Genomic DNA, 115,343 nt, shown 5'->3' with positions numbered 1-115,343 from the left:
GGAAGGGGCGTTTACCGGCGCTCGCCGGGGAGGCGCTCCGGGTAAATTTGAGCAGGCCCATGGTGGAACACTCTTCCTGGATGAGATCGGGGACATGCCGCTCTCGCTACAGGCTCGTCTTCTGCGGGTTCTGCAGGAGCGGGCCGTCATGCCGGTGGGCGGATCGAAGGACAGGCCGATCGATATCTCTCTGGTCTGTGCGACCCATCGTGACCTCAAGGCGCTCGTCGCCACGGGCGAATTTCGGGAAGACCTTTACTACCGCATTGATGGACTCTGCGTCACCTTGCCCCCCTTACGCGAGCGAGCGGATTTGTCGGAACTCATAGGACAAATCGTCGATCGCGAAATCGGCGATCGTTTGACACTTTCCCTCTCGGATGACGCACTGGAATGTCTGCGGTCCTTCGCATGGCCCGGGAACATCCGCCAACTGAGCCTCATTCTTCGTCGGGCCATCGCGCTCGCTGCCGGGAGCGCGCTGATCGCGCCAAGGCATCTTCCAGAGGAGATGAGGCAAACTCGTTCGAATGTGGGGCGCGAGGTGGCTTCGCTCGAACGAACGGAGCGGGATGCGGTATTAATGGCGCTCCATCAATGTGCGGGAAATATTGCCGCTACGGCTCGTCAATTGGGGGTCGGCCGGCCGACGCTTTATCGTAAGATGCGTAAGTATAATATCGAAGTGCAGGGCGTTAAGACCATATTTTAACTCTCCATGACGTGTTAGTTGGTTGCGCATTAGCCTTACCGCAAGGTTTTTCGGTTATTTGCGCGAAACAGATAAATGAGAATCATTACGTAGATTTGATCTGCATCTGCGACTTGCTCGGGCAATGTTGAGTGATATCCTGCTCATCTCATGCCGGCGCATGCTGTGATCTAACTCAGCTCTGTTAAGCCCGGGTTTCCGCGGCGTCGGCACATGCGTGCGACGCGCGATGGCCCAATCAACGAAAGCTCCAAACTCCAGAGGGCGTGGACGCATCATGAAAGACTATCTGCTGCTGATACTTCTGCTGGTGCCATCCGGAGTGCTGGCGCAGCCCCCCGATGATGCAGGCGCCGATGCACCTTCGATCATCGTAACGGGACAGGGGCTGGGCCTGCCACCCGGTACGCCCGCCTATGGATCGGTGGCGATCGACCGGCAACGGCTGCTCGACAATGCGTCGGGCCGGCTGGAGAATGTGCTGGCCAACGTCGCCGGCTCCCAGCAGTTTCGTCGGTCGGACAGCCGGGCGTCGAACCCGTCCAACCAGGGCGCGACCCTGCGGGCGCTGGGTGGCAATGCATCCAGCCGGACGCTGGTGTTGCTGGACGGCGTGCCCGTGGCCGATCCCTTCTTTGGCTATATTCCTTTCTCCGCGCTGGTTCCGGACCGTCTGTCCGTTGTGCGGGTGACGCGCGGCGGCGGGTCGGGTGCGTTCGGCGCGGGCGCTGTCGCCGGCACGATCGAGCTGGCCAGCGCCACGCGCGACCAGTTGCCGGATTTCGCTGCCAGCGCCTTCTATGGCAGCCATGACGCCGCCGAGATGTCGGCCAGCGTCACGCCGGACCTAGGCGGCGGCTATGTTTCGCTGTCGGGGCGCTGGGACCGGGGGAACGGCTTCCAGACCACGCCAAAGTCGCAGCGCGTCGCGGCGACCGTGCCCGCCGCCTATGATAGCTGGTCCACCAATTTACGCGCGGTCGCGCCGCTCTCCGTGACGTCCGAATTGCAGTTCCGCGCCACGATCTTTCAGGACGACAGGACGCTGCGGTTCAAGGGCGCGGACTCCGCGAACGAAGGGCAGGACGCCAGTGTTCGCTTCATCTCGCGCGGCGATTGGCAGGTTGATGCGCTCGCCTATATCCAGGCGCGCAACTTTTCCAATATCGTGATCTCCGCCTCCACCTTCCGCAAGTCGCTCGACCAGCGCAACACGCCGTCCATGGGGCTTGGCGGCAAGATCGAGATCCGCCCGCCGGTCGGGTCGGATCATGTACTGCGGCTGGGCGCGGATACGCGCTTCGCGCTGGGCGACATGTATGAGGACGCCTATGACGCCAATATCGCCAGCAATCCCGTCACCTTCCGCCGCCATGCCGGTGGGCAGCAGGTGACGACCGGCCTGTTCGCCGAGGACGACTGGACGCTAGAAGGCCTGGTGTTGACCGGCGGCGTGCGGGCGGATCACTGGACGATCAGCGACGGCTTCTATCATCAGGCCAACGCCAGCACCGGTGCAGTGACAGCGACCGATTACGCCAACCGGTCCGACTGGCAGTTTTCGGGGCGGGCGGGCGCGATCCTGCGCCTGAGCGGCGCGCTCGCGCTGCGGGGCGGGCTATACCGGCTTTCGCCTGCCGACGCTGAACGAGCTGTACCGGCCATTCGTGGTCTTCCCGATCACGACGCAGGCGAACGCGGCGCTGAAGCCCGAGCGCCTGAAGGGCGTGGAGGCGGGCTTCGACCTGACCCCGCTGCCCGGCGTGACCCTGGGCGCGACCGCCTTCTACAACCGGCTGGACGATGCGATCGCCAATGTCACCATCGGCACCAACACCCGCCAGCGCCAGAATGTTAACCGCATCGTCGCCAAGGGGATCGAACTTACGGCCAGCGCGCGTCTGGGCGATTTCGGCCTGTCGGCCTCCTATGCCTACAGCCACAGCGAGGTCGATGCGCCAGGCAAGGCGTTCGACGGCTTCGCGCCCGCGCAGACGCCGCGCAACAGCGCCAGCGCGACGCTGGCCTGGACGCCGGCGCAGGGGCCGACGCTCTCCGCGTCGGTCCATTATGTGTCGAGCCAATATGAGGATGATCTTCAGATCGACACACTGCCCAGGGCGCTGACCGTGGATGCGCTCGCGCGCTTGCCGCTGGGCCATGGCGTCGCGCTGACGGCGCGGGGCGAAAATCTGTTCGACGAGAAGGTGGTGACGTGTCAATCGGCGTGCAAACGGGACCCCCTATCGGCGCGCAAAAGGGACCCCCTTTCACGATGGCGCAAGGTTGATCGGACACGCGCCTTTGCGCTGCGCGCGGCGTAGGGAGGGCGGAGCCCGACCGGAGGCGCGCGCAGCGCAAAGCATCTTTTAATCGGAGGTCGGTGGGGGCGATCAGCTGCGGTTTTTGAAGCGCCAGCTGTCATTGCCGGTCTCGACGATGTCGCAATGGTGGGTGACGCGATCAAGGAGCGCGGTGGTCATCTTGGGATCGCCGAACACGGTGGGCCATTCGCCGAACGCGAGGTTGGTGGTGATGATGACGCTGGTCTGCTCGTAGAGCTTGCTGATCAGGTGGAACAGCAACTGGCCGCCCGAGCGGGCGAACGGCAGATATCCCAGTTCGTCGAGCACGATCAGGTCGAGGCGGGATAGCTGGGCGGCGAGAGCGCCGCTCTTGCCGATCCTGGCCTCCTCTTCGAGGCGGGTCACCAGATCGACGGTGTTGAAGTAGCGGCCTCGCGCACCCGAGCGAACGACATTGGCGGCGATGGCGATGGCCAGGTGGGTTTTGCCGGTGCCCGTGCCGCCGACCAGGACGATGTTGCGCCGAGCGGGCAGGAACGCGCCACTGTGCAGCGAACGCACCAGCCCCTCGTTGATCGGCGTGCCCTCGAACCGGAACGCATCGATATCCTTCACGACCGGCAGCCGGGCGGCCGCCATCCGGTATCGGATCGAGGCAGCATGGCGATGTGTTGCTTCCGCGCGCAGAAGGTCGGTCAGTATCTCCATCGTGGTGCGCTGGCGCTGAAGGCCGGTGGTGACCGCATCGTCGAACGCGCCCGCCATGCCCTTGAGCCCAAGCCCGCGCATCGCCTCGATCATGTCATGCCGCTGCATCGAAGGTCCTCAGCTGGTCGTAACGGGCGCAGTCGGCGATCGGCGGATGGCGCAAGGCGCTGTCTTCGGAGGTGATGATGGTGAGCGGTCGCGGCGGTTCGCGGCGCCGCGCCAGGATGTTGAGGATCAGGTCGTCGCTCGCCGTGCCGGTCGCCAATGCCTCGCGGACGGCCGCTTCGACCGGCTCCAGACCATCGGTCAGCACGGCCGACAGCACACGGACGAACCGGCGGTCGGCATCGTCGCCATTGCCAAGCTTGCGGCGCAGGCGCGCCAGCGCCGGCGGCAGATCCCAGTCCTGGAAGGGCGCGCCGTTCCGCAGCGCTCCGGGCTTGCGGGCCAGTACCGGCAGATAATGCCAGGGGTCATAGATCGTGCGGTTGCGCCCGAAGTAGCGGGGATGCTCGGCGACAACCTCCTCGCCGCAGCGCACGACAATTGGACTGCCCGCGATGATTGGTCCGGTTGCATAGTTAGCTGATCTGGATTTCTGATGCCAGCCTGGGCGGGAGGCGGAGCGTAGCGGAGCCGAGCGGCCAGGCTGGCATCTTGACTGTTTCCGGGGCTGGAGGGCGGTAGCCGAGGCTGCTGTGTGGGCGCAGTCGGTTGTAATGCTCGCGCCACCAGCCCGTGACGCAGCGGACCTCCTCCAGGCTGTAGAAGATCTCGCCATTGAGCAGTTCATCGCGAAGGCGGGCATTGAAGCTCTCGATATATCCATTCTCCCAGGGGCTGCCGGGTTCGATGTAGAGGGTGGTGACACCGAGCCGACCCAGCCACTCTCGCACCGCATGGGCGACGAACTCGGGACCATTATCGGACCGGATATGTTCAGGCGGCCCATGCTCGATGAACAGGTCGGCCAACACGTCGATCACGTCGTTGGACCGGAACCGTCGCAGCGGCACCATCGCCAGACATTCGCGGCTGAACTCGTCGATGATATTGAGCATCCGGAACTTGCGTCCGTTGCGCGTCTTATCCTCGACGAAGTCGTAAGACCACACATGCCCGCGATGCTGTGGCCGCAACCTTATACACGACCCATCGCCCAGCCAGAGCCGACGTCGTTTCGGTTGCCTCTTCGGCACTTTAAGACCCTCCCGCCGCCAGATGCGTTCCACTACCGACAAGCTGACCTGCCAGCCTGCATGGCCGAGCAAGGCATGGATACGGCGATAGCCGTACCGGCCATAATCCCTGGCCAGCGCGATGATGTCGGCCGTCAGATGCCGTTCGTCGGCATCATCCTTGGGACGATGTCGCTGCGCTGAACGATGCTGAACCAGAACACGGCAGGTCCGCCGCTCCGATACCGGAAGAACCCGGCGGACCTGCTCGATCGCTTCACGGCGACGGGAGGGACTCAAAAAGTCAGCTTCGACGCCTCTTGCAGGATCGCCTTGTCCAGCGCCAGATCCGCAACCAGCTTCTTCAGCTGCGCATTTTCCCGCTCCAGATCCTTCATCCGACGCACCTGGTCGACCTTCAGGCCACCATATTCCTTACGCCACCTATACAGCGTCTGTTCGGCAATCCCGATCTGCCGACAAGCCTCGACGGCGGTCCCGCCTCGACCGACAATCACATCCACCTCACGCAGCTTCGCGATGATCTGCTCCGGCGTAAATCGCTGACGTCCCATATATTTCTCCAATTCTTATGCCCTCTCGGGCTCTCTCCAGAATTGGACCAATTTTCTCAAGGCAGACCACAGGCAAGCAGCGGGCCGCGATTTTGCGGCGCTGGTATGATCTGGTGCTCGTCCATACGGATGATCTGGCGCGCCTTCTGACGGCCGAGCAAGGCAAACCGTTGCACGAGGCCAAGGCCGAGGTGGTGTATGCGGCATCGTTCATCGAATGGTTCGCGGAGGAGGCGAAGCGTGTGAACGGAGATGTCTTAGCACCTCATGCGGCCGACCACCGTCTCCTGGTGCGACGCGAACCCGTGGGTGTGGTAGGCGCTGTAACACCCTGGAATTTTCCGCTCGCCATGATCACCCGAAAGGCAGCGCCAGCTCTGGCTGCCGGCTGTACCATGGTGCTGAAGCCGTCGGAATTGACGCCGCTTTCAGCGCTCGCTTTGGCGTGGCTGGCCGACCAGGCCGGAGTGCCGGCGGGAGTTTTCAATATCGTGACCGGTCAGCCCGCGCCGATCGGCGATGTGCTGACGGCTGACAAGCGCGTTCGCAAGTTCACCTTCACTGGTTCGACAGGCGTTGGCAAGATGCTCGCCGCCCGTTGTATGAGCACCGTGAAGAAGGTTTCCCTCGAATTGGGTGGAAACGCGCCGTTCATTGTCTTTGATGATGCGAAACTCGACGATGCGGTTGAAGGCGCAATAGCATCAAAGTTCCGGAATTCAGGTCAGACCTGCGTCTGCACAAATCGCATTCTGGTCCAATCCGGCGTTTATGAAGCCTTTTCCCGGCAGCTGGCGGCACGTGTTCGCGCGCTTGCCGTCGGGCCGGGTCTTTCGACCGGCGCGGATCAGGGGCCATTGATCGATGAACGTGCCGTTGCAAAGGTCGAAAGCCATATCGAAGACGGCGTCAAACATGGTGCCAGGATATTGACCGGAGGGCGACGAGTGCCGGGGCAGGCCATTTCTTCGAGCCGACCGTTCTCGTAGATGTTTCGCCGGATGCTCTCCTATGTCGGGAGGAAACCTTTGGCCCCCTTGCCGGCCTCGTCCGTTTCCAGACAGAGGATGAGGCGATCAATTTGGCGAATGCCACGGACAGCGGCTTGGCGGCTTATGTATACACGCAATCCCTTGAGCGCAGTTGGAAGGTGAGTGAGGCTCTTGAATATGGGATGGTTGGGCTCAACACCGGCCTGATTTCGACGGAGGTCGCGCCTTTCGGTGGGGTGAAGGAATCCGGTCTCGGGCGGGAAGGATCACGATATGGGATCGATGAGTATCTCAATTTGAAATTCGTCTGTCATCAGATCGGTTAGGACGCATCCGATTCCAAGCGTTTCTTTAGAACTGGATTGTCAAAGAGAAACGGCAAAAAACGAACGCGCTGGCTGTTGATGACAGGCCGTTACTACGGTAGCTGAATCGACCGCGCGATTAAGCTCGTGCGACAGTCGAACAACGTAGTGCGTACGAGCTTATCATGGCGAAGAAGACCGACATTATCAACGAATATGAAGCAGCGGCTGTCGCCTTACGCCACCTATATAGCGTCTGTTCGGCAATCCCGATCTGACGACAGGCCTCGTCGGTGGTCCCGCCTCGCCCGACAATCACATCAACCTCACGCAGCTTCGCGATGATCTGTTCCGGCGTAAATCGCTGACGTCCCATATATTTCTCCATTCCTTTCGCCCGCTCGGGCTCTCTTCAGAAATGGACCAATTTTCTCAAGGCAGACCAATTTTATGAAAATCAATCGACCAGCCGCGCAAAAAGTAACGGCCATACTGCGTCGGCGAACAAAAGATCATGGAGGCGCTCAACCGCCAGTGACGTTCATATGGCGTTCGACAGCCGGCTGTGATCGCGCAATGTCGAACTCGTGGCGGAGTGGCTTGGCGGTCATTACGGCATCCAGCGCCGCGTCGATCGCATCCCGGCCACCAACACGCATCGCATCGCGCAGTTCGATGCGCTGGTCGCGGCCGAGACAACCAAAAATGGTGCCAGTAGCCGATATGCGGATGCGGTTGCAGCCGGCGCAGAAATTGTCGGTGAGGGGCGTAATGAAGCCTATCCGCCGACTGGTTTCGGCAACGTCATAATAGCGCGCCGGTCCGCCGGTTCGGTGGAGCGACGGAATCAGGACATATTCGCGCGCCAGCCGACGTTTCACGAGGTCGAGGGGCAGATAATGATTGGTCCGGTCTTCTTCCACCGCACCCAACGGCATCGTCTCGATCAGCGAGAGATCGAATCCCCGTTCGCCGCACCAGCCAACCATTGTTCCGATTTCATCTTCGTTGAGCGCCTTGAGCGCAACCATGTTGATCTTCACGGCGAGGCCCGCGTCTTGCGCGGCGGCGATCCCGGCCAACACCTGGTCCAGGTCGCCGCGCCGGGTGATCGCCCGGAAGCGCTCGTGGTCGAGGCTGTCGAGGCTGATGTTGAGTCTGCGAATGCCATATCGATGGAGGTCGCGCGCGACTGTGGCGAGCTGGGTAGCGTTGGTTGTCATCGTCAGCTCATCAAGGCCGTTGCCGATGTGTTGGCCGATCGCCTCCACCAACCCGACGATGCCGCGACGGACCAGAGGCTCGCCACCGGTCAGGCGGATGCGTCGCACACCTCGCGCGATCAGGGCATCGGCCAGTTCCGCCAGTTCCTCCAGGGTGAGGAGGTCCTGGCGCGGCAGGAACTCCATGCGCTCGGCCATGCAATAACGGCAGCGCAGGTCGCACCGATCGGTGACGGACAGGCGGACATAAGTGATCGTTCGGCCGAAACGGTCGGTCAGGCTGCGCCAAGGCTTCCCTCTATCGGGAGTTGGAGTGGCCGTGAGGCCTTCCCGTTCAGCCATGGCGCACACGTCCCTCCCTGTTCATGGCCTGTTGCCCCTGATCCAGGGATGATGTGGAGGAGTCATCCTTCGTCAGCAGGCTTCGCAGGCAGCCTATCAAATTCGGCAGCGAGATTGGCTGATATGCGCTCGAGGACCGATCGACAGATTTCAACTTCGCGCGGCTCGATGCCAGCAACAGCGACCTTGTTGATGTCGATCGCGTATTGCATCAGCTCCTTTTCGAGCGCACGGCCATGATCTGTAAGAGTAATCCGCAATTTTCGACGATCATCCTTGTCCTTGGCGCGTTGCACCAGCCCTTGCCGAAGCATGGCGTTTATCATGGCGACCGTCGTATTTTCGGTGACGTTAGTCATGTCGCTCAGATATTTTTGGGTCACCCCGTCCCTGAGCCATAGGACACGAAGATAGTACCAGAAACCGGTTTTGAGTTCGTGCTTGGCCAAATAGGCACTCAAGAGCCGATCGAACCGTCGGTGGCAGCGCCGAACCTGATAGCCCAAACTCAGTTCCGGATCGAGTTTGGGGGCGTGCTTCGACATCTGTTCACTCCTGACGGGTTCAACCGATCCTCCACTCGCACAGACGCCGCACGAACGCATCGCAAAACCGTACCCGGCACCCGAAACCCATATTCCTATGATGGTCCTCGGGATATTAAACGTGTCCCGAGGACCATCATGTGAGCAGTAGACTGGCCTCGTGCAGGATGGTTTCTTAGATGCGGAACTCGGCGAAAGTCTCGGGCGCGAACATCTCTTCTATGGTGAGCTGGCGGGGCGACAGGCCCTGCTCGTGATGGTAACGCGTGAATGTCTCGATGACGTGGCGGTTCTTTTCGATGCCATAGGGCCACCATTCCCTGCCCATCGTAGCAATAGTGTCCTCCACTGCGGCGATCTGCCATGGCAACATCGTTTTCAGCGATGCCGACACCAACAATTGTTCATAGCTCAACCGCTGGGCTTCTACGAATGCCTTGTAAAGCGCCTGAGCAATCCATCGATTCTTCTCATACACGTCTCGCCGGATGGCCACGACATGCATGATCGGGAAGATTCCTGTCTTCGCGAAATAGGCTTTTTCAACGTCCACAAAATTGGGGAAGAGGCGCCGAACCTTGCCCGGCTCCGAATAGAAGGTCGACGGCGCCCGCGCAGTATGCAGCGCATCGATCTCTCCATCCGCCAGCATGCGCTTCAAGGTCTGGGTGGGTCCGATCGGCTCGACCTTGAACTTGTCGGGTAGATTGAGCTTCAGCTTCTCCTCGCGCCCCGGCTCCTCTTCACCACCCGTGACGTAGGTGACCGACGCAGGATCAATGCCATACTCGTCCTGCAGGATGCCGCGGATCCAGACCGGAGCCGTCATCTGATATTCAGGCACGCCGATCCGCTTGCCGACGAGATCCTCGGGCTTTTCGATGCCGCTTTTGGCGGAGACGAAAATGCAGGAGTGGCGGAAGAAGCGCGAAGGAAAGACGGGAATGGCGATGAAGCCAGGATTCTCGCGGCCCAGGGTCACGCAATAGGACGACATCGACAGTTCAGCGACATCGAATTCTCGATTGCGCAGCATGCGGAAGAAGGTTTCCTCGACATCCAGAACCTGAAAGTTGAGGTCGATGCCGTCGGGCCGGACCGCGCCCGTCTGGAGGGCTTCGGTGCGGTCATAGCCCCAACAGGCGAGGGAAAGGCTCAGTCTGGTCATTGTCACGGTTTCTCCGATAGAGTGTCGAGAAGTTGGTTGGGCGCTACGTCCGTATTGCGTCGGCTCGATTCGAGGAGCGCGACGCAACAGGCCATGGTATCAAGTCCCCAGCGCCCGTCATGGATCGGGCGGCGAATGCCTAGGCAACCGCCGACAAACTCGTCGATGACTTCCTTGCGCGGCAGGGCAGGGGGCTCGATCGGCTGGAAATCGCGTTCGGTGTCCCCATAAATTGAGAGCCCCTTGGGCGACAGTTTCAGGTCCGCGCGGTCGCAGCTGACGATGATGAAACCGAAATGCTCATGATGCGGCGCTGGCGTGTCGGCAGCGACAGCCGGGACGCCGTATGTGCGCTTCAGTTTGGCTTCGATTTCATCCTGCGATGATAGCGTCGCAAGCCTCTTACGCGCCTCGCCGTAGCGATCCGGGTCCTTGTCATAGCCAAGCTCCGCTATCCACCCCACCAGTTCGTCGCTGTCATAATGCGCATATCCGCTATAGGTCAGCGACGCTGCAGCACCGGCTTCAAATGTCACCAGCGCCGTATAGGCGCCTTCGCTCGGGCGGCTGCTATCCCAGTTGGCGGCGACGGCGCGAACAGATGAAACGGGCTGCCCGACAAGGCGGCGCACGACATCGATCTGGTGCGCCGCTTGGCTGTAGACGACGCCGCCGCCACGGGCGCTATCCAGTTCTTCCGGACGCCTGGGCCGGAACATGAAATCGGTGAAGTTGAGCGCCGTGACCATCCGCACGGCACCGAACCTGCCTGAGGCAACCAATTGCGCGGCAGCCTGTACGGGTGCATCGAAGCCGTGGCTGGGTCCGACCACGAGCACCTTGCCGGCATCGGCGGCGGCGCGCTCTATACGCGCGCAATCTGCAAGCGTTGTCGCCATCGGCTTTTCGACCAGCACATGCTTTCCAGCCCGCAGAGCGGCGATGGCCTGCTCGGCATGCAACTCATGCGGGGTGGCTATATAAACCGCATCGATAACCGGCGAATACAAGAGCGCGTCGAGCGTATCGAACGCCGGCGCGCCGAATTCGTCCGCGAAGCGTTCCCGAGCTTCGCGGCGCAGGTCGAAAGCCCCGGCAAGCGCTACGCGAGAATCGGCCTTCAGCGCGGGCAGAGTGAGCATGAAACCCCGGCCGAGCCCAATGATTCCTAGTCGCAACGCATTTGCCATTCTTTGCCTGCCGCTCCCTTCAACCCGAAAATCAGGCTTGAAAAAGCCATTACTACGATATAGAAGTAATTTCAAGGGCGCATCCTGAGGGTGATTCGTCTTCGTGCCAAGCCAAAATGAGGAGGGTAGCTAATGACTCCGGAACAAAATGATCTGCTTTGCCGTGTGGAGGGCGAGGCCCCAATGGGGAAGCTGATGCGGCAGCACTGGTTGCCCGCCTGCATGATCGAGGACGTCGCCGAGCCAGACGGCACGCCGTTGCGTGTTCGCTTGCTGGGTGAGAACATGGTCGTGTTCCGCAATACGGAGGGGCGCATCGGTGCGCTCGACGAGCTGTGCCCGCACCGGCGCGCTTCCCTTGCCTTCGGTCGCAACGAGGAATGCGGCCTGCGTTGCCTTTATCATGGCTGGAAATTCGATGTGGACGGCAATGCCGTCGACATGTCTTCCGAGCCGGTCGATGCAAAGCTACGCGGCACGATGAAGACCAAGGCATATCCGGTGGTAGAATCTGCTGGTTTCGTCTGGGTGTGGATGGGTGACCCGGAAAATGTCATCCCTTTCAGCCCGCCGAACTGGTCGGCCGCGCCGGCTGAGAAGATCAGCATCGTGAAAATGCATGGCGGCTGCAACTGGGCGCAGGTTCTCGAAGGGTCGATCGATTCGGCGCACAGTTCGAGCCTGCATTCATCGAACATGCCGACGGCCACCGAAGTAAGCGGCTCGACGGCTACGGACACCGCGTGGCTTCGCCCGTCGGCCGACAAGGCGCCCAAGATTGAAGTGCAGAAAACGCCGTTCGGCTTTCGTTATGCTGCTATCCGCAAGCCGATCATCGATGCGGACAAGCAGGACTATGTACGCATGACTCTGTTCCAGGCTCCGTTCACGGTGCACATCCCGTCCAACGACCAATATCATCTGTCACAGATGCTGGTTCCGATCGACGATGTGAACACCATGTTCTATTGGATCGCCTGGCATCCGACGAAGGGCATCAGTCAGGATGCCTGGCGCAAGTTCTGCGGGGCGGAGATTGGCAAGGACGTCGAGCCCGTTACCTTCAAAAAGCGGCGCAACGCCGAAAACAACTATCTGCAGGACCGGGCCCTGATGAAAGCCGGCGACTTTACCGGCATCTACGGCATTCCCTGTCAGGACATGGCGATGTGGGAATCGATGGGGCCGATCGCCGACCGCAGCGAGGATCTGCTCGGCTCGAGCGACAAGGCGATCTTCACCTTCCGCACCCAGATGTATCGCGCCGCCCAGGCTGTTCAGAAAGGCGAGCCGGCACTGGGTGCTGTAGAACCGCGCGTGCCACTGGCGAAGCTCATGTCGTTCGAGGGCATGGTCCCCAAGGGCGATGACTGGCGGCTGATCAACGTCTCCGAGGAGGAGAGGCGCTTGACCGGCGTCTTCGCCGACAAGGAAGAAGTTGAAGATCTGGCGGACGCGGTTTCCTGATGCGTGAGTCGGATTTGATCGCGGGCCTGGATCAGCAACAACTCGACAACTTCGTCGATTATGTTCTGAGTGAGGATCTGGGGAGCGGAGACGTCACGAGCCGTGTGTCAGTCCCCGCCAGCGCGCGCTTTTCCGCCGTTCTGGCTGCCCGGCAACCGATAGTGGTTGCCGGGCTCCAGCTGGCAGCCGCGTTTTTCGGTAAGCTCGACCCCGAGGTCGCTATCGAATTCCTGGTGCAGGATGGGGACAATGTTGCCGCTGGGCAGCCCCTCATGCGAATTGCGGGAAGCGCGCAGCTCATGCTCGCGGCCGAGAGGTCCGCTCTCAATACGCTCCAGCACCTGACCGGCATCGCGACGGTGACGCGATCTTATGCCGAAGCGATCGCCGGTACGGATTGCGTCCTTCTCGATACGCGCAAGACAATTCCCGGTCTTCGGGCGATCGAGAAATATGCCGCCAAGGTGGGCGGGGCGCGGAATCATCGCATGCGTCTGGATGACGGTATCCTGATCAAGGACAACCACATCGCCGCCGCTGGCAGCATTGTCGAAGCGGTCAAGGCTGCGAAAGCCGCCAATACCGGGCTGGAAGTCCAGGTCGAGGTTGACGGGATCGAACAAATCGAGCCTGCGCTGATGGCGGGGGCGGATCGTCTGCTTTGCGACAACATGTCTCCTGCCAAGCTCAAAGAGGCCGTCGCCCTTGTCGGCGGCCGCGTCCCCATCGAAGCGTCAGGCGGCGTGCGGCTCGATACGATTAGGGAAATCGCGTCGACTGGCGTCGATTTTGTATCAGTCGGGCGCATCACCCAAAGTGCTCCCGCGGCCGATATCGGATTGGACTACGCGCTTTCCCCATGAGCCTTGCGCGCCAAGGCGGCGTGGAGGTTTTTCAGTCGATAGCAGACTGCCAAAAAGCATATTTGGAAATTAGAGGACTAATGGAGATTACCGTTACAACGCGCACTGGCGAGCGCGTGACAGTCACACCGAATGGCGCAACCACGTTACTGGAAGCGATCCGCGACGCAGGCATCGACGAGTTGCTTGCATTGTGCGGAGGGTGTTGCTCCTGCGCAACCTGCCATATCCAGGTCGATGAAGCGTTTCTCGATCGCTTGCCACCCATGAGTACGGATGAGGACGATCTTCTGGACTCGTCCGAGCACCGTTGCTCAAGATCTCGGTTATCCTGTCAGTTGACTATCTCTGATGCTCTGGACGGACTTTGCATCACGATTGCGCCGGAAGATTGAGGGCACTTGAGTTCGCAAAGAGAGCTCAATCAGGCTCTTGCCGTTAACCGACGGCGTGACAAGCAAAGCACGGCTTATGTAATCCTGTAAGGAAGCTATCTATCCCATGAGCGAGCGGTACGATGTTCTTATTGTTGGGGCCGGGCATGGGGGAGCTCAAGCCGCGCTCGCGCTGCGCCAGCATAAATATGCGGGAAGTGTGGCACTGCTGGGAGATGAGCCAGATCCGCCATATGAACGCCCGCCGCTCTCCAAGGAATATTTCTCAGGCGAAAAGAGCTTCGAAAGAATTCTCATTCGACCTCAGGCAATCTGGGCCGAGCGCGATATCGAGTTGCAGCTCCTGCGACGGGTTGTGGCCGTCGATCCGGCGGAGCAAAATGTTGTGCTCTCCGACGGAAGCCGCATTGGCTATGGCAAGCTGATCTGGGCAACTGGCGGTGCGCCTCGTCGCTTGAGCTGTTCGGGAAGCGATCTCATGGGTGTCCACAACGTCCGCACTCGTGCTGACGCTGACCGCATGCTGGCCGAGACGCCGAAAGTGCAGAATGTCGTGGTGATCGGTGGCGGGTATATCGGCCTCGAGGCGGCTGCGGTACTCGCCAAGCTCGGCAAGCAAGTGACGGTGCTGGAAGCGATGGATCGTGTGCTGGCAAGGGTCGCTGGTGAACCGCTTTCTCGTTTTTATGAGGCTGAACATCGGGCGCATGGCGTTGAGATCCATTTGAACGCCAAAATGGATTGCCTGATTGGACATGATGGATGGGTAACGGGTGTCCGGATGTCTGACGGCTCGGTCTTACCCGCAGACATGGTTGTCGTCGGCATCGGGATCGTTCCGGCCGTAGAGCCATTGATCGCGGCGGGTGCGGCAAGCGGGAACGGGGTAGAAGTCGATGAATTCTGTCAGACTTCGTTGCCGAACATTTACGCGATCGGCGATTGCGCGATCCATGCCAACCCCTTTGCTGGCGGTCAGCGGATCCGGTTGGAGTCAGTTCAGAACGCCAATGACCAGGCCATAACGGCCGCCAGGCATATTGCTGGTGACGCCGCGCCGTACCACGCCGTTCCCTGGTTCTGGTCGAACCAATATGATCTCAAGCTCCAGACTATCGGGCTTAGCTTGGGATACGATGAAGTCGTCGTGCGGGGCCAGAGCGCAGCGCGCAGCTTCACGCTCGTATATCTTAGCAAGGGTAAGGTGCTGGCCCTTGACTGCGTCAACTCTGTGAAGGACTATGTTCAGGGTAAGGCACTCGTTATCACGCAGGCCACTCCTGATAAATCTGTACTTGCAAACCCTGAGATTCCTATCAAGTCACTTTTGGTGAGTTGATAGAACTGTTGTTATAATAACAATTCTGATAAATTTCTGAGTATATACAAAATTAACTGAAACTTTCTCTTTACACATGTGAAGGTTTTTCTTGTATTTTCTAGAATCAGTTTGGCAGTACATAGACATAGTTGATATGTATTTTTGATTTCGGGTGGCCGGAATTGCATGTTTTGCGACGAAAAGGCAGGTCGTGCCTGCCCGTACTGATTTGCCGCTTACGATGGATAGCATCATGCACGCCTCCGTCCTTATCATCCTGCATGAGGGTCATAAGATGCTCCAGGTCCACGCAAGCGAGGCGGCTTCCTGGAAGGCACTCCTGGGTTTTGTAGAGCAGCAATGGCAGGCCCGCTTCGGTTCGCTTTTGCCACCTCTGGACGAAACGAAGCGGATTGAGGCGTTTTTCAAGGATGAGGGGGATTACCTGATCGGCAAGGTGGACGTATCGGAAATCCGGCAACAAATCGAAGACCAAGACAGCAACGTTCCCGATGCCGGGGAGCAGGTCCGTATTTGAGTGCCTCATATTGGGCGACAGCATCGGGCTGGGGACCGCACGCGCCATCAACGCGAAATATGCCCCCCAGTGCGATGTGCTAGCGGCCGAGCGTGTGCATGCACATCAGATACTTGGATGGCGTTTCCCAACGAAGAAGTACGGCGCATGCGTCTTTTCGGTCGGATCCAACGACGATGCAAGGTCTGATCTCGCCGCCAGGCTGACGAGTATCCGTATCCGGACCATCTGCCATCGGGTCATTTGGCTTCTTCCTTACAGTCGTCAACATGCCTACATTGTGAACTCGGTCGCTGCGACCTATGCTGATGAGACGATCGATCTGCTGCGCTTTCCGACGCGGGATCGGATACACCCGACGCGCTACGACCTCGTAGCGCGGGTACTACTGCGGTCGGACCCGGACTGACGCGCACGCATCTTCTGCATCGCGTTGCAACGCCGACCTTTGGTAAGCGCCGACGGAACGTGACCTTGTTGCCGGCACCGGAATAGGAAAGCTCGCGGCCTTTAAGGAGGCATGAGCATGGACATCGAGCAGTCAAACGAGCCTCGTATGAGCGGTCGCGGTGATGGCGGAGTGCTTGTATGTCAATCGGCGTGCAAACGGGACCCCCTATCGGCGCGCAAAAGGGACCCCCTTTCACGATGGCGCAAGGTTGATCGGACACGCGCCTTTGCGCTGCGCGCGGCGTAGGGAGGGCGGAGCCCGACCGGAGGCGCGCGCAGCGCAAAGCATCTTTTAATCGGAGGTCGGTGGGGGCGATCAGCTGCGGTTTTTGAAGCGCCAGCTGTCATTGCCGGTCTCGACGATGTCGCAATGGTGGGTGACGCGATCAAGGAGCGCGGTGGTCATCTTGGGATCGCCGAACACGGTGGGCCATTCGCCGAACGCGAGGTTGGTGGTGATGATGACGCTGGTCTGCTCGTAGAGCTTGCTGATCAGGTGGAACAGCAACTGGCCGCCCGAGCGGGCGAACGGCAGATATCCCAGTTCGTCGAGCACGATCAGGTCGAGTCGGGATAGCTGGGCGGCGAGAGCGCCGCTCTTGCCGATCCTGGCCTCCTCTTCGAGGCGGGTCACCAGATCGACGGTGTTGAAGTAGCGGCCTCGCGCACCCGAGCGAACGACATTGGCGGCGATGGCGATGGCCAGGTGGGTTTTGCCGGTGCCCGTGCCGCCGACCAGGACGATGTTGCGCCGAGCGGGCAGGAACGCGCCACTGTGCAGCGAACGCACCAGCCCCTCGTTGATCGGCGTGCCCTCGAACCGGAACGCATCGATATCCTTCACGACCGGCAGCCGGGCGGCCGCCATCCGGTATCGGATCGAGGCAGCATGGCGATGTGTTGCTTCCGCGCGCAGAAGGTCGGTCAGTATCTCCATCGTGGTGCGCTGGCGCTGAAGGCCGGTGGTGACCGCATCGTCGAACGCGCCCGCCATGCCCTTGAGCCCAAGCCCGCGCATCGCCTCGATCATGTCATGCCGCTGCATCGAAGGTCCTCAGCTGGTCGTAACGGGCGCAGTCGGCGATCGGCGGATGGCGCAAGGCGCTGTCTTCGGAGGTGATGATGGTGAGCGGTCGCGGCGGTTCGCGGCGCCGCGCCAGGATGTTGAGGATCAGGTCGTCGCTCGCCGTGCCGGTCGCCAATGCCTCGCGGACGGCCGCTTCGACCGGCTCCAGACCATCGGTCAGCACGGCCGACAGCACACGGACGAACCGGCGGTCGGCATCGTCGCCATTGCCAAGCTTGCGGCGCAGGCGCGCCAGCGCCGGCGGCAGATCCCAGTCCTGGAAGGGCGCGCCGTTCCGCAGCGCTCCGGGCTTGCGGGCCAGTACCGGCAGATAATGCCAGGGGTCATAGATCGTGCGGTTGCGCCCGAAGTAGCGGGGATGCTCGGCGACAACCTCCTCGCCGCAGCGCACGACAATGCGGTCGGCATAGGCCCGGACCTGCACCGTCCGCCGCGCCACCGTCGAGAGAACCGAGTAGCGGTTGCGATCGAAGCTGATCAGGCAGGTGCCCGTCACCGCATGCTCGCTCTCGTTAAAGCCGTCGAACGGTCCCAGCATCGGCTGCAGTGCCGATCGCTCGATCTCCAGCGCCTGCGCCACGGTCAGCTCGCCCTGTTCCGGGTGTGCCTGTCGTTCCGCCCAGCGCTGGCACTCGGCCTCCAGCCAGCCATTGAGCTCGTCGAGGCTGGCGAACCGCAACCGGGGTTGGAAGAAGCGGCCCCGGATCGTCTGCACCTGGTTCTCGACCTGGCCCTTCTCCCATCCCGCCGCCGGCGAGCAGGCGGTGGGCTCGACCATATAATGGTCGGTCATGATCAGGAACCGCCGGTTGAAGACCCGCTCCTTCCCCGTGAACACGCTCGTCACCGCCGTCTTCATATTATCGTAGATGCCGCGGCCCGGCACGCCGCCGAAGAAAGCAAAGCCGCGCGCATGCGCGTCGAACAGCATCTCCTGACTCTCGCGCGGATAGGCCCGGACATAGACCGCCCGCGATGCACACAGCCGCATATGCGCAACCTTCACGCGCATCGGCTTGCCGGCGATCTCCACATCCTCATGGCTCCAGTCGAACTGGTAGGCCTCGCCCGGCTTGAACATCAGCGGGATGAAGGCGGTGACACCATCGCCGGCATCCTTGCGCCGGTCGGCCTTCCAGCGCGCCGCGTAGCGCCGAACGGCATCGTAGGAACCCTCAAAACCTTCGCGCTCCAGCAGATCATGTATCCGCGTCATCCGCAGTCGCTCGCGCCTGCCGCGCACCTCGTTCTCTTCCAGCAGTGTGTTCAGGCGATCCTGAAACGGCCCGATCCTAGGCAGTGGCTGAACCTTGCGCTGATAGTCGAATGCGCCTTCCGGCGCCCGGATCGCCTTGCGGATCACCTTCCGCGACACATGCAAATCCCGCGCGATCGCCTTGATCGCCTTGCCGCCGGCATACTGGGTCGTGCGGCTGAGCGGAACAGGAAAGTGTCATAAGGCACTGTTTGGCTCGATACAGCGATAGATGGTGGCCGGGTGAACGTTGAAGGTCCTTGCGACGGCGCTAATGGACTTACCCTCGAGAACGAGTTGGCGAGCGAGCTCCGCCTGATCTGGGCGCATTTTCTTTGGGCGTCCGAAGCTCACACCGCGCGCCATCGCCGCCTTTCGCCCCTCCTCGGTTCGGCTCAATATGAGAGTCCGCTCGAACTGGGCGATCCCAGCGAATACGGTCATGATCATCACGCCAGACGGGGACGTGGTATCGGCCCAAGGTTCATCAAGCGATTGTAATCCTGCCTGCTTTTCCTTGATGCGTTCCGCGATGTGCAGGAGTTCGATGGTGGATCGCGCCAAACGATCGAGGCGGGCGACGACGAGAACATCGTCTTTGCGCAGGTGACCCATCAGCTTTTCAAGCTCGGGCCGGCCACGAGCGGCCCCCGATATTTTCTCTTCGAACATCATTTCACAGCCCGCCTCCGAGAGCCGACCGCGCTGGATTTCCAAGTTCTGATCCTCGGTGGAAACGCGCGCGTAGCCGAGCTTCATGCGACTGCTCCAGATATTGTGCGAAAGTTACTGCAAAACAATTTTGTTTCGCACATATGTTTTGCGAAGAAATTCGCCTTGTTTATCGGCATGGGCCGTCCCCTTCGCAAAAGTTGAAAGTTTCGCACGGTATGCCCACCCGTCACCTCACTGACGCCCAGCGTCAGGGCTTTGCCCGCTTTGATGGCGAACCGTCGGCCGATCAACTCGCGCGATATTTCCATCTGGACCAAACTGATCGCGACCTCATTGGAACTCTGCGCGGCGACCACAATCGGCTCGGCTTTGCCGTGATGCTGACGAGCGCCCGGTTTCTGGGCGCATTTCCAGTCTCGCCCGCCGAGATCCCAGCGTCGGTCCTGGCGGCCGTGATCGAACAACTCGCTCTTGAACCCGGCACGGACGTGGACGCCTATTTTGCGGGAAGCCGACGCATCCGGCACCTCGCGCTCATCCGGACGCACTGCGGCTTCACGGACTTTGGCGACAACGCGGTGGCACGTTTCCGGCTGACCCGATGGCTCTACGCCCTTTGCTGGAGCGGCGACGATCGGCCCGGCCCCCTGATTGATCGAGCTGCGGCCTGGCTGATCGCCAACAAGGTGCTGCTGCCGGGCGTCACGGTCGTCGAGCGCCTGGTTGGCAGGATCCGCGATCGTGCGCGGACCAGGCTTTGGCGCCATCTGGTCGCCAGCTTGAGCGATGACCAGCGCGTGCGCATCGCCGCGCTGTTTGACGATGGCGACACATCCACGTTCGCCGCCCTGGACGCGCTCCGGACCGTTCCCTCCAAGCGCATGCCGACCGAACTCTTCCGACACCTTGATCGGCTCGATGCGGTCCGGGCGTTCAATCTGCGGCCGGCGCCACCGCGGGGCGTTCCCGCCACAACCCTTGAGCGGCTCGCGCGGGTAGCGCGCGTCGGCAAGCCCTCGGCCATCGCCGCCCTTCAGGAGCCTCGTCGAACCGCGACCGTAGCCGCGCTCTTCCATACGCTCGAAGCGGCGGCCCAGGACGACGCCGCCGAGCTGGCCGAGGCTCTGCTCGCCGACTTGGTGAAAGGGGCTGAAGCCGCCGACAAACAGGCCCGCCTGCGCAGTCTGCGCGATCTCGATGGCGCCGCGATGCTGCTCCACGCAATGGGTCTGTTGGTTTTGACCGACGACGCCCTGCCCCTCAATGAATGGCGAGATGTGCTCTTCGAGCGGTTGCCCCGTCCCGACATCGAGGCCGCCATGTCCAAGGTGGAGGCGATCGCCAAGCCCGCGGAGACCAAGCCCTATGATCAACTGCGAACAAAATGGCGGAGCGCCCGGCGATTGTTCTTTGAAATCGCTACCCGCATCGAGACCGACGCTGCCCCAGGTGGCAAAAACGTCAAGGCCGCGATCAGCTACCTCAAGGGCGTGGACGACTGGTCCTCTCTCGTCAAGATGCGCGGCGCACCGATCGCTGCGGTCTCGAAGGCGTGGAGGCAACATGTCCTGGATGACGATGGCAGGATGCGCGACCCGAAGGCCTATGTCTTCGCGATCATCGATGCGTGGCGTCTGGCGATCAAGCGTCGCGATGTGTTCGCCAAGCCCGGCATCCGATACGGGGATCCCCGGCGCGGGATGCTCGAGGGCGAGTCCTGGCACAATTCCAGGTTGATGGTAGCACGCGCCCTGGGCCGATCTCTGGAAGCCGACATTGAGATTGACGGTCTCTCCCGCCTTCTCGACGAGGCATATCGACATGTCGTTGCGCGCGCCGGCGACAATCCGGACCTGCGTTTTGAGACGGTCGCCGACAAGATGGGGATTGTGGTCACGCCCCTCGACAAGCTTGATGAACCCGAGAGCCTTCGAGCACTTCGCGCCGCCGTCCAAACGCGCATGCCGAAGGCCGGAATGCCCGACATCTTTCTTGAAGTCATGGCGCGAACCGGATTTGCCAAGTCCTTTACGCATCTGAGCGAGCGTCAGGCCACCGTCGAGCACTTCGAGATAAGCCTGTGCGCGACCCTGGTCGGCGGCGCCTGCAACATCGGTCTTGAGCCGATCGTGCGCCCGGAATTTGCGGCTCTGCGTCGCGACCGTCTTTCTTGGGTCGGTCAGAATTTCATTCGGCCCGAGACCATCGCCGCGGCCAACGCCGCGATCGTTTCCGCTCACAGTCGTCTGGATATCGTCCAACATTGGGGCGCAGGCGAGGTGGCCAGCGCCGACGGCATGCGTTTTGTCGCTCCGTCGAGCGCCATACACGCCGGGCCCAACCCCAAATATTACGGCCAGGAGCGCGGCGTCACTTGGTACAACATGATTTCCAATCAGTTCAGCGGTCTGACCGGAGCGGTCATCCCCGGCACGTTGCGCGACAGCCTGGTCGTCCTGGCTCTCCTGCTGGAGCAGGAAACCGAGCTCGATCCTCTGGAGATCATGACCGACACCGCCGCCTATTCCGACGCCATTTTCGGTCTGTTCTGGCTCTTGGGCTACCGGTTCAGCCCCCGTCTGGCGGACATCGGCGACGCCAAACTCTGGCGTATCGACCGCCAGGCGAGCTATGGGCCGTTCGATCAGACCGCCTGGGGCAGGGTTAAAATCAATCTGATCCGGGAAAACTGGTCCGACCTTATCCGCTTGGCCGGATCGCTCAAGCTCGGCCACCTCAAGGCCGCAGGCGTCATGCGAATGCTGCAGGTCAAAGACCGCCCAACAACGCTGGCCAAGGCCCTGTCTGAACTCGGCCGCATCATCAAGACGCTGCATATCCTGCGATACATCGATGACCGGCCGTTCCGGCGACGAATATTGTTTCAGCTCAACCGGCAGGAATTGCGCCACAAGCTCGGTCGGCGCGTCCATCACGGCGATCGGGGCGAAATCAGAAGCCCTCTGCGTCAGGGCCAAGAGGAGCAGCTTGGGGTCCTCGGTCTGGCCCTCAACTCCATCGTCCACTGGAACGCTGTCTACATGCAGGAAACCGTGCGCCAACTCAGCGAGGCCGGGACGCCGCCGCTGCCCGCCGATATCGCTCGGCTCTCGCCGATATCTTGGCGTCACATCAATTTCCTCGGCCGCTACGACTTCTCCGTGCCTGACGCCGTCGCAAACGGCGGCCTCAGACCGCTACGCCAACCTAATTCCGAATGGGACTTTTGAAAGGAAATAATGCCCCTTACGACACTTTCCTGTTCCGCTCAGCCGCACGACCCATACTCGCGCCGAATCCGAACCACTGTCTCCAAAATCAACATCCCGATCTCGCCGCCTGAAAATCCAGCCGGCTGCTTAAACCATCGAAATGAGGGGTCCCTTTTAGACGCCGATCACCCCGCTAACGGGGTCCTTTTTGCACGCCGATCCACATCATCGGACCCGGCAACTGACAAATAGCGCGATCAGAACGCCGCCATTTAGCGCGAGCGTTTACACAGGATAAGATCCATACCGTTTCCGGAACCACTTTCTTGTTTCCTCTTCGAAATTGGACTGTGCTGATGAGTTTGAGCGATGGTGGCTTCGCTCATACACTACGCGCTACCAGGCCCCTGCCCGTTTCTTAGGCTTAACGTTGTAGCTCAAGACCCGGGGGCTCAGCCTCCCTTCTCCGGTTCTTGCCGCTGCGCAAATCCCTCGATCTACCTGCCGCCGTCGTGTGGTCGCACGGCATCATCCAAAGACCTATTTAGGCCGTCATGACTAGCCAATCTTCGCCATAAGGCGCCCCGCCGCCCCCTGCTCTGCCGCGAGATTGCGATTATAAGCGAGCGGCATCCGCGGCGACTTCCACCGCAGCGCGTCCATGATGCCGGCCAAATCCTCCCCGCTGGCGAACAGGTCCTGATTGAGCCCGATCCGCGTCGAGTGCGCACTGATCCCCTTCAGCAACCGCGCCAGATCGTCCGCCGTCAAATCGGGCAGCGCGCCACGGTCGAACGCGCGGCCGATGATCGACCGAAAGATTGGTCCGATCGAGCCCGGGTGCAGCGCCACGGTGCCGATGTCATATTCGACGCGCGCCTTCACCGCCGGCTTGGACAGCGTCTTGCGCAGATCCCACGTCTCCCGGCCCGAGATGCTGTCGATCGGCCGACCGCGCACGGCTGCCCGCGCCTTGTAGCGCCGCACCTGCACCCGCCGGAACAGCGGCCCTGTCGTGATCCCCGCCGCTTCGGTCCACGCCGCGATCGCCGCGACGGTGCGCGGGCTGAGGTAGGCGGTCGCCCCCTCCCCGTCTTGATCGCCCTTATGACGCAGAATCTGCAGCAGCCGCGCTTCGGGATCGATCGCCTCCTCAATATGCTCAATGGCGACCGCCACCAGTTCGGAGGCGCGCAGCCCGGTGTCATAAGCGGCTGATAGCAGCGCCCGATCACGCAGCCCCGGCAGATCCTCGCCACAACTCTCGAGCAGCGCGCGGATGTTGAGCCCCCGCGCCTTGTCGCGCTCGACGTCGCGCACCGGGCCCTTGAACCGCAGCGGCCGCGCCTGCTTCTGCGCAGCCCCCTTCTCGCGGCGCACCGTCTGGAGCCGCAGCTTCACCAGCGGCGCCGGCGTCGGATCCTTGAGCTCGAGCAGCTGGTGGATCTTGGCGATCGACGCCTTGTAGCGGGATAGCGAGGCCGGCCGGCTCCCCTTCCCGGCCCGCGCGTCGAGATAATCGGCCACGGTCTCGGGCGTGGCCGGCAGCGCGATCCGGTTGTTGCGCCTACACCACGCATCGAACGCCTCGACGTCGGACTTGAGCGCACGGATGCTATGGGGCGATGAAGCGGCCTGATAGGCGGCGATCAGGCCCTCGTTGACGGTGATGCGCTCGCCGGCGCGCATCTGCACGATCGTCCACGCAAGGTCGGCCGGCGCCCTGACGGCCGGCAGGACAGCCTCAGGCGGCGCTACGGGGATTTCTGGCCCTTCCCGGGCGGTTTCGGTGCTCACGACGCGCCTCGCTCCTCAGCCGCGCTTGTAGCCCACCTTATAAAGAACGGTCAAATCTGCTTATGTGATAACTGTATTATCGCAATAAGCGCTTCCTGAAGCCGCGCGTCGTCAGAGCCGTCAGTTGTCGACCAAAGTCGGTCGCTTCGTAAGCGCCGACGTAACCGGGCATTGACGCGTCAGTCTATTATGCTCCGCAGCAGCGTTTAAACTTTTTGCCTGATCCGCATGGGCAGGTTTCGTTGCGGCCGATCTTGTTTGCTTGGATGGTTCGAAGGGCGTTGACGTTGCGCTCGCGCATCAGGGCGAGTTTCCTCATGCCCACGATCGCACGAGGTAGCAGGGCTGCAGCCTCGTCGCGGATTTCGTCAGCATCATCGCGTTCTTCGATCGGCTCACGACCATCGATAAAGCCGACCAGCAACTTGATAAATGTCGCGGTCCGTTCATCCTCGGCTAGATCGGACCAGTATTGCGGCTCGAGCTTCATGGCTTGCCAGAAGCCCTTCACCCACTGCCTGACCTTGGCGTGATCGGCTTTTTCGCCTGGCTCACAGAAGCTGGGCTGGAAGCCGGGCCAGCCCTTCTGAAGATCAGCTTCGATGGCTCTGCGTCGTGCCACGACGGCGGCAAGAGCGTGCGAAGTCCTTTCATCTGCCGCCGAACCTGGCATGGTCGTCCACAGACCACTGACCCATTCCGAGGCCTCCAAGTCCGGCGTCACCAGAATGCCGGTCAGATATCCGTCCATCTCGAGCGGCGGCAGCAGGTCAGGATCCCAGTTAGGGTTGGCGAGGAAGGCGGAGAGAGGCTGCGAGCTTGTCATGCGGCCTGAGCAATATCGCGTGTAGCCTGCCAGCGCCATGGTAGCAGTTCATCGATCCGATTGATCGGATGGTTGCCGATGCGCTCGATGACGTCCGTAAACCACGCCTCGGGTTCGACGCCGTTGAGGCGGCATGTGCCTGCCAGGGCGTAGAAGAGCGCGGCGGCCTCTCCACCCTTCATGGAGCCGACGAACATCCAGTTCCGGCGCCCGAGCGCGACACCGCGCAGCGCGTTTTCCACCAGATTGTTGCTGATCTCGAGCCGACCATCATCGCAGTAGCGGATCATGGCCTGCCAGCGATTGAGCGGATAGCGACAGGCCCGCGCCAGATTGCTGTCGGACGACAGGCCACGGTTCTGGGTTTCAAGCCAGACGCGCAAAGCCTCCAGCTTCGGCACCGCCTTGATCTGGCGGATGCGCCTCCGCTCATCGGGTGGCGCACCCTTGATATCGCGCTCGATGGCGAAGAGTTCGGCGATCCGCACGACCGCCTCCGCCGCGATCGGTGACGGGCTCTTTTCCAGTATGTCGGTAAATTTTCTGCGACTGTGACTCCAGCATCCAACTTCGACGATGTCCCTGGGAGCCTTGGTTTTGGGGTCACGGTAAAGCGCGTTATAGCCCGCAAAACCGTCCGCCTGGAGATACCCCTGATAGCCGGCGAGATGTTCCGCCGGATGCGCCCCACCACGATCGGCGCTGAAGCGGAAGGCCACGGCGGGCGGGCTCATGTCGCCGCTTGAGCGATCATCACGCAGATACACCCAGAAGTGTCCGGTCCGGCTACCGTCGCCATTGCCCAGCAAGGTGACGGGCGTGTCGTCACCATGGATCTTGGCGGCTTCCCGGATATAGGCGAACAGCCGCTCGCCCAGTGGCGCCAGCAGCCATGCCAGTTTCCGCGCCCAGCGGCTCATCACATCCCGATCGATATGCAGCCCCACCCGGCGGAAGATCACCGACTGCCGATGCCAGGGCTGATGATCGACAAAGCGGCTGACGACGAGATTGGCCAGCAAGGCGCTGCTTGCCATGACCTTGGGCAGCGGCAGATCGACGGCGGGCGCCTGGCGGATCTGCTCGCAGGATCGGCACACCAGCCTGGGCCGGACATGGCGGATGACGCGGAAGCGCGCCGGAACATAATCGAGGACCTCAGTGACGGCCTCGTCGATCTGGACTGACGGTCCATTACAACCGCCACTGCATGGGCTGGGCTGATGATCGACGGTCTGACGCGGGAAGTGCGCCGGAAGCGGAGCGCGGCTGCCAGGTTTGCGGGCCGATTTTGCTACCGGCGCCGCCGGCACCTCATCGTTGGCGGGTTCCGGCGCCTCGACCTCCTCGAACATCAGCCGCAGCTGAGCGATATCCATTTTCTCGGAGCTGCGGCCGAACTGGATGCGCAGCAGCCGCGCGACACGATGCTCGAGCTTTTCGATCCGCAAGGTCTGGGCTTTGACCGTGGCTTCCGCGGCCCTCCGTTCGGCCCGTTCCTGTTCCATGGCATCGGCCATCTCCAGCAGCATTTTCTGCAGGAGGACTGGATCTGTGGGAAGGCGATCAAGGGCGAACCGCATGCCGCCGATGATAGCGCAAGCCCACGGTAAAACCTACATAAAATGGCGGTTTTCCTGATCTTTTTGGCTATGCGAGCCTCGGCGTGACCACCTCATCATGGACTATCGCCTGCTTCCAGTTCAGCCCTTCGATGAGCATAGCAAGCTGGGCCGCCGACAGGCGAAGCGCGCCCTCATGAGCACGGGGCCACACGAACTTTCCGCGCTCGAGACGCTTTGCATACATGCATAGCCCTGAGCCGTCCCAGACCAGGGCCTTCAACCTGTCGCCTCGCTTGCCGCGGAACAGGAAGACTGCCCCCGAGAATGGATCGAGCTGGAGAATATTGCGGACCTGTGCCGACAGCCCGTCAAACCCCTTGCGCATGTCGCACGGCGACAGCGACAGATAGATTTTCGTCGAAGGCGGGAAAGCCAGGCTCAATGATCCAGCTCCCGCAAGACATCCAGCACCTGTTTCAGGGCGGCCCGATCAACCTCGCGATCAACCAACACCGTCAGGCCGCATCGTCCGCGAACCTCAATCCGCCCTGGTTCCCGGCTTTGGCCGACGGCGAAGACGATGCCAATTCGACAGGCACGAAGCCCGCCATCGCTCCGCGAAGCAGTTGTTTGCGCCAGGTGTAAAGCTGGCCGGTCCCTATCCCATGCCGCCGGGCCACGGCCGATATGACGACGCCAGGTACCGTCGTCTCCTTCAAGATCGCCAGCTTTTCCTCGTCGCTCCAGTTCCGACGCCGCTCCACCCGTACAAGCGCTCCGCCATCTCCGCGACCGCTCATACGAGGCTCATTTGACTGCTCGATGTCCATGCTCACGCCTCCTTAAAGGCTGCGAGCTTTCCTATTCTGGGGCCGGCAACAAGACCGCGTTCCGTCGGCGCTTACGTCGCTTCTGACAGACATCGCAGACGTCAGCTCACGCCACAACCAGTCGTTGGCATATGTCCGACCATTCCGGTAAATAATGCGAAGCCAACTTTCACTTGTGCGAAACGTCTACTTGGACCTTGCCATAGGTTCATGGGGATACGCCTGCCAAGAACTGCGCGGGCAAAGGAGCTCAGGACGTTCTGATGATGCGAGCTTCTTGGCAGATGCGGAACAAGAAATCGGGCAGGTCCTTGTACCCGTCTATCTCGTGGGTAAAGACGCCTTGCTCTTCAAGAACGGGAGCGATCTCATCCTTTTTGCCGGCGATGGCGAAGCGGATGGTGTGGTAGGCAATCCGCTCGTCCACGATCGCGTGCTGATCCTTAACGCCGTGCAGGAGCGCTTGGAGATGTAGATCCTTTCCGGACAGGCCGATATAAAGGAATGTGTGCGTGCGAAGCGCGGTGCGCAGCAACGGCTGCCATAGATCGGACTGCATCACCTTTTGATAATCGGAGGAGCCTAGAACTAGGTCATCGCTCATGGGGCGATCGGCGAGCGGTAGAAAGCCGTGGGGATGATAGACGACGACGTCGTCATTGTGAGCCCAATGCCGATCCGACCAGATGATAGCGGTCGTGAACCCGTGATATTCGAGGTAATTCTCAAGCAGGTCATCATAGTTCAGGGTAAAGACCTTAGCCGCCGATCCTCGCTTCGAGGACATGACTAGCGAACCGATGGCGGCGAGCGTGGCGTCCTGTCGGATTTGGGCAAAATCCAGCGTCTTGCCGTCATAGAGCGCCGCGCTCAGATCGGACATGAAGCCGTTGACGTCACCCTTGTAAAACTTTGCGCGGATATAGGCGGCTTTGGCGATCGGGTCGTCACCTGGCCCGAAAGATTCCCCATGCTTAGCACAGATCCGCTCCATCAGGGTGTCCCAGTCTGGCAGACCATAGAAGCCGGACACGCCGGCCCCTAGGAACAATCCTAGCCGACCGGTAACCAGCTGTCGTGCCAAATACTGGATAAGGAGCGTCTCATCCTGCCAACTGTCTCGCAGATGCATGTCCATCAGAGCGGTTCGCCTTTACCAGGCACCCAGTCTTCGACCCAGCGATTACGAACGATGAAGTCCACGACGCGGATCAGCTCTTGGGCGTGGCTGCGTCTACTCAGATTGAGGTTGATGAAGCCGTCATGGCTTACGCGCACGATTTCGCCCTCTTCGTTCGGCCGAAGCCGAGGGATGCCGTCGAACAGTCTCCGTCCGATACCGCAGGAATGGAAATTGAAATAGTGATGATTGTCCCGGTAAATCGGCGAGTTCGTCACATCGTCCCCATAGAGCGACATGCTTCGGACATTCTTCGCGGATCCGGCGAAGCGACCGTGCAGCGACGTAATTAGGAACTCGGCTTCGGCCTGCGTGCAATGCTCTATCACACGTTCGATATAGACGCTGATCTTACGCAGATTGGGGTAAATCTTGCGATCCATGATCTGCGCGAGCGCATAGTCGACGATGCGGCGGCGGGATGCGAGCATGATGAGCTTCGCCCGGCCTCGAATAACGTACAGCTGATAGGAATAGTGCGATTTCTCACCTTCGGGCTCGTCGGCCAGAGGCACGGTGGTTTGCAGTACATATTCGCCCCACCGTGTAATCCCGTAGGTGTGGTCGCGATAGGTCAAGCGCGGTCCGCCGGCGACTACCGCTTCCTTCAGTTCAATGTCGTCTGGCGCGAAATCCTGGCCCGTTTGGTTGGCCAGCATGTATCCGCTGAACGAGCTCACGACGCGGCCAATGGCGATGGCGAAGAATCGAAGGCGAGTGCATGAAGTACCCACATCGATTCGGCTTCGCTCGGGTTCTGCTTGAGATGCCCGCGTAAGAAGGTTAGCGCGTTGCCCACCGGGTGGCTGTCGTAGATGAGCGGTTTTTTCAGCTTATACCCTTCGCCACCACCGATATGCGGATCGTGGAAGAGCTTGGCGGAGAGCTTATCGGAGAATAGGAAAATGCGTACCAGCCGGACCAGTCGCATTCGCACGAAATATTGTTTCTGCACGCGCCCCATCAACGCTGAATCGCGCTGCATGCGCTCTATATACTCCAGCACTTTACCCACGTAATGGGTGGGCAGATCAATTTCCGGGGCGATCTTCTTAAGGATTGCCCCGGTGTTCTGAAGAGCCGCTTGGAAACGCCTTTCGGGCGACTCCCGCAAAAGCACTGAGGATACCGCGCAGAGCGTGCGCATCAGATATTCCGGGATGCGATCGCCGATGCCTGGGATGGCGCACCAAGAATGCCAGATATTGCTGACGTAGTATTCCGGATCGCCGGCATGGAAATATTGGAAGTCGAAGGCGTGGACCAGGATTTCTTGGGCCTCCGATCGCGTCCATTCGATGATGCTCGGGAGCTGGCTTTCCAGTTCTTTCTTGCCATAGGGCGTTTGCGCGGGCCGAGCTTCGGTCGCCATGGACACGATTGCTTCCAGAAAAAGCAGGCGCGCCGCGTCCAGCATGTTGGCGGGCTTTGCATGCGGCGCCAGAAGCGCGAGTGCCCATGCGAAATCCTCTTCTTTGCCGGGGTCGGCGACAGTTCCGCCAACGCGGACTGCACAAAAATATGGGAAATCTCGTGCGTGACGGTCAGCAGGTTCGATCGCAGCGAATTGCATTCGGCAAGCGTGGTTAGCGGCGCGCTCAGCGCCTGGATATAGCTGCTAAAACCATCCCGACCGCTGAAATAAGTGACGAGAGGGATGATCTTTTCGGGGCTTCCTTCTGGTTCGACGGCGTCGAGCAGTTCGAAGTCCAGCAAAGCCGGGTCGGCAGTGAGATCGGAAGAATCGGGGATCTTCGTCGTGATGCTCGCGAGCTGCCGCAGCCGTTCGGGCAAGCGAGCCTCTCCCAACACCAGTTGGACGGACGCGACGACACTTGCGAGTGCCAGATTCGCGCTACCCGTTCCCAAGAGCGAGTGGATCCAGAAATGGCACTCCGTCCCCCGGATGGGCGGGATCCCCGAGAAGGCCTGGGACGCAAATCGCGACATCGCCGCGTTCATCGTCAGCAGCCGCGATTGGATATCGAGCAGGTCCATCTGCCCACTCGCGAACTTCTCCATCATCTTGCCGATTGACCCGGCAGCGCTTTCGATCTCATCGAAGATCGGCGGATAGACAGCAGCAGCGCGTGCGAGGCTCGTAGCTGTCGCAACAAGATTTTCCTGATAGCTAGTTCGCGTCATCGGGTGCTTGAGCGCGTCGCCATATTTCGCGAGTTCAGGCAGCACGCTGCTTTCCCGCCGCGCTAGGACATGCTGCTCGACGTGGGTGATCACACCGTTCGTAAGCGTCCACTGCTCATAAGCGATCCCGCTATCCTTGGCCCAATCTATGATGCGGCCAGCAAGGGCCCGGCCGGCTTCAGTGAGGTCGCTTTGGATAAGAAGATTGAAGCAGCCGAGCGTGGCCCAGATCGAGGCTGCATCTTCAATCCCCCTGACGTCCTGAGCGAGGCGCGCGGGCTGGACTGGACCGACAAAGCTTATCTGGCAATCGCCGAAGGTGACGGACCCTTGCGCGTTCTTTCCATTATGGAGCCGCCAGATCGGCGACAGACGCGAGCCCACGGTCCAGCCTGCCAGAGCACCTTCGAAATTGGAGTGGAGGCTGAGAGCACGCTCGCCGCCGTCGGGGGAGTCATGCAGTGCGAGGAAAGTCGCCCGAACATCCAGTTGCATTGCTGCTCCTAGATACGCACGTAGGTCTTTAACTCGTCATCCCATTGCCAGCCTGGCTCGTCGTCGACATTTTCTTGCTCAGTTGCAGACCGCCGACGGCCGCGCTGACCCTGTACGCGTGCTGGAAGATGATCGAGCGCACCACCAGTTCCCCGCTCACCGAAGGCGGTCATCTGACGTGTCGTCCGGATGATTGAAGCGATGGTCAGCATGGCAGGTCGGCCGAAACCGAATCTTCCTTCCGTACGAGTCGAAGCGCGCCTATCGCGCAGCGTATATGCGCAGTCAACTGCTGACGCGATGACTGGTTCATATTAAGCACGGCCGCCCCCCTCAAGCTGTACTGCGCGCATACACCGATTTCACGCAAATCTCTTCCGCAGCGAACGGGCGGACGTAAATAAAAAACATCAACAAACTTTGAAGATTGTCAAGAAGAAGAGCTCCCGCGCCTCACTTTCAGAAGATCTGCGAGGCGCTGCGGTTTACCGCCACGTCCTGCCAGGGCTACTCAGGAGCGCTGAGCCGATCATAGATGTTGGCCGGCAACATTGTCTACGCCTCCGACTGCATCATGTAAGCAGCCAGTCAGGATTGTGAGACAACCAAGACGTAGGGAGGGCCTACGCGGATTTCGAATGACTGGTTTTCGGCATGACCAGACGCTCCCGCTGATGGCAGCGACTGGCAGCAACGTCCCAAACCCCGTCAATCCAGCTTGCGGGTGAGACGACCCACAGCGCCCGCTTCGGCGGCCAAATTGCGGTTGTAAGCTAGTGGCATGCGAGGACTTTTCCAGCGCAGCGCGTCCATGATCCCGGCCAAGTCCTCGCCCGCGACGAATAGATCCTGATTGAGGCCCACCCGCGTCGAATGCGCGCTGATGCCTTTGAGCAGCCGGGCAAGATCATCAGCGGTCAGGTCGCCTAACGCACCACGATCAAACGCGCGCTGGATGATCGCCCGCCAGATCGGCCCGATCGATCCTGGATGGAGCGCTACATTTCCGACGTCATACTCAACCAGCGCCTTCACAGCCGGCTTGGAGAGCGTTTTTCGCAGATCCCAGGTTTCGCGGCCTGAGACGCTGTCGATCGAACGGCCCTTCACGGCTGCCCGCGCCTTGTAGCGCCGCACCTGCACCCGCCTGAACAACGGACCCGCCTCGATCCCGGCTGCCTCTCTCCACGCCGCGACGGCCCGCACAGAGCGGGGCGACAGATAGGCTGTTGCCCCCTCGCCTTCCTGATCACCTTTGCTCCGCACGATAGCGAGGAGGCGTGCCTCGGGATCGAGCGCCTCGAGCATGTCATCGACCTTGATCGCTACGAGTTCCGACGCACGTAGACCCGTGTCATACGCGACTGATAGCAGCGCCCGGTCTCGCAGGCCCGGCAGATCGTCCGCGCAGGCGTCCAGCAATGCCCGCACATTAAGCCCGCGGGGACTGTCGCGCTCCACGTCTTGCACCGGCCCCTTGAAGCGCAACGGACGCGCCTGAGCCTGCGCGGTGCCTTTCTCGCGCCGGATCGCGCGCAGCCGCAGCTTCACGAGGTCAGCCTGGGTGGGATCCTTAAGGTCGAGCAGCTGATGGATTCTGGCGATCGACGCCTTGTCGCGGCCGAGCGATGCGGGCTTTGCCCCCTGCCCCGCCCGCGCGTCGAGATAGTCAGCGACGACTTCGGGCGTGGCCGGCACGCAACCCGCTTCATGCGCCGACACCAGAGGTCGAACGCCTCGAGGTCCGATTTCAGCGCCCGGATCGAATGGGGCGAACTGGCGGCCTGATAGGCGGCGATCAGATCGGAGTTGATGATGATGCGTCCCTCCGCGCGCATCTGGGTCGCGGTCCACGCAAGCTCGGGCATCGCCGCCGGCGTCAAAGCGACGGTCACGTCCGCCGTGGCGCTAATTTCGCCGGTTTCAGGGCGTTTCGGTCCATCTGGTTCGCTCGCTTCCATACTGATTGTTGTACCCTTCCTTATAGAAGACGTCAAACACGCTTATATGATAAGTGCAATTATCACATGTTCGTTCACCAACCACCTGAGTAGTTGTGCAGTGTTTTGGCATTCACTACACATCCGGCATGGAGCGCTTCCATCCCCTCGCCGCCGACACCGACGTCCCACCCGAGGAGCTCGCCCTCGCGCAAGGCGAATGCGCGCTGGCGCTCGGCCGGCTCGACGGGCTCCTCGCCAGCCTCACCGATATCGAAAAACGGCTGTTCTGCGTAGGGCTGCTGCGGGAGGTGTTGCTTTCATCCCTGGCGCAAGCGGGATTTGCGGACGCCGAACACCGGTTCAACGCCTGGTTCGCCGGGCTCGACCGCGGCCCCCAAGAGACACCCCTCACCGGCTGCTCCGCCTATGCCGTGGTCCGCGCCCTGCTCGGCGAACTCAGCCGTCATCCGTGGGAACCGCTCGCCGATGCCGCGCAGACCATCGCTCTGGCCGCTCGCTTCGGGGCCGACCGCCCGATGCAAGCCGAAGACGCGCTGGCGGAGGAAGCGATCGGCAGGGCGATCACGCTAATGAAACAGGCCGGCGCGGATGACGAGACCCCCCTGCCCTTCGCGGGTCTGGCCCGCCTGCACGCGCTGCTGCGCGCCGATCCGCGGTTCGCGCCGCTGGAGCGCGCGGTGCAAATCCGTTCGTTTGGGAACCGCGCGGTGGCGATCGAGCAGGCCGCCACGCGCACCCCGCTCTGGGCGGTCGATGCCGCGCTGGGGCGGCTGCTGACCGCGTCCGGCGCGTGGGCCCGCGCCCTCCCCTGCCCCGGCGCGGTGACGGCGCAAACGCTGCAGCCGCAGCTCTGGCCGGGCGAACGCGCCATGCTGGCGGCCCGCAGCCTCCAGCGCAGCGTGACCCGGCTTGCCGAGCTGGTCGCGCAAGCGCGGCGGCGCGCGGTGCTGATGCGCGAGCAGTTGGGGCACCTGCGCTCGAGCGCGCGGGCACCGCAGGTGTGGATCCTGCTCGCTGGTTTTGCGCCACTCGGGCTCGATCAGATCACCTGGGCGTTCGGGATCAGTCGGCGCGGCACCTATGCGATCGGCGACGCCCTTGTGGCGGCGCGCATGGCACGGCGGGAGACGGTCAAGGGGAAGGCCCTGCTGGTCGTCGAAGAACCGGGAAGGGATGGGCAGCCGGCGTCTTTGGACCAGGCTACCGCCCTCCCCCATGCGGCTCTTGCCGAGTTCGACGCGGCGATGGGTGAGATCGACCGGCTGCTCGCCGGCAGTTCTGGCCATCCCTGACGCGGCATCGCGCGCATTCGGCGTGTATGAAAACTGATCTCTTCTTGACGTTATGTACAGATATCATACATAGACAGAGAAAGAAGGAGATGGCCAATGGCCACAACTGCCCATTCCGGCGTCCCCGCCAAAGCGCCCAGCCGCAAGGATCTGAGCGGTCCGGCGCTGCGCACCTTTTTCCGCATTGCCGACGCCTGGGACCTCAAGGAAGCCGAGCAGATGAAGCTTCTCGGGCTCGACAGCCGCTCGACCTTCCAGACCTGGAAGCGCGGCGCGGTCGCGGCGATTCCCAAGGATGCGCTGGAGCGCATCTCCTATGTCATGGGGATCTACAAGGGGCTGAAGATGCTCCTGCCCCGTACCGCCAACGAATGGGTACGCAAACCCAATGAGGCGCCGCTGTTCGCCGGACGCCCGGCGATCGAGCGGATGGCCTCGGGCAATGTCGCCGATCTCTACGTGGTGCGTCAATATATCGACGCGCAGCGCGGCTGATGGATGCCATTGCGACGACGCAAGTGCGGTGGCAACCGTGCTACCGGATCGTCGCAAGCCGGTTCCCGCCCATATCGCTGTTTGAGGATGTCGCGGATCCGGCCGACCTGGAAGCGGTCTATGCGATCGAGGCGATGACCAACGACCGGCTTCGCGACGAGGTCGGGGACCTCGCCCTCGTCCCACCGGAGGACCGCGTATCGGGACCCGGAACATCGGCGATCATGGCAGCGTTCACCCACCTAAATCCCGATGGCAGCCGGTTCTGTGACGGCAGTTTCGGGCTGTTCTACGCTGCCAGCACCATCGAGACTGCGGTTGCCGAGACGCGCCATCACCGAACCCGCTTCATGGCGTACACCCACGAACCGGCGCAGGAACTCGACATGCGCGTCTACGCGGTCGACCTGGACGCCATGCTCCACGATATTCGCGGCCTGCGCGATGAACGCCCTGCCCTCTACGCCCCGGACAGCTATGCCGCCGGCCAGGCGCTTGGCCGGCACCTGCGTGAGCAAGGTTCGGATGGCATCGTGTACCAAAGCGTGCGCGACGCCGACGGCGAGTGCGCCGCGGTGTTCCGCCCTCGCCTACTCGCCAACAGCCGACAGGAGCGGCACCTGTGCTACGTTTGGGATGGCCGGGCGATTGTCACCGTCTACGAGAAGAAGACATTCGCCTAAAGGTCCTGCGGACAAGCTAACCTTTCGGCCTTGAGTGACGCCTGTCAGGAATAGACCCCGGCAGCCATACGATCGAGATCTTCCATGACGATATCGATATCGCCATTCGCAACCAATTCCGCGGCCGTTTTCCCAACTCCAGAAATGGGTTGATGCTTGAACCAGATAACCGCCTTGCCTTCTTCGCCTGCAAGTTCTGCCGCTCGCGTTATAACTCGGGCTATTTCCTCCAGTTTAATCTGCACGGTCGGGGCGGAGGGATACAGAGTCATGGCCTTAGGATCCAGGCGAGCAACGCGAGCCAAATGCGCCATGGAGAAGCGCAGGCGCTCCGCCAGACGACGGGGCGAGATGATCTCATTCTCGCGAATGTCATCCTGGAAGGCTGCAGTCATAGGGCAGTCCATATTCAACATGTGAAGACAAAACTCTCACGTCTCAGAACCGCTGAAGATTGTCCTAGCTCCAATGCTGATCGAGCAGCGCTTTCAACGCGGCCTCCGCTTCAGCCCGCGTACCACCGGCATGCGGGAGCAAGGTAAGTTTGAGACCCTTACGATCCACCGCCTCCACTTTCAGCAATGGTTTCCCCCCTTCGGACACGATCGTTTCCGGCTTTCCTGACTTCTTGGGGGATCCTGACCTCTTGGGGGGATCGGCGGCCAGAGCGAGCGCGCGTATGATATCGGGGACCGGCATCGGTGCTGCGCGATCGGACTGCACCTGAGCGAGACGTCCCGCCTCGGCGAACACACGCTGCCGCCGATCCTCCGGTTTCAAGAGAGGCTTGATCGCGGTGACATGCTTGATCCTGAGATCCTGCGGAAGGGCGAAGGCCGCCATCAGTTCCGCCGGCAGCCGGGCAAGGTCGAGATAGCGGCTGAGCCAGCTTTCCGTGACATTGATCCGCTCGGCCATCACCTTCTGGCGCCCCTCATAATAGGCGTCGAGCGCGCGCAGATAGTCGCGCGCGCGCTCCAGATCGGTGAGATCGTCGCGCGCCCGATTCTCGAGGTCAGCGAGACGGAAGGCCTCCTCGTCGGTAAGGCTACGGATATCGACGAGAAAGCGGAAATCCGGATAGTTGTGGGCGCGCAGCCAACTGATCGTCCAATGCCGGCGCGCGCCGCAAATCACCTCGAAATCGAAGGCAGGATCGTCCTTCACGCGGCGAACGATGGCGGGCATTTCTTGCTTGCCCTGCGCCTTGATGCTCTCGATGAGGTCGGCGCACCGCTCCTCATTGAGGAGCGCATATTCGCGGTTATGCCCCGCCCACATTCGGCAGCGCGCGGGATCGACAAGCTCATGGGTGCGCGAGACGACGCTGCCCGTCGCCAATTCGGCAAGCCGGCTTTCCCGGCCCGCCAGCACGCTCGCACCGATGCCAGGGCGCCGCGCCGCTGGGGCTTGCGCCCCGGGTCGATTCCGGCGACCAGATCAGCCGCGAAGTTGGCGTTCTTCTTGCTCATCATCCACCCCTTCTACCCGGAATTGCACCGGTGCAATTTTGCTCGCATCAGGCGAGTCCCTCCTTGCGAAGCCGCGTCAAATGGCTCGGCCACATCGACCGAATGTCGACCTCAATTTCACTGTTCACGCCATCAAGATAGGCAAGGCAGCGGTTGCGCACCGTCGAACTGGTGACCGGGCCGTCCAGCTCGTAGACGGTCATCAGCCGCGCCGTTGCATTGTCGATTTCGGCCGAATCCTTGAGCGGCGTACGGACGATCGCGTGACCGAAAAGGGTCCGCATCAGGTTCAGCAGTTCCTTCTGCATCGACTTATTCTCATCGACCTTGGACGCCACAAAGCGCAGGAACTGCAGCGACGGCGCCAAGCCGCGATCGGCCAGCGTCTCTATGGTCTCATCGAGCATGGCGAGGAAGGCCGCCGTCGACGAGAAGTCCATCACCGTCGGCGGAACCGGCACCACCAGCGCATTGGCCGCGCGCAGCACCGAAAGCGAGATCGCGCCGAGCGCCGGAGGCGGATCGAGAACCACCACATCGAACCGATCGGCAATGCTCGCGATGCCTTGCGCCATGCGGTCGATCAGGTTCCCCTGCCCCCGCGCCATGCGCGCTGCGATTTCATATTCCGACTGGAACAGCCGCAGATTGGCCGGAACAAGCTCGAGGCCGTCGAAGTGGGTCTTGCGCAGGGCATAGTCGAGCGACTCCATGTCGTCGTGCCGCAGGAATGGATAGAGCGTGTCCTCCTCGGTCAGGTCGAGGTCGGGCACATAGCCGAATAGCGTGGTTGCCGACGCTTGGCTGTCGCAATCGATGAGAGCCACCCGGTAGCCCTTGATCGCGAGATATTGGGCCAGGTGCACCGAAAGAGTCGATTTCCCCACCCCGCCCTTGAAGTTCTGCACCGCGATAACGCAGCAGGGATCGGTTGCGGCCCGCCAGGGCCGGGTGCCGAACAGTCCGCGCATGTCGTTGAGCTGCGCCAGGGTATAGCCGACACGCCGATTATTCTCGGTTCGCGGAGGCGGCGGCAAGCGGCCGTCCTTCTCGGCCTCGCGAATGGCCGCCGCGGTTCGGCCGACCAGTTCCGCGGCCTTGCCAATCGGGAACGTCGGCTCGCGCCGCTCGTCCGCCCGAGCACTCCGCGCGGAGTCGCGGAGCCGCTCGAGGACAGAGCTGGTCCGTTGTGCGAGCGTCGAGACGGACAGCAGGTCCTGCGTGCCCTCAATGTCGAGTGATGCAGCCAAGAGAGGCCCCCTTGCGAAACTAGAGGGGGCATAGCTCAATTTGCACTTTTAGGTCAATCGAAGGCTGATTTTCGCAAGTCGGCCCAGCCCGAAGGGCGAAACTTGCCCAATCTGCGCCGCAGACCTTTTGCGCCCCCTCGCAACCTGACCCCTTGGGGGCAGTTCACCCCGAAATTGCACCGGTGCAATTTCGGCTCAGGGGCGCCCGCGTCGTGCCAGGAAACTCTCGCAGAAGCCGGTCCAGGATGCGATCAGCTTGGCGCCCTTGAGCTTCGCCAGCCTTTCGCCCATCTGCGCGCGATAGGCATCGGCAATGAGATCGATGTCCCAACCGCCGCCAGCCGAACGGCCGATGGCCGCGAGCGTGTCCGAGCCAAAGCGGATCGTGCCGTTCGGGAAGGTGACCTCCCCTGCCCCAGCCTTATCCTTTGACACCAAGGCCGCCACCGCCGCCTGTGTGACAGCCTCGACGGCAACGGTCTCCACCTCGTCCTCGCGCCGCGCCTTTCTGCCCGCAGAGTGCCGACCGATCTCATCCACGGTCGCGATTTGGGCCGGAGCATCCTTGGGCTCAAAGCGGAATTCGATTTCGGTGACAGTTCTGCCCTGGCGGATCTCCCGCCACTCCACGCGAAAATGGGCGAGCTGGTCGATTTCGGCCTTCGCCTTTTCGAGAACTTTGCGGCGCAGCTGCGCGAAATCCTTGTAGACGTCCGGCGCGATGCCGAGCAGCGCACGCAGCGCCGTCATGTCGCCCTTCCAGAGCGACTGGCGCCTATGCAGCCTCAGCGCCCCGATCTCGTACAGCTTGAGCGCATAGGTTGATCGGAAGCCGAGCACCGCCTGGCGGTTCAGGACCGCATAGGTCTCCGATTCCTGGATCAGCTTTCGGGCTTCGGGCGTGAACTCCCACTCGATCCACCCAGCGTCCGCGCCCTCTTCGTCTTCCGCTTCTTCGCGCGACGACGAGATAAGCGAAAAGCGCAGCGTCGCCTTCTTGCCGCGCCAGGACTTGTCGTCGACCGCGAAAAGCGTGCGGTGCAATTCCTCAAGCATATCCGAGATGCGCTCATTGCCCTTGTGGCCGCGGCGAATGTCCGCCTTTCGCATCTTGTGCGGGCGGTCCTCCCAGGCATCACCGCCCGCGGTCAAAATCATCAGCGCAAGCAAACGCGAAGCAGTCAGGCTAAGCGACTGGCCTTTGACGAACTTGACCTCGACGATGCTGCCGGGCTTGGCGAACTCGTCACCGCCCTTTGCCTGCAGGGCGGCAGCCACCCGCATCGCCCGTCCCGGAGAAGCGTCATCGCCGGTGGGGGAGGGCGTTACAGCGTGATCTAGGGCTTGCTCGTCATCCATGCCATGAAGTCTGCGCCGATTCGTCCAGCGTGGGAGAAAATCTGCCTGACCTGTCCTTACGCGTCAAGTCAGGGCAGGATAGACACCGGATTCGGCCCCCAAGAGGTCAGGATGGAACTTCGCTCCGAAGCAGCAAACCATGAGGAAGTGCGGCGAGTCGCGTTTCCAAGCGCCCGGACCCGCGCAAACGGCAGCGCGGACGCCGAAGAAAGTCCCTGACGAACGCTATGGCGAGCGAATCACTCCAGCAGGAAGCTGTCCCCCATACGGTCAGGAAGGCCCCAGCAGGTCAGGTTGCATCCCCCGATCGGTCAGGGAAGCGCCCCGGAAGGGCAGGCAAAATCCCCCGTCCGGTCAGGATAAGCTTGCTCAAACCCGCAGAAATGCTGTGCTTTCGGCCTCCTGAATCTGAATCCTTTTGAATCGGAAAAGCTTCCGCTGCGAGCAGCGGCGTTTTGATTCTTTTTATTTTGAGAAAGAGATCGGCGTCGCGCCTGATGCAATCGTTCAATCCCCCCGCCTGGAGGGATACGCGAAGTTAGCCGCCTACGATAGGCTGCCGGCCAAATGACCTTGCGCATGGAGGGTGCATGATCAACTTCGCCAAGTTCGAGATCATCGGCCGGATCGGGGAAATCGACGCGCGGCCGAAAGTCACCCTGCTGTCGGTCTGCGCGAATTATCGCCGCAAGGGTGACGATAACGAATGGCAGGAAGACAGCCACTGGAACCGCGTGAGCGTCTTCAGCGAAGGCCAGCGAAAACATATCGCCGACCGGGCTCAAGTCGGGGATCTCGTGCGCATAGCCGGACGGCTCAAGGACAACTCCTATGAACGCGACGGCGCGACGCACTACACAACCGATCGCATCGTCGAGGAATTCGGGATCCTGGCACCCAAAGGCATGCCGGGGTGAAATATCGGGGAGGGGAGGGCGCAATCAGCAGCGGCGCTCCACCACTTCCGAGGATTAGTCGATGCCCATAGCTGCTCCCCATCGCGCCAAAGCCATTGTCGAAGCCCTGGGTGGGATCTGGCGCGGTACGCGCGGCGAATGCCGGTGCCCGGCACATAACGATCATGGTCCCAGCCTGTCGGTACGCCTGGGCGAGCGGGCGATCCTGTTCCACTGCTTTGCCGGCTGCGACACGCGCGATGTTCTGGCTGCTTTGCGCCGGCGCAAACTTCACGATGCGGAGCCGCTCACAATGCCGCGCCCGAAGGCGGCCGCGGACCATCGCGCTCTTGCACTTCGCCTATGGAAGGCGAGCCAGCCCATCGCCGGATCTCCAGCGGCCGATTATCTGGCGGCGCGCGGTCTGCCGCCTCCCTATCCGCGTTGCCTGCGCTACAACCCGCGCACCATCGTCGGGGCCGGTGAGCGCCGCCGGTTCTTTCCGGCGATGATCGCCGCGGTCGAGAATGATCTGGGGGTTGTCGCCGTCCAGCGGACCTGCCTCGATCTCGCCGACATCCTGCACAAACCCATGCCAAAGCCGAAGATTGCCCTTGGCCTTCTCGGCGACGCGGCCATTCGTCTGGCGCCGGCCGGCGAGGAGCTTGGCCTTGCCGAAGGCATCGAGGACGCCCTTTCAGCAATGGCCTGGTTCGGAACGCCCACCTGGGCGCTGGGCGGGGTCGAACGCCTTGGGCTTGTCGCCATCCCCGAACGGGTCAAGCGTATCATCGTCTATGGCGATCGCGGTGCCGCCGCTGCCGCCATGCTCAAAAAAGCCCGCCCCCATCTCACAGCCAATGGACGCGAACTGGTGCTCCGGCTGCCGGAACGGCACGCGGACTGGAATGATGCTTGGCGTGTCCGCCGGGCCGCCGAGGCGGCCTGAAAGGGGAGGGAGCCTTCCGGCTGATGACCTGGCGCTGATGCCAGGTGTCAGACCTGGAGATGCCCCATGGCCACACACCCCCTCGCGCTCACGCTGCCGCTCGATGATCCCGCCCGTACCGCTGCTCAAGGCATAGCCGACCGGCTGTCCGAAGGATGTCCGGTTGCACGTAACGACCTCCTTGCCGAAATGACCTCCGCTTTCGGTGGCTCGAGCGCCGATGGCCTGTGGTCATTGCGCGACGCCTACGATGTGCTCGAACTCGCGCAGGTCCTCCATCTGAAGAACGCGACGCTCCCGGCAGATGCGAATGCGCGGCTCGCCCAGCTGATCGCTATGACGGCGGCGCTTCCCACGCAAAGCGTGCGTAGCGAAACGCAGATCGCGTTCCAGCAATTCTCGACACCGGCGCCGATCGGCTTCCTTGCCGCCAAGGCAGCCGCGATCACGGCACACGATATCGTGCTCGAGCCCTCGGCCGGGACCGGCCTCCTGGCCGTACACGCCCATCTCGCCGGCGCGCGCCTCCTTCTCAATGATATCGATGCCTGGCGCACGCGTTTGCTGCGTCACGCCTTTCCCGAAGGCAGGCTGAGCACGCATGATGGCGAACTGATCGACGATATGCTCGATCCGCAACTGGTGCCGAGCGTCGTGCTCCTCAATCCGCCCTTCTCGCGAAGCCAGGGGCGCGCGCGCGATCGCCATGCCGCGCTTCGCCATTTGCGCTCCGCGCTGTTGCGGCTTGCTCCAGGCGGGCGCTGCGCCGTTATTCTCCCCGACCGCATCGAGACGGAGGACGCGGATTGGCTGCACGCCACTGCGGGCGCGCATGCCCGGCTGCATCTCGACCTGCCGCCCGATGCCTATGCCAAGCACGGCACCGGCCAGGCAGTCCAGCTCATACTCCTCGAAAAGGACGGGGCAGGGGGCTCGGTCCCGCGCCAGACCTGCACGACGCTCGGCGCTGCGCTTGCGGCCATCGATGCGATGGCGACCCCATGCGCGCCGCAGCCGCAGCCGATCTCCCGCCCCAGCGGATTGTTCCGGGGCCTCACGCGGCGGACCCGCCCCGTCTGCTCGCGTGCGGCGGTGACCCTGCCCACGACCCGCGCGGTCGCCTATCACCGTCTCGACGCGCCCGCACCCGCGGGCGAACCGCAAGGGATTTACCTGCCCTATCGGCCGAGCCGTCTGCTGATTGCCGATGCTCGTGAGCACCCAAGCGCGCTGGTCGAATCGCAGGCAATGGGATCGATTGCCGCACCCCCGGTCGCTTATGAACCCGTGCTGCCGGCCAGGATCCTGGACGACGGCCTGCTCTCGGACGCGCAGCTCGAAACGCTGATCTACGCTGGCGCGGCGTTCGAGCGCGATCTTCCCGGGCGGTTCATATCCAGCGAGGAGGGTCTTTCGCTGTCGCCGGCAGAGGCCGGTAACGCCTATCGGACCGGCTTTTTCCTTGGCGATGGCACGGGCGCCGGCAAGGGGCGGCAGGTGGCAGGCGTCATCCTCGACCAGTGGTTGCGTGGCAACCGCCGCCACCTCTGGATATCCAAGAGCGAGACGCTGGTCGAAGACGCTCGCCGGGACTGGTCGGCGCTTGGCGGCTTGCCGCTCGACATCCAGCATCTCAACCAGTGGAAGCTCGGCACCCCGATCGCGCTGGGCGATGGGATCCTCTTCCTGACCTATGCCACCCTGCGCTCCAACCGCGGCGACAGGGGCACGCGGCTGCGCCAGCTGATCGAATGGATGGGTGAGGATTTCAGCGGCGTCATCGTTTTCGACGAGGCGCATGAAATGGCCGGGGTGGCCGGCGGCGAGGGCCGGTTCGGCGCCACGAAAGGGTCCGAGCAGGGCATTGCCGGCGTCCGCCTGCAAAATCTCGCTCCGCGCGCCCGGATTCTCTACGCCTCGGCGACGGGCGCCTCGGATGTCAACAATCTTGCCTATGCGACACGCCTCGGATTGTGGGGACCGCAGACGGCCTTCGCCGACCGGCGGGCCTTCGTGGAATCCCTGCGCCGAGGCGGCATCGCGGCGATGGAGTTGATCGCCCGCGACCTCAAAGCGCAGGGCCTCTATGCCGCGCGGGCGCTCAGCTTCGCCGGCGTCGAATATGACATCCTCGAGCATCGGCTCAGCGAAGAACAGATCGCCGTCTACAATGCCTATGCCGATGCCTGGGCGATCATTCACAACAATCTGCAGGCCGCGCTCGCCGCCACGCGCGTCACCGACGGCTTCAGCGGTGCCACCTATAATAGCGGCGCGAAGGCCGCGGCATTGTCGATCTTCGAATCGACCAAGCAACGCTTCTTCGGCCAGATCCTGCTGTCGATGAAGCTGCCCTCGCTGATCCCGGCGATCGCCGCCGATCTCGCGCGCGGCGACTGCGCCGTCGTCCAGCTCGTGTCGACCTCGGAAGCGATGCTCGATCGTGCCCTTGCCGACCTGTCCCCCGAGGAGCGCGCCTGGCTCGATATCGAGCTGTCCCCGCGCGAATTCCTGGTCGATTATCTGACCGCGGCCTTTCCCGTGCGCCAGATGCGCACCTATACCGACGATAGCGGCACGGTGCGCTCGGAACCGATGATCGACGAGGCCGGGCAGCCCGTGCTGTGCCGGGAAGCGATGGCCATGCGCGACCAGCTCCTCGAGCAACTCTGTGCGCTGCCGGTCGTCGGCTCGGCGCTCGATCACATAATCGGGCATTTCGGGACGGAGGCTGTGGCCGAGGTGACGGGCCGCAGCCGGCGGATCGTCGTCGATGCCGACGGCCGTCAGCGGATCGAACGGCGCAGCGCGCGCACGAACCTCGCGGAGACCGACATCTTCATGCGCGGCGAAAAGCGCATCCTGATCTTCTCCGACGCCGGCGGCACGGGGCGGAGTTACCACGCCAGCCTCGACGCGCCCAATCAGAGCCGCCGCATTCACTATCTCCTCGAGCCCGGTTGGCGCGCGGACGCGGCGATCCAGGGGCTGGGCCGCACGCACCGCACCCACCAAGCCTGCCCGCCCTTGTTTCGGCCCGTTTCCACCGATTGCCGTGGCGAACGGCGGTTCATCTCGACCATCGCCCGGCGCCTCGACAGCCTGGGCGCGCTGACCCGTGGCCAACGCCAGACCGGCGGGCAGGGACTTTTCGACCCCCGCGACAATCTGGAGTCCGACTTCGCGCGGGAATCGCTCGACCAGTGGTTTCGCCTGCTGTTCCAGGCAAAACTCCAATCGGTCCACTTCGATCAGTTCCAGGCGCTCACCGGTTTGAACCTGGCCGGGGAGGGCGGGGGCTCACCGAGACCTTGCCCACGATCCAGCGGTGGTTGAACCGCATCCTGGCGCTGCGCATCGACCTGCAGAACGCGATCTTCGACGAATATCTCGGCTTGATCGAAGCACGGGTGGAAAAGGCACGCGAGGCCGGCACCCTCGATCTTGGCGTCGAAACGATCGCGGCCGACCGTATTTCGATCCTCGACCGGACGGTGATCCGGCGCGATCCCGTGAGCGGCGCCGAAACCGAGATCCTGCGTATCGAAACCGAGGAGCGATATCGGCCGCTGACCCTGGAGCGAGCGCATTGGCTTCTGGCCGACCCGGAAGCGCGCGGGTTGATCAACCCGCGTTCCGGCAAGGCCGCCATTTGCCGGCCGACCTTCTCGCTGACGGACGAAGAGGGGCGGACCGTGCGCCGCTATGAGCTGGTGCGGCCGACGCGCACCGAACGGCACCGGCAGGACCTCTTCGCCGAAACCCATTGGACCGACGTGGACCGGGCGAGCTTCGACGAAGCCTGGCAGGCCGAATGCGACGCAATGGCGGCGCAGACGCGCACGCAGATCATCTATCTGGTCACTGGCCTGCTGCTTCCGGTGTGGGGCAAGCTGCCCGACGATCATGTCCAGGTCTGGCGGCTGACGAGCGATGACGGCCAGTCGCTTCTCGGGCGTCTTATTCCGGCGCCGCTGGTTGAGCGGATTGCCAGCGCATTCGGCATCGCGGCCCATGTCGAGATCGACCTCGGCGCGCGGGTCGAGCACGTCCGCACCTCGGGCGAGATCATGCCGATCGGAGCGCTGCGGCTGAAGCGCGCCTTGGTCGCCGGCGATCAACGCCTCGAATTGCTGGACTGGAAGCCCGAGGCGCTGCCGCATCTCAAGGCGGCGGGCTGCTTCACCGAGATCATCCAGCACCGCACGCGGCTGTTCGTTCCCCCGAGCCGCGCCCTCGAGATCCTCGCCAGGATCACGGACTGACCCGCGGCCGCGCCAAGCGACCGAAGAGAGGGGAGGGGGCCTTCGGCCGGGTGGGCCTGAGTGGCTCAAGCCGGCCGACGAGGTCGGCGCAACCCTCGAAGGAGACAACCGATGATCCAGTCCGTGAAGGTCAAGAACCTCTCGCTCTCGAAGGACAATGTCCGCAAATCCAATCGCGATGCCGACCTCGACAGCCTCGCCGACAATATCGCCGCGCATGGCCTGTTGCAGAATCTCGTGGTCACGCCGCTCAAGAAGGCAGGACATTTCACCGTCAAGGCGGGTGGCCGCCGCTTGCGGGCGCTCCAGCGGCTGATCGATTCAGGTCGGCTTGCCGGGGACCATGAGGTTCAGGTGCTGGTGCTCGAGGATGATGCTGGATCGGCCGAAGCGAGCCTTGCCGAGAATTTCCACCGCGTCGCGATGAACCCGGCGGATGAGTGCTCGGCTTTCAAGCACTTCCTCGACAAGGGCGCGAGTGCCGAGGATGTGGCGAAACGTTTCGGCGTCACGACCCGCTTCGTTGAGCAGCGGGTACGGCTTGCCGAACTGGCTCCTCTCGTATTCGCGGCGCTGGCGGCGGGCGAGATCACGCTGGGGGTCGCCCAGGCTTATGCCGTCACGCCCGACGTCGATCGCCAGGCGCGCGTGTTCGAGAGCATGAGCCGGTCCTATTATGGCGACAATCCCGACAATATCCGCCGTGCGCTCCTCAACGGAACGGTCAAGGCGACCGACGCCAAGGCACGGTTCGTCGGCCGCGAGGCCTATGTCGGCGCGGGCGGCCGGATCGAGCGCGACCTGTTCGGTGAAGATGTGGACGAGAGCTGGATCGACGTGGAGCTCATCGAGCAGCTGGCCGCCCAGAAGCTTGAAGCGGCCGCGGAAGCGCTCGCTGCCGAACAGAAGCTGGCGTTCGTGACGCCGGTTCTCGCGACGCATGTGCCCTATGATACGGAGTGCCAGCTCCACGAATATCATCCGCCGCTGCGCGAATTGAGCGGGGACGAGCAGGAGCGCGTCGATAGTCTCTCGGATGAGGGCGACGCGCTCATCCGCGAACTTGAGACCGAACTCGAGGACGGCACGCCCGAGGCCGAGGCGGCTTCGGCGCGTCTCGCCGACATCGAGCGGGAACTCGATACGATCGAGGCGTCGCGCACGATGGTCGATGATGCGATCAAGGACCAGCTGGGCACCTTCATCTATCTGGCGCCCGATGGCAGTCCGCGGGTGCACAGCCGCATGTTCAGCGAGCGCGCCATCCGGCAGGCGGGCGAGGATGCAGAACCCGAAGCACCGTCCGGCAAGGTCGCGGCCTCCCGGCTCAGCGCGACGCTGGTTGACGAACTCGCGACCCAGCGCCGGCAGATCCTGGCAGCCCATGTCGCCTCGGATGCCGGGTTCGCGCTCGATCTCACGATATTCCTGATGGCGCACCGGACGGTGTTCGCCAGCAGCTATGTCCGGGACCACGCGACGTTGCAGGCCGCCGCCGCGAGCTTCCCGATCGTCAGCTTCCGCGATGAAGGTAGCGCGGCGAGCAATGTCCTGACCGAACAGCGCCAGGCGCTCGATGTGAGCTGGGCAGGCGGGAACACGCTGTCGTCCCGCTTCGATGCCTTCCGGCAACTGGATGAACAGGCGCGCGCCGATTGGCTCGCCCATGTCATGGCGCAGACGCTGGAGCCGACACTCAACGTCGACGATGGCGGGCGCCGCAACGGCTTCCACGATCATCTCGGACGGCTGCTCGACATTGATGTCGCGCAATGGTGGCGGCCCGATGCCCAGAACTTTTTCGGGCGGGTGAAGAAGGACGTCATGCTCGAAGCGCTCGACGAGATCGGCGGGCCGGTGCTGCGCGGCCGATACAAGGACGCCAAGAAGGGTGACCTTGCCAATGCCTGCGCTGCGCTCTGTTCGGGGCAGGGCATCGTCGAGGCCGAAGTCCGGGAAAAGGCGCTCTCCTGGCTGCCCGACGAGATGCGGTTCGGCGCGATCGAAAAGCCCGAAAGCTTCCGGAGCTATTCCGCTTTCCTCAGCGATGAAGACGACAGCGACGGCGGGGCAGGGGAGATCGCCCCCGATGGCGATGCTGGCGACTTCGAACAGGCCGCCTGAGGCGAACGCCTAACGGCGGGCGGCGCTTTCGTGTCGCCCGCCGCCCTTCATCGGCGGCGCTGAGACAGCCGCTCTTTCGCGGAGTATCCACCATGACCCAATCATCGGGCCGGCCCTCGCCGGCCGAGACCATCACGCGCGCCATCATCGACCGGCTCGAGGCCGGTGTGCGTCCCTGGGTACGGCCCTGGCGATCATGCGCCGCGCAAGGGCGCCCGCTGCGCGCCAATGGCGAGCCCTATCGCGGCATGAACACCTTTTGGCTATGGCTGGCCGCCGAGCAGTGCGGCTATCGGTCCCGCTACTGGATGACCTATCGGCAAGCACAAAGCCTCGGCGGGCAGGTCCGTGCCGGTGAGCAGTCGCAATTTGCGATCTTCTACAAAGCCTATTCGAAGAAGGTCGATTCCTACGAACGTCCGGGTGAGCTCGTCGATGAGCAGCGCCGGGTCATGCGGTCCTATGCGGTCTTCAATGCCGATCAGATCGATACACTGCCGGGCGATTTCTATCCCGAAGCCCTCTCCCTCGTCCCGCCGGGCGACCGGCTCGGTCCGCGGGCGGAGCGCTTCGTCGATCGGCTGCCCGCGCGGCTGCGATGCGGCGGCGATCGTGCTTATTATGATCTGCGCGCGGACGTCATCACCATGCCGCCGGTCGAGCAATTCGACACGCGCGCCGCCTGGGCAGCCACCATTGCGCATGAGGCCGGCCACTGGACAGGCCATCCAGCCCGGCTTGCCCGATCGTTCGGGAAGCGCTTCGGCGATCAGGCATATGCGTTCGAGGAGTTGGTCGCCGAACTGACAGCAGCGCTGGTTGGCGCCGATGTGGGTCTCCCAACCACCCATCTCGACGACCACGCGGCTTATATCGGATCCTGGCTCGCCATTTTGCGCAAGGATAATCGCGCATTGCTGACGGCGGCTGCGCGAGCCGAGGAAGCCGCCGGGTTTCTGCTGCGGGCAACCGATCTCGCTTGCGAGGATGATCTGGACGAGCAGGCGGCTGCTTGATCTCGCCATGTCGCCGATTGCACTATATCCATATATCCGCTATCGTGGATATATGGATAACGAATCTGTCATCGTCGCGTTGGGCGCGCTTGCCCAAGCCACGCGCCTCGACGCCTTCCGCCTTCTGGTGCGTCACGAACCCGAAGGCCTTCCCGCCGGCGAGGTCGCCAAGGCGCTGGATGTCCCGCAGAACACGATGTCGGTGCATTTGGCGACCCTGGCGCGTGCCGGCCTGGTCACATCCGAGCGGCGCAGCCGGATCATCAACTACCGCGCCGATCTCGATGCGCTACGCTCCGTGATGCTGTTCCTCGTCAAGGACTGCTGTGGTGGCCGGGCCGAGCTCTGCCATCCACTTGCGGATGAACTGCTTGCCTGTCGTGCTGCCTGAAAGGACATCAACATGACGGATCGCCTGTTGAACGTACTGTTTCTTTGCACGGGCAATTCCGCCCGTTCCATCATGGCCGAGGCGATCCTCAGCCGTGAGGGGCTAGGCCGTTTCAAATCGTTCAGCGCCGGCAGCCAGCCCAAGGGCGAGGTCCATCCGTTCACCATTCATCTCTTGGAGAAGCTGAACTACGACGCAAGCCGGTTCCGCTCGAAGAGCTGGGAAGAGTTTTCCGGCCCCGATGCGCCGTCCTTGGATTTCGTGTTCACCGTTTGCGACAATGCCGCCAATGAGCTTTGCCCGGTTTGGCCGGGGCAGCCGCTGACCGCCAATTGGGGGGTGCCCGATCCGGCCGCTATCGAGGACAGCGAAACGGTGCAGCACGCGGCCTTCTTCGATACTTACAGGATGCTGTTCAATCGCATCTCGCTGTTCACCAACCTGCCGTTCGAAGGCCTCGACAAGATGAGTCTACAGAACCGGCTGAACCGGATCGGCAAGGAACAGGGCCGCGCCGACCTCCCAAGCGAAAAGGCACCCAGCGCATGAGCAATGCCGCAATCGATATCGTCATCTATCACAATCCCGAGTGTGGGACGTCGCGCAACACGCTGGCGATGATCCGCAACGCCGGGATCGAGCCGCATGTGATCGAATATCTCAAGACGCCGCCCAACCGCCCGCGCCTGGTTTCGCTCATCGCCCGCATGGGCATCAGCGCACGCCAGTTGCTCCGCGAGAAGGGCACGCCCTTCGCCGAGCTGGGTCTTGCCGATCCGACGCTCAGCGATGACCAGCTCATTGATGCGATGATCGAACATCCGATCCTCATCAACCGGCCAATCGTTGTGTCGCCGCTCGGCGTGAAACTCTGCCGTCCATCGGAAGAGGTGCTCGATCTTCTCCCGTCCGCCCAGCGCGGGGCTTTCACCAAGGAAGATGGCGAGCAGGTCATCGACGCCGCCGGCAAGAGGATCGGGGCGTGAACGCGACCGTTGCGGCACGACCCAAGCCGGCGATCAACAGCTTCGAACGCTATTTGAGCGTCTGGGTGGCGCTCTGCATCGCTGTCGGCATCGCGCTCGGCTATTCGCTGCCGAATCTGTTCGCAGCCATCGCATCGGCTGAGATCGCGCGCGTGAACCTGGTCGTGGCTGTGCTGATCTGGCTGATGATCGTCCCCATGCTGCTCAAGATCGACCTCGGCGCGTTGGGGTCGGTTCGCCAACACTGGAAGGGCGTCGGCGTCACCCTCTTCATCAACTGGGCGGTGAAGCCCTTTTCAATGGCGCTGCTCGGCACGCTGTTCCTGGGATGGCTCTTCCGGCCGCTGCTGCCGCAGGGCGAGATCAACGCCTATATCGCCGGGCTCATCCTGCTCGCCGCCGCCCCCTGCACGGCGATGGTGTTCGTCTGGTCGAACCTGTGCGACGGCGAGCCGACCTATACGCTGAGCCAGGTGGCGCTCAACGACGTGATCATGGTCTTCGCCTTCGCACCGCTGGTCGGACTGCTGCTCGGGGTCGCCTCGATCACAGTGCCCTGGGACACGCTGCTCATCTCGGTCCTGCTCTATATCGTCGTGCCCGTCATCGTCGCGCAGATCATTCGTCGGGCGTTGCTATCGTCAGGCGGGCAGCCGGCGCTCGATCGGCTGCTGGCAACGCTTGGGCCGGTGTCGCTGGTTGCGCTGCTGACGACGCTCGTCCTCCTGTTCGGCTTCCAGGGCCCGGCGATCCTGGCTCATCCGCTGGTCATCGCACTGATTGCCATTCCCATCCTCATCCAGGTCTACTTCAATGCGGGCCTGGCCTATTGGCTCAGCCGGCGCTTCGGCGTGGCCTGGTGCGTCGCCGCTCCGGCCGCGCTGATCGGCGCGTCCAATTTCTTCGAGCTCGCGGTTGCAGCCGCGATCAGCCTGTTCGGCCTCAATTCCGGGGCCGCGCTCGCGACCGTGGTGGGCGTGCTGGTCGAGGTGCCGGTAATGCTGTCTGTCGTCAGCATCGTCAAGAAGACGCGGCCCTGGTACGAGCAACGCGTTCCTGCATGATCGCTACACTGCTGGATTCCAGGTCGCTTTCCGACCTGATGGCGGAGCTGAGCGCGGCGGGTCTGCCTGCCAGTGATCTCGCCGAGGCGGGACGCCGCTTCTTTCGGTTCGAGGATGATGTTGGCCTTGTCGGCTATGGCGGGATCGAAGGCGACGGCTCCGACCGCCTGCTGCGCTCGCTGGTCGTGAAGGCCGATCGGCGCGGATGCGGATTGGGCGGTGCCATTCTCACGGCAGTCGAACGCGCTGCAGCTGATGAGGGCGCGACTAGCCTGTACCTGCTCACCACGACCGCCGAGCCTTTCTTTCGCCGTCACGGCTATGAAACAGCCGAACGGACCGACGTTCCTGCCGTCATCGCGCAATCGGCCGAGTTCCGATCGCTATGCCCGGCGAGCGCCGCCCTTTTGTACAAATGGATTGCCTGATGTCGCGTCTTCGTATCCTTCCCGAACCCGATCACATGCCCGCGCTGGACCGTGCAATGATCCGGCCCGATCTCGCCGCCGGGCTCGGCGCGCTTGAGCCGAAACCTCGCATCCTCCTCCTCTACGGCTCGCTGCGCGAGCGGTCGTTCAGTCGCTTCGCGGTCGAGGAAGCGGCCCGGCTGCTCATCCTCTTCGGCGCCGAAGTGCGGATCTTCGATCCGGCCGATCTCCCGCTCCCCGACCAGATCAAGGACGATGATCACCCGGCGGTGCATGAGCTTCGCGAGCATGCGCTTTGGTCCGAGGGCATGGTCTGGTGCAGTCCCGAACGGCACGGCCAGATCACCGGCATCATGAAAGCGCAGATCGACCATTTGCCGCTCGAATTCGGCGGCATGCGTCCGACCCAGGGCCGGACCCTGGCCGTCATGCAGGTTTCGGGCGGATCGCAGTCGTTCAACGCGGTCAACACGTTGCGGCTGCTCGGGCGGTGGATGCGCATGTTCACCATCCCCAACCAGTCGAGCATTGCTATGGCGTTCAAGGAGTTCGACGAGGACGGCCGTCTCAGTGCCTCAAGCTATTATGACCGGATCGTCGACGTCATGGAGGAGCTGGTGCGCTTCACGGTGCTGACACGTCGCCATGCCGATCAACTCGTGGACCGCTATTCGGAACGCAAGGCGGCAGCCGCCAAGCGCGACGCGGCCCAAGATCTGGCCTCACGGTCGAAGGCCTGACGGCCGGGCTCTTCCGATGCGACGCGCTTTCATGCCGTCCTGTGCGTATCGGGAGATCGGGTTGCGGGTGCCCTTCTTAAGGTCCTCTGCGTCATGAATGCCTGACGCGACAGCGCCTTCGCGCCTTTCGCCAGAGGATGCGGCACATGGGCCATCGCGCTGGCGGCGGCAACCCGAACGCTCCGGCCGTGTTGGCGCGCCGAGGCGCGCCTGCCCGCACCACCCGGACCTTATCGGGTTCCCCTTGGGCGTTGCCCGGCGGTGCCGCCGCCGCTTTTTCGATGGCCCGGAGGGTGCGCATCCGGCGGGAAGGCCGCCGGCCCTGCGACACGGAAAGGCAATCCCTCATGACCAGCTCCCTTTCAGCAGTGCTCCAAGCACTCGAACTCGGCCATCTCGACCTGATGGGCGACCAACGCTCGATGGAAGCGCCGCCGCCGGCCGAAGCGCTCGAACAGACCGTCAGCGCCATCTGGAGCGATCTCTTCGCGCTCTTCCCCTTCACCGCGCTCGAACGCGACATCGAGGATCTGGGCTGGGGCTTCGTCAATCTCTTCCACCGCGCGGCCGCCAAGAAGCATCAGCTGATCGACCGCCTGACCGACGAGATCCGGCTCCTGCTCGCCGAGCAGGACGGATCGGAGATCGCGACCGCTGATCTCGAGGACAAGATCGATCTCGCCCGCAAGGTCGAGCAGTCCGCCCAGGCCTATGAGGGGATGCGCGACACCGCGGCGCGCCACTATCTGCATGAGACCGGCCGCTCCTGGGTGCCCGCGACCGGCAACCGCATCTCGCTCGGCACGACCGCTGCGATCGTCGATGGCCGGGCCTATTTGCAGGCGCGGCGCGAGCGGGTGCGCGATGCCAATATGGTCCATGGCACGCCCGTGGTCTTCGCCGGCGGGCGCCTTCGCTTCGCCAGCGACGACGAGGCCAAGCAGTTTGCCGACAATCTGCTGCGGACCCTCAAGGCCGTGCGCGAACGTGTGGGCGACATGTATCTCGTCCATGGCGGCGACATGAAGGGCATCGAGCGTCTTGCAGCATCCTGGGCCGAGCAGAACGGCATCCAGCAGCTGCGGTTCGGCCTTGATCGCAAGCTTGGCGATCGTGCCGGCTTCCGGCGCAACGAGCAGATGCTCTCGGTCAAGCCGCGCTACGTCATTGCCTTCCAGGGCAACGGCGTCACCGAAAGGCTGGTGGTCGAGGCCAAGGCGCGCGGCATCCATGTCGTCGATCGCCGCGGACCGCTCGGAACGCCGCCGGCGGCTTTATCTCGCGGCTGACCGCCGTGCCGGCCGCTTCGGCGGCCGGCTTTTCTCAATCTCGCGGATTCCGGTGCCGGAGGGGAGGGGGCGGGGCGGATGCGTCCCTTGTTCCCTTCGGAGGTTCCGCATCATGTTCATGCCCGATCGCGCCAGTGCGTGCGCGCTCCTTGCCTTCCGCGCCGCGCATGGCCGCCACTGGAAGGCGAAGCTGCTGTCCTTATGGTCGACAGGCCGCGATGTGGACGAAGCCGATGGCGCTTACTTACGGCATCTTCGCAACCAGGCCGGTCCCTCCTGGCTCCGCCAGCTGACGCCGCGCCGCTGGCGCGCGATCGAAAGATTGGCGGCGCCCGGCGATCCGGTGCTTGCAGCCGTGTTTCTCGATCGAGCGCGCGAATTTCATCGCGGCGCGCAGATTGGCGCGCCTATTGCGCTTGCGCCGGCACTGCACTTGCTCGCGATCTCCTGCGAACTGGGTTTGAAGGCGCATCTTTTGGGTCATGGCTGGACGGACGATGCGCTGGCCCGCGATATCCGTCATGACCTTGTCCGCGCCCTCGACGAGGCGCGGCAGCTAGGCCTGCCGGCGCCCGGTCGTCCGCTGGCCGATTTCATCAAGAGCCTCGGCCCGGCCTATGCCGTGCATCGGATCGACGCGCTGGTGGCAGGTGGCTATGCCTGCGACATCGGCGCCGTGCTTTGCGAGACCGGGCAGCTCCTCGATGCCGTGGCGGCCTGCCTGAGGCCAGCCACGCCAGGCGCCGCCACCTTGCGTACCTCCTCTTCCCCCTCCGCGTGATCGTGCAACGGACGTCGTGTCGAGCCCGCGAGTGGCCATGCGAAGGATCTACAATCCCGTCCTGCGGCTCAAGGGACGGGCAGATAAGGCACGGGCGTAAGGTCCGCGAGATGCCGGACCGGCGTGCTCGGCAAAGCCGGCAATATCGGCGGTTTCGCTGGGTGGGCTCCGGTCATGGCCCAAGCGACGCACCGTCCTTCTCCTCATCTGACCCCTAAGCCGGCCGTCCGGCCCATCCAACCCGCAAGCCATCGGGCCGAGTTGCCGTGTGCCACGGCTGCCCGCACCACCCCTTGTCTCGGGGTTCCCCGGCGCTGCGCTGCCGGTGGATGGGCCGTCCTGTCCGCCTTGGCCGGGGATCAGTCGAAGGGACGGTCCCTTGGACCCACATCGAAGGAACTCAGGCCATGCAGAACCTCGTCATCCTCGCCGGCAATGTCGGTGGCACGCCGGAAACCCGCACCACCCAGGGCGGCACCCGCATTACCCATTTCAGCCTCGCCACCTCGCGCCCGAAGCGCGACAGCAACGGCAAGATCCTGCGCGACGACAACAATCGCCGCCTCGAGGACACCGAATGGCACCGGATCACCTGCTTCAACGGCGTCGGCAAGACGGTCGAGCAATATGTCGACAAGGGTATGAAGGTCATGGTCCGGGGCCGTATCCACTACACCCGCTGGACCGACAGCGAGAATATCGAACGCTACGGCGTCGAGATCATCGCCGACGAGGTGACCTTCCTCACCCGCGCCAAGTCCAACGAGAATAGCGGCGGCGGCAACGAGCCCGAAGACGATGAAATCCCCTTCTGAGCTCGGACAGGGCGGCCCGGCGGCATCGCCGCCGGGCCTCTTATCCTGTTCAGGCGCGGCATGGTCCCAAGCGGATCAGCGGGATCGGCATCGCCCCTTGGCATAGCGCTCCCAGCGCAGCACGGTGCCGGTCGCAATCATCGCGCAGCTGAGATCGCCGATGCCGGGCGCGTTGCACCAGGCGCCGGTCCGGTTGCCCTTGGCTTCGCCGGTCGAGACGCAGCGCATGGTGGGGCCAGCCACGCGAATATGCCCGGTGGATGTCTGGCCGCGCGGTCCGCCAAGCAGGCGCACCAACGCATCGCGGGCGGCCGGGCCACTTGCTCTCGGACAGGGCTGGCCGGGGCGGCAGCTGTTGTCGATCTCGCGCGCGGCAATGCCGGCGAGCCGCACATGGGCGCCCTCGCGGCACCAGATCGGGCCATCGCCATCCCAGACGCGCGTCGGTGTGCAGGCGAAGGTCTGATCATTGGGGACCACGGCGGCGGCAAGCAGGAGCGGGAACAGCATCCGGCGGGGCTAACCGACAAGCGGCGGCCTGTCATCCGGACCCGTTGGATGGAGCGGCAGGCAGGGCAAGGGGTGGGGCGCGACATCGGCGGGGACCTGGCCTCCTGGCCGGCGGGTTCGCCCGCTCTCAATCGGCGCGATCCTTGGTCCACCCGGTGACCTTTTGCGATCAACCCGCAAGGGGTCCGGTCGCTTCGCTACGGCTTTTTGGGCCTCCAGCCAAAAAAGTGATCGCGGCCACCGGCCGGACACATCGGGCGCCTGTCGAGCGGGACGAACCCGCCGGCGCGCAAAGGAGCCTCGACATGTTCACCGACATCGCAATCGCTCGCCGCCACGCCTTCAGCCTCTCGCGCAGCCTCATGATGGTCACCTTCGTCATCGCGATCGGGCAGCATTACGGGGTTATCACCGCCGAAGACGCCGACGGCAGCGTCGCCATCGTCACCGAATTCGATCCCTTTGCCTGACGGCTCGACCGGGAGCCGCTCGGCTCCCGGTTATTCCCCGCGCTTCGCTCGCGGCTTGCGCCGAAGACGAGAACCGATTGTTCAGATGCCGCGACTATGCTGCGATAATGACGATTGAGGCTGCGATAGCGAATGCCGGCGATGATGCCCTGTGGGCGCGCGTCACCCAGGAGGTGAACGCCTGGCGCGGTGCCTGTCTGCAATGCTTCGCCGCGGTGGAGGTGGCCGTTACCGAGACTTTGCTGCATCTGAGCGCTCAGCCGGGACGAGGACAGTCGGTGAAGCTACGGCATTTGGTCGGGCAACGGCTCGATGACCTTGCTGCACTCGTCAATGAGGGCGGCCCCTTTTCCGTGGAGGGAAAGGGTGTCGCGAGCCTGCTGGCGGAATTTCGGCACCAGGAAGGGCTGCGCACGATGCTCGCCCATGGCCAGGCGAAGCTGACAGTCGAACGGACCAGTCGATGGGCCGCCATCTTTCGTGTGATCGCGATCCGGGCACGGCAGGCTGATCGTTCGACGCTCGTGATCGAAGAGAACGAGGCGGCGGAGAGGCTTCAGCAGCTCCGTAAGGTATCGCAGAAATTGTGTTCTGCACTTGGCAATCTGCGACGGGCGGTTGCCGTCTGAAAGTCGGATTTCTCTGCATCTATGCGCTGAGAATGGCGGCTCCGGCGCGGCCGGACCGGGCTCTAGGCTTCGCCCTGAGCCTTGTGCCAAGTCTCAGCCCATTCGGGTGACGATCCCTGCCGTGACTGCTCGCACTTCTCAACCCTGCGCGCAAACTATGGCCCGGCCGGTCGCGCCGCGCGCTGGAGGGCAGTTGGCCAGGCCCGCACGCAGGTGCTCATCGTGCAGCAATATGTGCCAGGGACGGTCATGGCCCCGCGCCGCGAGATAATAGGCCGCGCCGTCGCAGCCGACCATGCGGCATCGGGCCTGCCGGTCGATGAGGCTGGCGCCTGCTCCATGGAGCCCGATCAGGGCATCGACATCCTCGCGCATCAACGCACCGCAGCGGCGGCATTGCGATCGGACGAGGATCTGGCGCAGCCGCATCGCCTGGAGTGACGCGGTCCAGGCCGGGGCAAGGCGGAAGAGAGTGGCGCTGCTCGTCATGATGGGCGGAGGATAGCGCCGGGCTCTCCGCGGAGCCAGAGAATCAGGACACCGCGATCATCTCTTCGCGATCCCGCCCGCCAAGACCTTCCTCCTGTCGGCTTGCCTGGCCGGCGCGCGCGCCCGCGCAAGCCCGCTTTGCGGGCTTCTCCACTGCCGTTGCGACCCTGCCGGTGCGCGGCCGCGCTCTGCCGCCGGCCCTTGGCACGCCTGTCGGAAGGCCCCGGCGGGCGGGGCCGGACAGATCAGGAGCGTTCTCATGTCCCAATCCTCCCCGAATGCGATGAGCCAGGCCGAGCGGATCGCCCGCGTCGCCGAACTCAATGACGCGCTTCGCCGGTCCATCCATAGCCCGGGCCGCAACCAGATCGTGATGACTGCGGGCGTTGCGGCGCTGATCGGCGACGTCGCCCTGTTCCGCGGCTTTCGCCGCCGCGCGGAGATCCTCCGGATCGTGCGCGACTATGACAGCTTCACGCCCGACAACGATCCGATCGACGAGCATGATTTCGGCCGCTTCGAGTTCGAGGATGCGATCCTCTACTGGAAGATCGACTATTACGATCTCGAGCTCGCCTATGGCTCGCCGGATGCCGCGAACCCCGAGGTCACGACGCGCGTGCTCACTATCCTGCTGGCCGACGAATATTGATCCGGCGCAGCCATCCCCCCGACCGGGGGGATGGCCCGCATAGTCTGCTTGAGCAGACTATGCGGGCAACGGACGCCGCATCCGCAAATGCGGGAGGGGAGGGCGCGGGTCCGAGATGTCGCGCGATTGCGCGTGGCCGGCGCCAGTGGCGCCGTTCGCTTGCCCGTTCACTGGCTCCAAGGAGACTTATCATGGCCGCATATTTCGCCGCGCATCCCGATCACGCGTTTCTCTTCGCGTTCGGCTGCTTCGCCCTCACCGTCTATCTGTTCCGCTATGCCGGTCCCGGCATTGGGGGTGGCGGCGACTGGTCCTCGCGCGATCATTATGAGCGCAACCTGCGCGATGGTCCTGACGACTATTGCTGAGGTGCCGCGGTCATGAAGACGATCGTCGTCAGCCTGCTCAAGGGCGGGGTCGGCAAGACCTTCCTCGCCAGTCATCTCGCCTGGTATCTTGCTGAACCGCCTGAGCGCCGCGTCGCCTTCGTCGATCTCGACCCGCAGGGCAGCTCGACGCGGCGCCTGGGCGCCGAGCGGCAAGGCGGATTTTCCGCCGACCTGTTCGATCCTGCCGCTGCCCTGTGCGCCGACGGGCAGGCCGGGCTAACCGTGCTCGGTGCCGATCCCCGTCTCCAGATGGTCAAGGCGGCGCAGGATGTGCGCGACTTCATCGGCCGCTTCCCGGCGCTCCGCCCGCATTTCGACTATTGCGTTATCGATACCGGTCCCAAGTGGGACGAGCTCACCTTGAGCGCGATGGCGGTCGCCGATGCCGTGATCGCGCCGGTGCAGGTTGCCGAGGATTCGGTCGAATGCGCCAAGATGCTGCTGACCGCGCTGCGCAAGGCCGAGGCCGCGCGCGCCGGCCGCAAGATCGCTTTCCTCGGGCTCCTCCCCTCGATGGTCAATCCGTTCGACCGGCGCGAGATGGAGAATGCGGTGAAGCTGGCGCATGCGGTCGGCGAGAAGCTCATGTTCCCGGCCTTCATCAAGGCGCGGCCGACCTACAAGCATGCCGCGGAAAATCATCGTCCGGTATGGCAGGAGACCGGCAGCGGCGCCAAGGCGGCGGCCGAGGAGATCCGCGCGGTGCTCGCCGAGATCGAGGGGCGCATGACAAGCCAGGAGGTCGCGGCCGCCTGATGGGCAAGTTCGACGAGCGCATCGAGGAGTTCGGACTTCTTGTCGGCGACCATGAACGGGCGCGCCGGGTCGAGGATATCGAACTTGCGCGCATCCTGCCCGACCCCGGCAATCCCCGGCGCAGCTTCGACGATGACGCGCTCGCCGAGCTGGCCGCCTCGATCGCGTCGCGCGGCGTGCTGCAGCCGATCACGGTTACGCCGCCCGACGCGAACGGCATGCACCGGATACGTCTGGGCGAGCGCCGCTTCCGCGCATCGCAGCTGGCGGGCCTTGCCACGATCCCCGCGATCGTCGTGCCGGTCGGCGAGGGAGTGCAACTGCTGGCCGACCAGATCGTCGAGAACGACCAGCGCGCCAATCTGTCGTCGGTCGAGCTCGCCCATGCGATCGCCCGGATGCTGAAGGGCGGGATGAACCAGGTCGAGATCGCGGCGGCACTCGGCCGATCCAAGCAGTTCGTCTCGCTCTATGCCGCCTATGGCGACATGCCGGCCTATCTCAAGGCGGCCCTGCCGTTTGCGCCTATTCGCCTTCTCTATGATCTGCACCGGACGGCGAGGGACTACCCTGCCGAGGTCGAGGCCTATGTCGCCAGCTGGGGCGACGCCGGCGCAACGCTCGCCGCAGGATCGCGCTTCATCGCCGAACTCAAGCAGACGCACCCGGCGCCGGTCCCTCCGCGGGCGCCTGTGGCACAGCCATTGGCCCCCACCGACCGCGATCCGGTTCGATCGGGCCTCACGGACAAACCCTCCGCGCCGATCCGATCTCCTAGACTACCGGTCTTGGTCGACGGCTTCCCTGCGTGGCTCCCGCTGGCGCCTTTGGTCACGGTGATTTTCGAGGATGGCCGCGAGCGTGAAGTCGCTGCCTCGTCGATCGGTCCGACCGGCGAGAGAAGCGAGGCCTTGCCAACAACTGACCCGCCTCCTCCGCGTTCGTAGTTTATCTTGCACGATGGTTTGGGCCGTACCCTTCGGGGTGCGGCCCTTTTCGTGTCGATGGGCGGGGGCAGCGCCGAAGGCGCCGCCCCTTGCTGCGGACGATCGGTGTTCGAGAGGGGTTCGCTGGCCGAAGAACAATAGTCTGCCCAAGCAGACTATAAGATGAGTTGAGTAAAGGTAAGGGCCGGATAGGCTTGGCGCCGGGGATGTATGACAATAGCGTTGGGGACATGCCCGTCCTCACCTTTCGGCTCGACGATGATGTCGCCCAGCGTTTCGCCGCGCTCGCGGCGGTATCGGGCGGCCGCTCGGCGCTGCTGCGCCGCTTGATCGGTGACGCCTTGGCCATGGAGGCGGGGGAGGGGCATCAGGCGCCGCGCGCCCGCCAGCGCGCAACCTGCCGGGTCGAGGTTCGGCTGATCCCGGAAGAGATCGCCGCGCTCGACCGCGCGGCGGATGTGCTGGGGATGAAGCGTACCGACTGGATCACCACGTTGCTGGCGCGGCGCTTGCGCGCAAACGCGCCCTTGCCGCGCGAGGAGCGGGCGGCCGTCGCGCAGGCGTGGCGCGAGCTCAATCGGATCGGGATCAACCTCAACCAGGCGACCCGCGCGCTCAACGCCTCGGTGATGGTCGAATCCGGCCTCGACGTCGCGCGGGAAGCGGCCAGGGTCGCAAGCTTTAGGTCCGAGATCGTCGATGCGCTCGCCGGTCTCGGGGCCGCGCTCAAGGGCGATCTTCGCTACTGGGACATGGCCGATGCGTGAGGAGGAGGGGGTTCTCCCGCTTCCCAGCCTGATGGAGGCCTGGCGGCCGCCGGCAGGCGGCAAGCGGACCCTGCGCGGCGCCTATGTTCGGATCAAACCGGGCGGAAGCGGGGGCGGGGCCGCCCGGCCGATGTCGATGGGCCAGGCCGAGGCGCGCGCCAAGCTCGAGCGGATCGTGCGCAAGGCGCCCGAGGTGATGGTGAAGGTCTCCGGCAAGCAATATGGCGCTCATCATGTCGCCGAGCATTTCGGCTATGTGGCGCGCCACGGGAAGCTTGCGGTGCGCTCGAGCGAGGGCGAGATCATCGATGATCCCAAACGGCTGAAGGAGATCGCGCAGGACTGGGCCATGCTCGATGAGGCGATGAACGAGCATGGCCGCGACCGGCCGACCTCGCTGTCGCTGGTCCTTTCCATGCCCAGCGGTTCGACCGATCCCGAGACGCTGCAGGATGCCGCCCAGGCGTTCGCCCGCATCCTGTTCGAGGACAATCACGCCTATATGCTGGCGCTCCACACCGATACCGATCATCCGCACATCCATCTGACGGTGGCCACCGAAGGTGCGGACGGTAGGCGGTTCAACCCGCGCAAGGCCGACCTCCATCATATGCGAGAGACATTCGCGCATGAGCTGCGCGCGCGCGGCATCGCGGCTGAGGCGACGCCCAGACGCGCACGCGGTCACGTTCAAAAGCGTGTGCGCTCTGCAGCGCTGCATCTCGATGCTCGGATCGGTCAGGAGGGGCGCCGGCTCAATATGGATGAACTCAACGTGCTGCGCGCCCGGGCCTTTGCGCACGCGCGCGATGAGGAACGGCGGCCGCAAGACGTGATGGCGCTGGTTCGCCAGAAGCAGATACGCGGTGCTTATGCGGAGGCGGCGGTGGCGCTTGCACGTACCGGCGAGGCCGACGACCAGGCACTTTCCGACGAAATTGCGGGTTTCCTGGCGGCTATGCCGCCGGCGGTCTCCCGACGTCTGGCCCTGGCCCGCGAGATGATGCAGGGGCGGCAAGCGACACAGCCGGCGCGCGAGCTGGAGGGTGGAGCTGGTCCCGAGCGGCCAGTGCCGGAGCGTGGGCGGGAGCGTTGATTCGCATGGGCGGTTGATCTTGCGAAGGGATGCTCCCCCTACCATGTGCTGAAATGTCTTGGAAAGTCGAGGGAACTGGCGCTTTCTGTGGTCACGGCTTGTTAGAAAAAACCATGCTATTATCTAACACACAGGAGCATGGACATGTCTGCGGTGGCTGATCGGATTATGAAGCGTGTGCGCGGCAAGGGCCGTGGCTGGGTGTTTACGCCCAAGCAGTTCGTCGACTTCGGCACGCGCGGCTCGGTCGACATGGCGCTGTCGCGTCTCGCGCATGCCGGTGACATCCGTCGGATCGGCCGTGGTCTCTACGACTATCCCCGCCAGCATGACAAGCTTGGTGCCCTGAGCCCGGATCCCGGGCAGGTGGCCCAGGCGCTCTCCGCGCAGAGCGGCGATGCGCTCGCGCCGTCGGGAGCGGCGGCGGCCAATAGCCTTGGTCTCTCGACACAGGTGCCCGCCCGGGCGAGCTACGCCACCAGCGGTCGCACCCGCACCGCCAAGGCTGGCGGCCGCAGCGTTACCTTGAAGCACAGCCGCGCGCCGGTGCTCGACGCGCCGGAGTCTGTGAATGCGATCGTTCAGGCGCTCGCGCATCTGGGGAAGGGCAATATCGACGCGGATGCGATCGGGCGCTTCGCCGCGCGGCTCGACGATGCCGGTACGCGTGCGCTCGTCGCGGGCCGCCCGGCCATGCCGGGCTGGATGGGCGACATTGTCCTGAAGATTCAGGCGTCGCGGAGAGATAGGTCATGCAGGGAGAAAGGGTAGCGCCGCTGGCGCCACCAGCAAATCTCCAGATGCAGGGTCGGGCACAAGGATGGGTACGGCCGGATAAAGTGTCGGCCATGTCGAATACTTGGCGATCCATGTCGCGGCGCTTGGAGACAGCCAGCCCGTCAAGGTCGTGATACTCGCATAGCGCTGCGCGAGCGGAAGCGCGATGATGGGTTCATAGTGGGCGACGCGGTTGCGCAATATACGCAGGTCGCGCAAGTCCCGCGCGATCACACCGCGCTGTACGCCTTTGGCCTGAAAGATGGGTCGCAGGCTTTGCCAGAGGTGGTGTGACTTGGGGCCGAAGAGTGACGCCCAGAAGCCGAAGTTCAACTCCGCTACGATCTGCGGACGGGTCGCTGCCTTCCCGTCTTTCTGTAGCGTTTGCCGTGCTTTTGCGATTGCGCCCGTCTGATAGTTCGTCACAAGGATCGCAGGATCGTCGATCCAGGCGGCGCCATGTTGGGCCGCAAGCCGCGCGTCCGCCATGTTACGCAGCACGACCTCGAGCATGTGTAGAGGGCCATAGAGGGCTGCGGAAAGCTGCACATTATAGGTGTACAGGCGCTCTGCGAGCGTCTGATCGGCTCCGGCCCACTTCAGATAAGTGTCGAAGCGGTCAGCGGACAAGGCATGAACGAACGTTGGCACGGGAACCTTTTCACTTGATTTTTAGGCACCCTTGCGCCATATGAACTGGGTATCCCCCGGCGGTCCCTGCTTTGCAAACCGTCGGGGCACTTTATTTCTAGACATCGTCGATTCGATCTTCAATGCCGTTGCTGGAGCAGTGCAGCGTGAATGAACTCGCGCGCCGCCGGCATGCGACGAGATTTTGCGTGATCACAGCGAAATACATCCCGTGGGACCCGATTGGCGCGATGCCCGACGACCGAAAGGACGGTCGCCTCATGCTGCTCTGGGAAGGAGATCGCCCCGTAATCGGCCGATGGGATGACGGGCGTAAGGGATGGGAAGCTCCGGAAGGCATGCACCTTTTCGAGGAGATCACCTATTGGGCGGATATCAATTCACCGGAATGACCCTTGCTCTTTCAGATGATAAATGATTGATATAAAACGATAAAAGTTTGATAATACTTCTTATGTTAAATTGCCGGAGTCTGAGCCTCAGTAGTGGGGTGCCCACGTTCGACGGCTGCCAGCTTTCTTGAACGGCTGCGATAACGCAGGGCGTTCACCAGCCTGAGATCAATTCTCGCGCGTCGCTTTTGCCATTGCGATAGCAGCTTCAAACCGCTTCCTCGTAGGCTCCCGCAATCGAGCCAAGCTGAAAGTCCGTGCAAAATGGGCAAGGACATCGGCTTCCGCCTTGCCTCTTCGGACAAGAGGCAAAGCTAGGCTCGCGAGTTCAATGAGAGGAATGTCTCGGTGAGATCGCCAATCTGATCGGGCCGGTCGATACGCAACCAACTGGCCAATATCCATCGTTTCGTGGAACACCACGTTCCGGCCATCTTCTTGCACCGATGAATGACGATCGGAAATTGCCTGTGTAACGATATCCTGAATAATCCGGCCTGCCCGCTCCTTTTTGTGAGCGCGGGCGATCCTTTCAATCAGGATGTCTTCATACATTGGCGCCTCGGCCTGAAGTGTGGCGTCGATCAGCCTTTCAAGTCTTGGCTTATACTCTGGCTGATAGATCTGTTCGACCTCTTCCAATGGAACAACCAGAGAGGCGATTTGGTATTCGGTGCCGATTTCGATTGCAGGAGGCGAATAACTTTTCTCGCCATCCTCGGGGCTGGAGGGGCGGACCACGGCGGCTTTGTCGACGGGCCCTGCCATATCGCCATCAGACAGGACATGCAGGCCGCGCCCTGCGCTCTTGACCAAGCCCTTTGAATGAAGCGAATTTCCACGAGAAGGGGAAAGGGCATTGTTTACCAGTTCTTCCCACTTTTCCTCGCCCGGGCGAAAGTTGGCGGGTGCCCGATCTGCGTCGGACAGAGCCAAGACGTCCACCAGCGCCTTCTTTAACTCACCATTGGACCAAACGCGTTTATCAGACATCAGATTGAGAATGGCGTTCTGAACCTGTGACTCGGTGACACGCGTCAAGTTCACATTGGAATCGGGCGCTTCGGCGACGCTGAGGACATCCGTTTTTTGAGCTGGCTCCGGCCAAGCATCAGCGGTTGCACCGCCATCAGCCGGTGATTGCTCTGCCGCAGGTGTAGACTCGGTGTCATCAGGCGAAGGAAGCCGCCAACTACGCAATTCCGTATGACGGCTTATCCATTCTTCGCCATCGTTGACCGGTTTAATTCCGCGCGCGGCAAGAAATGCGGTAACTTCATCAACTACGACCTGCCGATTGCGAACGAAACGCGAGGCAAAACAACGCCAGATCGTCCAACCGGCACGCTCAAGGATACGCTGGCGCATCATGTCATCTGGCCATTTGTCGGGCCCGTGGTAGCGATCCCCGTCGCATTCGATGGCAATGCGCTGGTCATTGTCACCCTCGACCACGAGATCGATTCTGAAGTTTCCGACACGGACCTGAGTGTTGACCCGGAAGCCGCGTTCGCAAAGCAAGTCGAACATTTCTCGCTCGAAGTCGGATTCGCACCGATCACGCCGATCCTTCAGGTCGGATGTTTCAGCCGGGTAGGGGCATCGAAAATGCTCCAGGAGGGATCGACGCAGCTGATCGCTCGTGCGCAGCTGATCCAGCTCAACGGAGCGAACAAGGTAGGTTCGATCTCGAGCCCGTGACAAGGCGACGTTGAAGCGCTGCTCATATCGATTGCCTGAGAGCGGGCTATCCTCCCGCTGCGCCACCAGCGAGACGAACATGATGTCCCGTTCATCACCCTGGAAAGCGGTCGGATCACCTACCCGAATTGTGTGGCGCTCCATCACCTCAGTTCCGAGGCGCTGCTCGATCTCCTTGTAAATGTGCGCGGCTTGGTTTTGACCCAGAAGTGTGGTGACGCCGATCGTTCGCTTCGACATCCTTTCGTCTTCCGCGATCGCCGCGATCTCGGAGACGATGAATTCCGCCTCGGGAACATTCACGTCTCCCTTGCGGAAGCCGTCTTCCACAAAAACGTCAATCAAAGGCGGATCCAGGCGTTCGGACGCCATCGGCAACCGCAGCGGCGTCAGCCGATGGCCGTAGAACTGGCCCTTTGAGAATTCGATGATCGGAGCGACGCAGCGGAAATGCTCCGTCAACATTATGGCGCCGCCGGCGAAAACGACCTTGCCGAGGTCGTATAGGGACTGCTCTTCCCGCAAGCAGGAACGATAATCCGCCACTTGGGCCGCGAGGTGCCTGCTGGCGAGCTCATCAGCGCGGGCCTGATCGCGCCCAACGAGCTCGGGGCTTACCTGCTTGTCATCGCCCACGATGAGGATCTTCTGGGCACGTAACAATGCTGGAAGAGCTGCCACGGTTGACTGCGAGGCTTCATCTACGATGACGACGTCAAACAGGCCAAGATCGGCAGGCAACGATTCCGACACCCGGTAGTGCGGCATGATCCAGCAAGGTAGAGCCCCCTTGGCGCGATCGGACGCCGCTCGTGCCTCCCGACGATATCGCCCTGCCCGTTTGCCGGTGCCTTTGCCGATCCTGCGAACCGCATCCGCATAGGCCGCCAAAGCAGCCTTCACGCCGTCGGTAGCCTTCCGGCTTAGCTCGAGCCAGGTCCGCAATTCGATCGAACGTTCGTAGGCGTCCTTAAGCAGGGCCTCCTTTTCGGCTCTCTCAGTGCCAAGTTCCTGCAAACGGGCATGACGATCAATGCGTGCAAGCCAAGTGCTAAGTCGCCTGAGCTTCCAGCGTTTGACCCAATCACCCGGGGTGAGGCTATCCTCCATGCCTTCGACCGGTTCGGAACGGAGCGACTCTGCCCAACGAGAGCCGCCCGATGCCGAAATGGCTGTGCAAACGGTCTGAATCGTTTCGAACGCCTCTGAAAGACCTTCGATGTGAGCAAGCCTGAGGGTCAGGTCTTGCCATTCCGAATGGAAGGCCTCGTTAGAGACATCCGGGTTGCCCAAAGCGCGCACTGCATAGTCCTGCAACTCGCGGGCAATGTCGCCACCAGCCGATGCTAGGGAAGCGATCAATCTGGAGCGTATGGCTTCGGCGCTCTCGAGCCGGTATTTCAACCGGTGCGTCTCGACCACTTCACACAGCTTGCCGGCGGACGGGCTACCCTCTGATACGGACAGAGCCCAGCCGGCAATGATCTCCCGCGCCCGGCCATCGACAAGCTGCTGTTGGGAGACAAGCGCGCCGACAGTCTCGAGGTGTTGTTGTTGTGCGCGCATGCGCTTCGCAATCGCGAGGCCATCCTGATCGATCTGGTCGCCCACGCCCAGCAAAACGAGATGGTTCCAGGCTTGGCGAAGCTTGCGCGAGCGTTTGATACCGTCGATGAACCGTTGAATCTCGAGCCATTCGTCCGCGTTTCGCGGCGCCTCGCCAAGCAACGTAACCTGCGCCAGCTTTGCCTTGACCTTCCCGGCGAAGAGACCACCTACAAAACCTAATGCCGCCTTGCCTTCGCAAAGCCTCTGCAAGGCCTCAAGCAGCTTTTCATCGTCGAGCGCGTCATCTGGCACATTGATGGGCCGGGTTAGGAAGTGGCTCCCTTCTAAGATAAGGTGGTCGATGTCTGGCTGGAGACGAGTAATCGCCACCAACATCTCTTGGTCCTCGCCGCTCCTAGCGTCGCGAATGGCGGCCGCCGTCCACGTATATGGTGCTGAAGCCACTTTCGTATCCAAGACGCCAAGCTCATCCAGCTCATGCGCCAGGCCGGCCAACTGGGCTTCGGCTTCCCCTTCCGATATTCGAAGGTTCGGCAATGTACCTGCGGCGATCTGTCGGCGCAGTTCTTCGGCCCGGGACAGATCGCGGTGAACGGGCAGCAGGCTGTCAATGGAAGGCAGGCTGGCCAATTTCGGGACGGGAACGCCCAGATAGCCGATGTCCTGTCCAACCTTCCGTCGCGCCTGCCTGAGCGCCACGATGTCGCTATCGTCGAAACGGGGAGCGTTTTCTGGATCGGCATCAACATCATCCGGCAACCAATTTGCCAGTTCAGGTTCGGCCACTACCATCCGTGCCGCCCGCACGGGTTCGATCGCTTCTCCGTCCAGCACGACGGGTGACACTGCCGTTCGTCCGATCGTATCGACTTCATTATCAATACGGGCAAGGCTGCGGTGCAGGTTGTCGATCTGATGATCGAGGTCAGATATCTGTCGCTCAAGCTCGTGGCGGCGCAGCCGCTGGAGCTTCTCGGCAATGATGTCGACCGATTCCTGAAACTGCTTCAGGCCGTCGCGGTCGCTGTCGAGTAGGCTGACCGCAAGCGGTCGCACCGCCTCAGGCAGCTTGTCGCGCAGGACACGCAACGCGGGTGCCTTTTGTGAGGTGACAAGCACCCGCTTGCCCAGCGCAAGGTAATGGCTGATGATGTTGGCGATCGTGTGCGTCTTGCCGGTGCCCGGCGGCCCCTGGACCACAACGCCCGGACGCACTTCGAGCCGTTGCACCACCTCGACCTGCTCGCGATTGAACGGTTTGGGGAAGAACAGATCCCTACCCGAGCCGTCTGATGAGGTGACGCCGGGAATGGTCGATATACCACGGAACTGCGGGTATTCGGGTTCTTCGATCGTATCGGACGGCTCGACCAATAGGGCGGCAACGGCGGCAGGTAGATTGGGGGCCTCCGCGCCGTCCAGTAGGGCCGCCCGGAAGCGCCGGAGATCTTCCATCAGCTGCGTCGCGCGCCGTTCGCGCTGAAAGAAGGCGAACGCGGTGCTGACCTGTAAATGCGTTTCGACTGAGGGTATCCGCCGCGCCCCGGCCGGATTAGCATCCGGCACATATATGCCATCTGGATCGAACAGGGCCGAGGCCTGGCGCAACACGGGCTCGAAGCTCTCGGGTGCGAAGGGCGAGAGCGCTACCTCGTCCAGTGCCGCCAGGAATCTTTCCGAGGCCGTGCGCCATTGGTCCAGCGCGTGCAGGCCCATCCGGTCGAGCGGATCAATCTCAAGGCCTGGATCTGCCTCAAGGCGTGGACGCGCTTCGATGCAATGGGTTTGCTCATCGAGTGAGAGCTCCAAGGTCATCGACAGTAGAGGGTAACGCAAACGCTGGCCGTTGCGGAACAGCGTTGCAAAGCCAATGCCGCATACCAGTTCGAGCGGAACGTCGCTGACCCCCTCCAACTGCTGGCGCAGCATATAAAGGGCGTTGTACAGCTTGATGGTCTCGCGGCGGGGTTTTTCGCGTTCTGCCCATAGTCTCCATGCCCCTTCTAGCCAGGCATGGAAGGCCGCCTCAACACTGTCTCGACGCTCATAATCGGACAAGGCGATGTGTTGCGGCGCTTCTTCCGCGTCAAGCAATTCGAGCTCGACAAGGCCGGCTGTGGCGATTTCCACCTTGAGTGACGGTATCGCTGCTACATCGTCGCGCAGGGATAGCCAGAGCGCCAGTTCTTGGTTCGGTGGCGCTGGCGGCGCGATCTTGGCGAGCCGTTCAACGCGCAACCAGACGGGATCATCCCCAGACCCCTGATCGAGCGACACGCCAGGCAGTCCGGCAACCTCATCTTCCGTCGCGACAAAGCCGCGATGGCTGCGATAATCGAGTTCGACCTTCAGTCGATCGCGCTCGGTGGCCTCCACATAGTCGATCAGGCTTATCAAACGAGCATGCGCGGCCGTCAGCTCCGGTCCATTCGCTGCGCGGGTGGCCATCACTTCATTTCCAACTTGCAAATCATCTTGCTCTTCTGACGAGAAGTCCTGAAAATTCTGCATATGGGCGTCGATGCGCTCGACAATTGAGCGCGCCAAGGGGTGACGGAAGCTGTGCAGTTCGCCTCTTATGAGGCCAAGACGCTCGTGATCATCGTAATGGAAATCGACAAGGTCTTCGATGGCGCGAAGATTGTCTTCAATTGCCATGGCGGCAGGCAGCCCCAAAGCCTGCATGGCAGCTATGATATCAAATCCGCTCATGGCGTCGCAGGTCCTTCCGGATTGAACCGGAAAAAGCAGGCGTGGATATCAATTACCCGCATCGAATGTAGGTTTGTGATAATTGAAAGCCCCCCACAAGATACCGTTATCGATTTCCAATCGTGTTCATTTGCCGTAACGTGCCACAATGTCGTGTATTTGGTTAGGATTGAAGGCGACATCCCAAGACCACTCGCCAAACCCACCGCTCGAATTTACCGCTTGAACCCACTCATCCAAGGCCTCTCGTTTGGCCTTATTCTGCTCGCTATCCGTTCCCTTGATCTCCAAGGCGAGCGTCTTTCCATTGGCCAGCCGGACGATGAAATCGGGAACGTATCGGCGGCGGGATCCCTGCCAGAGATAGTGTATCTGAAAACCAAGGTGATCGTTCTTGGCATAAGCAATTACGTCGTCGCGGCTTTCAAATACGTTTGCGGCATACTGCTCCCAAGCGGAGTCCCCTACGACATGGCTGATGTGTGACTTGCCAGTCGGCATGTTTGGCTTGGTCGTGTACCACGCGCGCATCTGGCCGGTGCTGCCAATGGGGTTCTCTTCATCGAATACCGGGGTCAACGCCGTGGTGTTCTGCTCGGTCACGAACCGGAGCACGTGCCGCACGATCAGGTCGATATTGAGCGCGATCAAAATGCGGCGGCGAACCGCATCGCTATGGAATAGCGACGGGATATCGATCTTGTCAGAGCGTAGGAAGGTTTCGACAAGCCGAATAAGCTGGAAGACAAGGTACTCCTCGTTGCCCTGGAAGTTAGTCTTGAGCTCGGCAAACGCCTTGCGCGCCGCCACGAATGTCAGCCGCTGAAGGCGGAACTCCTCCGGCAGAAGTGACAAATCGATGGCCGTCACTTTGCTCATGTCGGCTGCCCCGCCGAGCGCGGGAGCGATCTCGGCGCTAATGACGGTGGCAACCGGATCGAGCATCAACGGCTCGACCTTGGCCCAATCGACGGTGAGTTCCGGTTTCACGACGGACTCGATGCGAAGCACGTTCGGCCAACGCAGTTCCAAAGAAGCCCGGTCGGGCACCACGTCAATCTGAGTGCTGGGCTTGGGCGGCGGCGGGGCTTCCCCGCCCTCCCCGGCTCGTAGATCGAAAGCGGCACGCCGAACACGTTCACATATTCAGGAAGGAACAGCCCGTCATCGTCCTTGTCATAACCGACACGCCGAAGGCCGCGGCCGATGACCTGCTCGCACAGCAGCTGTGATGTAAAGGCGCGCAGACCCATGATGTGGGTGACATTCTTCGCGTCCCACCCCTCGGATAGCATGGCCACCGAAATGACCTTCTGGAGATTTTGGCCAGCACCGCCGCGCTTGCCGACATTATCAACGATCTCCCGCAGCAATTCTTCTTTCTTCATTCCCCGAAGCTGCTCCTTCCGTGTCTCCGGGATGGCAGCTTCGTCGATTACTTGCTCTAGGCGGGCCTCGTAGCCCTTGTCGGCCCCGGCAGTTTCCCCGACCTCGGCCTTCTCCATGACGCGGGAGTCCACCCGCAAGGTCTTGCCAGGGGCCTGAAGCTCCGGCCAGTGGCAATCGCCCTGATTGAAGAATTGCTCGATGCGCGCAGCCGTTTCGGTCCGGTTGCACACAGTGAGCATCACGGGCGGGGAATGGTGCTTGCTGTCCGCCCACTGCTTGGCTGTCGCGCGCCAGTCGGCACCAAGGATCGTATAGGCGTCCTTGACCAGCTTCGGCAGCGCCTCATGAGGTTCGGCCTTACGGTTCAGATCCTCTGCGACCGCCGGATCGCGATAGATGTGGTAGAGCTTGGAGCGCAACGTCTTGGCATCGGGCATAGCATCGTCCCGCACCACGACACGTGGCGTTTTCACGAGCCCTGCTTCAATCGCATCGTTAAGGCCAAAGTCGGAAACGATCCAATCGAATAGCGCGGTGTCGGTGCTGGCCTTGCCGGTCGGCGCGAAGGGCGTGGCGGACAGGTCGAAGCACCGCTGAATGCGGCGGGTCTTGTGCAGGCGGTCCAGCCCCTCGATCCAGCGAGTGGCCTCGTCAAGATCGATCCCGGCCTCTTCCGCCTGCTTCTTGCTGATCTTCACCTCGGCTGGCTTGCGATAGGCGTGGTGTGCCTCGTCATTGATGACGACGATATCCTTGAAGGCAGCGAGTTTGCCCAGGACGCGGCGGGTAAATGCCTCGTCGGTCTCTGCGCCCTTCTTGACGACCGAGCGTTTGGGTTCGGTGGCTGGCATTAGCGTGTGCCAGTTTTCGATCAGGACTTCGGCCTGATTCAGCTTTTGGCGCAGCGCTTCGGACGGGCACAGATTGAACTCGTCGTAGTAGCTGCCGGCGCTGGGGATCAGCACTTGGAGTCGCCCCTTCACCGTTAGGCCCGGGGCGACGATGAAGATGGCCCGGCTGAAATCCTTGTTCCGCTTCGGGTAGGTTAGCGCGTTCAGCACCTGCCACGTGATTATCATGGCCATCACCGTGGTCTTGCCCGCGCCCGTCGCCATCTTGTTGCACAGGCGCTGCCATGCCCCACCATCGCCGGGGACGTAGATGCCCTGCTTGTATTCCTCCGCGCCTTCGAGCCACCAAATCAGCGTTTCGATGGCCTCTAGCTGACAGAAGTAGAACGGGTATTCCCGCGCCGTGTTGTCATGCCAGTGTTCGAGCAAGCGGCGGGTGACGATGGTCACACCGGGATAACCGGCATCGCGCCATTGATCGACGCGCCCCCGGATCGTCTCGACGAGTTCGAGTTTCTCGGTCCGCCGGGTGTTGTTCCGGGCGTCGAACACCTCGTAGCTGGCGGGGCGGCGCTCCGGAATGATTTCCAACGTGCCATCCTGTTGCGGTGCCCAATGCTGCTGCGGGCAAACGAACGGCGTGTTGATGATGAGTGACTTGGGCTTGGTCACCGTCGTCACTCCAGGTTCATGATCTTGAGCGACTCGATGCCCCTGTCATCGACGATCTTGACCGCGACCCGGCGATGGTCCCCAGCTTCGAACGGCAGGGAAATGGTGCCGTGGAATTGCTCCAGCAAGTCCTCATCCAGTTCGGCGCGGATCGTCTTCTTCAGGCGGTTCCAGCCATCCTTGGCACCGGCCATCGGGAAGAAAACCTGATGCGGCATCAGGCTGCGCCCGTCATAGTCGGTATCGAGTGACCACATGGCGATCTTCGACTTGCCGCCAGACACTAATTTGCCTTCGCGGGGATCGAAATAATCAAAGCCATGGACCTCGACCTGCCAGTTGTCCCCTACCGACTTTAGTTCCACCTCGGGCTGACCCATGAGCCAGAACGACTGGTTGGATGAGCGGGCTTTCTTCAGGTCCTCGGTCAACAGGTCGGTGTTCATCTGGGCCTTGAGCAGGGTGACGCCGGGCCAGTTGGTTTCGTCGATATCCTTTGCCGCCTCCGGGTCAAAGGTGAACGCGCAGAACACCACGAACTTGGGTTTTGGCACGAGGGTCTGGGCATCCTCGATGGCCCGTTCGACCTGCTTCTGTTCAAGTGCGGCGTGTTCCGGGCCGAAGCTGACGACGACACGTTCTCCACTATCCAGCGCGCCGGACGCATGGAGGTGCTTTACGCCGGGGATGGCTTCAAGGTCCGTGAACTTCAGCATGGCACCACCCTTGGCGCGGATGCCAGTGCGGATCAGTTCGTCGCGCCATTGCGTTTGCCGAGATGTTTCCCCCGAACGTGCAACCGTTGCATCAGCTTCTGCTGGCGCGGCCGACTCGTCTAGCGAGAGCACCGTGGGTGCGGGCACTGCTTCGACAGAGAATGGACCGGTGATGCGCAACCGCGACTTATCAGGTTCCGGCTTGTCATAGAGGGCCTTTGGCTCGGCGTTGGCTGCTATGGCTCGGTCCATTTCGGCCTGCATTGAAATGCGGGCCGCGTGAAAGGCAGCGAAAGACTGTTCGGCCGATTTGGGCCAGCCCTCAGGGAAATCATGAGGCACCTCCCATTCGTGCAGCGTTTCGCCTTTTGTGAAGTCGATGTGCTTTCCCTTGCGATTGCCTTGCCAAGGTTTGAGCATCGGAGGCGGAAATTTCAGAAGGATATCATTAAGCTCTCGCAGCGAGAGTACAATAGCTGGGTGTTTTTCTTTATAGATCGTGTCGATATCAGGATTGTTTGCTATTCTTGCAGCCATGATATGCTCGGCGGTTTTGTAAACGAAGCCGCCTTTCAAACCTTCTTGGGGGTAGCGGAGGGTGTAGTAATCGAACGTAGCCGTCATCAACCGCTTCTTGGCGAGCGTGATTGCCACTCGGCTAGTGTCACAGGTAATCCAGCGACGGCCCCATTTCTCGGCAACGATAGCTGTTGTACCTGATCCGCAAGTCGGATCGAGTACCAAGTCGCCCGGTGCGGTGGTCATCAAAATGCACCGTTCAAGAATTTTTTCGTTAGTTTGAACAACGTAAATGGGATTTGAAGGGCCGCCAATACCGTCCCACCAATTGGACACCGCCTTCAAGCCGAAGTCCTCCGGATACCTTTTAACTGCAAGCTGCTTATCGCCGATGTGCAAACGGCCAGAAACCGCCAGACGTTTCATGCCAGAAAAACCGACACTACTCTCGGCGGCAGCTTTCCAACCAAGCCCTTTCTTGATTCCAGGGTCGAATGACATACCGCAATACTCATAGACTTTTGCCTGTGACGCCCCCGGATTTCCGCCGGTGGAGGGATCGGCTTTGAAGAGGCGGCTCCCCGGAAAATCGTTAGAAAAAGTGGCGAGATCATTGCGATAGCGCCCGGTTGGCACGCCGGCCTGCTTTTCAAGGCGGGCCAAGGTTGTGACCTCGCCGTTGGGCAGTTCTACATTTGCGAAGTCTGCCGTTATCTCTTCGTCCGTTTCCCGTCCGTCGTATATCTGGAAGTAAGTCATGCATGACTTGTCTTTTGCGACCCAGACAAGGTAGTCGTTAACCGGATCAACCTTTCCGCCCTTCTGACTACCCTTCTTCTTAATAAGAATCGTCACGACGTAGTTTTTAGGACCAAAAATCTCATCCGTCAGATTTCTGACAAGATGCAGATTGTCGTCGGAAATCTGAACAAAGAGACTGCCGGTGTCAGAGAGCAACTCTTTGGCAGCGTTCAACCTATCACGCAGGTACGTCAGGTAAGAATGAATCCCGAGTTCCCATGTGTCACGGAAAGCCTTGATCATTTCAGGTTCAGACGACAGGTCCTCGTCCTTATCCGTTCTTCCCATCGCCTTCTGCCCAGTAAAGGGCTGGAAGTTCGACCCATATTTGATGCCGTAGGGCGGGTCGATGTAGATCATCTGCACCTTGCCGGCCATCGACTCCTTGTGCAGCAGCGAGTTCATGACCAGCAGGCTGTCGCCCGCGATCAGCCGGTTCGACCAGCCCTTTTCGTGATGGTAGAAGTCCAGCGCTTGCCGGAGCGGCAGGTTCTCAAACGCGGCTGCAAACAGGTCCGCCTGTCGCCATGCCTCTCCCGCTTTTTCCCCCTTCAGCCGCTTGCGCGCATTGGCAAGGATCGTTGCCGGGTCCACTCGCTCGTGGACATGCAAGGACACGGTATCGACCGCGAAGCTCGTCCCCTCGGCCTTGCCCGCCCAGTTGAGGTACGGCTCCTGAAGTCGCTTCAGTTCGACCAGCGCATCGCGCATCGCGTCGGCATTGCCTGACGCCAGTGCATCGTCGATTAGCTTCTCCACTGCCCCACGCTGGCTGTCGAACATCAGTTCCGGGTCGAGGTGAGGATCGTATTTCCAAACCGACTTGGGCTCATCCGGATCGTTGTCGGGGTGAACCATGCCCACCTCGGGATTGTTCACGCGCGTATCGGTATGGCGATAGCTCAGCACCTGCGCCGGCCCATCCGCCTTGCGCGCCACCTTCTTCTTGCTGCTCGCCGCCTTGGGGGCTGAAGGGGCGGCAGGCTCCTGCGCGGTCAGCGCGAAACTGTCCCCATCTCCATCGTTGATCTCGTCCTCGTCGTCGTCGTCGAGCCCCAGCAGAAAAACAGACCCGCCACGGCCGCGGCCTTTGCCCAGCACGCCTTCCGCGATCAGCCCGTCTCGGATGCGCTGATAGGTTTCATCACTTAGGTCAGGCACTGTCTCGCGCATTACTGCAGCCAAAGCCAAATTGCCGACTGCAGACCCATCGTCTGGGACGATAGACAATAGAAGTTCGCGAAGAGAGGAGGTCATTTGATTTTTCCAAGTCAGTGAACTGCACGTGCAGATCGAAATTCGCTCATTTTCCTCGGTGATTATTTAAAACATAGCGCTGTTGTCGTTGGATCTGTCATGCTTCCCCCAATACCCCAACCAAATCGAATAGAACCAAATGGATAGATAGCGCCTTCGGCAATCCCATAAAGTGCGATCTCGCTTTTTTGCCACATCAGATCTGGACGCGCGTTGCATCAAGATGCCGAAATGCTCGATCGCGGCAGGTGAGCAGGATCACCTGCATACGCTGGGAGGCTTCCTCCAGGATCTCGGTCATCAGATCGAGCCGGCCGTCGTCGGAATAGACCAGTGGATCGTCGAGGATCAGCGAAACCGGCATGCCCTGCTCCAGCAGCATGTCGGCAAAGGCGAGGCGGGTGAGGACCGCCAGCTGCTCCTGCGTCCCCTTTGAGAGCGTTCCGCAGGCCTCGCTCAAGCCGGATCGCGTGACCGAGGCCAGACCGAGTTCTTCATCGAAGCTGAGGTCGGCGCCGGGGAAAAGGCGCTCGACATGAACGCGAGCGCGTTGGGCCACAGGGCCAACAAAGGTTCTGGATGCCTCAGCACGCGCCTCGTCCAGCACATCCTTGAGCATTTTGACCGTGGCCGCCTCTTCGTCGAGCCGAGCCAGCGCCTGTGTCGCGGCATCGGCTTCCTCGGCTGCAGCTGCGGCCAGGCTCGCCAGACCTTTGCCACCCTCGCTCTCAATGATCGCCTCAAGGCGGGCGATCTCCTTTTCGAGGTCGCTCCGCCGGGTTTGACCAGCCCTTGCCCGGCTATCGATCGTTTCGATCTTGCGGCTGATCGCCTGCACATCATGCGCGGTGGCGTCGCGCGTCGCTTCCGCCAATTTGACAGCGGCCTGGGCAACATCCTCCCGGGCTTTGGCGATGGCGTCGGCAAGCCCGGCAAAATCGGGCTTCCCTTCGAGCTGAGCGATGCGATCCGAGGCATGGGTCTGATCGCGCTCCGCGCCCGCCTGCGCGGCGGCAAGCGGGCGGTCCCTATCCTCTATTTCTCGCAGGTCCTGAACGGCTTGGTCGTGCAGGGTTTCAGCGCGCACCGCGGCAGTTTCCGCCTCTTCCAGGCTGCGGGTGAGCTGATCGATCGAGATCTCGTCTTCATCGGACGCCGGCGATTCCGCTGGAACACCGGCGACGAACAGCTTGAGAGCATCAGGGCCTGCCGCGAGATCCAACAGCGGCTGCGCCGGCGTGAGGCCTGTAATTTTGGTTTCGAGCAGTTGGACGGTCCCCTGCGCGTCGCGCGCAGTATCGTTTCGCGTCCGCGCCGCTGCGAGGTCGGCCACATCCCATTCGGCCAGTTCCAGTGCCTGTCGCTCGAGCAATTCGGCGAGGCGGGCTTCCGCACTGGCTGTCGTTGCCGGCGGACGGATGATGAGGATGCCGCCACCCAGGGCAATCTGCGTCTCGCCGGTCAAGGTGCGCGGGCTATTTGGTGTCAGGGGCTCGCCGCCTATGGTGATGCCCGTAGCGTCGCCCGTAAGCTCGATAGTGGTAGCGCCGGCATTGACGGCGGCCCGCGCTTCCGCGACAGCACGATCATTGGCCTCCAGGCGAGCGAACGCCTCAGCTGGAATGACCTGTGCGGCTTGATTGCGGGCATTGGCCAGTCGCTTTTCTAGATTTAGGAGTTCGGTGTGCCGCTGGTGTGCATCGGCGATCGCCGCGTGGCGCTGACGCCTAGCGAGACGTTCCTCCCCTTCGCTAAGCTCCTGGCGGGCTGCGGCGCGCTCATTACGCGCCTTGTCGAGCGCTGCCTTCGCGTCAGCGACTTTCGTGCGTCCCGCGTCCAGCTGATCTGCAAGCTGATCGCGATCGGCGGTGATTGCGGCCAAAGATTCATCAGCGGCCGTCAGCGCTTCCCTCGCTGCCTCGTGCTGAGCATGCAGATCGTCGAGGCGATCGAGGTTTGCAGAGAAATTCTCATGCTCGGCTTTGCGGGTCTCCAGGATCTGCGCAGCAGCCCTGGCGATCTCCAGAGACTGAACAAGACCGGCGCGCTGTTCTTGCTCGGTCTCGTCCGCCAGCTCCCGCTCGATAACTTTCAGTCGGCCGCGCGCGATTTCCAGCTCGCCGAAGCTCGTTTCGAGCGCATCGAGCCGCGTGGTCGCGTATGCAGCGGTTTGCCGCGCCTGCTGGTCACGATCCCGCGCCGCTTGCCAGCGTCCCTTCGACTGCGCCTTGCCAGTCGGCGTCCAGTAAATGTCATACTGCTCATCGATCCGCTTTCGGACGCGCTCATAGGCAGCGCCGCCGACGATCGTGCCGACCTCTGCCTCCAGCGTCGCCTGGATGCTGCTGCGCACGATGCTGCCGGGCGCCGTCACTTCGAGCGCCTGCGCCTGCGGAACCCAAAGCAGACCGAGCGCGCCATAGGTGGTCGGGTCACCACGCTGGCTACTATCCTTGACGAACCCTAGAAGCGCCTGCAGCCGATTTTCAGCGTCCTCGCCCTGCGCTCGACCCTGCGGCCCCGTGACTTCGACTTGGGGGCTTTTGAGAAAGCGCTTGGCGATTTTCCAGCTGTCGGTGCCAATATCGAAACTGACTTCGATTTCTGGCGCGACCGCCTCGCCATAAGGCGCAAAGCTTTGGGCGAGCTGATTCTTCGTGGCATGGCGGACGAAGAAAGCCGCACGCAGGGCCTCAAGGATCGTGGATTTCCCACTCTCGTTGGGCTCGATGATGATGTTGAGCCCCTCGCCCAGCCCTTCGATCGTCAGGGGCTCGCGGAACTTGCGAAAATTGTTGAGGCTGATCCGTCGCAGCTGGAGGCTCATGCTTGGCTCCCCCGATGATATTCGACAAAGAGCCGCTCCATCGCGCGCCGCGCCAAAATGGCTTCAGTCCCGCCGGCTGCGATTGTCTCGGTGAGTTTCTCAGCCGCTATGCCGAGCAATCCCTCGACCTTGAGATCCGCCAAGTCCTGCTCGCCCGGCCGGCCGACAAGATCGTCCGCCCGGACATCCAGGAAACGGAGGCGATGCCGCAGGTCATCTTCGAGCCGCGACAGGATCTCGACACGGTCGGCAAGGCTCGTGATGCCTGCAAGCGAAAGGCGCAGCAGCGTTGCCGCAGGATCGATAGCCGAGAGCAGCACGTCGCATTCCGCCGAAAAGGCGGCCGTGTCCTGCAAGGTCCAATCCCTGAGCAGCCATTGAAAACGGCCGGTGCGCACGGGTTCCACCTTTGGCTCCACTCCCGGCGCAAGCTCGATCATCAGGGCATGGCCCGGCTCATCGCGCTGAAAACCATCGGTTTCGGGGGTTCCGGCATACCAGGTGCGCGGATCGACCTTGAGCGTGCCATGCCAATCGCCGAGCGCCAGATAGTCGAGACTGGACCGCTTCGCGCGATCCGGCGCGATCTGGTTCTTGGTCTCGCCACGCGCGGTAAAATCGCGGATCGAACCATGAGCAAGGCCGATACGCAGCTTCGCGCCTGGCGTTTCCATGCTGTCGAACAGCTCGGTCGGATCGTCGAGATGGTGCCGGTGGAGGAGCGGTGCGGGTAGCAGCCAGAGCCCTGCTTCCATCTCCTGCGCGACGGGCTCGGTGAGCAGGATGATATTCTCCGAGGCTTTGTGACGGACGCGGTCCCACAGTCCGCCGTTGCGGGCATAGTCGTGATTGCCCGGGAGCAGCCACCAGCGGCAGGGATAGCGCTGCATGCGTGAGACTGCCTGGACGATGACCCTATCTTCGGGACCCTCGGTATCGAAGATATCGCCTGCGACAATCACATGTTCTACCTGGTTGGCGGCAGCGACCTCGCCGATCCGGTCGATGGCGTCGAAGCGCGCTTCGCCAAGCGCCGCGCGCACCTCGGGCTCGAACCGGCCGAAGGGTTTGCCGAGCTGCCAGTCAGCGGTGTGGAGGAAACGCATGGATCAAGATCCCGTACTGAGAGGCGCAGAAAACGGCGGAAGGGCACAGAGCGTGTTGACGAGCCGCATCTGCTCGATGCTGCTGCAGTTGGCCTCGCGCAAGCGGTCGCTGCCAAAAACGAGCGCAAGCGCTTTGGCGCGTGAAACCGCGACATTGATGCGGTTGAGCGAGAAGAGAAACTCCATGCCGCGGGCCGTCTCGTCGGCCGAGGAAGCCGTCATGGAGACCAGGCATATAGGGGCTTCCTGGCCCTGGAACTTGTCGACCGTGCCGACGCGGATGCTGCTCGGCAGCCCTGCCCGCAGCGCGTTGACCTGTGCATTATAGGGGGCGACGACGATGATGTCGCCGGGGCCGATAGGGCGCGTGGCGCCGTTCTTGTCGGTCCAGCTCCCTTGCAGGAGATTCTCGATTGCCGCGCCGATCGCCGCAACTTCCTCAGCGGCAAACTGGGCATTACCGTCATGGACGACCGGCACCCAGAAGGCGCCGGCCGTGGGCCAGGCCGTTCCAGTAACGCTCTGGCGCTTGGTATCCCCATGGCTGGCAAGGCGTCCCTCGTAGACCTGGTCTGAAATGAAATCACAAACCGCGAGATGCATCCGCCGGGTCTCGGCAAGGAATATGCCCCGATCGGGAGGGACGGTGGCATGCTCGCCCAGCATCCATTCCAGGCATGACAGGTTGGCGGGCGCAGGATGCGCGCCCTGGATGACCTGAGGCAGCTGACGCGGATCGCCGACCAGCACGATATTGCGCGCGGCACGACCCATGGCGACCAAGTTGGCGAGGCCCACTTGCCCCGCCTCATCGACAAACAACCAATCGAAGCCCTGCACATTCTCATCGCGCGCGAAGAAGAAGGCCGTGCCGCCGACCACATTGGCGCGGGCGAGGATCAGGTCATCATTGGCCGTGGCGCGGTGAACGGGACAATCGCTAGCATAGCCATCATCACCGCTCGAAACTTTGTGGGCGAACGACACGGGAAAGGTGCCGCCTTCTTCCTCGCGCGCGCGCAGGCAGCCGAGCAGGACATTGCGGATCGCTTCATGGCTGTTCGAGGCGACGGCGACCCGATTTCCTGCTTTGACCAGCGCCAGGATCACCCGGGCCGTGACGTGCGTCTTTCCCGTTCCCGGCGGACCCTGGATCGGGAGCAATGTCTGATCCATGGCTTGCGCCGCGGCGATGGCGCCCGCCACCGGTTCCCCGCCGCAGAGGATATCGCCGTCGATGCCGTTCAGGCGCGGGGCGGCGCCCGACAGCAGATCATCGACGGCACGATAGCGCCGCGGCCCGCATTGATCCTCGATGACGTCGCGCACCGCTGCGGCCAACACCTTGGTATCGAGCGGCCAATCCGGATGCAGGGTCAGCCGATCGGTGAGGAGTTCGGCCCTTGCCACGCCGACCTTCAAGGTGATCGTGCACGCATCGCGATCCAGCGCCTCAATCGCAACGGTTGACGGCGGCCCGTCAATCCCGGGCACAGTGGCCTTGCCGCCTTCGCGCAATTTGGTTTCCTGAGACGGAAAGCGATAGGTGCGCATCACCGAGCGCTTGATGGGTTCGATCCCGGATATCGCCTCGAGTCCCGCCAAGGCGTCGAGATCGTCGACAAGCTCTTCCTCATCGCGCGCCGCGCTGTCGAAAACCGTCCACTGAGCAGGCTTGGCTTCACGCTTGTGGAACAGCCCCAGATTGAACAGCAATTCCTGACGCTCTGGAGTCAGAGAGGATGCGGCCAGGCGATCGCGCAGCGCCGTCGTTTCCTCGTCCTCGACCACCTCCTGCTCGGCCGCGTCCTGCGCAAGCACGGGCCAGGGACCATCGGGCCGGATGCCCGCTAGCCAATCGCGCAGTAGCTGGGTCGACTGGCAATCGATCCGATTATAGTCCTCGATCTCGTCGAGGATTTGCTGATCGCCCGTCTCGCGCCAATTTTCATAAGCAACGACCGACCCGCCCGCTGTCTTGACCTCGCCCTCGCGCTTCAAGCCATAAAAGGCCTCCAGCGCCTTTATGGAGTAGCTCGGTTCGGAAGCGATGAGCGCGCCGCGCACGACCGCATAGAGGTCGACAAAGCGGCGTTCGCGCATGAGGCGGTCGAGAAAGGCCTCGCCGATACCATAGCGCGTGGTGAGACGCCGCAGCGCGGTGATCTCATAGGGTGCATAATGATAGATGCGGGCCTGCGGATAAGCCGTGAGGCGATTACGAAAAAACGCAAGCAACCGTTCGAGCGCTTGCGCTTCGGCGGCATGGTCATGCGCCCAGAAGGCATGGAAACTATCATCGGCCCACACGCCGTGCAGATATTCAAGGCCTCCCTCGTAATGGGGGTCGCCCTCGATGTCGTAGAAGAGATCGCCCGCCTGCGGCCGAGGGAGCAGGTCAAAGCCTTTGCCTGGCTGTGCCGGACGCAACTCGAAGGCGGGTTCGCCGGTTTTGCGCGCGTGCTGCAGTCTGGCCTGGCCGACAAGCTTCTCCGCCGTCGCACTCGCAACGCCGCGCACCGGGCCGTCATGCCGAGCCAGCGCGGCCATGGTTTCGATGCCGGACGCCTCGAGCTTCTTCACTTGGCCGCGGGTAATATTGGCGACTTGGAACAGGCTGTCCTGGCTGGTGAAGACGGCGTCGCAATGGTCGGCCCATCGGCACAGCGAACAATCCGCGCAGGGGATCGGCCGCGTTGGCTCAGGGGAAGCAACAAAGACTTCGAGCTTAGCCCGCGCACCGCGCGCATAATGGGCATAGTCGGCCAACCTCAGCGTCGCGCGCGTGCCATCTCCTAGCTGCACATGCGCGCGCTCAGGCATCACGCCCTGGATCTCCGCCAAAAGGTCCGAATAGAGCACGAGCTGCAGCACATGCTTGGGATGGGCTTTGCGCTTCAGCTTGGTGTCGGTCACTTCGTAGCTGAACGGCCCCAGCAATGATGGTCGCTCGACTCGCTCGAGAAAATCGGACCACCCACCCCAACGCTCGGCGAGAAAAGCCCCTTGAAAGATGATCTGCGAGCCTTGCGCCAAGGCCGCTCGCGTCTCGTCTGCATTCTGTGCAAGATCGCCACGCGCAATCTCGACTACCCCGTTGCCCGCGTCTTTCAGCTTCTCCAAATGGGCGGCCTCATGGGCATCGCCTTGTTTCTGAAGCAGCGCGGCATCCTCGGTATCTTCCCGGGGAGTGAGCGGCTCGCCGCGCATATAGGCAAGGTCGAGCGCTGTCGCATGCGCGCAGCCGACGAACCGCATCAGGTCGGTCGCTGAAAACAGGATGGTGTTCCCGATCGTCCTCACTTGGCCCCCTTGATTGCCCAACGCCACCCACGAGGGAATCACCTCGACAGGCGCTACCCTGTTCCTTAGCATGCAAGGGTGTCAATCTCTGACATGGACGTATGATGACTTTCGCCAAGGCCAACGATCTTCTGCGCCTCGCCCAACTCGCCGCCTCGCGGCGTTTGGGTATCAGTCTTGAGGAAATCTCTCAGGAATTCGGCATTTCGCACCGAACGGCGCAGCGCATGACAAGCGCGCTGGAGGATAATTTCGCGAATGTCGTTGTTGTGGAAGATGATGATCGCCGTCGGCGCTGGCGCATCCAAAGTCCCATCCCTGAGCGGCTGCAACCGCGCCAGGAGAACACCATCGAGGCTCTGGAAATCGCCGCTCGCGCAGCCCGTGATGAGAACCGGCTCCGCCATGCCCGTGCGCTGGAAGATCTAAGAGACAGCCTGATCACGCGCCTCTCCCCGCGCGACGCGCTGCGCTCGGAAGCCGATGCGGAGGCGGTGCTATCGGCTTTGGGCCAAGTGGCGCGGCCAGGCCCAAAGGTCGCGATGAGACCTGAGGTCACCGACGTTCTGATCGAGGCGCTGCGCGGACCGTTCAAGATGCGCATTGTCTATGGCGACACCGATGCAGAAACCCGGACGGTCGAGCCGCATGGGCTCTTGCTGGGATTGCGCAGCTATCTCGTTGCTCGCCAGGCTGGTCGAGGCGAGAATCTCCGCCATTTTCGCCTGGACCGCATTCACAGCGCCGAATGTCTCGATGAGAGTTTTCCCATCCAATCCGGCTTTTCCTTGAACGATCATGCGGCGCAGGCCTTCGGCGCTTATCAGGACCCCGCCCAATATGGCGAGATCGTCTGGCGGTTTCTTCCCGAGGCAGCCTCGCGTGCGGCGGAATTCCAGTTCCACCCCAACCAGTCGGCCGAATATCGGGACGACGGCAGTCTGATTGTCCGGTTTAAAGCCGCAGGCTGGCTGGAAATGGCCTGGCATCTCTATCAATGGGGCGACAAGGTCGAGGTGCTGGAACCGGCGGGGTTGCGGGCGCTGGTCGAAGGCCACGCGCGTCCCGACTTCTCGGCCCTGCCCTGATTGACTGATTTGTATCGCCCTTCGTGGCGGCGGTTTTCAATTGAGCTCGGCGAGGAAGCTGGTCGCCGTCAATTGTGCGTGATCGCTCAGGGGCGAGCGCAGCGTGAAGGCGCTTGGCGCACGGGCGAAATTCCACAGCCGCATGAGGCACCATTCCTCGCGCCTCGTATCGGCGACGGCCAGCTCATTGCGAGAGATATGAAAAGGCGTGCGCTCCCATCCGTTGGTGGTCTTGACCTCGATCAGCTTCTCGCGCCCGTCCGCCTCAAAGCTCCGGATATCGAAGCCAAAACCATCGCCATCCTGCACAGATGTCCAGCGGACTTTGTCCGCGAGATCGTCGCGGCCCGCGGCAGATAAATGACGGCGCTCGTGATGCAGCACACATTCTTCACCCGCCTTGCCAAGCGCCCGGTTGCGCGCGTCGCGCTCGGCGACATCATATTTGCGGCCGATCGCGGCCATGAACGCTGGATCGATCGGCGACGGTTCGTTGCGCACCGTGGGCGGCGGCCCGATCCGCAGTGATCCTTGCGCTTCCGGTACGTTCAGGGCAGCTCGTGAGAGCCTGTCGGGAGCCAGCCATTCGGTCCGCGCCTCCAACCACCGCAGGACGCCATCGACCAGCGCATTCTGGAAATTGGCGGCCGGCTTATAGCCCTCGATCCAAGGCTGACCAAGGCCGAGCAAGACCGCGCTGATGTTCTGATGCTTGAACTCGATTGAGCCCTTGCTACGGTCGATCACGGCTTGAAGATCGCGGTTTCGCGCCGCTTTATTGAAGGAGCGACCAACCAGCTCGTCGGTGAGCATGGCGAAATAGTCGGCGACGATGTGATCAATTTCCTGATCGGACCAGACTTCCGCCACGCCCTACTCCACCACCGGGTAGTTCGGCATCGGCCATTCATGCCCGGCATTGTCCATCATGAGATCGATGAAGATCGGCAGCAAGCAGCCGAGCAGCGCGGCGCCATCCCTGACCTGGGCGCGATTGACATCGCTGTTCCATGTCGAGCCACCATGCACCAGTTGGTTGCGCAGCACATAAAGCCGGTCGAACAGGATCGAGAGTATCCTGGCCGTGTCATGATCGCGCAGTGCGGCGCCTATCGCTGTCCGCGACCGCTCGAGCCTGTCAGCCCAGTCGGCATAGCCGGACGCACCATTGTGATGCTGCCAAAAGGGATGGAAGACATAGCGGTTTGCGAGCAGCACCCGGATTTCCTGAGGGAAGCGCTGCCAGACCATGTCGTAGATGCGATGTTTGCCATCAAAGCCCACAAGGGTTGCGAAAAAGGCCTGGAACAATCCCCGCTCACCCTCGGGGATACCAATCACCCGCGATGCTTCAACGTCGCCGGCATAGGCAGCGTTGAAGCCGATCCAGAGCAGGATGAAACGTACATCCTCATCGGCCTGCTCGGCCTCGGCACGGCGCAGCCACGACAGCGCGCGATGCACCCTGAGCGTCAGCGGCTCCGGAAAATCGCCACGCAGCTCGCGCTGCTTGGCCTTCAAGATCTCATGGTGCAGCGGGCTGCCGGGCGGATAGCGATAGGCCATGACCGATATGGTAAAGCCTTGCTGGTCAGGCTCAATCCCTCTCGATCAACGGCCTCGAGATCGTTGCAGCGGCGCTCGTTCCTTGCCGGGTTCCTGCCGGTTCCGGCCTGACGGCTCAACCGCCCGGACCGAGGTGTCCCGCACCTTGGCTGCCTGAAACTGCCGACCTGCCTGCAGATGCGTTTGCACCTTGTCGTTTGCCACCTTCATTACCCTGGCAACGGCATCGGGATTGTCGAACAAGGCCGCGCGCACCACCGTCTCAATCACGCGAAGCTGGCTCTGGGCCGCCCGCGCATTCTTCACCCGGCTTTGCTCCGACGATGTTTGCCTAGACGCCTCATCGGGCTGGCGTCGATCCCGCCCAGGTTCGCGCGACGCCGGCGCAGTGACGGCAGGGGCGATGCTGTTACGACTAGCATCGCGCCGCACTCGGTCCAGCTCCTGCAAATCCCGTTCGCTCGGCCGATATCCCCGTACTTCCAAACCTTGGCGACTGGCTTCGAGCCACGCTGCCCTTCGGAACGTCTCACTGCCGGTAACATGGACGTGTGACCACCCGCGATGGCGAGCGATGGCAACGAGATCGCGCACAACTTCGTCGCTCTCGCTGGAGGTGATGAGCCGTCTGCCCTGGTCACGGAACGCCGGTTCCTTAGCCTGCGCACTCGTGAAATAAGCAGGCTCGCCCGACCATTTGTTCGTCGTGGAGAAATAGCGCTTTCGCAAGGCATCAGGAATGTCACCAGACGACGCCGCCTGGAGAACGGACGGATCGATCGACTTCCCCTTCTTGGTTGCTTCGGGCGACGATTGCGCCGCGTTCGCCGACTTGGCTGCCGCGTCCTGAGCGATCGTATTGCTACGCTTGCTCATACCGCGTGGCACCACAGGTTTTTCAGCGGCCATGATCTGTCCTTTCCTGGATGAGGGGTGAAGATGACGCCCCTTCCGTCTGCACGAGCGCCCGCTCGATCATCGATGACACAAAAGCGATGGCCGCTGCCTCATCGCCGGGCGGCGGCAAGTCGGTCAGGTTGCCCAGGACCAACATATCATCGGTAATCTTAGCCGCGCCCGCCAGTTCACCATCGGTCATTTCCCGCATCTTGGTCTCTTCCAGCAAGGCCCCGCCCGTGCTCTTCGCCGTTGATTTCTCCGCGTCATTGTAAGGGGACACCACCTGATGCTTGCCTGGCGGCAGAACAGTTGGGGGCTGAGCAGCGGGGATAGGCCGCGACGGCAGAATGGGCGGCGCCAACACGCGCCTTGTGAAGCGCGGCATTCGATAAAAGGCGATCTTCCTACCACGAACCGGCGCGATCCCGCCGCGCAGCAACAAGAGCTCGGTCTTGGGCATCTGCATCAGCTCCTGCGGCAGCAGGAGGGCGCGGCGCTGATCGGATTCCGATATGCTGCGATTGGCCAACAGCCCATGAATCGTTCGGCTGCGCGATTTTACATTCATCGTGAAGAAGCCGAGCCGCTCTGAAAGCTCGTTCGCGACCTTCAGCTCCTTGGGCGTGAACACCACCTCAAGCCCGCAATTGGCGATGATTTCGTCGGTAACATCGGGACCATAAATGGCCCGCAGCTGCGCCCGGCTCTGGATCACCGGCAGCAGGCGCAAGCCGTATCCAGCGACATAGGAAAAGCCGCCCGCGATGACCGAGGCCTTCCCCAGCCTTGCGAATTCATCGAGCAGGATCAGGACTGGGACATTGCTGGCAGCGTCGGGCAAATCGCGCGTGTTGAGATCCACCAGCTGCTGCAGGAAGAGGCTGTAAACCGGCGCGATCCGGTCGATATTGTCGGGCGAGACACCGAGATAGATCGACATGCGCCGCGCCCGGACTTCGCGCAGGTTGAAATCGCTTGCCGAGGTCGCGGCATCGACCACGGGGTTGAGCCAGAGATTGAGCCGCGCCGTGATCGTCTGCTTGATCCCGGAAAAGGTGTTGTCCGAAGCCGAGGCGAAATCCTGGATTGCCGAGACGCATGCCTGACTTAGGCGCTGTCCTGCCCCCCTCGCCTCTTCCAGGGCCTTGGGAAGATCGCTCTTGGGATCCCCAGTGGTCAGCCGTCGATAGATCTCGCCGATCGTGAAGGGCATGCCAGGATTGGCAGCAACGAGCGCGCCGACGCCGATGAAGGCCGCCCGCGCCGCTTCGGCCCAAAACGGGTCCGATCGTTCCGGCGCGGGGAAGAGCATGACTGCGATTTTCTGAAGCTCGTTGACGACTTCGGTGTCATCGGCTCGCCGGATATGCGCCAGGGGATTGTACCGTGCCGTCCGCCCTTCAGGGTCCAACGGATCGAAGAGGTAAACCGATTGACCGGCACGTTGGCGATAACCGGCGCTGGTACTCCAATTCTCCCGCTTCACATCGAGCACGACGACCGAATCCGGCCAGGTCAGCAGATTGGGGATGACAACACCGACGCCCTTCCCGGCGCGCGTCGGCGCTTCGAGCAGGACATGCTCGTTTCCGCCGAAAATGAGGAAACGCCCTGCTTTGCGTCCAACGACAATGCCAGACGGGGCACGCAGCCCCTCGCGTCGGATTTCGCCCTCGCGTGCAAACCGAGCCCTGCCGTGCAAGGATGGGCCTCGCCGCAGGATCGTGAGGACAAGAAGCGCGATTACGGCGGCGCCGGCCATCGCACCCCGCTTGATCCAATCCCCGAGCAGTGGATCACCACGATAATACCAGAGCCAGGCCGGCAGAGTGCCGAGATCGATATTAGGTCCGATCTGCCCGAGTCCGAACAAGGCAACGAACAGGGTAATGACAGCCCACAACAGAATTGCGCCGATCACGCACAGGCCAATCGCCCAGGGACTACGCTGCGCCAGCATCGCCCATCCTCGGCTCGAAATAGATCTCGTCGACCTCAAACCGCCCGCCGTGACGGCGTGTCTGCACAACGACGTCGACGAGCATGCGAAGGAGTCCGCGAATATCGTCGCGGGCGAGATCGCGGCCGCCTTCCGATTCCTTGACGAGCAGCGTCAGCTGTTCGAACGCGCCGGCGGGTGAACCGGCGTGGACGGTCGTGATCGATCCGGGATGCCCGGAATTGACGTTCCTCAGATAGAAGAATGCGGTGCCGTCACGCAGCTCCTGGAGCAGGATGCGGTCGGGCCGCATGCGCAGCGCGCTTTCGAGCAGCTGCTTGGCGCCAACCTTGGCCAGGCCCTGCCCCTCGCTCGAATAGACCATATGGACGACATTGCGATGAGGCACGACCAGCTCACGGGTGTCTTCGATGGTGAGCAACCGCTCCTCCGGTGGGATAAGCTGGATGAGCGCTTTCGCGAGGGTCGTCTTTCCCGAACCCGTGGCGCCACTGACCAGAATGTTCTTGCGTGCCGGAACGGCGACCTTGAAGAATTCCGGCCAGTCGCCCGCGTCGCGCAGCGCCACTAACCGCGCATCGACATCGGTGAGACCCTTGGCGCTGGCGCGCGTCATCCGGAACAGCCCGGCCCCAGCCAGTTGGTCGATCGGCAGGGTCACGGTCGACGGTTTGCGGATCGTGAAGGAAGGGCAACCGCTTGGGGTGACCGACGGTATGACGATCTGGCAGCGCTCGCCGCCCGGCAGGACTGTCGAACAGATCGGAGACTGACCATCGATATCCTGGTGCGTGAAGCTCGCCGCGGCAACAGCCAGGGTAGAAAGCCAGTCGCTGTCCAGCTCCGGCATCTCCTGCCAGCGCCACCCTTGGCGGTCCTCGATCCCCGCTTCTCCCGGGCGGTTGACCACCAGCTCCGTGACATCCTCCGGTTCCAGGAGGGGCAGGAGCGGCGCGAGATAGTGACGGAGGACGGCGGTATCGCGCATGGCTTACCGCCGCAGTTCCAGATTGTAGACGTCGGCGAAGTTGAAATCCTTGGCGACGAAGATGCCGACCTCCTCGCCCTGATTCTTCTTCAGGACCGGCCGGATATTGATATTGTTCTGCAAGGCAATCGCCGCGCCTTCGCTGGGCGCCCGGGTCACATTGTTGAAATTGCCATTGCCGCTCGAGGCGGCCTGTCCGGCGATATAGGCGGCATCATCGACGAGTGAGAGGAGCAGGGCGCCGCCAAAACGCGCCCAGAAGAAGCTGTCGACCGCGCCTGCAAGCCCGGCTCGGCCGAGTGCATCGGAGCCAGGCGAGGCAAGATCGATCCGCACGCCCTGGGGCGTTACCGCTCGCGTCCAGAGGACGAACAGGCGATTTTGCCCTTGCTGGATGCCGCCGCGATATTCGCCGAGAACGCGCGTGCCCTTTTCCATGAGTACGACCCGGCCATTCTCGGAATAGACGTCTCGCGGGATCAGGCAGGACGTGTAACCGGGCTGCGCGGAATTGATGGCGGTTTGCAGAATGCAGGGGATCAATGTGCCCGCCGTAATCAGAAAATTGCGGTTCGGCAGCATCGAGGCCCGCGCTTCCCCGATCGAGGAGCTTTGCCGCAAAAGATCGAGCGCGTTGGGCGCCCTGCCCTCGCCGCTCTCTGGCGCTCCGGCAGCGTTGTCGGGCGCTTCCCCGGCAGCCCCTGCAGCTGTGGGCGCGCCGGCCTCGCGGCCAAGATCGCGACCTCCATAGGCGATCAGCGTGGACCGCCGCGCCTGCTCGGCAAGCGTTGGCCGAGCGGCACTGGTCCCGCTCGGTGCCGCGCCCGGCTGCATGGCGGGCACAATTTGGCCTTCATGTCCGGGAACGCCAGCGGCAGGATTGAGCACCGGCGCATTGGGATCCGTGTCGGCTGCCCCGAGCGGTCGGCGTTGAGGGGCGACCGCGGCATAATCGACTGTTTCCCGAGCGACGATATCGGGTCGTTCCCGGGCTGCACCTGCCGGCGCGGTGAGGTCACGAGACGAGGATTGCTGGCCCGTGCCGGAATTCACCCAGAGAATACCCAAGACCATTGCCGTGCCGGCGAAGATCAGCGCGGTGTTGCGCCGCGCGGGCGTCGTGCCGCCGATCGGCTCGATTCCACGCTCGTGAAGAATTTCGTGCCTTTCGGGCGTTGGATCGGCACCGGGCAGCGGGCGCACGACAGGGGACGGTTCATCGGCCATGGTTCATTCCTGCGGATGGGAGATGGTGCGCTCGACGTGAGACGATCCGGTATTCGTTCCATGATCGACGCCATAAGGTTCGGGCGCCTGGTTATAGATGCACAGCACCTCGCCGCCCCGGCGCAGGCGCAGTTGGCGCGCCACCAAATGAACGACGACGAATTCGTCGCGAACGTCGAACGGGACCAGCGTTTCGGACCCGTCTGGCCTCACCAGATAAATGGCAGGAACTTCCCGGTTCGCCGGAAACCGCAGCACCGTGAATTGGCCATTGTCGGAGACCTCCGACGGCTGCAACTCGCTCGAACCCTGAACCTTATAATTCATGTTGCGCGGACCCTCGATCACCGCATGGTCGAGGGCACCGCGAACAGCCTGGGCCTCCAGCGCCGCCGCTTGCATTGCGATCTGTGCCGCTCTCAGGCGTTCGGCCCGCGCCGCCTCGTCCCGCGGATAGCGGAAACGGACCTGGAAATAGGCCTGGCCGTTGCGGCCGGTGATCGGACCGCTACGAGCCGTGAGTTCAAAGGCATAGCTTCTTAAGGTTCCGCCGCGAGACGTGGTGACGATAAGGTTGGTCGGTCCAGCGCGTTCGCGCGGCTTGAGGAACAAGATGTGGCCGGCCACCGCCACCTCCCAGGAGACGGTGTCGCCCAGCGCTACGTGCTGAATCGTTTCGTCCTCGCTGAGGACAATCTGGGTTGCTGTCCGGAAGGTCCCGACGATGCGATAGACCTGCGCTTCCTCATAATCGACGAACTTGACGCGTGGGTCAGACGCAGCGCCACGCGGGACCTCAACCGCATGGGCAGCAGAAAGGGATGCAAACGCGATGAAAACCGCAGCGACCAATGTTTTCATCGGACTACCTCCGGGTCGGAGCGGTAATTCTCGACCTGGAAGCCGAGCGGGTTCCGATAGCGATCACCTTCGGCCATCGGCGCGTTGGCATAGGCGAAAGTGACCGTGGCGATCCAATCGCTGCTCTGCGTATCCGTCTCGGTCTGGACGACCCGTGTGAATCGCACATTGGCAACCCGATCATTGATGAAGGCGATGTTGCGTACCCGCGCCTGGACGACTGCGTTTTTCCCCCAGGCGTTCTGGGGACTGGCAGCATTGTTGTTGCTGAAGAAGCGTGCCCAGCGCTGCTGCTCCGCCGGCTGCGACAGGATTGTCACGAAGCGGAAATTCTCCTCGGCAGCCGCCGGCATCCAGCTTTCACGCGTCCGGACATATTGCGCGAGAAAGTATTTGGTGACCGCTTCATCATAGCGCATCGGCCGCTGGGTCAGCGCCGTCTGGACATCCACCGCGCCCGTCGTCTGATTGACCCGAATGACATAGGGCACGACGGTCTTGAGCGGGGCCAGCGCGGCGACAGCAAAAATGGATGCGGCCGCAAGGATCGAGGTTACCGTCGCCACGGTCCAAGCAATACGTGTCGATCGCAATGCCGATCGAACCCTGTCCTGGTCCCAGCTTCGCGCTTCCTGGAAATAGCGTTTGAGCCCGGAAGTAGGCACCGCCTCCGCGCCATTGTCAGCAACTCGCATAACGAATGTCCTTTGGCGCAAAGGAAACCTTGTCGTCCGGAGGCGCTGGCACTGCGGGCGGAGGCGGTGGATCGCCCACCTGCGGATGAGACAAGGGAGGAATGGGCGGTGCGGGGCGCGGCGCTGTAGTCGCCCGCACCGGCGATCCGGGCAGAACGCTCCCATAGATATTCACGTCACGCAGATGGTGCCCGTTGCAAACGGCCAGCTTCTTGGGTCCGGACGCGCATGCCGCGAGGCCCAGCAGTGGAAGGCTGCCGATCAGGCAGAAAGTAATCTGGCGGATGGTGAACGTCGATTTTTGAGGACAGGGCAAGGTCATGGTGATGTCTCACTATGCCGCTTCGATGGAGCCGCCCCGACGAGCGGCGCGCTCCAGATTGCGGCTGTTGCGCGCAATGCGGCGTTGTCGGAAGGGAGATGCCATTGTCCCCCAGGCGGTCCCGGCGAAGGCACCAACCCCCGCAGCGGCGCCGCCCGCAATGCCGGTGGCAATGGCCGGAGCCTGGAAAAAGAAAATCGTCCCGAGGAAGAGGTAGACGGCGTAGATGACTGCAGCGATCGTGACGTCCGACTTGGCCTCAGCCTCCGCCAACGCGGCCGCGCCCAAATCCGCGACCAGCACTGTGATGGCAATGATCACCGCAATTAGAATGATATAGTTGAAGGCTTGCCCGAGCCACCCATGAAAGAACCGACGAGTCGGCTCGAACAGAGCGAGAGCAATAAATATCGGGCCTAGAGCTATGAGGATCGCCAGCGCCACCTTGGCGAATATCGTAATGGCAAATCCTATAGCTGCGGAAAGGCCTGCCAAGGCGTATAATACAATCGCCAGCGTCAAAAGAACCAGCTTCCAGGGATTTATGTCGAGGTACGTCTCTGCTTCCGCCCGGATAAGACGGATGACATCGTCAACCTGACTAAAATAGTGGTCAAATGCCGAACCAGCGGTGCCGATCGTTTTACCGGCAAGAGCCTGTGCGATCGCATCGGGCATCCCGTGGAAGAGCGGATCGATAATCCACTCCGAATAGGCGACTGTCGTGGCCGCCATATACAACACACAGAGCTTGACCATCCGGGCGAACAGCTCGCCCCACGGCTCGCTAATTATACCTCGCATGACCATAAATCCGAACAGGGCGATATAGATTACGAGGCCGACGGCGAGTGGACCCCGGATTACTTCCACGACGTTTGACAATCGATCATTGAGAAAAAGATCGAGCTTGCCGTCGATATCGGCATAGATGGTCGAGAAAATGGTGGAGGACATTGAACGGTTCTGCGATCTTCATCGACCCAAGGATTGTTCAAGGTTTCTGGAATTCTCGACGCTTTTCGCGTTGCTGCACTCCTGCGGATCGATGTGGGTGCCGTTTGAGCAGGCCTCCAGAATTCGTGACATCTCCTGCGGTGAGTTCGCGAGTTCGTCCTTCCCTTTTGTTACGTCGCAGGCGCAGAGCAGCAGCGTTGCGACCAGTGCGGCGGGTCCGGCTAATTTCATCACCGGGTCTCGCCCAACGATTGTTCAAGCTTGGCCAGAGCTTCTTCTCCTTGGCGCTGCGAACGTAACCGATCCTCCGCATCCTGCCGCATGCGGAGCGCCTGCAACTGCAAGGCATCATTCTGGATGTGGGCGTTTTCGACCCCTACCCTTGCCTGGATGTCCATGACCTGTTTCGCGTCCGAAGCCGTATCGAGCGAGGTGCGCAGTTCTTCCAAGCCCGCTGTGCGTTGGGCCGAGACGCCATAAGCCGACTCCGCGATCGCGGCATCGCGGGCGGCTAGATCGCCATTTCGCAACAGAGTGTCGCGCGACGCCCGCTCATAGGCTGAGGCGCCTGGCCGCAGGTCCGGCAGCGCAATGCGGTTGGCATCGCGAATTCGGGTCGCGGCACTGCCAAGCGATCCCAGGCTGGCATTGTCCGACGACATCAACCTGCCGAGGTCGCGGGCCTCGCGCGGCAGAAGATGGCGCATCGCGTCGGTGGAAAGCGACGGGGCAATGCCGTTGACGTCGGTGACCTGATTGAAGCTACCGTAGAGCTGCTTGGCCTCGGCGATCTGCTCCTTGCCCTGCTCGATCATCGACAGGGTGTTCTTGACCGTGGCAAGCGCCTGCAAATAGCCGGAGCTGTCATAGACCGGTATGCCTTGGGCGGCGGCCGGATCTGCCGTTCCCAGGATAATCGCACCGATCGCTGCGAATCTGTCTTTACGCATAGCTCATCCTTTCTTGCTCGATGGAGACCGACGCTGCTGGTGAAAGAGAGGCAGCCAGTTTTCGGGATCGTCGCCGACCTCGGCGCGGATGGCATCGAGCAGCGTGACGGTTTCCGTGGTGCCCGAGAGAACTGCCAGCTCGTCGGAGAGACCGCCAAGATCGAGCTCGACGACGATCGAGTCATGGCCTTGCTTGACCAGGAATCGGCGGGATTCCGGATTCAGATCATGCCGGATGAGCTTGAATTCCGCCTGGGTCAGACCCAGTCCATCGACATAGTCCGTTTCGCGGCCGTAGGGGTTGGGAAGCAGTATCTTGGTCGCAACCTGCTCCATGATGCTGTGCGAAATGTCCGAACGCAGCGCATCCGCAGGGCTTTGCGTGCCGAAGACAAGAAAGGCATTCTGCTTGCGGTAGGTCTTGAGGCCGTCCTGCGCAAAGGCGCGGAACGCATCGTCCCCCAAGGCTTTCCAGAATTCGTCGATGTCGATCACAAGCCGCCGGCCGTCGAGGAGACCGTCGATCCGGTGGAACATGTACATCATGAGCGGCGTGCGGACTTCGGGGTTATCGAGAAAATCGGTCATGTCGAAACCGACGAACGGCGCCTCCAGCGACAAAGCGTCGATCTCATTGTCGAACACCCAGCCGAGCGAACCGCCCCGCGCCCATTTCTCCAGCCGGGCACCGATGCCTTCCGGGTCGCGCTGACCGAGCAGCTGGCGAAGCGCGAGAATGGAGCGGTCCTCCGGCGCGAGGCGTCCGAGCGAGGCCAGCCCCTCGTCGATCATACGCTCCTGTGTGACGCCGAGCTGGCCTCCGACCGGCGTCACCAGTTGGCGGATCAAGCGCCCCAGGAAGACAAGATTGCGCGGACCATAGTCGAGCGCCCGCAGAGGCGCGAAACCTGTAGGCTCCCCATTCTTCAGCGTGAGATAGATCCCGCCCGCGGATCGGACATAGATCTCCGCGCCGCGGTCCTTGTCGATGAATATCTGCTGCGCGCCCGTCTTCTCGAGCTGCGCCATCAGAAAATTCTGGACGACGGTCTTGCCCGCGCCGGAAGGACCAATAATTAGTGTGTGGCCCAAATCGCCGACATGGAAGTTGAAATAATAGGGCGATTGCGCGGCCGTCTTCATCATAGCGATCGCAGGCCCCCAATGGTTCCCCTTGGCCCGGCCTGCGGGATAGGTATGGAACGGCGCCAAGGCAGCAAAATTGCGCGAGGTGATCGCCGCTGGCCGCGACCGCCATGCGAAATTTCCGGGCAGCTGCGCCCAGAACGCTGCTTCGAGCGCTGGTCCTTCGCGCGCCGCCACCAGGCCGGCATCGGCCAGTGCAGCGCGCGCGGCCGAGAGATTATCGGCAAGCCGCCTCTGGTTCTCGGCGAATACGGCCAGCGAGAAATGATGCTCACCAAGAACGAAGCGGTTGCTTTGCAAATCGTCGGCGGCATCGGCAAGATCGAGCGCCTGGCTCGCGGCCGCATCCTCGGTTGAGGCCATCTGGTTCTGCCGGCGGCGCAGACGTTCGGCTGCCCGCGCCTTGCCCATGAAGGTGAAGGATTGCGAGACGACGAAGGCGAAATCCTGGCCGAGCAAGGCATTCATCTGGCCCGGGCGCGTCAGCGCGGGATACTCTCTGATCCCGAAGATACCCTGCCAGCGACTTGCGTCATGGGCACGGATCTCGACCGTCTCGCGTCCGAAAATCACGCGCTCGCCATAAAGCGCCGATCCCAGATGACCGCGGACGAGCGGAACCCTGGATCGCGCGCCCATCATCACTTGCTCGAGCACCTCAAGCGGGGTGGAGAAGATCAGGCCATTATGCTCGTAGAGAGCAAGGCGCGCCGGACTGCAGCGGCGGAGCAGCTTCTCGATGTCGCGCGCCTTCTCCTCGAAGCGCCCCAGTTCATCGGGATCGACCTCCTCCTCTGCGGCCTTGGCTTTCGCGATCCGCTTGAGCAGCAGCCCGGTCCGGTCGGCCGATCCGACTGCCGGACGCATGAGAAGCGTCAGATAATGCTCATTGACGAACATCCGCTTGGCGGTGACGCGCGCCCGATATTTACCGTCGAGCTCGGCGGCGAACTTTGAGCGGAACTGCCCTTCGGGATAGTCCCCTACGGCTGAGCGGACGATGTGGGTCCAGATCGCAAGCCGATCGTCGGCGATGTTGCGCCAAGTGCCGTTGAGCTTCTCGTGCCAATCATTGAGGTGGATCGGATCAGCCGTCTCGAAAGCCAGCCCTTCGAGACGGAACATCATCATAAGATCGCCGCTATCGAGCGCTATCACATCGGGCGTCACATGGCGGGCATAGGGCAGATAGCGCCCGGGCTCCGCCTCTCGGGCCAGAACCCGCCAGGGGGTCTTGCGTGGCGGCAGCTGGGCGGCGGCGCTAGCCACGCGCGAAACCCTTGCGCTTCATCCCCGCGACCGGCAGCGGCGAATAGGAACTGCCACCCCACCAGCCGCGGTTCCGGCAGCGCGCCTTGGTCAAAGTCCATAACCATAGCAGGCGAAAGGCATTGGCATCGTGGCGCACGATGAGGCGCGCCACCGCTAGGCAGGCGCCACCGATCGCCCCCGCGTAAAGTGGATTGCCGCTGACGATCAGGGTGAGACAGGCAGCAAGCGCAATCGGCAAGGATGCTTCGAGCGGCACGCCCAGCCACATCGTCGGCCGGGTCACCGCAAGGAAAAGCGTTTCCTCGCGCAGCCGCTCATTCGAGGGCGCTGCCTCCTTCATGCGCCACCTGTGATGGTATCGACGATCCACTGCGCGCTGAAGACGATGAAAATGCCGACGATGACCGTCACCAAAAGGCCGAGGCTCGCCCGTCCGGTGAAGAACATGAAGCCGACGATGACGACGGCGATGACCGCGATCGTCTTGGCAAAGGTTCCCGTCAGCCAGGTCTTGATGTTCTCGGCCATGGAGGTGATGCCGTCCGCGCCTTGCGCATGAGCAGGATCGCTCAGCAGCAAAGAGAGAAGCATCGCCAGGCCGACGATGCCGGCGATGCGCAGCAGAAGACGCGCCCATTGGGGCTGGGAGCCCAGGCGGGCGGTGATCGCTGTCATGGATGCTGTCCTTTCTGAGAAGTTGTCCCGTCCCCGAAGACCATGAGCGAGGCTTGCCGGGCATCGGCGGCGGTGTTCCAACCGGCCGCCTGCGTCGCCGCGAGCCCATAGGGTTGCGGTTTGGCGATCGCCGCGTCGGCAAGCTGGACGCGCGCCGGCAGGACCGGCGCTGTTGGCCTGCCGCGGATCAGGGGGATGATGGTCGACGCGCTGGCATAGACCCGGGCGACATAACCATTGCGAAAGCCGCGCCGCCGATCGCCGGTATTGTAGAGCGAGAGCGCTGTTGCGATCGCATGGTCCGAACTCTGGGCGGAGTGCGCCACCGACTGATAGTTGGTCGTCAACACCCGCGCGGCGGCGGCAAGGTTGCGGCACGGCTCGAAGGCATCCTCCACCGAAAGACCGAGCCATCCGAGGTTGGCGCTGTTGATCTGCCCCAAGCCCAAGTCGATGTTGTAGCCTTGGCGAATGAGGCGACGCGCTACGGCAATCGCCTGTGCTCTCGTCGCCGGCGCCGGCTTGCGCACACCCGGACTGTTAACCCCGATCGCAAGCGTGTTGAACCGGCTTTCCGTGTGAACGATCGAGATCAGCGTCTCAGGCGCCACGCTCGGTGCGCATGAGCCTGCAAGGGCGACAAGACTGGCGACGTCGAGGATCATCGAGCCCCGTCCTGCAGCCGCTCGATATTGGCCAGCGAGTAGGTTTCGCGGCGTCCATCGCTGAAGGTCATGACAACCCGGCGCCGCGTTGCGGAATCGCGATCGTAGACCTTGGTACGAGCAACACCGCCGCCGCTACAGCCGGGAAAAGAGCCGCCCGTGGCCAAGCGCTGCCACAGCTTGGTCATGGGCGCGACGCACTGGGCATATTGCGTCGCGCCACCAGGATTGGAAAGGCACAGTAGAACCTGGCAGCCCAAGTCATTCGCTCGCGCGGGAGCCGGTTGAAGGGCGGTGCCCATGGCGAGCACCGCCAGGCTTAGAGTCACGCGTTGCATCGGGTCATTCCCCAGCGAGAGACACCTCCCGCGTCGGGAATTGGCATCAGCTATCCGTTGGATTTCACCTCTCTTTTGTTCCGCCCGGCCCCGATTTCGGCAATCCCCCCAGCCGGGGGGAGTTGGCCGGTGCGTTGCTGGTCCAGAAATTCGGCCAGCGCACCTTCCTGATCGGGTCGCAGGGCATCGGTGGCAGCCAGATATTCCGGCGGTTCGCCCCGAAGCAGGATGGACGGACACTGGCCATCATAATTGCCGAGATTGGGACGGTGCTGCTGGTAGCCGACCAGCGCGGCAAGCTCTGGATCGAACGCACGGGCCGCATTGGGCGGATAGGTCAGCCATTGATTTTCGTAAGGCTTCAGCCAGCCCAGGCAATAGCTGACGATGATGCCACGCCGGATCGCGCCGGTCATGTTGGCGCCGGCGCCATGCAGCGTAGAACCGAGGAAGAGGATCGCCGAGCCCGGCTCCGCCTCAACCGCCATGGGCTGCGCTTCCTTAACCGCGGAGCCGGCATTATGGCTCCCGGGCCAGATCAACGTGGCGCCGTTTTCAGCCTTGAACGGAGAAATCGGCCACATCACGTTGACGAGATACTCGATCTGGCCGGTCGGGCCGCGCCACATATCCTGATCCCTGTGAGGAAACTGCGCCGGCGCTCCTGGATGCAGTTCGAGCGCCTGCGTCAGGTTGAGCTGGATGGTATCGCACCAGGGGTCGAGAACCGACCGCACCAGGCGCATGATCGCAGGATGGCGCACGAGTCGCTCGACAGCGGGCACGCGTTTCAAAAGGCCGCCGAAGCGCTTGGTGCGCGGACCGTAGAAGCCGCCCAGACAAAAGGGTGTGGCGGCAAAACGCGGATCGAGGGCCTGATCGATCTCCACGATCTCTGTCTTGGATGCGATGTCCCGCAACACGCAGAAGCCCTGCCGCTGCAGATCGTCATCGACCGCAGGTTCGACAGCTGGGCCATAGGAAGAGAGATTTGTCATAGCGCCCTCCTCAAGCAGCCTTGGCAAGATCGGCAAGGCCGACCGGGCGCCAGATGCCGCTGACCTGCAGCTGCTCGCGGGTGCGGCCATCGATGTCGATCTGCAAGGCGACAAGGCAGCGCCCACTTGTCGAGCCGGGCAGGCCGAGGGGACGGCATGCCCAGCCAAAGCTCAGGATCTGCTGGAACCAGCACCACTCCGCGACGCCGGAGTAACTGCCGATATGATTGCCGAGCGCATATTCGACGAGGGCGGACACCAGCCGATTGCGCACCTCCAGGCGCTCTCGTGCGCGCAATCGTCGTGCAAGACAAAAGCGCGTGATCTCGAGGATCGCACCACCCTGGGGAGGCGCTTGTTCGCATAGTTCGGAGAAAATGGTGCCGAGAATATGGTCACCGGTCGTGGGAAGCAGCCGCGCCGAGGCAAGGTGCTCGCCCTCGGCGTCGGCTATCACGATGTAGACGGCACGGTCATTGTCGAACTGGTCGATTTCATAGCGGCCGGCGACGACCGGCACGTCCCAACGCAGAAGATCGACAAATACCCGTTTGCGTTCCTCGAACATCGAACGGAACAGGCGGTTCTCCATGGCGCAGGCAGCGCCGGTTTCGATATGCATGACAGCCTCCTTTGGTGAGGCGGTCAGTCGATCAGGCCCGCGTCCTTTCGGTTATCCCCAGTCCTGGGGAGATCATCGGCCGAAAACATCTGCGAAGCTGATCTGTCCATCGAACAATGCGCGGATCGCCAGCAGCGTGCGCTTCGTCACGCCGTAGCGGTCGCGCGCATCCTTTACATGCTGGATCACCGTTTCCTGCCCAATGCCGAGGATTTGGCTAATCTCCCAGTCGGTTTTCCCGCGTGCTACCAGCGCCACACATTCGGCCTGCCGCTCAGTCAGGCTCGGGCCTTCGCACGGAGCTAGGGTTTGCCGGGAAAGCCTGCGCGCGGCTTCGAATGCGAAGCTGCCAATGAGCTGGACGAGCGGGAGCTGACGTTGATCGAGCACATCGCCCGCCCCCATGGCGAATGAGCACGACCCATTCACCTCACCAGGAATATGGGCAGGAACCGTGAAACCATCGCCCAGTCCGGCGTCGTGCGCCTCCGCCAGGATCGACCGATCGGCAGCGCTGAGCGTGATGAGGGATTGCACCGCCGACCAGGCAAAGCCGACATTGGTGCGATGGCTGGCACGGTGGATTGGGTCACTGGCATAGAGGCGGCGCGCCTGGAAACGCTCCACCCAGTCCGGCGGATAATCGACAACATGGACAGAGCTAACCGCTGGCTTGAGGTCGATATGGTGGTCCAGGGCAAAGTACCGAAAACCCATTGCGCCCGTGATCTCGGCCATCAGGTCGGCGAGTGCTCGGCTATCCTTGATTGTCGCGGCAACCGCGCAGAATTCCTGAACTTGCCCAAGCCCGATCATCACGGCCCAAGCGAGATCAGAGGAGCGCGTCCATGTTGAGATGACCGTCGCGAACCGCGCGCAGCACTAGCTGGGTTCGGCGCCGCACGCCGTAGCGCCGCCGCGCGGATTCAACATATTCGTGCACGGTGTCGCGGCTAAGCCCAAGGATCTGGGCAATCTCCCAATCGCTCTTACCTTGCGCCACGAGCGCGATGCACTCGACCTGGCGCGGACTGAGAGGAACAAACACGAAGGTCCTTATCCCTTCGCCGAGCAGTTCACGCGCACGGTCATAGGCGACCGAACCCAGCAAGCGGGCGGTGAGAATTTCCGCCGCATCCAGCGGTTCATCGCGCGGTCGGGCGACGGTGAAAATCGCCTCAGGCTCACCCGGCGTCCTGATCGGCAAGCTATAGCCCGCTGCCAAGTCATGATCCCTGGCGCGTTTCAGGATGCTCCGCTGGCGCGAAGAAAGCTCAAGCACGTCGCCTACCCGATCCCAGGCGAGCCCCGATGGCGTGCGGGCGCAGGCCGCATGGATGGGGTCCTCCACATAGTGGCGCTCCGCCAGCACCTCTTCGAGCCAAGCCGACGGATAGGTGGTGAGAAACAGGCTCTCCCCGCATCCGCGCCGAAGATCGACATTGTGGAGCAGCGTGAACCAGCGGAAGCCGAGTTCGCGCACGGCCGCATCGATCGTGCCTTGCAAATCGCCGAGGTTTCCAGCACGCGCACATTCCTGTGCGAAACGCGTGAGGTCGTCCAGGCGGCCGCAGTCTCTTATCCTGTTCGCCATAGACGGTCGAAGCTCGTCGCCAAAAGAACTTCTCGTCCAGCGTTAAGCGGCCAGCTCCGCGATTATCACGGTGAGTTGAGAACGATTCGCAACAAACCTGCTTGGATGAATCGCCTATGACACTTTGCCTGCTGGTAAAGTGTCATAGGCGACAAAGGACGCTCCACGGTGCGAATTTCGGATTCACATTGATCCTCGTCTGTGCTTGATTCAGTCGCGTTATGTTTCATCCCGGCGCTCCTCTCCAATCTTCCAGCAGCTGCGATATCGCAGCCGTGCTCGAGAGATTGGCGCAGGTCTCAAGCCGTCCCCGCTATGCCTTCATGCTGCTCAACTTGATTGCGCAGGTCGCCGGCCCCGACGGGAGCGCCGGTCCCTGGATCAAGCGGGACAACGAGCTTGTTTCGCTGCGCGACTGGCTCTGCGACGCGCTCACACCGATGTCTCATCGAGTATCCCGCAGCGCAGCGTTGGCAGATCGCGTTCGTAGGGATCTGGACAGAAGTGGAATGCTCACCGGCGATGCACAGGAAACGCAACGAACGATCGCAGAGGAAATGCGCGCACGCATGCGAACCACCGGGAAGAGTAACCTCAGCCGCGCCGTCTCCGAATTGGTGAACGCCGATCTCATGCGCCGTCATTATCAGGGCTATCACGTCGACCATCGAAACCGCGGCGGGCAGCGCCACGCCGTCTATACCTTGATCGGCGACGCCCGGGGCCTCGTGTCTGCGACCAGTCTCACGAAACATGCCGCACAGGGCGAACTCGCTCTTATGAGGTGAGGATACGCCAGTCCGCCCTGCACCACCGGCAGAGATCCTGCCGATGGCTTGGAGTTTTCAGAGCTAACTGTCGTCGTGCTGTTACAACGGCAATCCGCGAAGCAAAGCGCGCCCGCTTCATTAGAAAAGCCAAGATTGCTTTGCTCATGCCGAGTTGGCTTGCCTGAAAACAAGCGGACGGTTAGTGACTCAATGTGCAAACCAGCGAAACCTCCATCGTAAAGCGGTTGACCGCGATGCTCTGCATCGCGCTCGTCTTCGTGTTTGCGGGGATGTCGCTGTCTAACTCCATGGACCGAATCCAGCATGCGCCGGGCGCGCCGATCGCCCATGAGCACATGCTCCTGGGCGATCTTTCGCTCGAGCTGGATCATGCCGACGATCATCACAGCCCGCAGCCGGACGACAGCGACGACGATCCTGTCGGGCATCTTGCCGGCGGTCATCACCACCATGCCGATGGCGGCTCCGGCCTGATCGTCCCCGATCAGGCGCCGGCGGCGATACTCGCGCTGGCCGCCAGCGCGGGCACTTTCGAGCCGCAGCGACGGCCGCTCGGCGTGAAGGCGCGCGGCCCCGAACGACCTCCCAAGGATCTCGGCCCAAACGCCTGAGCCCCGCGTCGCAGGTTCGGCGCGGATGTGTCGTGCCGTCTTGCGAGGCCTTTCATGTTTTCATTCGATCGCGCGCGTGCCCACGCGCGCCTTGCCAAGATGCCGGTGCTCTGCGCCGTGCTTCCACTTTTCCTCTACGCGCAGGCGGCTTCGGCCCAAAACCTGACGCTTTCCGATGCGCTGGCCCGGGTGGCGAGCGGCGATCCCGTCGTCGCGGCCACTGCGGCCCAACTCCAGGCGGCGAACGCCGCTATTGCCCAGGCCGATGTCCGTCCCCGCGACGTGATCGGCGTCGACGTCGAGGATTTCGCCGGCACAGGCCCCTATTCGCCGATCGACCGTTCGCAGACCACGGCCTGGTACGAGCGCACCTGGGAACGCGGCGGCAAGCGCGAAGCCCGCATCGGCGCCGCCCGCTCGTCGGTAGGCGTGACGTCGGCGCGTACGCGGCTACGGATGCTCGACCTTCTCGCCCAGGTGCAGGCGGCATGGGTCGAGGCGCTTTCCGCCGAGGCGGCGGTGGCGGTCGCCGGACAGCGGCTCGCCGAGGCCGAGCGGGTTGAAACCGAAGTCCGTCGCCGGGTCGCCGCTGCGCTCGATCCGCTGTTCGCGGCCGAGCGCGCGAAAACGTCGGTGGCGCAGGCGCGGATCGCGCTCGACCAGGCCCAGGCGGCCGCCCGCATCGCCCGCGCCTATCTCGCCGCCTGGTGGGGCGGCACGGCGGACTATCGGCTCGACACCGCGCCGTTCACCAATCTCGCCGCCGCTCCCGCCGCCGAGGGCGATCTTCCCGATCTCGCCTTGCTCGACGCCGAGCGCGCCGCAGCTGATGCGCGCGTTCGCCTTGCCGAGACCGGCAATGCGGGGGATCCGACCGCGCGGGTCGGCGTGCGGCATTTCGGCCAGGGCAACGACGTCGCGCTGGTGGTCGGCGGCTCTATCCCGCTCGGCAACCGTTCCGCCAATCGCGGCAATGTCGAGCGCGCACGTGCCGATGCCCAAGCGGCCGAAGCCGAGATCGCGGTGGCACGGGTCGAACGGCGACGCGAGATCGACCGGCTCACGGCCGAACGCGCCGCGCTCGCGACCGAAATCGTTCGGCTCGACCGCGAAGTGCTGCCGGGCGCCGAACGTGCGGTGGTCATGGTGCGCGACGGCTTCCGGCGCGGCGGCACCGCCTTCACCTTTCTCGAGGTGAGCCAGGCGAGCCAGGCGGTGATCGAGCTGCGCTCGCGCCGCATCGACCTGCTGCGCCGCTTCCATCTCATCGGCGCCCGGCTCGACCGGCTAACCGGCCGCCATCTTCCCCTCATCGCCAGCGCGGAGAACCGCTGATGAAGACCTCCTTCCTTGTACGCGGCGGCATCCTCGCCGCTTGCGCCTTGCTGGCCGCCTGCAGCGGCAGCCCCGCCGCCAACGAAACCGGGGAAGAACCCGCCGCCAAGGCCGCCGACTATGAGCGCGGCCCGCATCGCGGACGAATGCTGCGCGATGGCGATTTCGCGGTCGAGATGACCATCTTCGAGGATGGCGTCGAACCCGAGTTCCACGTCTACGCCTATCGCGGCGGCAAGCCCGTGACGCCGGGCGAAGTGCAACTCGGCGTCGAACTCACGCGGCTCGGCGGCCGGATCGACCGCTTCGCCTTCACGCCGCGCGAGGACTATCTGCTGGGAGGCGGCGTCGTGCATGAGCCGCATTCGTTCGACGTCAAGGTGCGCGCGGTCGAGGGCGGGCGCACACATAGCTGGTCCTATGCCTCCTACGAGGGCCGCACGACGATTTCCGCCGAGGCGGCGCGCGCCGGCGGTGTGAAGTCCGAACGGGCAGGACCCGTCGCCATCGCCGAGCTCATCGACATGGCCGGACGGATCGAGATCACGCCCGAAGGCAAGGCCGATGTCCGGGCGCGGCTGCCGGGGCAGATCGTCTGGATGAGCGGGCAGCTCGGCCAGCAGGTCCGCAAGGGTCAGGCCCTGCTCCGCGTCGAATCCAGCCACTCGCTCCAGACCTACGCGGTGCCGGCGCCGATCAGCGGCACGATCATCGAAAAGAACGCCAATGTCGGCGACGTAACCGGCGATCGCGCGCTGTTCGTGATCGCCGACCCGGCGAAGCTCCACGCCGAGTTCTTCGTGTATCCGCGCGATGCCGAGCGCGTCCGTGTCGGGCAGACGGTGCGCGTGCGCAGTCTTTCCGGAGAGGCGCGGATCGAGGCCGCGGTCGAGGCGGTCCTGCCGACCGCCGATCTCGCCAGCCAGACGCTGATGGCCCATGTCCACCTACCGGAATCGGCGGCGCGCATGTTCCGTCCCGGCATGGGCGTCGAGGGACAGTTCGCAGTCGCGTCGGCGAATGTCCCGCTCGCGGTCAGGACCAAGGCGATCCAGCGCTTCCGCGACTTCGAGGTGGTCTATGCCAAAGTCGGCAACACCTATGAGGTGCGGATGCTCGAGATCGGGCGGCGCACGCCCGAGTGGACCGAGATCCTCGGCGGGCTCGAACCCGGCACCGAATATGTGACCGACGGCGCCTTCCTGATCCGCGCGGATGTCGAGAAGTCGGGGGCGAGCCATGACCATTGAGGCTCCCGCCCGTCCGCCGCTGTTCGAACGCCCACCGATTCTGGAAAGGCTCGTCGCCGGCGCGATCCGGTTCCGCTGGGCGGTACTGGCCGCCGTCGCGCTGCTCTGCGCCATCGGCATCTGGGCGTTCCAGCGCCTGCCCATCGACGCGACTCCGGACATCACCAACGTCCAGGTCCAGATCAACAGCGAAGCGGCGGGCTTCTCGCCGCTCGAGGCCGAGCAGCGCGTGACCTTCCCGGTCGAGACCGCAATTGCGGGTCTGCCGGGGCTGCAATATACCCGCTCGGTCTCGCGTTACGGGCTCTCCCAGGTGACTGCGGTCTTCGCCGATGGCACCGACATCTATTTCGCGCGGCAACTCGTCAACGAACGGCTGCAGAACGCGCGCGACCAGTTGCCCGAAGGGGTGGTGCCCGAGATGGGGCCGATCGCGACGGGCCTGGGCGAGATTTTCATGTACACGCTGGAGGCGCAGCCGGGTGCGCGCAAACCCGACGGCAGCGCCTACAGTCCCGAGGATCTACGCACGCTCCAGGACTGGGTGATCCGCCCGCAGCTCAGGAACACGCCCGGCGTCACCGAGGTCAACAGCATTGGAGGCTACGAGCGGCAATATCATGTGACGCCGCTGCCCGAGCGGCTCTCCGCCTACGGCCTCACCCTGAACGATGTCGTGCAGGCGCTTGGACGCAACAACGCCAATGTCGGTGCTGGTTATGTCGAGCGCTATGGCGAGCAGTATCTCATCCGCGTGCCCGGCCAGGCGTCGGGTATCGACGATTTGAAGTCGATCATCGTCACCAATCGCGGCGGCGTGCCGATCCGCATCGCCGATGTCGCCGACGTGGGCCTGGGAGAGGAGCTGCGCACGGGCGCCGCCACCGAGAACGGCCGCGAGGTTGTGCTCGGCACCGTGTTCATGCTCGCGGGCGAGAACAGCCGGATCGTTGCCCGCGCAGCAGCCGAACGGCTTGCCGAGGCGGCCAAAGCGCTGCCGGCCGGCGTCAAAGCCGAGGCGATCTACGACCGCACCGAGCTCGTCGAGCGCGCGATCGGCACGGTCGAGAAGAACCTCGCCGAGGGCGCGCTGCTCGTCATCGTCGTACTGTTCCTGCTGCTCGGCAATATCCGCGCGGCGCTGATCACCGCCGCGGTCATCCCGATCACGATGCTGATGACGATCACCGGGATGCTCCAGGCGGGCGTGTCGGGGAACCTGATGAGCCTCGGTGCGCTGGACTTCGGCCTGATCGTCGATGGCGCGGTCATCATCGTCGAGAATTGCCTGCGCCGATTCGGCGAGGCGCAGCATGGGCATGGCCGGCTGCTGACGCGCACGGAGCGGTTCGATCTCGCGGCATCCGCCACATCCGAGGTGATCCGCCCGTCTTTGTTCGGCGTGCTGATCATCGCGCTCGTCTATGTGCCGATCTTCGCGCTGACCGGCGTCGAGGGAAAGATGTTCCATCCCATGGCAATCACCGTGGTCATGGCGCTCAGCGCCGCCTTGATCCTGTCGCTGTCCTTCGTGCCGGCGGCGGTCGCGCTGTTCGTCACGGGCAGGGTCGAGGAGAAGGAAAGCCGGCTCATGGTTCTCGCGCGCAAGGCCTATGCCCCCGCGCTCGACATGGCGCTCCGGCTGCGCGTCGCGGTCGTGGTCGGCGCGGTGGCGCTGGTCGCGCTCGCCGGCCTCGCCGCCAGCCGCATGGGATCGGAGTTCGTGCCCAATCTCGATGAAGGCGACATCGCGCTCCATGCGCTGCGTATTCCCGGCACCAGCCTCAGCCAGGCAATCGAGATGCAGAGAGCGCTGGAGGCGCGGCTCAAGCGCTTCCCCGAGGTCGAGCGGATCGTCGCCAAGATCGGCACCGCCGAGGTCGCGACCGACCCGATGCCGCCTTCGGTCGCCGATACCTTCGTGATGCTAAAGCCTCGCGACGAATGGCCCGACCCGCGCAAGCCCCGGACCCAGCTCGTCACCGAGATGCACGCGGCGGCCCGGACCATCCCCGGCAACAACTACGAGTTCACCCAGCCCATCCAGATGCGGTTCAACGAGCTCCTGTCGGGGGTGCGCGCCGATGTCGCGGTCAAGGTGTTCGGCGACGATCTCGACCGGCTGCACGAAATCGGCCAGGCGATCGAGAAGGTCGTGGCGGGCATCGATGGCGCGCAGGACGTGAGCGTCGAGCAGGTCACAGGCCTTCCAGTGCTGCAGATCACGCCCGACCGAGCCGCGCTCGCCCGGCTCGGTCTCAATGTCGGCGACGTGCAGGACGTGGTCGCGGTGTCGATCGGCGGCGCGCCCGCCGGACAGATTTTCGAGGGCGACCGCCGCTTCGCGATTATCGTTCGCCTGCCCGAAGATCTTCGCACGCGGGTCGACGAGATCGGCCGGCTGCGCATCCCGCTGGGAGCCGGCGGCGGCGAACCACGCGGCTTCGTGCCGCTCGAGGACGTCGCCAAGGTCGAGGTGGTCATCGGCCCCAACCAGGTCAGCCGCGAAGACGGCAAGCGCCGCGTCGTCGTCACCGCCAATGTCCGCGGCCGCGACCTCGGTTCGTTCGTCGAGGAGCTCCGCAGCAAGGTCGGGGCGCAGGTCGAGATGCCCGCCGGCTACTGGGTGAGCTACGGCGGCACCTTCGAACAGCTGATCTCCGCTGCCAAGCGGCTGCAGCTGGTGGTGCCGGCGGCGATGCTGTTGATCTTCGGCCTGCTCTATGCGCTGTTCCGCTCGGGTCGGGACGCCGCGATCGTCTTCTCCGGGGTGCCGCTGGCACTCACCGGCGGCGTTGCGGCGCTGTTGATCCGGGGGCTGCCGCTCTCCATCTCGGCAGGCATCGGGTTCATCGCGCTCTCGGGCGTGGCGGTGCTGAACGGAGTGGTGATGCTGAGCTTCATCCGGTCGCTGCTGGCCGAAGGCCGCAGCCTTGAGGACGCGATCCGCGAGGGCGCGCTGACGCGCCTGCGGCCGGTGCTGATGACCGCGCTGGTTGCGAGCCTCGGCTTCGTGCCGATGGCGTTCAACGTCGGCGCGGGGGCCGAGGTGCAACGGCCGCTGGCGACGGTGGTCATCGGCGGTGTCATCTCGTCGACGCTGCTCACCCTGTTGGTGCTGCCCGCGCTCTATCGGCTCGTCCGCCGCAAGGAAGGCGAAGCGGATCGGCCTTTGGTGACGGAGGCGACAGCATGAGCCTCAGATCCTGGGTCGCCTGGCCGGGCGCGCCGTTCGGCATTGCCTCGGCGGCATTGTTCGGGGCGAGCACGCCGCTCGCCAAGGCGCTCCTGGGCGAAGGCGTGAACCCCTGGCTGCTGGCGAGCCTGCTCTATCTGGGATCGGGGTTAGGGCTGGCGTTCGTCTGGGTGCTGCGAAGACGGGTGAGCAACGAAGCGCCGCTCGTTCGTGGCGACTGGGGCTGGATGGCACTCGTGGTGCTTGCCGGGGGCGTTGCCGGCCCGCTGCTGCTGATGCTTGGCCTGACGACCACGCCAGCCTCCTCGGCCGCACTACTTCTCAACCTCGAGGGCCTCGCGACGATGGGCATTGCCTGGGCGGTGTTCCGCGAGAATGTTGATCGCCGACTGCTGCTCGGGGCGTTAGCGATCCTGGCGGGCGCGGCGCTGCTGGCCTGGCAGGGCACCGGCAGCGGATTCGGACTGGGCGCGGTCGCCATCGCCGGCGCCTGCCTCGCCTGGGGGATCGACAACAACCTCACACGCGGCAAGGGTACGAAACTCACGCTCACCGCTGGGCGCATGACGCTCAACCTGGGATCGCGCCGGCTGGTCGCGGCTGACGACTATCGCAACACGACCAATGGCTACACCGGCCTGCGCGCCGACATCGCCGCGCCGCAGGGCTGGAAGACGACGCTGATCTACACTCTGCCGCAAGTCCGTCTGCCCGACGACACCCAAGGCATTCGCGATGCCAAAGTGCGACTCGACAGGGAAAGCTTCGATCTCGTGCTGTGGGGCGGGCAGGTCAGCAAGGCCAAGGCGATCGGGGCAGCAATGGCGGAGCTAAGCTATTTCCATCTCGGCGAGCGCGATGCACCCGGGCGGCCCACACGGGACCGCTCGCTCGACACGTTCGGTGGGCGGATCATTGCCGAGCCGCGGGCCAGCAAGTTCGACTACGAGATCGAGGCCTTCTACCAGACCGGCCATGTCAGCGCGTCACCGGCGCCCACTGCGGCGCGGCAAAGCGTCGGCGCGAGCTTCATCCATGCCGACGTCGGCTACAGCTTCGCCGGCCCTTGGAAGCCGCGCCTATCGGTCGAGTTCGACCGGGCCAGCGGCGACAAACCCGGCGGCAGGTTCGGCCGCTTCGACACACTGTTCGGCATGCGCCGCGCCGATCTCGCGCCGGCCGGGCTCTACAATGCCATCGCCCGGACCAATATCATGACGCCCGGCATTCGCATCGAAGCGACACCGAGCAAGCGGCTCGACTGGTTCGCCTCTTATCGGCCGATGTGGCTGGCAGCGGATCAGGACAGCTTCTCCTCCACCAGCGTGCGCGACGCCTCGGGGCGCTCCGGTGATTTTGCCGGTCACCAGATCGAGGCACGCATTCGCTACTGGCTCGTGCCCACGCGGCTGCGCTTCGAACTCGACGGCCTGCTGCTCGCCAAGGGGCGCTTCCTCCGCGACGCACCCAATGCGCCGCCGGGAGAATGGACGCGCTATGGTTCGTTCAACTTGACGGCGAGCTTCTGACGGGCGGTCGGCTTGCGATCGCGTGTATTGGACGCCCACCCAACCTGACGAAGGTCATTTTGAGAGCAGGCAAATAGGGTTCTGTCAGCTCATCTTGGAAACGGACTTCCTGGAAAGTTCGCGCAGCGATGCTCACGGTAGCCGACGGCGGTCCCGCAACCTGTAGTAACGATGTACTGCCCAAAAGACTAAGCCGCGAGTGCGTCATCCGCCAAAGAGAAGTCCTCAGGACTTAATTTTCGGCCCACTTCATCAAAGGCGTAGACGGCCGAAATACGCGATCCGTCCCATGCAAAACGATAGTGAACCGTCTGGATGGTTCGCCCCAGCCTGTCGCCTCGCAAAACCGCGTAGCAGCGGTGCGACGGTCGCTCAGGGGGGCAGTAGATGATGCCATCCGCCGCTTCTGGCAAATCTCTTGCTATCTCCCAGCGTTTTTCCCGCTCCAGGTTGGGCGAAACTTCCGAGAGGTCCGCAAACTTTCCCGCCACCGGGGTCTTGAGCATCCGCATGTCCAAGCCAAGGGCGGCCTCACTCGTTCGCCGCAGGAATCCTTCGCGCCGAGCGACCGCTACAGCAAGCGCCGTCTGTTGATCGTCGGAAAGTTCCAACGCTGGCCAGGTAGACGGGAAGAAGCGGCTCCCCTCAGGGTTGAGGTATTTGAACGGAGCGAGATTCCAGTTTTGAAGCTGCGGCGACCCGCTATCACCATATAAGGCTCGTAGCCGCTCATCTGACTGTAAACGCGGATTGGTGCGCGCCTCGATCTCCGCGAGTTGATCGAGCCTGTCGTTTGCCACGAGGCCGTCGAAAACTGAAACGGGCGGGAAACGCGAGGGAATAAGCCTGTAAAGCTCACATTCGATGTCGACCAACTCCATTGCGATCAACCCCCGCGCTGAGCATCCAAATATTGCCGAACTCGATATATGTCTGCGACTCCCCCTCGCAACATGATAGCCAGGGCAGACTGACCATCAAAAAATTCGTTGGGCTTTTGCATCCACGCGTCGCCGCGTTCGTCGACCGTGAACAGGATACGCAGGGCCTTCCAGATGGCCAAGATGTGAGAGAGGCGTTCTGTCGTATCATTCGGAAGCGTTCCGCCCTCTTTCTTCCATTTGAAGAATGTCGACCTGCCCGGTGAGCCCAAGAGCCTGATCTGATCGTCAGTGGTCAACTCCCAGCGTTCCGCGATCTGGAAAAAGGCCTCTAGCTCCACCGGAATCCGGGTCGTTCCCATGCCCGCGCGAGCATCGGCTTGCGAATTGCCCATAAAAAGCTCCCCGGTCCATTTCTGGACTTGATTTGCAAATCAGTCCTAATACATACAGTTCAAATCAGGACTCGAACGCGATTCTAGTCCATGATGACACGGCGTCAAGAGTCCTCTCAGGAGATCATGATGAACAGCAACAATGGAAATCCGCCGGGCCACCCGGATCATCCGCAGCACCCCGATGTGCCCAAAGGCCCGCCGAGCCATACACCCGGCCGTCCGGATGGTCCGCCGGTGCCGTCCAACCCGCCACCCCACCGCCCGGTTGGTTGAACAGATGACCGCAACCGAGGGCTGGTGGGACTCGTGGGACGGCCTGTACCGGGCCGAATTGGCCGCGTTTGAACGCCACGGCGCTGCGGTTTTGGTTAAGCACAAGTCAGATGGCTTCCTCCTGTTGGAAGCTATCTGGCCGGCCAAGGAGCGAGGAGATATTCGGCTACTTGTCGGGTTCTCCTCGTTACACCCCTATTGCCGCCCCGAAGTGACGGCACCCGATCTTGAACTCGATCGCCATCAAAATCCGCACAGCAAGGCCCTTTGCCTTTTGATCCAAGGCAATGACCAGTGGGACCCGAACGAACTTGTGGCTGACATGATCGACCGCCAGTTGCAGCAGCTGTTCGATGCCATCGGCCACCGCAATGCTGGTTCTTGGGAAGAAGCGGCCAAGGCGGAGGAGCCTTATCCAGATCCGCTCTCGACCTATTTTAACGGCCAGGGTGAAACCAACTCTGCCGTGTACTTTGGACAGGGGCGCACCGCTCCAACCGGCAAATTCGGCCCAGCGACCGCCGTCAGCCAGGAACGCCCGATAGCCGGCCCTAAGAAGGACGGCGCAGCTTTCGAAGCGATCATGACGCAGACGAGACCTGCTAAAGGGGTTTGGCTCGCAGAGCCATTTGAACTGCCGCAGCGAACAGGAAAGTGGTCGCCACTGCCAGCCCGATGGGTGCGCATGAAACCGACCCTTGGACGGGACGCGGCAGCCCTCCTAGCCGAAGCGGAAGCACTGGTCGCAGCTGAGGCGAACCTGTTCCAAGGGGAAGCAAGCGGCTGGACGAAGATCGGGAAAGCCCCCTTGAGCATCACGGCGATTCTCATCGAGGAGGAGGTCGCTTATGGGCCGAATGGTCTTGGTGACGGATGGATTTTCCTGGCTAATCGTTGGGTCGGCAAGCGTCGCCATGTCAGCTTCATCCGGGGCTACGGCATTTCCGACGACATGTTCAGTCGATTGCCGGTCGCCAGCGCACTGCGCGGTAAGAAGGCCCTGCTCATAGGATGTGGTGCGATCGGAAGCTTCGCCGCTATTGAGCTGGCGCGAGCCGGTTTCAAGGAAATCAGCCTGTTCGATCCCGACCTGGTCGAGCCCGGCAATTATGTTCGCTGGCCGCTCGGTCGCGCGGTATGGGGTGTTTCCAAGTCCGAAGTGCTCGCAGCGTTCATCCAGCAAAACTACCCGTGGACGCAGGCGTCCAGCGGCCAAACCAAAGTCGGCGCGGCGCTTTCTGACTCGCAAGACCTTGGACAACTCAAAGGGAACCCGTTGCAGCAATTGCGATCGCTGATCGGCTCAGTTGACGTCGTGATCGACACGTCGGCGTCAACCGAATGCCAGCAGGCGCTGGCGTTTCATTGCAAAGATATCGGAACCCCTCTTGTGATCGGCTATGCAACCCTGGGCGCCGCAGGCGGCGTGGTCGCGAAGTTCGCGACCGATCATCCAGCATGCTTCCTATGCGTCCAATCTCAATGGCTTGACGGCACGTTACCGCAGCCCGCGGAAGACACCGGCGGCACCGTACTTCCTGTCGGATGCAATGCGCCGACATTCACGGGGGGCTCGTTCGATCTGCAGGAAGTGTCGCTACAAGTTGTTCGCGGTGTGCTTGCCGTCACCATTCCGGATGTTTTCGACGCGGGGGATTGGGACGTTGCCGTCCTCTCGCACTTCAAGGACGGGAGGCGGATCCTACCGACCTGGGAGGTCGGGCATGCCCGCGCGCACCCCGTCTGCTGTGGCCGGGAGGTTGCGTGACTCTCTGGCTCAGCGCCGCCGCAAATCGTCGAATTCTTCAACTGGGCACCGCATTCCATCCGCTGGAAACAGGCGGCGTGATGCTCGGTTGGCACGATGGCGACGATCGGATCGTGGCCCGGGTCATCGGTCCCGGACCACGCGCAATGCACGGGCGGCACGCCTTCATACCGGATCATGTTTGGCAACTGGAGCAAATAGGTCAGGCATTTTCGGCCAGCGCTGGCGATTTGGATTATCTTGGAGACTGGCACACGCATCCGGATACCCCGGCAGTGATGAGCAATGAGGACCATATGACCCTGCGCCGCATCGGCAAGCGGGTCCCCAGGGCCGCGATGCTCATCGCCTCGCTGAGTGAGAAACGCTACGAGAGCCGGGCCTGGACCTATAACAAGCCGGGCCTGCTGGCACGGGCGCGGTCCGTCGAGACTGACGTCCGGATCTTTGAACCGCCTGAAGAGTGGGGTTTGGAGAAGATCGGCGGACCTTCTGCAATTCAGGGGGCTCAGCCTGATTTCTAATGTGATTGTATCATGCCGTTTCGCCGCGACAGACCTAGCCCCGTCACCCAATCTTCGCCATTAGTCGGCCAGCCGCGCCCTGCTCGGCCGCGAGATTCCGGTTGTAAGCGAGAGGCATGCGCGGGCTCTTCCAGCGCAGGGCGTCCATGATCCCGGCGAGATCCTCCCCGACGACGAACAAGTCCTGATTGAGGCCCACTCGAGTCGAATGCGCGCTGATCCCCTTGAGCAGCCGTTCCAGATCGTCCTTGGTCAAATCCGGTAGTGCGCCGCGCTCGAAAGCTTGATTGATGATGGCGCGCCAGATCGGCCCGATCGAGCCGGGATGCAGCGCCGCCGTGCCGATATCATATTCCACACGCGCCGCCACAGCTGGCTTCGGTAGCGTCTTGCGCAAGTCCCAGGTCTCGC

General features: G+C 62.7%; 96 protein-coding genes and 9 pseudogenes (2 of these 105 cut by a window edge). 47 read left to right on the top strand and 58 right to left on the bottom strand.

Annotation, left to right across the window (positions count from 1 at the left end):
- Both ACFOKF_RS00975 and ACFOKF_RS00970 read left to right on the top strand, forming a co-directional pair.
- Positions 1-712 carry the 3' portion of a sigma-54-dependent Fis family transcriptional regulator gene (locus ACFOKF_RS00975; protein ID WP_030540404.1) on the top strand. 1,199 nt of this gene lie to the left of the window's left edge, so only the last 712 of its 1,911 coding nucleotides appear in the window; the start codon falls outside the window, past its left edge; the stop codon is at positions 710-712.
- Positions 713-989: 277 nt separating this feature from the next.
- Positions 990-2,928 (top strand): annotated as a pseudogene (locus ACFOKF_RS00970) (TonB-dependent receptor); the annotation flags it as partial.
- 177 nt (positions 2,929-3,105) lie between these two features.
- On the opposite strand, the gene istB (ACFOKF_RS00965) reads toward ACFOKF_RS00970, so the two are convergent.
- The 3 genes and pseudogenes from istB (ACFOKF_RS00965) to ACFOKF_RS00955 all read right to left on the bottom strand — a co-directional run bounded on the left by istB (ACFOKF_RS00965) (position 3,106) and on the right by ACFOKF_RS00955 (position 5,479).
- Entirely contained in the window at positions 3,106-3,834 is a 729-nt protein-coding gene (gene istB / locus ACFOKF_RS00965; RefSeq protein ID WP_011950403.1) for an IS21-like element helper ATPase IstB, read from the bottom strand.
- A pseudogene (locus ACFOKF_RS25635) lies at positions 3,821-4,057 on the bottom strand (IS21 family transposase); the annotation flags it as partial. The gene istB (ACFOKF_RS00965) and the pseudogene ACFOKF_RS25635, both read right to left, overlap by 14 nt.
- A 250-nt stretch (positions 4,058-4,307) precedes the next feature.
- A protein-coding gene (locus ACFOKF_RS00955) for an IS3 family transposase (RefSeq protein WP_370569399.1) occupies positions 4,308-5,479 on the bottom strand; the annotation gives its coding sequence in 2 pieces (ribosomal slippage) (positions 4,308-5,206 and positions 5,206-5,479; 1,173 coding nt in all).
- Positions 5,480-5,538: 59 nt separating this feature from the next.
- Between ACFOKF_RS00955 and ACFOKF_RS00950 the strand changes: the two are divergent.
- A pseudogene (locus ACFOKF_RS00950) lies at positions 5,539-6,797 on the top strand (NAD-dependent succinate-semialdehyde dehydrogenase); the annotation flags it as partial.
- Positions 6,798-7,011: 214 nt separating this feature from the next.
- On the opposite strand, the pseudogene ACFOKF_RS00945 reads toward ACFOKF_RS00950, so the two are convergent.
- The 5 genes and pseudogenes from ACFOKF_RS00945 to ACFOKF_RS00925 all read right to left on the bottom strand — a co-directional run.
- Positions 7,012-7,152 (bottom strand): annotated as a pseudogene (locus tag ACFOKF_RS00945) (transposase); the annotation flags it as partial.
- Positions 7,153-7,300: 148 nt separating this feature from the next.
- Positions 7,301-8,341: a GTP 3',8-cyclase MoaA gene (gene moaA / locus ACFOKF_RS00940; protein WP_051034329.1), complete on the bottom strand. Its 1,041-nt coding sequence runs from the start codon at positions 8,339-8,341 to the stop codon at positions 7,301-7,303.
- A gap of 62 nt (positions 8,342-8,403) precedes the next feature.
- Positions 8,404-8,886, bottom strand: a complete 483-nt coding sequence (locus ACFOKF_RS00935; protein WP_017184796.1) for a MarR family winged helix-turn-helix transcriptional regulator — start codon at positions 8,884-8,886, stop codon at positions 8,404-8,406.
- A 175-nt stretch (positions 8,887-9,061) separates the two neighbouring features.
- Positions 9,062-10,054, bottom strand: a complete 993-nt coding sequence (locus ACFOKF_RS00930) for a PhnD/SsuA/transferrin family substrate-binding protein (RefSeq protein WP_017184795.1) — start codon at positions 10,052-10,054, stop codon at positions 9,062-9,064.
- A 2-nt stretch (positions 10,055-10,056) separates the two neighbouring features.
- Positions 10,057-11,319: a Gfo/Idh/MocA family protein gene (locus tag ACFOKF_RS00925; RefSeq protein WP_230461514.1), complete on the bottom strand. Its 1,263-nt coding sequence runs from the start codon at positions 11,317-11,319 to the stop codon at positions 10,057-10,059.
- Between the two features lie 57 nt (positions 11,320-11,376).
- Between ACFOKF_RS00925 and ACFOKF_RS00920 the strand changes: the two genes are divergently transcribed.
- From ACFOKF_RS00920 to ACFOKF_RS00895, 6 genes are all read left to right on the top strand, one after another.
- Positions 11,377-12,711 (top strand): Rieske 2Fe-2S domain-containing protein, encoded by a 1,335-nt coding sequence (locus ACFOKF_RS00920; protein WP_017184793.1) that lies wholly within the window; start codon positions 11,377-11,379, stop codon positions 12,709-12,711.
- The gene (nadC, locus tag ACFOKF_RS00915; RefSeq protein ID WP_017184792.1) at positions 12,711-13,574 is read left to right on the top strand and encodes a carboxylating nicotinate-nucleotide diphosphorylase; all 864 of its coding nucleotides are present in this window, start codon (positions 12,711-12,713) and stop codon (positions 13,572-13,574) included. The genes ACFOKF_RS00920 and nadC overlap by 1 nt, the downstream gene beginning before the upstream one ends.
- An 80-nt stretch (positions 13,575-13,654) precedes the next feature.
- Complete coding sequence (locus ACFOKF_RS00910) at positions 13,655-13,969, top strand: 2Fe-2S iron-sulfur cluster-binding protein (RefSeq protein ID WP_037478039.1); 315 nt, start codon at positions 13,655-13,657, stop codon at positions 13,967-13,969.
- A 106-nt stretch (positions 13,970-14,075) separates the two neighbouring features.
- Positions 14,076-15,308 (top strand): NAD(P)/FAD-dependent oxidoreductase, encoded by a 1,233-nt coding sequence (locus tag ACFOKF_RS00905; protein WP_017184790.1) that lies wholly within the window; start codon positions 14,076-14,078, stop codon positions 15,306-15,308.
- Between the two features lie 235 nt (positions 15,309-15,543).
- Complete coding sequence (locus tag ACFOKF_RS00900) at positions 15,544-15,828, top strand: hypothetical protein (RefSeq protein ID WP_230461513.1); 285 nt, start codon at positions 15,544-15,546, stop codon at positions 15,826-15,828.
- A 10-nt stretch (positions 15,829-15,838) separates the two neighbouring features.
- Positions 15,839-16,237 (top strand): hypothetical protein, encoded by a 399-nt coding sequence (locus ACFOKF_RS00895; protein WP_225900034.1) that lies wholly within the window; start codon positions 15,839-15,841, stop codon positions 16,235-16,237.
- A gap of 357 nt (positions 16,238-16,594) precedes the next feature.
- Here the strand turns inward: ACFOKF_RS00895 and istB (ACFOKF_RS00890) are convergent, their stop codons facing one another.
- From istB (ACFOKF_RS00890) to ACFOKF_RS00880, 3 genes and pseudogenes are all read right to left on the bottom strand, one after another.
- Complete coding sequence (istB, locus tag ACFOKF_RS00890) at positions 16,595-17,323, bottom strand: IS21-like element helper ATPase IstB (RefSeq protein ID WP_011950403.1); 729 nt, start codon at positions 17,321-17,323, stop codon at positions 16,595-16,597.
- A pseudogene (gene istA, locus ACFOKF_RS00885) lies at positions 17,310-18,788 on the bottom strand (IS21 family transposase); the annotation flags it as partial. The pseudogene istA and the gene istB (ACFOKF_RS00890), both read right to left, overlap by 14 nt.
- A 30-nt stretch (positions 18,789-18,818) precedes the next feature.
- The gene (locus ACFOKF_RS00880; protein ID WP_011950653.1) at positions 18,819-19,379 is read right to left on the bottom strand and encodes a recombinase family protein; all 561 of its coding nucleotides are present in this window, start codon (positions 19,377-19,379) and stop codon (positions 18,819-18,821) included.
- Positions 19,380-19,510: 131 nt separating this feature from the next.
- Here ACFOKF_RS00880 and ACFOKF_RS00875 point away from each other — a divergent pair, with 131 nt between their 5' ends.
- Entirely contained in the window at positions 19,511-22,525 is a 3,015-nt protein-coding gene (locus ACFOKF_RS00875) for a Tn3 family transposase (protein WP_037555775.1), read from the top strand.
- 540 nt (positions 22,526-23,065) lie between these two features.
- Here the strand turns inward: ACFOKF_RS00875 and ACFOKF_RS00870 are convergent.
- From ACFOKF_RS00870 to ACFOKF_RS00820, 11 genes and pseudogenes are all read right to left on the bottom strand, one after another.
- A complete protein-coding gene (locus ACFOKF_RS00870; protein ID WP_013039113.1) occupies positions 23,066-24,304 on the bottom strand; it encodes a site-specific integrase in 1,239 nt (412 codons plus the stop codon).
- Between the two features lie 187 nt (positions 24,305-24,491).
- Positions 24,492-25,130 (bottom strand): UPF0149 family protein, encoded by a 639-nt coding sequence (locus tag ACFOKF_RS00865; RefSeq protein ID WP_380792318.1) that lies wholly within the window; start codon positions 25,128-25,130, stop codon positions 24,492-24,494.
- The gene (tnpC, locus tag ACFOKF_RS00860) at positions 25,127-26,713 is read right to left on the bottom strand and encodes an IS66 family transposase (RefSeq protein ID WP_380792315.1); all 1,587 of its coding nucleotides are present in this window, start codon (positions 26,711-26,713) and stop codon (positions 25,127-25,129) included. The genes ACFOKF_RS00865 and tnpC overlap by 4 nt, the downstream gene beginning before the upstream one ends.
- Before the next feature lie 67 nt (positions 26,714-26,780).
- Entirely contained in the window at positions 26,781-27,137 is a 357-nt protein-coding gene (gene tnpB, locus ACFOKF_RS00855; RefSeq protein WP_380792312.1) for an IS66 family insertion sequence element accessory protein TnpB, read from the bottom strand.
- A 73-nt stretch (positions 27,138-27,210) separates the two neighbouring features.
- Entirely contained in the window at positions 27,211-27,525 is a 315-nt protein-coding gene (locus tag ACFOKF_RS00850) for a transposase (protein ID WP_380792309.1), read from the bottom strand.
- Between the two features lie 250 nt (positions 27,526-27,775).
- Positions 27,776-28,663 (bottom strand): SIR2 family protein, encoded by an 888-nt coding sequence (locus ACFOKF_RS00845; protein WP_380792306.1) that lies wholly within the window; start codon positions 28,661-28,663, stop codon positions 27,776-27,778.
- Positions 28,663-29,364: a hypothetical protein gene (locus tag ACFOKF_RS00840; protein WP_380792303.1), complete on the bottom strand. Its 702-nt coding sequence runs from the start codon at positions 29,362-29,364 to the stop codon at positions 28,663-28,665. Before ACFOKF_RS00840 ends, ACFOKF_RS00845 begins: the two co-directional genes overlap by 1 nt.
- 17 nt (positions 29,365-29,381) lie before the next feature.
- Entirely contained in the window at positions 29,382-29,852 is a 471-nt protein-coding gene (locus tag ACFOKF_RS00835; protein WP_380792300.1) for a hypothetical protein, read from the bottom strand.
- Positions 29,852-31,345 carry a hypothetical protein gene (locus ACFOKF_RS00830; RefSeq protein ID WP_380792297.1) on the bottom strand — a complete coding sequence of 498 codons (1,494 nt, stop codon included), beginning with the start codon at positions 31,343-31,345 and terminating at the stop codon, positions 29,852-29,854. The genes ACFOKF_RS00835 and ACFOKF_RS00830 overlap by 1 nt, the downstream gene beginning before the upstream one ends.
- Before the next feature lie 8 nt (positions 31,346-31,353).
- Positions 31,354-31,557 carry a hypothetical protein gene (locus ACFOKF_RS00825; protein ID WP_380792294.1) on the bottom strand — a complete coding sequence of 68 codons (204 nt, stop codon included), beginning with the start codon at positions 31,555-31,557 and terminating at the stop codon, positions 31,354-31,356.
- Between the two features lie 496 nt (positions 31,558-32,053).
- Positions 32,054-33,213 (bottom strand): annotated as a pseudogene (locus ACFOKF_RS00820) (tyrosine-type recombinase/integrase).
- Positions 33,214-33,434: 221 nt separating this feature from the next.
- Between ACFOKF_RS00820 and ACFOKF_RS00815 the strand changes: the two are divergent.
- The 3 genes from ACFOKF_RS00815 (at position 33,435) to ACFOKF_RS00805 (ending at position 35,779) form a co-directional block, all read left to right on the top strand.
- The gene (locus tag ACFOKF_RS00815; protein WP_007686500.1) at positions 33,435-34,601 is read left to right on the top strand and encodes a hypothetical protein; all 1,167 of its coding nucleotides are present in this window, start codon (positions 33,435-33,437) and stop codon (positions 34,599-34,601) included.
- A gap of 96 nt (positions 34,602-34,697) precedes the next feature.
- Positions 34,698-35,096 (top strand): MbcA/ParS/Xre antitoxin family protein, encoded by a 399-nt coding sequence (locus ACFOKF_RS00810; protein WP_007686501.1) that lies wholly within the window; start codon positions 34,698-34,700, stop codon positions 35,094-35,096.
- Positions 35,096-35,779 carry an RES family NAD+ phosphorylase gene (locus ACFOKF_RS00805; protein ID WP_013041559.1) on the top strand — a complete coding sequence of 228 codons (684 nt, stop codon included), beginning with the start codon at positions 35,096-35,098 and terminating at the stop codon, positions 35,777-35,779. The genes ACFOKF_RS00810 and ACFOKF_RS00805 overlap by 1 nt, the downstream gene beginning before the upstream one ends.
- A gap of 44 nt (positions 35,780-35,823) precedes the next feature.
- Here the strand turns inward: ACFOKF_RS00805 and ACFOKF_RS00800 are convergent, their stop codons facing one another.
- From ACFOKF_RS00800 to ACFOKF_RS00785, 4 genes and pseudogenes are all read right to left on the bottom strand, one after another.
- The gene (locus ACFOKF_RS00800) at positions 35,824-36,174 is read right to left on the bottom strand and encodes a hypothetical protein (protein WP_007688086.1); all 351 of its coding nucleotides are present in this window, start codon (positions 36,172-36,174) and stop codon (positions 35,824-35,826) included.
- Positions 36,175-36,238: 64 nt separating this feature from the next.
- Positions 36,239-37,251 (bottom strand): annotated as a pseudogene (locus ACFOKF_RS00795) (ParB/RepB/Spo0J family partition protein).
- Positions 37,252-37,298: 47 nt separating this feature from the next.
- Positions 37,299-38,501 carry an AAA family ATPase gene (locus ACFOKF_RS00790; RefSeq protein ID WP_007688084.1) on the bottom strand — a complete coding sequence of 401 codons (1,203 nt, stop codon included), beginning with the start codon at positions 38,499-38,501 and terminating at the stop codon, positions 37,299-37,301.
- Between the two features lie 195 nt (positions 38,502-38,696).
- The gene (locus ACFOKF_RS00785; protein WP_007688083.1) at positions 38,697-39,785 is read right to left on the bottom strand and encodes a replication initiation protein; all 1,089 of its coding nucleotides are present in this window, start codon (positions 39,783-39,785) and stop codon (positions 38,697-38,699) included.
- Between the two features lie 665 nt (positions 39,786-40,450).
- On the opposite strand from ACFOKF_RS00785, the gene ACFOKF_RS00780 reads away from it, so the two are divergent.
- From ACFOKF_RS00780 to ACFOKF_RS00715, 14 genes and pseudogenes are all read left to right on the top strand, one after another.
- On the top strand, positions 40,451-40,777 hold the full coding sequence (locus tag ACFOKF_RS00780) for a single-stranded DNA-binding protein (RefSeq protein WP_007688082.1): 327 nt from the start codon (positions 40,451-40,453) through the stop codon (positions 40,775-40,777).
- Positions 40,778-40,838: 61 nt separating this feature from the next.
- Entirely contained in the window at positions 40,839-41,705 is an 867-nt protein-coding gene (locus ACFOKF_RS00775; protein ID WP_007688081.1) for a DUF7146 domain-containing protein, read from the top strand.
- Between the two features lie 66 nt (positions 41,706-41,771).
- A pseudogene (locus ACFOKF_RS00770) lies at positions 41,772-45,970 on the top strand (strawberry notch-like NTP hydrolase domain-containing protein).
- Positions 45,971-46,081: 111 nt separating this feature from the next.
- A complete protein-coding gene (locus ACFOKF_RS00765) occupies positions 46,082-48,094 on the top strand; it encodes a ParB/RepB/Spo0J family partition protein (protein WP_007688079.1) in 2,013 nt (670 codons plus the stop codon).
- A gap of 92 nt (positions 48,095-48,186) precedes the next feature.
- The gene (locus ACFOKF_RS00760) at positions 48,187-49,110 is read left to right on the top strand and encodes an ArdC family protein (protein WP_007688077.1); all 924 of its coding nucleotides are present in this window, start codon (positions 48,187-48,189) and stop codon (positions 49,108-49,110) included.
- Between the two features lie 52 nt (positions 49,111-49,162).
- A complete protein-coding gene (locus ACFOKF_RS00755) occupies positions 49,163-49,501 on the top strand; it encodes an ArsR/SmtB family transcription factor (RefSeq protein WP_013849891.1) in 339 nt (112 codons plus the stop codon).
- A 12-nt stretch (positions 49,502-49,513) separates the two neighbouring features.
- Positions 49,514-50,050 (top strand): arsenate reductase ArsC, encoded by a 537-nt coding sequence (locus tag ACFOKF_RS00750; protein ID WP_007688074.1) that lies wholly within the window; start codon positions 49,514-49,516, stop codon positions 50,048-50,050.
- Complete coding sequence (gene arsC, locus ACFOKF_RS00745; protein WP_007688073.1) at positions 50,047-50,487, top strand: arsenate reductase (glutaredoxin); 441 nt, start codon at positions 50,047-50,049, stop codon at positions 50,485-50,487. The genes ACFOKF_RS00750 and arsC overlap by 4 nt, the downstream gene beginning before the upstream one ends.
- Complete coding sequence (arsB, locus tag ACFOKF_RS00740; RefSeq protein WP_007688072.1) at positions 50,484-51,551, top strand: ACR3 family arsenite efflux transporter; 1,068 nt, start codon at positions 50,484-50,486, stop codon at positions 51,549-51,551. The genes arsC and arsB overlap by 4 nt, the downstream gene beginning before the upstream one ends.
- Complete coding sequence (gene arsN2 / locus ACFOKF_RS00735; RefSeq protein WP_007688071.1) at positions 51,548-51,979, top strand: arsenic resistance N-acetyltransferase ArsN2; 432 nt, start codon at positions 51,548-51,550, stop codon at positions 51,977-51,979. The genes arsB and arsN2 overlap by 4 nt, the downstream gene beginning before the upstream one ends.
- Positions 51,979-52,719: an arsenical resistance protein ArsH gene (arsH, locus tag ACFOKF_RS00730; protein ID WP_007688070.1), complete on the top strand. Its 741-nt coding sequence runs from the start codon at positions 51,979-51,981 to the stop codon at positions 52,717-52,719. The genes arsN2 and arsH overlap by 1 nt, the downstream gene beginning before the upstream one ends.
- A gap of 347 nt (positions 52,720-53,066) precedes the next feature.
- Positions 53,067-54,008, top strand: coding sequence for a DUF2493 domain-containing protein (locus tag ACFOKF_RS00725; protein WP_007688069.1), 942 nt, complete (start codon positions 53,067-53,069; stop codon positions 54,006-54,008).
- Positions 53,950-54,789 carry a hypothetical protein gene (locus ACFOKF_RS00720; protein ID WP_021320027.1) on the top strand — a complete coding sequence of 280 codons (840 nt, stop codon included), beginning with the start codon at positions 53,950-53,952 and terminating at the stop codon, positions 54,787-54,789. Before ACFOKF_RS00725 ends, ACFOKF_RS00720 begins: the two co-directional genes overlap by 59 nt.
- A gap of 407 nt (positions 54,790-55,196) precedes the next feature.
- Positions 55,197-55,604 (top strand): single-stranded DNA-binding protein, encoded by a 408-nt coding sequence (locus ACFOKF_RS00715; protein WP_007688067.1) that lies wholly within the window; start codon positions 55,197-55,199, stop codon positions 55,602-55,604.
- A 75-nt stretch (positions 55,605-55,679) separates the two neighbouring features.
- Here the strand turns inward: ACFOKF_RS00715 and ACFOKF_RS00710 are convergent, their stop codons facing one another.
- On the bottom strand, positions 55,680-56,114 hold the full coding sequence (locus tag ACFOKF_RS00710; RefSeq protein ID WP_007688066.1) for a thermonuclease family protein: 435 nt from the start codon (positions 56,112-56,114) through the stop codon (positions 55,680-55,682).
- A gap of 305 nt (positions 56,115-56,419) precedes the next feature.
- Between ACFOKF_RS00710 and ACFOKF_RS00705 the strand changes: the two genes are divergently transcribed.
- The 10 genes from ACFOKF_RS00705 (at position 56,420) to ACFOKF_RS00660 (ending at position 63,080) form a co-directional block, all read left to right on the top strand.
- On the top strand, positions 56,420-56,584 hold the full coding sequence (locus ACFOKF_RS00705) for a hypothetical protein (RefSeq protein ID WP_007688065.1): 165 nt from the start codon (positions 56,420-56,422) through the stop codon (positions 56,582-56,584).
- Positions 56,585-56,691: 107 nt separating this feature from the next.
- Positions 56,692-57,213, top strand: coding sequence for a hypothetical protein (locus ACFOKF_RS00700; protein WP_031295760.1), 522 nt, complete (start codon positions 56,692-56,694; stop codon positions 57,211-57,213).
- 249 nt (positions 57,214-57,462) lie between these two features.
- Positions 57,463-57,654 (top strand): hypothetical protein, encoded by a 192-nt coding sequence (locus tag ACFOKF_RS00695; RefSeq protein WP_218847794.1) that lies wholly within the window; start codon positions 57,463-57,465, stop codon positions 57,652-57,654.
- A gap of 307 nt (positions 57,655-57,961) precedes the next feature.
- Positions 57,962-58,354: a DUF3768 domain-containing protein gene (locus ACFOKF_RS00690; RefSeq protein ID WP_007688057.1), complete on the top strand. Its 393-nt coding sequence runs from the start codon at positions 57,962-57,964 to the stop codon at positions 58,352-58,354.
- Between the two features lie 191 nt (positions 58,355-58,545).
- Positions 58,546-58,722 (top strand): hypothetical protein, encoded by a 177-nt coding sequence (locus tag ACFOKF_RS00685; RefSeq protein WP_007688055.1) that lies wholly within the window; start codon positions 58,546-58,548, stop codon positions 58,720-58,722.
- Positions 58,723-58,734: 12 nt separating this feature from the next.
- Positions 58,735-59,499, top strand: a complete 765-nt coding sequence (locus tag ACFOKF_RS00680; protein WP_007688046.1) for a ParA family protein — start codon at positions 58,735-58,737, stop codon at positions 59,497-59,499.
- Positions 59,499-60,446 (top strand): ParB/RepB/Spo0J family partition protein, encoded by a 948-nt coding sequence (locus ACFOKF_RS00675; RefSeq protein ID WP_007688045.1) that lies wholly within the window; start codon positions 59,499-59,501, stop codon positions 60,444-60,446. Before ACFOKF_RS00680 ends, ACFOKF_RS00675 begins: the two co-directional genes overlap by 1 nt.
- A 230-nt stretch (positions 60,447-60,676) precedes the next feature.
- Positions 60,677-61,213, top strand: coding sequence for a plasmid mobilization protein (locus tag ACFOKF_RS00670; RefSeq protein WP_031295761.1), 537 nt, complete (start codon positions 60,677-60,679; stop codon positions 61,211-61,213).
- Positions 61,206-62,309 carry a relaxase/mobilization nuclease domain-containing protein gene (locus ACFOKF_RS00665; protein ID WP_380792289.1) on the top strand — a complete coding sequence of 368 codons (1,104 nt, stop codon included), beginning with the start codon at positions 61,206-61,208 and terminating at the stop codon, positions 62,307-62,309. The genes ACFOKF_RS00670 and ACFOKF_RS00665 overlap by 8 nt, the downstream gene beginning before the upstream one ends.
- A 138-nt stretch (positions 62,310-62,447) precedes the next feature.
- Entirely contained in the window at positions 62,448-63,080 is a 633-nt protein-coding gene (locus ACFOKF_RS00660; RefSeq protein ID WP_017182166.1) for a DUF6088 family protein, read from the top strand.
- Here ACFOKF_RS00660 and ACFOKF_RS00655 read toward each other — a convergent pair.
- A complete protein-coding gene (locus ACFOKF_RS00655; protein WP_007684587.1) occupies positions 63,060-63,737 on the bottom strand; it encodes a hypothetical protein in 678 nt (225 codons plus the stop codon). The genes ACFOKF_RS00660 and ACFOKF_RS00655 overlap by 21 nt on opposite strands.
- A 188-nt stretch (positions 63,738-63,925) precedes the next feature.
- Between ACFOKF_RS00655 and ACFOKF_RS00650 the strand changes: the two genes are divergently transcribed.
- Positions 63,926-64,129 carry a hypothetical protein gene (locus tag ACFOKF_RS00650; RefSeq protein WP_026002226.1) on the top strand — a complete coding sequence of 68 codons (204 nt, stop codon included), beginning with the start codon at positions 63,926-63,928 and terminating at the stop codon, positions 64,127-64,129.
- Between the two features lie 168 nt (positions 64,130-64,297).
- Here ACFOKF_RS00650 and ACFOKF_RS00645 read toward each other — a convergent pair whose 3' ends face one another.
- The 7 genes from ACFOKF_RS00645 to ACFOKF_RS00615 all read right to left on the bottom strand — a co-directional run bounded on the left by ACFOKF_RS00645 (position 64,298) and on the right by ACFOKF_RS00615 (position 83,552).
- Positions 64,298-70,111: a DUF3320 domain-containing protein gene (locus ACFOKF_RS00645; protein WP_380792286.1), complete on the bottom strand. Its 5,814-nt coding sequence runs from the start codon at positions 70,109-70,111 to the stop codon at positions 64,298-64,300.
- Positions 70,112-70,237: 126 nt separating this feature from the next.
- The gene (locus ACFOKF_RS00640; RefSeq protein ID WP_380792283.1) at positions 70,238-71,101 is read right to left on the bottom strand and encodes a hypothetical protein; all 864 of its coding nucleotides are present in this window, start codon (positions 71,099-71,101) and stop codon (positions 70,238-70,240) included.
- Positions 71,098-73,023, bottom strand: a complete 1,926-nt coding sequence (locus ACFOKF_RS00635) for a BPTD_3080 family restriction endonuclease (protein WP_380792280.1) — start codon at positions 73,021-73,023, stop codon at positions 71,098-71,100. Before ACFOKF_RS00635 ends, ACFOKF_RS00640 begins: the two co-directional genes overlap by 4 nt.
- A gap of 5 nt (positions 73,024-73,028) precedes the next feature.
- On the bottom strand, positions 73,029-76,316 hold the full coding sequence (locus ACFOKF_RS00630) for a site-specific DNA-methyltransferase (RefSeq protein ID WP_380792277.1): 3,288 nt from the start codon (positions 76,314-76,316) through the stop codon (positions 73,029-73,031).
- 196 nt (positions 76,317-76,512) lie between these two features.
- On the bottom strand, positions 76,513-79,143 hold the full coding sequence (locus ACFOKF_RS00625; protein ID WP_380792274.1) for an AAA family ATPase: 2,631 nt from the start codon (positions 79,141-79,143) through the stop codon (positions 76,513-76,515).
- Positions 79,140-80,249 carry a metallophosphoesterase family protein gene (locus tag ACFOKF_RS00620; RefSeq protein WP_030091334.1) on the bottom strand — a complete coding sequence of 370 codons (1,110 nt, stop codon included), beginning with the start codon at positions 80,247-80,249 and terminating at the stop codon, positions 79,140-79,142. The genes ACFOKF_RS00625 and ACFOKF_RS00620 overlap by 4 nt, the downstream gene beginning before the upstream one ends.
- 3 nt (positions 80,250-80,252) lie before the next feature.
- Positions 80,253-83,552, bottom strand: a complete 3,300-nt coding sequence (locus ACFOKF_RS00615) for a TM0106 family RecB-like putative nuclease (protein ID WP_015449351.1) — start codon at positions 83,550-83,552, stop codon at positions 80,253-80,255.
- Positions 83,553-83,653: 101 nt separating this feature from the next.
- On the opposite strand from ACFOKF_RS00615, the gene ACFOKF_RS00610 reads away from it, so the two are divergent.
- Positions 83,654-84,640, top strand: coding sequence for a helix-turn-helix transcriptional regulator (locus tag ACFOKF_RS00610; protein ID WP_380792270.1), 987 nt, complete (start codon positions 83,654-83,656; stop codon positions 84,638-84,640).
- Between the two features lie 36 nt (positions 84,641-84,676).
- On the opposite strand, the gene ACFOKF_RS00605 is transcribed toward ACFOKF_RS00610, so the two are convergent.
- The 20 genes from ACFOKF_RS00605 to ACFOKF_RS00510 all read right to left on the bottom strand — a co-directional run bounded on the left by ACFOKF_RS00605 (position 84,677) and on the right by ACFOKF_RS00510 (position 102,376).
- The gene (locus ACFOKF_RS00605; protein WP_007684601.1) at positions 84,677-85,510 is read right to left on the bottom strand and encodes a DUF3883 domain-containing protein; all 834 of its coding nucleotides are present in this window, start codon (positions 85,508-85,510) and stop codon (positions 84,677-84,679) included.
- 3 nt (positions 85,511-85,513) lie between these two features.
- On the bottom strand, positions 85,514-86,206 hold the full coding sequence (locus ACFOKF_RS00600; protein ID WP_015449349.1) for a HEPN domain-containing protein: 693 nt from the start codon (positions 86,204-86,206) through the stop codon (positions 85,514-85,516).
- A 45-nt stretch (positions 86,207-86,251) separates the two neighbouring features.
- On the bottom strand, positions 86,252-87,115 hold the full coding sequence (locus ACFOKF_RS00595) for an LPD7 domain-containing protein (RefSeq protein WP_015449348.1): 864 nt from the start codon (positions 87,113-87,115) through the stop codon (positions 86,252-86,254).
- Positions 87,105-89,066, bottom strand: coding sequence for a type IV secretory system conjugative DNA transfer family protein (locus tag ACFOKF_RS00590; RefSeq protein ID WP_015449347.1), 1,962 nt, complete (start codon positions 89,064-89,066; stop codon positions 87,105-87,107). The genes ACFOKF_RS00595 and ACFOKF_RS00590 overlap by 11 nt, the downstream gene beginning before the upstream one ends.
- The gene (gene virB11, locus ACFOKF_RS00585; RefSeq protein ID WP_007684605.1) at positions 89,050-90,054 is read right to left on the bottom strand and encodes a P-type DNA transfer ATPase VirB11; all 1,005 of its coding nucleotides are present in this window, start codon (positions 90,052-90,054) and stop codon (positions 89,050-89,052) included. Before virB11 ends, ACFOKF_RS00590 begins: the two co-directional genes overlap by 17 nt.
- A gap of 3 nt (positions 90,055-90,057) precedes the next feature.
- Positions 90,058-91,281 carry a type IV secretion system protein VirB10 gene (gene virB10, locus ACFOKF_RS00580; protein ID WP_380792265.1) on the bottom strand — a complete coding sequence of 408 codons (1,224 nt, stop codon included), beginning with the start codon at positions 91,279-91,281 and terminating at the stop codon, positions 90,058-90,060.
- Positions 91,282-91,284: 3 nt separating this feature from the next.
- Entirely contained in the window at positions 91,285-92,142 is an 858-nt protein-coding gene (virB9, locus tag ACFOKF_RS00575; RefSeq protein WP_030089504.1) for a P-type conjugative transfer protein VirB9, read from the bottom strand.
- On the bottom strand, positions 92,139-92,837 hold the full coding sequence (locus ACFOKF_RS00570; protein ID WP_015449344.1) for a virB8 family protein: 699 nt from the start codon (positions 92,835-92,837) through the stop codon (positions 92,139-92,141). Before ACFOKF_RS00570 ends, virB9 begins: the two co-directional genes overlap by 4 nt.
- A gap of 334 nt (positions 92,838-93,171) precedes the next feature.
- A complete protein-coding gene (locus tag ACFOKF_RS00565) occupies positions 93,172-94,116 on the bottom strand; it encodes a type IV secretion system protein (RefSeq protein WP_015449342.1) in 945 nt (314 codons plus the stop codon).
- A gap of 18 nt (positions 94,117-94,134) precedes the next feature.
- Complete coding sequence (locus ACFOKF_RS00560) at positions 94,135-94,347, bottom strand: EexN family lipoprotein (RefSeq protein ID WP_171010097.1); 213 nt, start codon at positions 94,345-94,347, stop codon at positions 94,135-94,137.
- Positions 94,347-95,066 (bottom strand): type IV secretion system protein, encoded by a 720-nt coding sequence (locus ACFOKF_RS00555; RefSeq protein WP_015449341.1) that lies wholly within the window; start codon positions 95,064-95,066, stop codon positions 94,347-94,349. The genes ACFOKF_RS00560 and ACFOKF_RS00555 overlap by 1 nt, the downstream gene beginning before the upstream one ends.
- Positions 95,067-95,069: 3 nt before the next feature.
- Positions 95,070-97,481 carry a VirB4 family type IV secretion/conjugal transfer ATPase gene (locus tag ACFOKF_RS00550; protein ID WP_380792260.1) on the bottom strand — a complete coding sequence of 804 codons (2,412 nt, stop codon included), beginning with the start codon at positions 97,479-97,481 and terminating at the stop codon, positions 95,070-95,072.
- Positions 97,474-97,824 (bottom strand): type IV secretion system protein VirB3, encoded by a 351-nt coding sequence (locus tag ACFOKF_RS00545; RefSeq protein WP_021245260.1) that lies wholly within the window; start codon positions 97,822-97,824, stop codon positions 97,474-97,476. The genes ACFOKF_RS00550 and ACFOKF_RS00545 overlap by 8 nt, the downstream gene beginning before the upstream one ends.
- On the bottom strand, positions 97,821-98,159 hold the full coding sequence (locus tag ACFOKF_RS00540) for a TrbC/VirB2 family protein (protein WP_021245259.1): 339 nt from the start codon (positions 98,157-98,159) through the stop codon (positions 97,821-97,823). Before ACFOKF_RS00540 ends, ACFOKF_RS00545 begins: the two co-directional genes overlap by 4 nt.
- Positions 98,156-98,824 (bottom strand): lytic transglycosylase domain-containing protein, encoded by a 669-nt coding sequence (locus tag ACFOKF_RS00535; protein ID WP_030089506.1) that lies wholly within the window; start codon positions 98,822-98,824, stop codon positions 98,156-98,158. The genes ACFOKF_RS00540 and ACFOKF_RS00535 overlap by 4 nt, the downstream gene beginning before the upstream one ends.
- On the bottom strand, positions 98,821-99,162 hold the full coding sequence (locus ACFOKF_RS00530; protein WP_081876097.1) for a hypothetical protein: 342 nt from the start codon (positions 99,160-99,162) through the stop codon (positions 98,821-98,823). The genes ACFOKF_RS00535 and ACFOKF_RS00530 overlap by 4 nt, the downstream gene beginning before the upstream one ends.
- Positions 99,163-99,212: 50 nt before the next feature.
- Positions 99,213-100,160 (bottom strand): phytanoyl-CoA dioxygenase family protein, encoded by a 948-nt coding sequence (locus ACFOKF_RS00525; RefSeq protein ID WP_137710507.1) that lies wholly within the window; start codon positions 100,158-100,160, stop codon positions 99,213-99,215.
- A 10-nt stretch (positions 100,161-100,170) separates the two neighbouring features.
- Positions 100,171-100,782 (bottom strand): acyl-homoserine-lactone synthase, encoded by a 612-nt coding sequence (locus ACFOKF_RS00520; RefSeq protein WP_030089508.1) that lies wholly within the window; start codon positions 100,780-100,782, stop codon positions 100,171-100,173.
- 72 nt (positions 100,783-100,854) lie between these two features.
- Entirely contained in the window at positions 100,855-101,598 is a 744-nt protein-coding gene (locus ACFOKF_RS00515; protein ID WP_244309909.1) for a LuxR family transcriptional regulator, read from the bottom strand.
- Positions 101,599-101,614: 16 nt separating this feature from the next.
- On the bottom strand, positions 101,615-102,376 hold the full coding sequence (locus ACFOKF_RS00510) for a helix-turn-helix transcriptional regulator (protein WP_380792254.1): 762 nt from the start codon (positions 102,374-102,376) through the stop codon (positions 101,615-101,617).
- A gap of 221 nt (positions 102,377-102,597) precedes the next feature.
- Here ACFOKF_RS00510 and ACFOKF_RS00505 point away from each other — a divergent pair, with 221 nt between their 5' ends.
- The 6 genes from ACFOKF_RS00505 (at position 102,598) to ACFOKF_RS00480 (ending at position 111,088) form a co-directional block, all read left to right on the top strand.
- A complete protein-coding gene (locus ACFOKF_RS00505; RefSeq protein ID WP_021245252.1) occupies positions 102,598-103,164 on the top strand; it encodes a hypothetical protein in 567 nt (188 codons plus the stop codon).
- Positions 103,165-103,358: 194 nt separating this feature from the next.
- Positions 103,359-103,778 carry a hypothetical protein gene (locus ACFOKF_RS00500; protein WP_021245251.1) on the top strand — a complete coding sequence of 140 codons (420 nt, stop codon included), beginning with the start codon at positions 103,359-103,361 and terminating at the stop codon, positions 103,776-103,778.
- A gap of 54 nt (positions 103,779-103,832) precedes the next feature.
- Positions 103,833-105,113: a TolC family protein gene (locus ACFOKF_RS00495; protein WP_021245250.1), complete on the top strand. Its 1,281-nt coding sequence runs from the start codon at positions 103,833-103,835 to the stop codon at positions 105,111-105,113.
- Positions 105,113-106,363, top strand: a complete 1,251-nt coding sequence (locus ACFOKF_RS00490) for an efflux RND transporter periplasmic adaptor subunit (RefSeq protein WP_021245249.1) — start codon at positions 105,113-105,115, stop codon at positions 106,361-106,363. Before ACFOKF_RS00495 ends, ACFOKF_RS00490 begins: the two co-directional genes overlap by 1 nt.
- Entirely contained in the window at positions 106,353-109,559 is a 3,207-nt protein-coding gene (locus ACFOKF_RS00485; protein WP_021245248.1) for an efflux RND transporter permease subunit, read from the top strand. The genes ACFOKF_RS00490 and ACFOKF_RS00485 overlap by 11 nt, the downstream gene beginning before the upstream one ends.
- Positions 109,556-111,088 (top strand): alginate export family protein, encoded by a 1,533-nt coding sequence (locus ACFOKF_RS00480; RefSeq protein ID WP_021245247.1) that lies wholly within the window; start codon positions 109,556-109,558, stop codon positions 111,086-111,088. Before ACFOKF_RS00485 ends, ACFOKF_RS00480 begins: the two co-directional genes overlap by 4 nt.
- Before the next feature lie 188 nt (positions 111,089-111,276).
- Here the strand turns inward: ACFOKF_RS00480 and ACFOKF_RS00475 are convergent, their stop codons facing one another.
- Both ACFOKF_RS00475 and ACFOKF_RS00470 read right to left on the bottom strand, forming a co-directional pair.
- Entirely contained in the window at positions 111,277-111,969 is a 693-nt protein-coding gene (locus tag ACFOKF_RS00475) for an RES family NAD+ phosphorylase (RefSeq protein WP_021245246.1), read from the bottom strand.
- Positions 111,970-111,974: 5 nt separating this feature from the next.
- Positions 111,975-112,364, bottom strand: a complete 390-nt coding sequence (locus ACFOKF_RS00470; protein WP_020818070.1) for an MbcA/ParS/Xre antitoxin family protein — start codon at positions 112,362-112,364, stop codon at positions 111,975-111,977.
- Positions 112,365-112,644: 280 nt separating this feature from the next.
- Between ACFOKF_RS00470 and ACFOKF_RS00465 the strand changes: the two genes are divergently transcribed.
- Positions 112,645-114,408 (top strand): ThiF family adenylyltransferase, encoded by a 1,764-nt coding sequence (locus ACFOKF_RS00465; protein ID WP_158230061.1) that lies wholly within the window; start codon positions 112,645-112,647, stop codon positions 114,406-114,408.
- Positions 114,405-114,932 (top strand): Mov34/MPN/PAD-1 family protein, encoded by a 528-nt coding sequence (locus ACFOKF_RS00460; protein ID WP_021245243.1) that lies wholly within the window; start codon positions 114,405-114,407, stop codon positions 114,930-114,932. The genes ACFOKF_RS00465 and ACFOKF_RS00460 overlap by 4 nt, the downstream gene beginning before the upstream one ends.
- Before the next feature lie 43 nt (positions 114,933-114,975).
- Here the strand turns inward: ACFOKF_RS00460 and ACFOKF_RS00455 are convergent.
- Positions 114,976-115,343, bottom strand: a pseudogene (locus ACFOKF_RS00455) (integrase) (its annotated part continues 271 nt past the right edge of the window); the annotation flags it as partial.

The sequence above is a fragment of the Sphingobium rhizovicinum genome (assembly GCF_042647625.1).
Classification (GTDB): domain Bacteria; phylum Pseudomonadota; class Alphaproteobacteria; order Sphingomonadales; family Sphingomonadaceae; genus Sphingobium; species Sphingobium rhizovicinum.
This window is presented reverse-complemented; position numbering and strand designations above follow the sequence as displayed.

What these genes read in the sequence shown, in the direction of transcription:
- istB (WP_011950403.1), bottom strand. Translation starts at nt 17,323, where the DNA reads ATGCAGCGGCATGACATGATCGAGGCGATGCGCGGGCTTGGGCTCAAG.
- ACFOKF_RS00775 (WP_007688081.1), top strand. Translation starts at nt 40,839, where the DNA reads ATGCCCATAGCTGCTCCCCATCGCGCCAAAGCCATTGTCGAAGCCCTG.
- ACFOKF_RS00545 (WP_021245260.1), bottom strand. Translation starts at nt 97,824, where the DNA reads ATGAAGGAGGCAGCGCCCTCGAATGAGCGGCTGCGCGAGGAAACGCTT.
- ACFOKF_RS00810 (WP_007686501.1), top strand. Translation starts at nt 34,698, where the DNA reads ATGGCCACAACTGCCCATTCCGGCGTCCCCGCCAAAGCGCCCAGCCGC.
- virB10 (WP_380792265.1), bottom strand. Translation starts at nt 91,281, where the DNA reads ATGGCCGATGAACCGTCCCCTGTCGTGCGCCCGCTGCCCGGTGCCGAT.
- ACFOKF_RS00750 (WP_007688074.1), top strand. Translation starts at nt 49,514, where the DNA reads ATGACGGATCGCCTGTTGAACGTACTGTTTCTTTGCACGGGCAATTCC.
- ACFOKF_RS00675 (WP_007688045.1), top strand. Translation starts at nt 59,499, where the DNA reads ATGGGCAAGTTCGACGAGCGCATCGAGGAGTTCGGACTTCTTGTCGGC.
- ACFOKF_RS00710 (WP_007688066.1), bottom strand. Translation starts at nt 56,114, where the DNA reads ATGCTGTTCCCGCTCCTGCTTGCCGCCGCCGTGGTCCCCAATGATCAG.
- tnpC (WP_380792315.1), bottom strand. Translation starts at nt 26,713, where the DNA reads ATGCGGTTCGCCCTTGATCGCCTTCCCACAGATCCAGTCCTCCTGCAG.
- ACFOKF_RS00785 (WP_007688083.1), bottom strand. Translation starts at nt 39,785, where the DNA reads ATGCGGGTGGCTGCCGCCCTGCAGGCAAAGGGCGGTGACGAGTTCGCC.
- ACFOKF_RS00875 (WP_037555775.1), top strand. Translation starts at nt 19,511, where the DNA reads ATGCCCACCCGTCACCTCACTGACGCCCAGCGTCAGGGCTTTGCCCGC.
- virB11 (WP_007684605.1), bottom strand. Translation starts at nt 90,054, where the DNA reads ATGCGCGATACCGCCGTCCTCCGTCACTATCTCGCGCCGCTCCTGCCC.
- ACFOKF_RS00865 (WP_380792318.1), bottom strand. Translation starts at nt 25,130, where the DNA reads ATGACAAGCTCGCAGCCTCTCTCCGCCTTCCTCGCCAACCCTAACTGG.
- moaA (WP_051034329.1), bottom strand. Translation starts at nt 8,341, where the DNA reads ATGGCTGAACGGGAAGGCCTCACGGCCACTCCAACTCCCGATAGAGGG.
- ACFOKF_RS00905 (WP_017184790.1), top strand. Translation starts at nt 14,076, where the DNA reads ATGAGCGAGCGGTACGATGTTCTTATTGTTGGGGCCGGGCATGGGGGA.
- ACFOKF_RS00690 (WP_007688057.1), top strand. Translation starts at nt 57,962, where the DNA reads ATGTCCCAATCCTCCCCGAATGCGATGAGCCAGGCCGAGCGGATCGCC.
- ACFOKF_RS00630 (WP_380792277.1), bottom strand. Translation starts at nt 76,316, where the DNA reads ATGACCTCCTCTCTTCGCGAACTTCTATTGTCTATCGTCCCAGACGAT.
- ACFOKF_RS00555 (WP_015449341.1), bottom strand. Translation starts at nt 95,066, where the DNA reads ATGCGTAAAGACAGATTCGCAGCGATCGGTGCGATTATCCTGGGAACG.
- ACFOKF_RS00465 (WP_158230061.1), top strand. Translation starts at nt 112,645, where the DNA reads ATGACCGCAACCGAGGGCTGGTGGGACTCGTGGGACGGCCTGTACCGG.
- ACFOKF_RS00715 (WP_007688067.1), top strand. Translation starts at nt 55,197, where the DNA reads ATGCAGAACCTCGTCATCCTCGCCGGCAATGTCGGTGGCACGCCGGAA.
- ACFOKF_RS00620 (WP_030091334.1), bottom strand. Translation starts at nt 80,249, where the DNA reads ATGCGTTTCCTCCACACCGCTGACTGGCAGCTCGGCAAACCCTTCGGC.
- ACFOKF_RS00475 (WP_021245246.1), bottom strand. Translation starts at nt 111,969, where the DNA reads ATGGAGTTGGTCGACATCGAATGTGAGCTTTACAGGCTTATTCCCTCG.
- ACFOKF_RS00520 (WP_030089508.1), bottom strand. Translation starts at nt 100,782, where the DNA reads ATGCATATCGAAACCGGCGCTGCCTGCGCCATGGAGAACCGCCTGTTC.
- ACFOKF_RS00485 (WP_021245248.1), top strand. Translation starts at nt 106,353, where the DNA reads ATGACCATTGAGGCTCCCGCCCGTCCGCCGCTGTTCGAACGCCCACCG.
- ACFOKF_RS00930 (WP_017184795.1), bottom strand. Translation starts at nt 10,054, where the DNA reads ATGACCAGACTGAGCCTTTCCCTCGCCTGTTGGGGCTATGACCGCACC.
- ACFOKF_RS00660 (WP_017182166.1), top strand. Translation starts at nt 62,448, where the DNA reads ATGGACATGTCTGCGGTGGCTGATCGGATTATGAAGCGTGTGCGCGGC.
- ACFOKF_RS00680 (WP_007688046.1), top strand. Translation starts at nt 58,735, where the DNA reads ATGAAGACGATCGTCGTCAGCCTGCTCAAGGGCGGGGTCGGCAAGACC.
- ACFOKF_RS00760 (WP_007688077.1), top strand. Translation starts at nt 48,187, where the DNA reads ATGACCCAATCATCGGGCCGGCCCTCGCCGGCCGAGACCATCACGCGC.
- ACFOKF_RS00815 (WP_007686500.1), top strand. Translation starts at nt 33,435, where the DNA reads ATGGAGCGCTTCCATCCCCTCGCCGCCGACACCGACGTCCCACCCGAG.
- ACFOKF_RS00590 (WP_015449347.1), bottom strand. Translation starts at nt 89,066, where the DNA reads ATGCTGGCGCAGCGTAGTCCCTGGGCGATTGGCCTGTGCGTGATCGGC.
- ACFOKF_RS00825 (WP_380792294.1), bottom strand. Translation starts at nt 31,557, where the DNA reads ATGCTGACCATCGCTTCAATCATCCGGACGACACGTCAGATGACCGCC.
- ACFOKF_RS00725 (WP_007688069.1), top strand. Translation starts at nt 53,067, where the DNA reads ATGACCAGCTCCCTTTCAGCAGTGCTCCAAGCACTCGAACTCGGCCAT.
- ACFOKF_RS00845 (WP_380792306.1), bottom strand. Translation starts at nt 28,663, where the DNA reads ATGGACATGCATCTGCGAGACAGTTGGCAGGATGAGACGCTCCTTATC.
- ACFOKF_RS00540 (WP_021245259.1), bottom strand. Translation starts at nt 98,159, where the DNA reads ATGACAGCGATCACCGCCCGCCTGGGCTCCCAGCCCCAATGGGCGCGT.
- arsC (WP_007688073.1), top strand. Translation starts at nt 50,047, where the DNA reads ATGAGCAATGCCGCAATCGATATCGTCATCTATCACAATCCCGAGTGT.
- ACFOKF_RS00525 (WP_137710507.1), bottom strand. Translation starts at nt 100,160, where the DNA reads ATGACAAATCTCTCTTCCTATGGCCCAGCTGTCGAACCTGCGGTCGAT.
- ACFOKF_RS00835 (WP_380792300.1), bottom strand. Translation starts at nt 29,852, where the DNA reads ATGCGCACGCTCTGCGCGGTATCCTCAGTGCTTTTGCGGGAGTCGCCC.
- ACFOKF_RS00700 (WP_031295760.1), top strand. Translation starts at nt 56,692, where the DNA reads ATGACGATTGAGGCTGCGATAGCGAATGCCGGCGATGATGCCCTGTGG.
- ACFOKF_RS00720 (WP_021320027.1), top strand. Translation starts at nt 53,950, where the DNA reads ATGTCGTCGATCGCCGCGGACCGCTCGGAACGCCGCCGGCGGCTTTAT.
- ACFOKF_RS00850 (WP_380792309.1), bottom strand. Translation starts at nt 27,525, where the DNA reads ATGGACATCGAGCAGTCAAATGAGCCTCGTATGAGCGGTCGCGGAGAT.
- ACFOKF_RS00830 (WP_380792297.1), bottom strand. Translation starts at nt 31,345, where the DNA reads ATGCAACTGGATGTTCGGGCGACTTTCCTCGCACTGCATGACTCCCCC.
- arsN2 (WP_007688071.1), top strand. Translation starts at nt 51,548, where the DNA reads ATGATCGCTACACTGCTGGATTCCAGGTCGCTTTCCGACCTGATGGCG.
- ACFOKF_RS00625 (WP_380792274.1), bottom strand. Translation starts at nt 79,143, where the DNA reads ATGAGCCTCCAGCTGCGACGGATCAGCCTCAACAATTTTCGCAAGTTC.
- ACFOKF_RS00570 (WP_015449344.1), bottom strand. Translation starts at nt 92,837, where the DNA reads ATGCGAGTTGCTGACAATGGCGCGGAGGCGGTGCCTACTTCCGGGCTC.
- ACFOKF_RS00670 (WP_031295761.1), top strand. Translation starts at nt 60,677, where the DNA reads ATGCCCGTCCTCACCTTTCGGCTCGACGATGATGTCGCCCAGCGTTTC.
- ACFOKF_RS00645 (WP_380792286.1), bottom strand. Translation starts at nt 70,111, where the DNA reads ATGAGCGGATTTGATATCATAGCTGCCATGCAGGCTTTGGGGCTGCCT.
- ACFOKF_RS00595 (WP_015449348.1), bottom strand. Translation starts at nt 87,115, where the DNA reads ATGGCCGCTGAAAAACCTGTGGTGCCACGCGGTATGAGCAAGCGTAGC.
- ACFOKF_RS00510 (WP_380792254.1), bottom strand. Translation starts at nt 102,376, where the DNA reads ATGGCGAACAGGATAAGAGACTGCGGCCGCCTGGACGACCTCACGCGT.
- ACFOKF_RS00695 (WP_218847794.1), top strand. Translation starts at nt 57,463, where the DNA reads ATGGCCCCGCGCCGCGAGATAATAGGCCGCGCCGTCGCAGCCGACCAT.
- ACFOKF_RS00530 (WP_081876097.1), bottom strand. Translation starts at nt 99,162, where the DNA reads ATGCAACGCGTGACTCTAAGCCTGGCGGTGCTCGCCATGGGCACCGCC.
- ACFOKF_RS00505 (WP_021245252.1), top strand. Translation starts at nt 102,598, where the DNA reads ATGTTTCATCCCGGCGCTCCTCTCCAATCTTCCAGCAGCTGCGATATC.
- ACFOKF_RS00705 (WP_007688065.1), top strand. Translation starts at nt 56,420, where the DNA reads ATGTTCACCGACATCGCAATCGCTCGCCGCCACGCCTTCAGCCTCTCG.
- ACFOKF_RS00470 (WP_020818070.1), bottom strand. Translation starts at nt 112,364, where the DNA reads ATGGGCAATTCGCAAGCCGATGCTCGCGCGGGCATGGGAACGACCCGG.
- ACFOKF_RS00765 (WP_007688079.1), top strand. Translation starts at nt 46,082, where the DNA reads ATGATCCAGTCCGTGAAGGTCAAGAACCTCTCGCTCTCGAAGGACAAT.
- ACFOKF_RS00480 (WP_021245247.1), top strand. Translation starts at nt 109,556, where the DNA reads ATGAGCCTCAGATCCTGGGTCGCCTGGCCGGGCGCGCCGTTCGGCATT.
- ACFOKF_RS00560 (WP_171010097.1), bottom strand. Translation starts at nt 94,347, where the DNA reads ATGAAATTAGCCGGACCCGCCGCACTGGTCGCAACGCTGCTGCTCTGC.
- ACFOKF_RS00665 (WP_380792289.1), top strand. Translation starts at nt 61,206, where the DNA reads ATGCGTGAGGAGGAGGGGGTTCTCCCGCTTCCCAGCCTGATGGAGGCC.
- ACFOKF_RS00800 (WP_007688086.1), bottom strand. Translation starts at nt 36,174, where the DNA reads ATGACTGCAGCCTTCCAGGATGACATTCGCGAGAATGAGATCATCTCG.
- ACFOKF_RS00920 (WP_017184793.1), top strand. Translation starts at nt 11,377, where the DNA reads ATGACTCCGGAACAAAATGATCTGCTTTGCCGTGTGGAGGGCGAGGCC.
- ACFOKF_RS00840 (WP_380792303.1), bottom strand. Translation starts at nt 29,364, where the DNA reads ATGCTGGCCAACCAAACGGGCCAGGATTTCGCGCCAGACGACATTGAA.
- ACFOKF_RS00495 (WP_021245250.1), top strand. Translation starts at nt 103,833, where the DNA reads ATGTTTTCATTCGATCGCGCGCGTGCCCACGCGCGCCTTGCCAAGATG.
- ACFOKF_RS00610 (WP_380792270.1), top strand. Translation starts at nt 83,654, where the DNA reads ATGATGACTTTCGCCAAGGCCAACGATCTTCTGCGCCTCGCCCAACTC.
- ACFOKF_RS00565 (WP_015449342.1), bottom strand. Translation starts at nt 94,116, where the DNA reads ATGTCCTCCACCATTTTCTCGACCATCTATGCCGATATCGACGGCAAG.
- virB9 (WP_030089504.1), bottom strand. Translation starts at nt 92,142, where the DNA reads ATGAAAACATTGGTCGCTGCGGTTTTCATCGCGTTTGCATCCCTTTCT.
- ACFOKF_RS00490 (WP_021245249.1), top strand. Translation starts at nt 105,113, where the DNA reads ATGAAGACCTCCTTCCTTGTACGCGGCGGCATCCTCGCCGCTTGCGCC.
- ACFOKF_RS00910 (WP_037478039.1), top strand. Translation starts at nt 13,655, where the DNA reads ATGGAGATTACCGTTACAACGCGCACTGGCGAGCGCGTGACAGTCACA.
- arsH (WP_007688070.1), top strand. Translation starts at nt 51,979, where the DNA reads ATGTCGCGTCTTCGTATCCTTCCCGAACCCGATCACATGCCCGCGCTG.
- ACFOKF_RS00780 (WP_007688082.1), top strand. Translation starts at nt 40,451, where the DNA reads ATGATCAACTTCGCCAAGTTCGAGATCATCGGCCGGATCGGGGAAATC.
- ACFOKF_RS00935 (WP_017184796.1), bottom strand. Translation starts at nt 8,886, where the DNA reads ATGTCGAAGCACGCCCCCAAACTCGATCCGGAACTGAGTTTGGGCTAT.
- ACFOKF_RS00515 (WP_244309909.1), bottom strand. Translation starts at nt 101,598, where the DNA reads ATGATCGGGCTTGGGCAAGTTCAGGAATTCTGCGCGGTTGCCGCGACA.
- nadC (WP_017184792.1), top strand. Translation starts at nt 12,711, where the DNA reads ATGCGTGAGTCGGATTTGATCGCGGGCCTGGATCAGCAACAACTCGAC.
- ACFOKF_RS00900 (WP_230461513.1), top strand. Translation starts at nt 15,544, where the DNA reads ATGCACGCCTCCGTCCTTATCATCCTGCATGAGGGTCATAAGATGCTC.
- ACFOKF_RS00685 (WP_007688055.1), top strand. Translation starts at nt 58,546, where the DNA reads ATGGCCGCATATTTCGCCGCGCATCCCGATCACGCGTTTCTCTTCGCG.
- ACFOKF_RS00535 (WP_030089506.1), bottom strand. Translation starts at nt 98,824, where the DNA reads ATGATCCTCGACGTCGCCAGTCTTGTCGCCCTTGCAGGCTCATGCGCA.
- istB (WP_011950403.1), bottom strand. Translation starts at nt 3,834, where the DNA reads ATGCAGCGGCATGACATGATCGAGGCGATGCGCGGGCTTGGGCTCAAG.
- ACFOKF_RS00755 (WP_013849891.1), top strand. Translation starts at nt 49,163, where the DNA reads ATGGATAACGAATCTGTCATCGTCGCGTTGGGCGCGCTTGCCCAAGCC.
- ACFOKF_RS00600 (WP_015449349.1), bottom strand. Translation starts at nt 86,206, where the DNA reads ATGGCCTATCGCTATCCGCCCGGCAGCCCGCTGCACCATGAGATCTTG.
- ACFOKF_RS00880 (WP_011950653.1), bottom strand. Translation starts at nt 19,379, where the DNA reads ATGAAGCTCGGCTACGCGCGCGTTTCCACCGAGGATCAGAACTTGGAA.
- ACFOKF_RS00805 (WP_013041559.1), top strand. Translation starts at nt 35,096, where the DNA reads ATGGATGCCATTGCGACGACGCAAGTGCGGTGGCAACCGTGCTACCGG.